Raw genomic sequence first — 115,343 nt, forward strand, 5'->3', positions numbered from 1 at the left:
TGAGCCAGGCTGAAAGCTTAAAAAGCAGACACAACAAGCGTTGGCTGAAAGGAGTGAAAGCAGTGCCTTGGGACATCAGACTCTGCTGATATCATACCATAGGATAACCTTTATTGAATATATAAATGTTAATTGTATAGATGGAAATAGGATGAGGAAGAATCCCTCAAAGATGTCTCCTATCTCTATACTATAAAAAAGATAAGTTTACAACCAAATTTTCTTGGCTATAAACTTATTATACGAGGAGTGATATAAATGAGTAAGATAGAGATTTTTGATCCAGCTATGTGCTGCTCAACAGGTGTTTGTGGACCAAGTATAAATAAAGAACTTTTAAGAGTTGCTGCAGTTATAAATAACATGGTTAAAAAAGGTGCTAATGTAGTAAGGCATAATCTTTCAAGTGAGCCGCAGGCATTTATAGACAACAAGAAAATCAATGAATATTTAAACTCAAAGGGTGCTGATATACTTCCAATAACCCTTGTTGATGGCGAAGTTAAAAAAATTAAGGAATATCCAACAAATGAGGAATTTGCGGAATGGTCAGGACTGTCTAAGAAAGAAATATCTAATGTAACAATAAAAAAACCTACTAAAAGTTGTGGCTGTAACCATAAAGGCTGCTAGAAAGAAGGAAGGGATTAACCCGTGATAAGGGCTTTTGAGTTGAATTATATACATTTAACCAAATATATATTTTTTACAGGGAAAGGCGGCGTGGGAAAGACGTCAGCAGCATGTGCAGTTGCAGTTAACTTAGCAGATCAAGGTAAAAAAATCATGCTTGTAAGCACAGATCCAGCTTCAAATCTGCAAGATGTATTTAACACAGAATTAAATAATAAGGGAACTGTTATTAAGGAAGTACCAAATTTAGTAGTATCAAATTTTAATCCAGAAGATGCTGCTAAAGAATATAGAGAAAGTGTTATTTCACCCTATAGAGGGAAGCTTCCAGATACAGTAATAAAAAATATGGAAGAGCAGCTATCAGGTTCTTGTACTGTAGAAATTGCAGCTTTTAATGAATTTTCTAATTTTATAACTGATGAAAAAATACAAAAACAATTTGATCACATTATATTTGATACTGCACCAACAGGTCATACACTGCGAATGCTGCAGTTGCCGTCAGCCTGGAGCAATTTTATAAGTGAAAACACCCATGGAGCATCTTGTCTTGGACAATTAGCAGGACTTGAAAGCAAAAAGGAAGTATATAAAAATGCTGTAAAAACTTTAGCAGATGGGAAAAAAACTACCCTTATACTTGTATCGAGGCCTCAAAATACACCTTTAAAGGAAGCAGAAAGAGCATCTAAGGAATTACGGGATATAGGAATAAATAATCAGACATTGATTATAAATGGAGTTCTAAAAAACCATGATGACGATCTTTCAAATGCAATTTATGAAAAGCAGCAAAGTTCTTTAAAGTATATATCAGAATATCTAAAAAAACTAGAGACTTATGAGATTCCACTAAGACCTTATAATGTAACAGGACTTAAAAATGTAAGAGCTTTTTTAAAGGAAGATAATATTGAATATAGTAATGAAACTTTAAATGATAAAAAGATATCTAAATTAAAGGATGTTATTGATGATTTATACAATAGGGATAAAAAAGTAATTTTCGCAATGGGAAAAGGCGGTGTTGGTAAAACTACTGTAGCAGCAGCTATTGCTTTAGGAATTGCCAGAAAAGGTAAAAAGGTACATTTAACTACTACAGATCCAGCAGCACATCTAAAATTTGTCTTAGATGATAGCTTTGGTATCACTTTAAGTCATGTTGATGAAAAGAAGGAACTAGAAAAGTATAAAGAAGAAGTTTTGAGTAAAGCTAGAGAAACTATGGGTGAAGAAGATATAGCTTATGTAGAAGAGGATTTAAGGTCTCCATGCACTCAGGAAATAGCTGTATTTAGAGCTTTTGCAGAAATAGTTGAAAAATCTGAAGAAGAAATAGTAGTTATTGACACTGCACCAACAGGTCATACATTACTATTACTGGATTCTACGCAAAACTATAATAGAGAAATAAAAAGATCACAAGGTGACATACCAAAGTCAGTTAAAAAACTTTTACCAAAGCTTAGAAATGCCGATGAAACAGAGGTTATTATTGTAACTTTAGCTGAAGCTACACCTGTATATGAAGCTGTGAGATTAGAGAGGGATTTAAAGAGAGCAGGAATTAGTAGTAAGTGGTGGATTATAAATTCAAGTTTGTTTGCTACTAATACTACGAACAATATCCTTAAGGTAAAAGCAAACAGTGAGATATCCTGGATAAATAAAGTAAGTGAAATTTCTAAAGGAAATTTTGCAGTTATCGAATGGAAACCAGAAGAAGTAAAAGGTGATAAGTTATTAGATCTGATTAAATAAAGACTAAGTTTGATAAAGATATATACATTCTCAATGAGATATTAAAGGGTATTAATAATTGGGGAAATTTAGGAGGAACTATTATGAGTAATCAATCATCAAGATTATCATTGCTTGATCGTTATTTAACATTGTGGATTTTTATAGCAATGGCTCTGGGAATATTTTTAGGTTGGGCTTTGCCTGGTTTATCTAGTACACTGTCAAATTTATCAGTTGGAACAACATCTATTCCCATAGCTATAGGCCTTATAGTTATGATGTATCCACCACTTGCTAAAGTTAACTATAAGGAACTTGGAAAGGTTTTTCGTAATCCAAAAGTGTTAACTCTTTCATTAGTTCAAAACTGGATTATAGGACCTATTTTAATGTTTACTTTAGCAGTTATATTTCTTAGAAATTATCCGCATTTTATGGTAGGGTTAATTCTCATAGGACTTGCAAGATGTATTGCTATGGTAATTGTATGGAACAGTCTTGCAGATGGTGACAGCGAATATGCAGCAGCGCTAGTTGCATTTAACTCTATATTTCAGGTAGTATTTTATTCTATATTTGCTTATATATTTATTACTGTGCTGCCAAAGGCAATAGGCCTACAAGGTATGCAGGTTCATGTATCTATGGGTGAGGTGGCTTCTTCTGTAGCAATTTATTTAGGCATTCCCTTTATTGGAGGTATGCTTACAAGGTTACTTTTGGAGCCTAAGAAAGGGACAGAATGGTACACTAAAACTTTTGTACCTATGATAAGTCCTTTAGCACTAATAGCATTATTATTTACTATAGTTATAATGTTTATGTTTAAAGGAAAATACATTATTGAGCTCCCAATGGATGTTGTAAGAATTGCTGTTCCTTTGATTATATATTTTATAATTATGTTCTCTGCATCTTTCTTTATAAGTTATAAGTCAAAAATAGACTATCATAAAACAGTTAGTTTGTCATTTACAGCTGCAAGTAATAATTTTGAGCTGGCAATTGCAGTAGCAGTAGCAGTTTTTGGCATTCAGTCTCAGGAAGCTTTTACTGCTGTTATAGGGCCACTAATTGAAGTACCTGTTATGATTGGACTTGTTAATGTAGCTTTATTGTGGGGAAGAAAGTATTTTGGTTTAAAACAGGAAAAGTAAATATGTTTAATACATTAGTGTTTAAAAGATTTAAAAAAATTTAAGAGTATAAGTAAGAAAAAATAGAATTTCATAGATAAACATAGTTCAAAAGGGTTAGTTTAATACATATTAAACTAACCCTTTTGAATTGAGTATTTAGCTTAACTAAAAAATTTGTAAATTGAACCTTTTGGGGGCAACATGTGTCTTATATGTTGAAGGATGCTGTACTAAAAAGTATTTAAGAAAAACAAAAGTTCATATTTTAAAATAAAAGGAGAAGAAAGATGAAGATTAAATTTGATAAAACTAGGTTATTAAAGGCTGTAATATGGATTTTATTTATAGCATATATTGCTGCTTTGTTTAAAATTTTAATATTTAGATATCTTTCAATAAGTCAATTATTCAGTGGAAGTTATGGAAAAATGAGGTCAATTAATTTAATTCCGTTTAAAACAGTTATTCAAGATCTTGTTAATAGTAGAAAAATGGGATATATGAGTGCTATATCTAATACTTTTGGCAATATAATAATATTTATACCATTTGGTTATTTTATACCTTCTTTAAATGAAAAATATTCAAAGTTTAGAAATGTATTAATATCTACAGCCTGTTTTAGCTTATTTTTTGAAATTTCTCAGTATATTTTAGGTGCTGGAAGTAGTGATATTGATGATGTTATTTTGAATACTATTGGAGGAATTATAGGATGTATTTTATATAAATACATTAATAAGCTGATACCAAAAAGAAATATTTTTTATGTGAGCATAATAATAATGACTTTTATATTCTTTATTGGTGGAGGTATTGTTGCTGTAGATCAATTTGGGACATACCTAGGAATTAGTAAATTGCATGAACAAGTTATTGGTGGAGAAAATGTTCCAAAAGGTAAGGCTGATATATTTGGAAAATTGGTGAATGGTAGAAGTGATCTAATTACTGTAAACAAAATTATTAGAAATAATAAGAACGAAAGTACTGCAGTAAGTTCTAATGATACTAAAAATGCTAATGAAGATAATGTTCAAGTAATGTTAAGTAAATCTACTAAGGTTTATTTGGAAAAAGGTGTTTTAAAGAAAAAATTTTTAAAAGGATATAGTTTAACTGTTACCTACAGTAAAATCCCTACTGAGAATATAAGTAAGTTATCCTCTGGTACAAAAATATCTGTATGGGGAAAATATGATAAAGGGAAATTTATTGCAAATGTAATTAGTATTCTCGATGAATCTAGGGAACAGCAAAAATTCTGAACCTTTTTTGTATATGATGTCTCTTAAATAATAGAGTTCTAAAAAATAAAAGGGGGATTAAAAAAGAGAACTTTAAAAATGAAAATGGTTTTACTATATTTAACAACTATGAAATGAGCCAGCGTAAGGATTCTTCATCGATTTGCAAAATTATACTTATTATAAATTATCAAATGTAGTAGGTACTTAGTATAAAGAATTTATGTGACAATTAAAAGTATCAGATAATTAGATGATAGTATAATTAGAAGTGATATAATAGTAGGTGTAATTTAACATTATTTATATAAGGTTTATCCGTTTTTAATTGGGGGGAATTTATGTGGTTAAATCAAAAGTGTTTATACCGGTTTTAATTTCAATTATACTTGCAACCGCAGGTTCTGGATATTATATGCAAAAGGTAAAAGCTAGTGATGCAGCGGAAAATATAAAACAATGGACAGAACAAAAGGATGTTAGTACAGAAAAAGTGTGGAAATTAACTTTTAAGCAGGGTTTGTTAGTTGATTGGCCATCTTTGGACAAGGCTATTACTGTAACAGATTCAACGGGTAAGATAATTAATGTGAGAATGGATGAAGCAAACTATGGTAACAGTATTTTAATATATCCTCCTGAGGATGGATATAAGACAGGAGAAACCTATTATTTGAATGTTTCTAAAGACTTGAAATTTTGTACTAAAACAGATTCATCTGCAAGTAACCTGAAGCAGCCAATTACTATGAAATTTACAATTAATGGCATTAAAACAATAGATATAGGTAAAGATAGTTTAGTAAGTGTATCAAATAATAAGTTTGCATTTGATTTAATGAATCAATTGACAAGTAAGGACAAGGATAAAAATATAATAATATCGCCCTTAAGCATAGGAACCATATTAGCTGAGACACAAAATGGAGCGGCAGGAGATACAAAAAATGAAATATTAAAGTCTATAGGATTAAGTAATGCAGATGATAAAACTATAAATGAACAATACTATAGTTTATTGGATTATTACAATAATTTGAAATCAACAAAGCTAAAAACAGCGGATTCCATATGGGTTGATAAAGACACAATTTTAAATAAGCAATTTGCTGATACTTCACGAAAATATTATAATTCAGAAGTAAGCACGTTAGACTTCAAAGATAATAATTCAGTAGATATTATCAATAATTGGGTAGATAAAAGTACAGATGGACAAGTAAAAAAGATAATAGATAATATTAATGCAGACGATGTGGCAATTTTGATCAATTCTGTAAACTTTAAAGGAACCTGGTTAGATGAATTCCCTAAAGATAATACAAAACCAGAAGAATTTAATTTATCTAGCGGCCAAAAAATAAAAGTAGATAATATGGAAGATACACGTGTAAGTAGTTATTTAAAAGAAGATAATTTTGCAGCTGTGAAAATTCCATACTATGATGGGTTAGAAATGGATTTGTTTTTACCGGATAAGGGAGTAGATATAAATAATTTTGTATCAAGCTTTAGTAAAAGCAATATGGACAAATGGATGAATGACTTCTATGATGCAAGAGTTACCATGAAAATACCTAAATTCAAGCTGGAATATGAAGAAGACAACATGGTTGATATACTTAAGAAGTTAGGTATAGTTACAGCTTTTGATGTAAATAAAGCTGATTTTAGTGGAATTTCGCAGCAAAAGCCGCTATTTATAAGTAAAATTACACATAAAACTTCTATCAATGTAGATGAAAAGGGAACAGCAGCAGCAGCAGTAACTGCTTTAGAAATGACTGGATCATCAATGCCGCCAGAATACAAGAATGTTGATTTTACTATTGATAGACCTTTTGTTTTTGCAATAAGAGATTGTAACACCGGGGTAATAGTATTTATGGGAAAAGTTGAAAATCCACAAAAATAGTTAAAATATATAATATATAAAAGAAGTAAGTTCGAAAGAGCTTGCTTTTTTTTCGTAGACAACTTATACATTACAAGTTGTTTTAGAAATTTTTTTAAATTTGTGTAATGAAATTAGGGTTTATACGTATTAACATATGATGAATTACTTAGCTAGGTAAAAAAATCAGAGAAAGGGGTGGTTTTAAAATATATGGAACAAACTACATTAATTAATGCTTTAGATGAAAAAAAATCTAGAGATAAAGATTTTACTTATATTTTTGAAACCTACTATAAGAGAATTTACAACTATATATATTACCGGATTAATTGTAATGAAGAAGCAGAAGACTTGGCAAGTGAGATATTTGAAAAAGCAATGATTAAAATCAACACGTATAGTGAAGATAAATCTCCTTTTGAAGTATGGCTTTTTGCTATAGCAAGAAACGTGATAAATGATTATTTTAGAAAATTAAAAAAGCATAAAGTGTTTTCTATGGATAAATTGCAAAAGGTAATATCCACGGAAAAGAATCCGGAAGATGTATTTGTAAAATCAGAGACTAATGATGAACTTTTAAAAGCACTAAATATTTTAAATACAAAAGAACGAAATATTATAGCATTTAAATTTGGAGCAAATTTAAAAAATAAAGAAATTGCAGAAATTATTGGTATTACAGAAAGTAATGTGGGGGTAATACTTTATAGGACAATGAAAAAGTTAAAAAAAGAATTGGAAAGAGAGGTATAGATATGAACAAAAAAAATATTGAGGATAAATTTTCTGTGAATATGGATGCTTATCTTAATGGTATACAAAATGTTGATGAATCAAACAGCGAAGAATTCAATAAACTTTTAGAGATCGGTAAAACTTTAGCAAATAAAGATTTTAGTGAAAATAGTAATAAAGAAGCTGTTTTTAATAAAACATTAAAAAATATAAATGAGCATAAAGGAGATAATATTATGAAAAAATCAAATAGAATAAAAAAGACAGTTGCTGCAGCAGCAGTATTTTTAGTAGTAGGTGGTGTGTTTACCCAGACTTCTTTTGCTAAAGGTTTAGCAGAAAAAGTAATAAATAGAATATCTCTTGGTCATATAACAGCAGAACAAATACAAGAACCTTCACAAGTGGTAATTCCAACTGATTTAAAAGGCAAAATCTTTGATAAAAATAAAAATCCTGTAACAGTAGTTACAAAAAATACTGGAAAATTATATACAAAATCAGGTGAAGAAATTGCTACAATTTTAAATGGAAAGATAGTAACAGTAAGTGAGGCAAAAGCTGAAGATGAAAAAATTCAGAACAATATGTTAATAGTTAAAAATCCTAGCAGTTTAAATAAATATACTTGTTTTGATGTTAAGCTGCCTTCCTATTTGCCAGAAGGTTATAAATTTGATAGAGCAGAATTTTATAAAGATAATGATGGAAGCGTAAGTAAAGAATATATTGATTTATATTTTACTAATGCAAAAACAGGAAAATATATTTCCATGAATCAAAGATTTGCTAGTAAAAAAACTAAGTATGAAGATGGAACAGATGGAAAAATGGAAAAAGTAAAAGTTAATGGAAAAGACGCAATATTGTTTGATAACAGAAACATGGACTGGGAGAATAATGGGGTACTTTATAGTTTATCAGGTAGAGGAGCATTTGGGAAAACTGAATTAATAAAAATTGCAGATTCTATTAAATAAACAAGATGATTGAGTACTAAAGGCACTAAGAATACCGTTAATAAAGTTCAGATGGAGAAAATCATCCTTAGAAACAAACTCCATCTGAACCTAAGAATCACTTGATAAGAATAAGCATAATACTGAAGTAGTTTAGTATTATGCTTATAATATTTTTTAATAGGATGATAAAAATCAATTTTTAAATTAATTATAGCATTTTTAATTGAACCTTTTTGGTATAAGATGTGTCTTACATAGTAGAGTTAACAAAATAATCAAAAGTTGTGGAGGCATATAAATTGAAAAAGTTAGTTATAGTACCACTATTGTTGATAGTTGCAGTAATAATTTACTCAGTATGCAATTTAAATCAAGCTAAAAGTGATCATGTGTACTCAAATAATCAAAATTCAAATGAATTTTTAATTTTAGCAAATAAAAATCATCCTCTATCATCAAGTTATATACCTGAGAATTTAACAATTCCTAATGTGGAATTTTCACCAAATGCATCTCATGAAGAAAAGATGATGCAAGGTGGAGCATCAAGTGAATTGGAGAATTTATTCAAGTATGCTCATAAAAAAGGTATAAATTTATATGGAGTATCAGCCTATAGATCTTATAAGTCACAAAAACAAGTATATGATGAGAGAGTTCGAAGGGTAGGCAAAAAGCAAGCTGATGAATATGTAGCATATCCTGGTACAAGTGAACATCAAACAGGTCTTGCCATAGATGTTACAAATGAAGCTGGTTTCAAAGGCATGTTAACAGTAGATTTTGGACAAACAAGAGAGGGAAAGTGGTTAAAGGCTAATGCCTATAGATTCGGATTTATTATGAGATACCCAAAAGAAAAAGAGTCTATAACAGGTTATAGTTATGAGTCCTGGCATATTCGTTATGTTGGAGTAAAAGTAGCAAAGGAAATATATGGCAAGAATATAGTGCTGGAGGAGTACTTAGGTGAAAAATAAACAGAGTTCTTGGAATCATATGGAGTTTTAACTCCATATGATGCTTAGAAATCGTTATCCAGAGACGTAGATGCTCTTTACTCCTAGGAGTATTAGAGCAAGTAGTTATCGGATAAATTTGATATAATTGATGAATCTAGCAAATAATTATTTTAATCAGTATGTCATCAATAAAAATTGCATAATTTGTTAAATAAATAGATTTGTAAACCTAAGCATAATGCTGTAAAATTACAGTGTTATGCTTAGGATATTGCTTTTAAATAAAAGGTAGACACAAAAATTGGAATAATGTAAAATAAAGAAGAGAACTTTTCCTGAGATGTGTTGTAGAAATGATGTGTATTAATAATTTTGATACATACTTAAGTGGCGGATTTTAAAGACAATTCGTCACCCCTACCATACAAGCTGCCTGTAAGTATTAAGTGATACTTAATGACTTGCAGGTGGTTGTTGTTTTGGGTACTAAAAGGTGATATATTTTTATTGTGTATTATAATTAAAATGTGTACATGATAATATAACTTTTTATTTGAATTAACTATAATGTTAGAAGGTGCTATATGATTTTGAGCTGAATAAATAGTTAATATCCGTTCTTTTAGTTTATTTATTTTTTCAGTTTTATCAAGTAATAATTGTTTTAATTATCAGTTTTATTACACAAAATATAATGTAGCCTTTATCTATATAAGTTAATTAATATTAAAGACTATAAAGCCTTAATTTTTAAATTTTTATTGTAATTATAGAAGGGATGGGTATTATGGAAAATGATGCAGAAAAGGAAAATGAGAAGGAGGGAAAAAATAAGCGTAATAAAATTATCAAAGGTACTATCATTTCTATTTGCATTTTACTTATTATATATTTTGGGATGGCAGCGTACTTCACAAAGCATTTTTATTTTGGATCTGAAATTAATGGTGTGAATGTTTCAGGCAAAACTGCTGAGCAATTAAATACGGAATTGACATCTCAGATAAAATCATATAAGTTAAATTTAAAAGAGCGAGGTAGTAAAAGCGAACAAATTAGTGGATCTGACATTAAGTTAAAGTATAATTCAGATAATGAATTTAGGAAACTTAAGGATAAGCAAGGTAATTATAAATGGATTATAGCATTCTTAGATACAAATAATACTAAAATGACAGCTGCAGTTTCATATGATAATAAGCTATTGGAAGATAAAATAGATAAACTCTCTTGTCTTGATAGTAAAAATGTAATTGAACCTAAAAATCCTAGCTTCAAATACTCAGATAAAGGTTATAATATTGTAAGTGAAGTATATGGAAGTAAAGTAGATAAAACTGCATTATATAATAATGTAGTAAAGGCAATATCTAAAGGTGAAACTACGTTGGATTTAGAAGCAACGAATTGTTATGTAAATCCAAAGTATACTGTAAAATCACCAAAGACTACCCAAATTAGGGATCTTCTTAATAAATATGTATCTTCTAAAATTATCTATACGTTTGGAGATAAAAAGGAAACGGTAGATGGTTCTAAGATAAATAATTGGCTTACAGTTAATGATAATTTCGAAGTTGAATTTGACAAAGATAAAATAAAAAAGTATATGCTTGAGCTTTCAAAAACTTACGATACAATTGGAAAGACAAGAAGTTTTGTTACAACTTCAGGAAGAACAATAAGTGTTGGCGGCGGTGATTATGGTTGGGACATTGATTCTTCTAAGGAAACAGAAAATTTGATCACCTACATTAAACAAGGTGGAACTGTAAAAAAAGAACCAGCATATAGTCAAACTGCGGCATCTCGTGGAGCTAATGATATAGGAAATACCTATGTAGAAGTAGATTTGAGCGATCAACATTTATGGTTTTATAAAAATGGTTCGCTAGTAGTACAAGGGGATGTTGTTACAGGTAATGTAAGTCAGGGACATCCAACACCAGAAGGCGTTTATTGGGTGAAATATAAAGAAAGACATGCCACATTAAAAGGTGAAGGATACAGTTCACCAGTTGATTATTGGATGCCGTTTAATGGAGGTATTGGAATTCACGATGCAAGTTGGAGAAGTTCATTTGGTGGAAGTATATATATGTCAGATGGTTCACATGGTTGTGTAAACTCACCATATTATTTGGCAAGTACAATATACCAAAATATTGATAAAGGTACTCCAGTTGTTTGTTATTATTAGTATAATACTATACGATTTTAGGAATATGTTTGATTAAATAATAATCTATATGATTAACATAAGATGAATTAATTGAAAAGGTGATAATTAAAAAAGTTATCACCTTTTTTGATTTTTTGATATAATGTAGTTAAATAATTTTTGTTGTATTTTATCAAAATAAGCAGTATATAAGAATGTATCATATTTATCCGATTGCTACCATTGCTAACATCCCCATATTCCATCAAGGTGGGGGATAAGCACTGCTACGCACCTGGATAAGTTCTTCCCCTAAAGGATAACGTATTCTAAGTGCTAAAGACACTAAGAATACTGTTAATAAGGTTCAGCTGGAGAAAAGCCATCCTTATAAGCAAACTCCATCTGAACCTAAGAATCACTTTATATTAAAATATAAAGCTAATAATGTTTTAATGTCAATAAATTGAGCGGAATTGTAGAATTATATTACAGATGGGGGTATAGTATGCTTGTATCAATAAGAAAAAAAATCTACTCAATTTTCAATAAAAACAATAAGCCGTGGAAATACGAAAGTATAAGGATATGTTTAATATTTTTAGGGATTAGTTTACCTTGGGTTTACTTTTCTGATAGAATTGCAATTAAATTTGCCAGCAACGATAATATGTTCTTAGCTATGAGTACATACAAGGGATATCTATATGTTGCTGTAACTTCATTTGTTTTATATTTATTAATAAGTAACTTTTTAAAAAAAGTTGATTTAATGGAAAAGAAACTTAATGAAAGTTATAAAGAATTATTGTTACTTAATGATGAACTTAAAATATATGTGAAACAATTGGTTAATTCGAAGAAAGAACTAAGAATGCAATATGATAAAGTTAGTAAAAGTGAAAAGAAATTAAGTAAAAGTGAAGAAAAAAACAGGGCTATTATTAAGGCATTACCCGATGCATTATTTGTTGTTAATGATAAAGGGTATCTGATAGATTGTATGTCAAGTGATGAAAAATATGTGCTTATGCCAAAAAAAGATTTTATAGGAAAGAATATTTTAGAAATTTTTCCTAAAACGATGTCAGAAAAACTCTATGAAAAAATGCAGGTAGTGCTTAAAGAAGGAATATTGGATAGCTTTGAATATAAGGTGTGGATTCATAATAAGGAACATCACTTTGAAATTAGAATGGTAAAAAATAATGAAAAAGAAATACTTGCTATATCGAGAAATGTTACTGATGAAAGACGAAACGAAATGGAATTGAAATTAAGTGAAGCCACTTTTAGAAACCTCTTTGAAAACTCATCGGATGCTATATTTATAATTTCAGACGGAAAGATAGTTGATTGTAATCTAGCCATGATTAAAGCATTAGGATATGATTCAAAGACATTTATATTGGGCAAGGATCCACTTGAGTTTTATCCTGAAAAACAGCCAGATGGAGAAATAACTAGAGAAAAAGTTATTAGAATGCGTAAAAATACTATAGAAAAAGGAAAATGTAAATTTGAATGGTGGTATAAGAAGGCCGATGGAAATGTATTACCAGTAGAGGTTATGTTAACAACTATTTTTCTTAATGGAAAGAAAGTTTTTCATTCCTTATGGAGGGATATTAGAGATAGAAAGGAAATGGAACTTAAATTGGAATATTTGAGTTACCGTGATCAATTAACAGGGTTATATAATAGAAGGTTTTTTGAAGCAGAATTAAATAGACTAGATGTGGAAAGAAGTTTACCACTTACAATTGTTATGGGAGATGTAAATGGCTTAAAACTTGTGAATGATTCTCTTGGACATGTTATGGGAGATAAACTCCTTAAAAAGGTGACAGAAGTCATAAAAAAGGGATGCCGAAAAGAAGACATTGTTGCTAGATGGGGAGGGGATGAATTTGTAATCTTATTACCTAAAACAGATGCTTTTCAAACAGAACAAATTCTTAAACGTATTAAATCCATAGCAGCAAAAGAAAAGATAGGTGCTATTGACATATCTATTTCCTTTGGCTATGAAACTAAGAAAAGTAGAGAAGTAAAAATTCAAGAAACTTTCAAAAAAGCTGAAGATTACATGTACAAAAAAAAGCTTTTTGAAGGGCCAAATATGATAGGAAAAACCATAAGTGCTATAATTACTGCACTTCATGAAAAAAATAAAAGAGAAGAAGAACATTCTCATAGAGTTTCAATATTATGCGAGGATATGGGTGAGGCTCTCGGTTTACTTGAACACGAAATTAGGGAATTAAAAACTGTTGGATTGCTTCATGACATAGGAAAAGTAGCTATAGAGGAACATCTACTGAATAAGCCTGGAAAACTTACAGATGAAGAATGGCAGGAAATAAAAAGGCATCCAGAAATAGGATATAGAATACTTAATACAGTAGATGATATGTCAGAAATGGCATACTATGTATTGGCTCATCATGAAAGGTGGGATGGAAAGGGATATCCAAAGGGTCTAAAGGAAAAAGAAATACCACTTCAATCGAGGATTATAGCTATAGCAGATTCTTATGATGCTATGACCAGCGAAAGAAGTTATCGAAGTGCTTTGCCAGAAGAAGTTGCTATAGGGGAACTAAAGCTTAATGCAGGCACTCAGTTTGATCCAGAACTTATAGGTGTATTTATTGAAAAGGTATTAGATAAACTGCATTGTTAAAAGGCATAATACTAGTAATAAATTAAAAATGACTTGTAAAAGAAGGTATGGCAATGAAAAAGGTTGTAATTTGGGGTGTAGGACAAGGCGGACAAATGATGAAAAATCTCTTAAGTCCAGATATGAAAGTTGTGGCGTATTGTGACAATAATAAAAAAATGCAAGGGACTAAGATTGGAAATATACCTGTTATTAATGAGCAGCAGCTTTTAGATATAGAGCCAGACTATGTTTATATAGCAATTCTAAACAAAGATGCTTGCAAGGAAGTAAAGTTACAAATTGAAGCATTAGCACTCAAATGCAGTATTATTAGTATTACTGAATATCGACAGCAGTTAGATATTCGTCTTGCAGTTTTAAAGTTAATTGCTAGAGAAGTAGAGCAAAGAAATATTCAAGGGGATGTAGCAGAATTAGGAGTATATAAAGGCAAATTTGCAGCTGAAATAAACGCTCTATTTCCAAAGAGAAATATATATTTATTTGATACTTTTGAGGGATTTGACGAGCGCGATATAGAAATTGAAAAGAAAAATGAATTTTCCCGTAGTGAAATTGGGAAATTTAATGATACCAGTATTGACATGGTATCCAGTAGGCTGCCTTATAAAGAACAGGCTATATTTAAGAATGGATACTTCCCTGATACTGCACATGGAATAGACGTAAATTTTGCAGTGGTTAGCTTAGATGCAGATTTGTATCAGCCAATATATGAGGGATTAAAGTTTTTTTATCCCCGTATGAGTGTAGGAGGATATATGATCATACATGACTATAATAACACTCAATTTTCTGGAGTAAGAGAGGCGGTACAACAGTTTTGCAGAGAAGAAAATGTATTTGTAGTTCCAATATGCGATTTACATGGAACTGCTGTAATAGTTAAACAGTAGATATACACAAACTTTATATAGAGTTCCTAAGCAAAAATAACCGTATACTCCGAATATTTTACAAACACAAGCCCGGTTAAATATTTTGATAAGCCTAAGTGAAAAATTTTAAAAAATCTAAGAACTTTTGAAAACTCGTACCTCAAACAATTCAAAAAATTTAAGATTTTTACGAATTTTTCACTAAGCCTTATATGCAAAACATTTAAATGTGATTGTTTATTGTAAAAATATTTCTGCGTATACGATTATTTTTAAACTATAAAATTCATATCTGATGTTTCAAAATAATGATTGAACTCATACACAAAAATATCATGATAAAGTTTGGCAGCTAAAGTTAAAATCACTTCAAAAAATAACTGTCTAATATGCAAAATTACCATTTATAAATACGGGAATTTCTCTTCCATCTTCTGTAACTCCGGTTATATTTAGATCCTCTGTTCCAACCATAAAGTCAACGTGCTCTAGAGAAGAATTTATACCTGCATTTTTTAAATCTTCTTTATTCATATTTTCACTATTTTCTAAGCAGGTAGGGTAACCTTCACCTATAGCTAAATGACAGGATGCATTCTCATCGAAAAGTGTGTTGTAAAATAATATATTTGAATTGGAAATAGGTGAATTAAAAGGTACTAATGCAACTTCACCAAGGTAATGAGAACCTTCATCTGTTTCAATAAGATTTTTTAATGTTTCATAACCTTTTTCACAGGTAAAGCTTATAATTTTCCCATCCTTAAAGGTTAAAGAGAAATTTTCTATAAGATTTCCATTGTAATTTAAAGGTTTTGAACTTACAACTTTTCCGTTTACACCCCATTTTAATGGGAAAGTATACACTTCTTCTGTAGGTATATTTGCCATGAATTCTACACCTTCAGGTGTAGATGATGAACCACCAAGCCATATATGATCTTTTGAAAGTTCAATTTTTAAATCAGTACCTAGTGAATTTTTGTACATGAGATATTTAAATTTATTTTTATTGAGAAAATCCATACTTTTTTTAAGATTTGCTTTATGGGTATCCCATGCATTTATAGGATTTGGTTTATCTGCCCCTACAGTCTTAAAGATAGTATCCCACAGTTTTTCAACTGCTTTTTCTTCTGAAAGGTCTTCAAAAACTTTTTTTGCCCAGGATTTAGTTGGAGCTGATACAACACACCAGGAATTTTTATCTGTCATAATCCTTTCTCTATATTCAGAAAGTGCAATATTTTGGGTTTTGCTTGCTCGCATTAATCTTTTTGGATTTACATCTTTCATAAGTTCTGGATCTTGGGCATAAATACTTAAGAATGCAGCTCCGGATTTAGAATAGGATGTATATAATTCTTTTCTCCAATTTGGAAACTCATCAAAAATTTCGTCTTTTCCATTTAAATATTTAATCTTTGTTGAAAGTTCATCACTCCAATTTATTATTACATCTCGTGCACCTTCTTTGTAGGCAGCTTCAGAAATTAATCTGGTAAATTCAGCACATTCTATTGGTGAATTTATAACTAATATTTGATTGTCTTGTATATTAAGGCCTGATTTTACAACTATTTTTGAATAATTTTCTAAGTAATTTTTATTCATGTCTATATCTCCTTTATCTTCATAATTGTTCTGAGACAATTAATTCTATAGAACTTTTTTCAATTAATTGGTTATACGCTTCAGGTGGAAATTTATCTGTTATTAAGTAATCTATATCATCTAAATTACAGTAAGTTACTAGAGAACAAATATCAAATTTTGAATAATCTGCAAGTATAAATACCTCACTGCTTTTTTTTACTGCAATTTTTTTAATTTCACTTTCAAGTGGAGAAGAATTTGTAACCCCATTAGTTAAGGATATTCCTGTGGCATTCATAAAAGCTTTATTTATATTATAATTTTTAAGCAGGTTTAAAGAATCTATTCCTGAAAAAGAATTTGTTTCTCGATTTAATGTTCCTCCAGTTGAAATTATGTTCAAGTTAGTATATTTTAAGCAGTTTATGATAAAGTTTAGATTATTTGTTACTATAGTAAGGTTATTTTTATCCTTTAAAAAATCTCCCATATTTAAAGTTGTTGTACCTGAATCTATAAATATTATATCTCCATCTTTAACGAAACGTGAAGCAGCTTTTGCTATTAAACCCTTAGTGTAGGTATTTTTTATTTGATTTTCATTAAATGGCGCTAATAGTTTAGAATTTGATGCAACACCCCCATATACTTTTTTTATGTTCCCTCTTTTAATTAGTTCCTGTATGTCTCTACGTATAGTGTTTTTGGATACATTAAAAACATCAGTTAAGGTATCTAAGGTTACAGTATTTTTATTTAATACATATTCCTCTATCTGGTTTATTCTCTTTGATTTCATAATACCATACCTTTCAAAAATCTAAATTTAATATGTTAATAGTAAAACGTCACGCAGCATTAGTAAGTTTTACAGGGAATATATTCATATTCTAAATATAATTATATATAAAAATTATTAAAAGTAAATAATTGAGCAAATGTTATTTATAAGTTAATCAGAATAAACTTAGTTATGAATAAGTAAAAAGGATATTATGGGGAAATATTGACTAAGTTATAAGAAAAGTGATAACATTTAATCAAAAGATACTCAACATATAATAAATAAATAACCATTACAAAAATGATAGGAGAGATGATTTAAAATGGTACAAGCTTCTAACATACAAAAATCAAGGCTTTTGAAAAAAATATCTATTATATCAACATTCGGAGGACTTTTATTTGGATATGATACAGGGGTTATAAATGGTTCACTTACTTTTATGTCAAGAAAAGATCAATTGAATTTAACAGCTGTTACCCAAGGTGCTGTTACAAGTTCTCTAACTTTAGGGGCAGCTTTAGGAGCAGTGTTTACAGGACATTTATCTGACAAATATGGAAGAAGAAAGCTGCTTAGAACACTTGCGGTAATTTTTTTCTTTGCAACTTTAGGATGTGCACTTTCACCAACTGCATCAGTTATTATTATTTGTAGATTTATACTGGGATTAGCAGTAGGTGGAGCATCAGCTATTGTACCAACATTTTTATCAGAAATGGCTCCTTCAAGTATTAGAGGAAGTATTGTTTCACAAGATCAATTTATGATTGTATTAGGACAGCTGCTAGCTTACATATTTAATGCTATTTTAGGAAGTATTTCTGGGAATCCTGGAATATGGAGATATATGATAGCAATAGCTACTATTCCGGCAGTTATCTTATGGTTTGGAATGTTATTGGTTCCAGAAACACCAAGATGGCTTGCTGCAAAAGGAAGAACTGCTAAAGCACTTGAAGTTTTAAAAATGATTCGTGATGAAGTGGAAGCACAAAAAGAACTTAAAGTAATACAGAGTAACATAAATACAGAGGAAAATTTGAAACGAGTAACTTTTAAGGATTTAGGTATTCCGTGGATTCATCGTCTTGTATTAATTGGCATTGGCATAGGTATAGCACAGCAGATTGCTGGAGTAAATATAGTTATGTATTATGGTACAACAATTTTAGAGAAGGCTGGATTTGGAGTTAAAGCAGCTTTAATTGCCAATATAGGAAATGGAATGGTATCTGTTATTTCGGCATTGGTTTATATGAAATTTTTGGCAAATAGGTTTAATCGCAGAACTATGCTATTATTAGGATATACTGCTACTACTTTATCAATGGCTGCATTGTCTATAGTTACGTTTAAGTTAACAGGATCGGCATTACTTCCTTTCTTAGTTATTGCTTTAACTATGATTTTTTTAGCTTTCTTTCAAGGAACTATTGGCCCTGTAACCTGGTTAGAAATGTCTGAAATTTTTCCACTAAGAGTAAGAGGCTTAGGTATGGGAATTGCAACATTCTTTTTATGGACAGGTACGTTTTGTGTTGGGTTTATGTATCCTATATTATTGAAGACAGTTGGATTAACTTGTTCATTTGCTGTATTTGTAGTATTTGGCGTTATTGATATATTGTTTACTTATAAATTTGTCCCAGAAACGCGTAATAAATCTTTGGAAGAATTAGAAGAATCCTTTAGAAACTATAATATGAAAAATTGTAAGGAGGCATATGTACAAAGTTAATGCATTATACGAGGATAACTTTTATTATTTAAACTATTTTTAAGCTGTATTCCTATAGGTGATAGGGGTGCAGCTTTATTATCTCTTAAATATATAAAAATGTGCCAATATCTTATAAAGTAAATTTACGATTTTTTTAATTTAATTTTAACTTTAATCTGATAATATGAAAATTAAACCATACATATAGAAAGGTGGATTTTAAATGATAACAAATACACATCTACTAATTTCTAAAATTATATATAATTATTGTGGAAAAAAATTAAATATTAAATTGAACAAATGGAGTTTTGCATATGGTAACATAAAGCCAGATTTCGTAAAAGATGACTCCAATTATTGTCATTGTATAAGTGGAAGTATAAATATGGTGAGAGAATATTCCAAGCAGTTGATTCACAATAAAATGTCAATTAAGAAATATTCTATTACTTTAGGTATGGTATGCCATTTTATTTGTGACTATTTTTGTTTATATCATACAGAAAAATATAAAAATAAAAATATTTTTCAACACGTGATATATGAAATAGTACTTCATTTTATTTTTATAAAACTTTTAATATGCGGAAAACTAAAAACTATTATGAATGAAGATATCGTTAAAAAGGATGTAGTATTAATAATAAATGATGTTTACCAAAAATATGATAAAGAAAATAAATCTTTTACAAAAGATATAAATTATGCAATTTCAGCAGCAATAATGGTTACAGAAACAATAGTAAGCTCAGACAGATTGGAGTATAATTATGTCAAAAATAATAGTAAGGTATGTTAATATTATGTTCTAATAAGAAGAATCGCAGATAACTATTTTGATATGGAGGTGGTAGCTTGGAGAATTTTAGAATTCTTTTAGTAGAAGATGAAAAGCAAATGTCAATGTTTATTCAAATGGAACTTATCCATGAAGGATATAAAATTGATGCAGCATATGATGGAAGAGAAGCTTTAGAAAAAATGGAGGATAAAGAGTATGATTTAATTCTTCTTGATATTATGATACCAAATCTAAATGGAATTGAGGTTTGCAGAAGAATAAGGCAATTCTCTCATGTACCTATTATAATGCTGACTGCTAAAAGTGATATACCAGACAAGGTTTTAGGACTTGATGCAGGGGCTAATGATTATTTAGCTAAACCCTTTGCAATAGAGGAATTATTGGCAAGAATACGTGTATATGAAAGAGATAAAGCATTGAAAAATCAAACTGATCAAATTAAAGTAAAAAATATTGTCATGGATAATAAAACACATCAGGTTTTAAGAGATGGCAAAGAAATTGAACTTACCAAAACAGAATATAATCTTCTTAAAATGCTGCTAATTAATAAAAATATTGTACTTACAAGAGATAAGTTAATTGAAGAAGTATGGGGATATGATTATTCAGGAGATACCAATGTGGTAGATGTATTTATAAGGTATTTAAGAAGTAAAATTGACAATGAATGTCAAGATAAGCTTATAACTACCATAAGAGGTGTAGGATATGTTATCAAAGATAATTAATTGTATTTCGAAGATGATAAATTACAGTTTAAAGATTATTAAGGGTACAAAGATCTCTATAAAGATAACAATAGTATATGCTTTTATGTTTTCGTTAGTACTGCTTTTATTAAATGCATCTATTTTATATGGTGTAAAGTATTATTTGTATAACCAGTCAAATAAGCAAATAGATGATATGCAAACCATAATATTAAATAATATTACGGCAAAAAATCAGCAGTTGGATTTGTCAGATAAAGGAATCTTTTTAAATATTCCTCCTAAAGAAAATATATCTGTAAGAATAATACAAGAAAGTGGTAAAGTAATAAATTCATCTGAAAAATTTGATTATAAAATTAAACTTCCTCGTAATAATGATAAAAAGGTCCAGAAGGAAAGGCACATGGAAGATAAAGATAGGCATTTGACATATAAAAATGTTAAATTTCAAAGCAAAAAATATGGTATTGTATATATTCAAATAGTAAAAGATATGAATAGTGAATATAATTTTATGAAAATATTATTCGGAGTTATGGCTGCAGCTGATTTCATAGGCATTATCGCCTCTATTATATTGGGTTATATCATAAGCAAGAGAATGTTAAAGCCCATTGATTATATAACTAAGACTGCTGAAAATATAAGTATTAACAATTTGAAAGAAAGAATAGAAGTAAAAGAACCTGAAGATGAGCTGGAGAGACTTGCCAGCACTTTTAATAAGATGATAGATAGACTTCAAGAAGCCTTTAATAAGCAGGCACAATTTGTATCAGATGCTTCACACGAACTTAGAACTCCTGTTGCTGTTATTCAGGGCTATGCCAATCTATTAGATAGATGGGGAAAAGATGATAGAGATGCTTTAGAAAAATCAATTTATGGAATTAAGTTAGAGGCTGCTAATATGGCTAATTTAATTGAAAAGTTATTGTTCCTTGCAAGAGGTGACAGCGGTACTCAGTTGATAGAAAAAAAGAAATTTTGGCTTAATGAATTAATTGATGAAGTAGTTAAAGAAAGCAGAATAATAGAACAAAATCATGTAATATCCAGTAGTAGAAATGACACTGTAAGAGTTTGTGCAGATTATAAGATGATAAAACAAATGCTAAGGGTATTTATTGATAACAGCATGAAATTTACTCCAGAACATGGAAAAATAGACATAACTTCAGAAGTACAGGGTAAGGTTGTAAAAATAACTGTTAGTGATACAGGCATTGGAATACCAAAAGAAGAAATTAAAAATATATTTAATAGATTTTATATTGTAGATAAATCAAGATCTAAAGAAAAAGGGGGAACAGGGCTTGGACTATCTATTGCTAAATGGATTATAGATATGCACCAGGGGGCTATAGATGTAGAAAGTGAAGAAGGAAAAGGTACAAAAATAACTGTTACGTTAAAATTAGATAAGTAATGTAATAATATTTAGATAAGGTGAAAGAAATTAAAAAATTCACCTTATTAATTTTTGTCATATTTTCTTAGGGTAAAAAGTAAAGATCATCTTTTAACATAAATCTAAGGACTTTTTAACCCAATTTTAATCTACTAAGTTGATAATATATAAGAGGATAAAAGTTATTAAATTTTAATTACCAGGAGGGAAAAATATGAATTTAAATATTTTAAGAAAAATAGATATGTTTGATAACTATATTTTGTTTTCTATTAAGAAGTATGTACAAAATAAATATTTAGATATGTTGATGCCTATAGTGACAGATATGGGGAACCTGGGCATTGTTTGGATTATTATAGCTATTATTTTAATATTAGATAAACCATATAGAATGGTTGGAAATGTAGTAATATTAACATTAATTGTAAGCACAATTACTGGAGAAGGAATAGTGAAACACATAGTAAGACGAACTAGGCCATGTAATCAACAAAATAGTTTGAATCTGTTGATTTCAAAGCCCATATCTTATTCTTTCCCTTCAGGACATACTTTGTCTTCTTTTGCTGCTGCAGAAGTTCTATCCATGTATTTTACTGAGTATAAGTTGATATTTATAGGAATAGCATTTTTAATAGCTTTATCCAGAATGTATTTATATGTTCACTATCCAACAGATGTTATAGCAGGAGTTATACTTGGCATATTATGCTCAAGGCTAATTTTTATAATTTTACAAGAAGGATTTATGGAAAAGGTTGCAATGTTTTACCAAAATATATTATGAAAAACTGTTTTTAATACTTATTAAATATTTTTTATCTAAGGTGTATAAAAATCTTTGTCTTGCAATCCTGAATGCACCTGCTGCATATAATTATGCCAAATTTGTCCCGGGTATGTTCCACCATATAAGTTATCAACGTATTTTGGTATATCATATCCAACCCATACTACCGTAGTATAGTAAGCAGAATATCCGCATAACCAGCCATCCTTCTGATTACTTGTTGTACCAGTCTTGGCAGCGCTGGTAATTCCATCAAGCCTTACATTATATGCAGTACCCCAGGTATTTTCTAAAGTATCTTTTAAAATATCCGACATTAAATAACTTGCATCATAAGTATATACCCTTCTTTTTTCTAGGTTATTTTCATAAATAGTTTCTCCCTGGCTATTTACAATACTACGTATGCATGTAGGAGCAATAAATTCTCCTCCTCTTGCAAGTGTTGAATAAGCAGATGCCATTTCTATGGGAGTTACTCCATAAGTTAAACCGCCTAATGCAGCAGATAGAGTGTAATCTTTTTTTACAATTTTATTGAAATCCATATCCCTTACGAAGGATAATCCATAAGTAGGCGTTATGTCATTAAATACTTGGTATGCAACACTATTTAATGACATTTGCACAGCTGTTCGTATAGATATATCTCCCATATAAACATCACCGTCATTATGAGGACCTCCATCTATATAATGATCATTTATAATACTTGTGTCATCATATCCTTTTTCAAAGGCAGGGGTATAAACTGCCAAAGGTTTAAAAGATGAACCAGGCTGTCTAAAGCACTGAAATGCCCTATTTAAATAATCTTTTTCGGGACTAGTTCTACCACCCACTATTGCTATAACATATCCAGTTTTATTATCTATTGAAACGGATGAACCCTGCAGAGAATATATTCCTTTATTTTGCTCTGTAAAATCTAGGAGCCCATTATCTAAGGAATCTTGCAAAAGTTTTTGCTTATCCATATCTATAGAAGTATAAATTTTATATCCATTAGTGCGGATATCATTTATACATTTGTTATATACATTAGAATAATCTTTATCATAGCTAGCCATATCTTGCTGTGTATCGAATGTATTTTTAAATTGGAATCCATTTAGCTTCATAAGCACCCTTGCAGCACAATTAAGAGCATAGGATTCAATCCATACGTTTCCATCATATTTTTCTGGGTTTAATACAATCTTATAGTTAACTGCTGTAGTGTACTCATAATCTGTAATATAATTATTTTTCTTCATTGATGATAGAATAAAATCTCTACGTTTTAATGTATTGTTTATATTCTTTATAGGGTTATAATAAGTAGGATTATTGGGTATTGCAGCTAAAAAGCATATTTCTGATAAATTAAGTTCATTACAACTTTTGCTAAAATATCTCCTTGAAGCCGCCTCAATTCCATAAGCATTATTGGCAAAATTAATATTATTAATATAAAATTCTAGGATTTGCTGTTTAGTATATTTTTGATCTAATTTTATAGCAATTATTATTTCTTCTAATTTCCTTTTATAAGTTTTGTCAAAATTTAAAAACACAGTCCTTGCTAACTGCTGTGTAATTGTACTTCCACCCTGTGTAATTTTTCCCTTGCTTTTTATAATAGAATATAAAACTCTAAAATTTGCCTTTATACTAAAAGCACCATGATTAAAATAATCTTTGTCCTCTATAGATATAAAGGCATTTTTTACAGCTTGAGGTATGTAAAAGATGTTAAATATATAGAATTTTTTGAACCATATAGTTTATTTAGTACAGTGTTCTTTGAATCGTACAAATAAGTTGTTTGATTTCCATGAAAAGTACTATATGATATAGAATTTATTTTAGTTGACGCATCATTATAGAGTGATACTGCTATAAATAAATACTTACTACAAAAGAGAAATATAACTATTATAAATACAGAAAAAACCGTGAGCAGATTATGCTTTTTTACTTTATGAGTTTTTTTGCTTTTTCGCTTTTTTGGCAATTGAGTCACTTCCATTTTTAATTGTGTACTTATAATATCCCCAGTAAATTTTTTATATATACTTTATCTTCGAGCTGCAATGTACCTAAAACATCTCCGTATTTTAATCAATTTATGCAATTGTAGTAGGATGGACTTTTATAGCTATTTACTTTTTAAGAATATAGCTATAAAATATCTTATTATAGAAAATTTTTATATAAAGTAGTGTAATGAAAAAATAGAATTTCTAACAAAAGGAGATTTTAAATGCCAAAGAAAAAGAGCAGTGGAGGTAGTTTATTAAAACATTTATTTTTAAGTATTTTGGTATTAGTTATTATTTTTAGTGGATTCATTTATCTTAAATATGGACATACAGTTAAGTCTCTATATGACGATGCAGTTATAAAAGTAAATAATTGTTCAGAGTATACTTTTAAAAATAGAGAAAAGTATTTAAATAACGGAAAATCTCTATATTTAGAATCTACACAAATTCCTAATAATGTGAAAAATGCTTTTATTGTTATTGAAGATAAGAATTTTTATAAACATGGAGGAATTAGTACAGAGGCTGTTTTTAGAGCAGTATATTCTTTATTCGTTAACAATGGGAAAATAACGCAAGGAGGAAGTACTATTGCTCAACAATTAGCGAGAAATGTGTTCTTGAATTTTGATAAAAATTATCAAAGAAAATTAGAAGAGATGTTTATTGCTACAAAGCTAGAGCAAAAATTTACAAAAGATCAAGTATTAGAGTTTTATATTAACAATATTTATTTTAGCAACAATGCTTATGGTATTAATTCTGCTGCTAAAAAATTTTTTAATAAAGATTGTAGAGAACTGAATCTTTCAGAAATATGTTTATTAGTTGGTATACCTAATGATCCCCAATATTATGATCCAATAAAGCATTTAGATAATGCTTTGCAGCGAAGAAATTTAATATTAAAAAATATGAAAGAAAATAACTATATAACTGATACGGAATATGAGAATGCGATTAATTATAAAATAGTATTAAATCTGGATGAAAAATAGTAATGCGTTCTGTTAGTATTATAATACATTTCAATATTTCTTTTAGAGCTTTTTTAGGTGACTCATAATAATGGGCATCTTGAATAAGCTCCTTTTTTGAGTTTTTAATCACACTAAAAATTTGAAACCATATACTAAAACGGAAAGAATAAAAAAGGGGACTATTATATGACACTAATTTTATCCGCATTATTGTTTAGTTTATCCTCTAACCTAGACAATGTAGTTGTGGGTATTGCTTACGGAATAAAGAAAATAAGGATAGGAATAATTCCTAACCTTGCAATAGCAATTATAACTTGTACAGGAACATTTCTATCAATGTCAATTGGGGTGTATATATCAAAATTTTTACCTCACTCTATAGCAAATGCATTAGGTTCTATAGCAATTGCTATATTGGGAGTATATTTTATAATTCAAAGCATAATAAAACTTATAAATAATAAAAAATCAAATGGACTTGCTTTAAAAGACATTACTGATATGATTGAATATGCCGAAAAGTCAGATTTGGACAACTCCGGTGATATAAACATAAAAGAAGCTCTTCTTGTAGCATTTGGGTTAACCTTTAATAACTTAGGTACCGGCATAGCAGCTAGTATAACAGGAGTTAATATTAAATTTACAGTCATATTTACATTTATATTAAGTATTCTTACAATTATAATTGGTGAAGTCGTAGGTAATCATGTATTGGGTAAATTATTTGGTAAATATGCACCGTTAATTTCAGGCATATTGTTAATAATACTTGGTATAATTGAATTCTTTAATTGATATTTTTTTAGTTATTTTGTCAATTGTGATGTAAAAGTAAATTAGAAGAAAAAGATGCTGTCTCAAAATATATTTTGAGGCAGCATCTTTTTATATACTAAAAGCCATATAATTAAAAAGTTGGTAGACATTTGTTTGATAAAAAATCATTTTTAAGATAAATCTAAGAGCTTTTTAATCTAATTTTAATCTCATATGTTGATAATGTATAACAGAGAAATGATGAATTATATTTTAATTACGAAGGGAGAAAAATATGGGTGTTATAGGAACCTTGATTAATGTAATATTGCATCTTGATAAATATTTAAATGTAATGATACAAAATTACGGAATATGGACATATGCTGTTATATTTCTAATTATATTTTGTGAGACTGGATTAGTTGTTACTCCATTTTTACCTGGAGATTCTATTTTATTTGCAGCGGGGGCACTGGCATCTACTGGATCACTTGAAATATTAATACTATTTATTGCATTTTACTTGGCTGCAGTGATTGGTGATACAGTTAACTATCACATAGGCAAAAAGATTGGAACTAAAATTTTAGAAAAAGAAGATATTAAGTATATAAATAAAGAATATCTTAACAAGGCACATAGTTTTTATAAAAAGCATGGCTCTATGACTATAGTAGTGGGAAGATTTATACCTATAATAAGAACCTTTGTACCTTTTGTGGCTGGAATAGGTGATATGGGTTATTCAAAGTTTATTACTTATAATATGTTAGGTGGATTTTTGTGGGTTACATTATTTTTAGGGGGAGGGTATTTCTTTGGAAACTTACCTTTTATAAAACAACATTTTTCATATGTTCTAATTGCCATTATAATAATTTCTCTTATCCCAGGAGTAGTTACATTTATAGGAGAAAAGAGAAATGAAAATAATAACAGTGGAGATATGATTAATATAGAGCCTTGATTATTGATAGAAAGGATAGTTAAAAATGAATATGGAACTTTTTAGATTAATAAATAATTTAGCAAATAAAAATAGTATTTTAGATAGTATAATGATTTTCTTTTCAAAGGATGTACCTTATATATTTATGGCAGCTCTTGCAACAGTATTTATTTTAGGAATTGTAAAAACAAATTCTGATTATAGAAAGATTGCGTTTAGCACTTTTGTTATTACAGTAATCAACCTGATTTTAAGTTTTATTATTGGAGGCATTTACTATAAGGACAGGCCATTTGTTCATAATAAGGTAAATCTATTATTTACTCATGTGAAAGACGCATCTTTTCCAAGTGACCATGCAATGGGGACAATGAGTATAGCGTTAGGACTTGGAAAGTATAATAAGGTACTTAGTTTAATGTTAACTATATTGTCGGTAATTGTAGGATTTTCAAGAGTATATGTTGGACAGCACTATCCTATGGATGTTATAGGTGCGTATATGATTGTTTGTGGAACAAGTTACATTTATAATCTGAAATTGAGGAGTAAAATTGAAAATTTGTATGAAATACTTGAAAAGAAATTGATAACATTATGGGCTGCAGAGTGTGCAGGATATAAAGCTTCTAAGTAACATATTTTTAACATTATGATTGCTTAAAAAATATTTACAACTAAGGAATATATGTATATAATAAGAAATAGATTATTAATTGAAAATATAATTTAATAACATTGTTAGGTGAGATTACTGTACAAGACATACGCTACTGCCCAGAAATGTCGAGAGACACCAATGGGTGAGCAGGTACTACCGGATTAAGGTTTTACTTAATGTAGCTGACAACATTCATAGAAATATGAATGCTTATGATCTAAGCTTTACAGAGTCAAAACTCAACGAGTGAAGATGTACTATTTTTTGTCTTGGAATTTATTAAGAATCCAATCTCTTCATTTTGTTGTGAAGAGATTTTTTTATTGGATAAATTACCGAGTTAAGGAGGGTGATGAATTTAATGGACAGTGACCCGTGTCATAAATGTAATTATATAAAACTTAAAGATTTATTGGTAAAAATATTATAGGGATGTACTTGCATTAAAAAATTTGCATTGTGCACCCTGAAAGCAAAGGAGTGTATACAATGCAATTTACAAGTGTTTATTTAAGTAGAATATTGGGCAATAAAATTTATACGACTAGTAAAGAAGTAATAGGAACTTTAAAGGATGCAGCTGTTGATGTGAACTTTCAAAATCCTAAAGTTACCATAGCTGTTGTTAGGACAAAAGAAGGAACAAGATTTATTGGCTTTGATAATATCAATGTTTCTAAAGAAAAAGGACAGTATGTTTTAATATGTAGTGAAGTTCAAGATAAAGATTTAGGTGACTGTATGTTACTGAAAAAGTATGTTTTAGACAAACAGATTGTTGATGTTAATGGAAGAAAGGTAGTTAGAGCTAACGATGTTAGATTAGTTATATTACCATCAGGTATGTTTATTGCAGCAGTAGATATTGGTATGGATGGGCTATTAAGAAGGATTGGAATTGCAAAACCATTAAAGAGATTAGGATTTAAAATATCAAGTAAACTAATGTTATGGGATGATATTCAAACGGCTTTTACCTCAAAAGACATTTTACTTTCAAAAAGCTATAATAAACTATCCACACTTCATCCTTCAGATCTTGCAGATATAATTGAGGATTTTGATGTAAATACGGGGGCAATTATTTTCTCTAGCTTAGATAACGCAAAAGCTGCAGATGTATTAGAAGAGCTAGAAGAAGATGTACAGGTAAGCTTGATCAGAACATTATCTACAGATAAGGCAGCTGATATTTTGGAAGAAATGCCAGCTGATGAGGCTGCAGATGTTTTAGATGGATTAAATGAAAATAAAGCAGAAGAATTGCTTAATAATATGGAGAAAGAAATTTCAGATGAAGTAAGAGAACTTATGGAATATGAGGAATACTTAGTGGGAAGCATTATGAATACTGATTTTATAGCATGTCCAATTTATTACACAGTAGCTGATGTAGTAAATGATATTTGTCAATCAAAAGAGGAAATCGATGAAATTTATTATGTTTATGTTGTAAGTGATGAAAATAAGCTTGTAGGAATAGTATCTTTAAGAGATTTAATTATTTCCAAACAGGATAAAAAATTAGAAGATATTATGATTAAAGAAGTTATATATATGAAGGATACAGATGAAATAAGGGATTTAGTTAAAGCTGTATCAAAATATAACCTATTTTCTATACCCGTAATTGATGAACAAATGCATATCATAGGGATTGTTAATATAAATGATATTTTCTATGAAATTACTAAGTCAAATAAGAGGTATAGATAGTGGGGGTGTTAATGATGAATGTAAAGAGAAAAACATGGATGGCAAATCTATTGATATTTTTAAGTGTTTTAGGTCCTGGAATTATAACAGGTAGTGTAGATAATGATGCAGGTGGTATTACAACATATTCTGTAGCAGGTGCTGCATATGGTTACAAATTACTTTGGTCATTAATACCATGCTTTATTGTGCTTCTTGTAGTGCAGGAAATGAATGCTAGAATGGGTATAGTTACAGGTAAAGGATTGGCAGATTTAATTAGAGAAAATTTTGGTGTTAAGATAACTTTTTTTATATTTATTGGATTAATCATTGCAGATATAGGAAATACAGCTACTGAGTTTGCAGGTGTTGCAGGTAGTATGCAGATTTTTGGAGTAAGCAAATATATATCTGTGCCACTAGCTGCTATTGCAGTATGGATTCTAGTGGTAAAGGGTACTTATAAGACTACTGAAAAGTTGTTTTTGGTTTTTAGCATATTTTTGTTATCCTATGTTGGTTCTGCACTTTTTGCTAGACCAGACTGGTATGAAATAGGACATGCGTTAATTCATCCTTCTATTGAAACTAATTATGACTATATAAGTACAGTTATTGGCATGGTGGGAACTACTATTGCTCCCTGGATGCAGTTTTATATGCAGTCAGCAGTTATAGAAAAAGGACTTAAGATGGAAGAATTTAAATACGAATTTTGGGATGTTGTTGTTGGCAGTATTATTACAGTAGTAGTTGCTTTTTTTATAATCGTAGCTTGTGGGGCAACCCTTCATAAAAGTGGAATTCAAATAAATGAGGCTAAAGATGCTGCATTAGCGTTGAAGCCACTTGCCGGAGCTTTTGCTTCTCAAATTTTTGCTTTTGGATTATTTATAGCTTCTATTTTTTCGGCCACAATACTACCTTTAGCTACAGCATTTTATATTTGTGAAGCTTTTGGCTTTGAAGCTGGTATAAATAAAACATTAAAAGAAGCACCACAATTTTTTACACTGTTTACTATAATAATTATTATTGGGATTGGTATTATATTGATTCCAGGAGCACCTTTAATTCAGATAACATTATGGTCACAAATTATAAATGGTGTGTTACTTCCAGTAGTTTTAATTTGTATGATGCTTATGGTAAATAATAAAGATATTATGGGGGAATATGTAAATGGTAGGACTAAAAATGTAATAGGATGGATAACTATTATAGTGTTAGTTATATTAACAGCTATTTTAACTTTTGAACCTATCGTAACTGCTTTAAAAAAATAGAGTAAAAAAAATAAAAGTCAGTATTGGGGAATGGCTTTTATTTTTTTACTCCATTTTTTAATTTATGTCATTTGTTTCGTTTTGTGCCGGTTAATAAGTGCGATAATGCACCCTATTGCTGCGATCAAAAATATTATCGCCAATACACCTATGCCAACAGAATAGCTGTATGTATCGCTGATCCCGCCAATAACCGGAGGCCCGAAAGTTTGTCCGACATCCATAAGAGTACTCATTATCCCCAGAGATGCCCCTAGTTGCCCCTCGTGAGCAACATCTGCGGCTAGTGCACTGGTACTTGCAGTGATTAAGGCAAAACCAAGTCCGTATATGAATATCAAAGGAATAATCGCAAGTATGGATTTCAAAATGGCCAAAAGAAAGAAGGATATGCTGCATGTTAGCAGACCTGTAACCATCATAGGCAGACGTCCAAATTGATCTGATGCTCTGCCAAACAGTGGTTTGAACAGAATTATCCCAACTAATTGTATACCCAGCAGAATGCCAATTTCACTTGTAGGCATATAAAGTTGTTTTGCATATAATGGAAATACCATTTCAAATGCACCATAGGCAAAATACGAACAAGCTTCAAGTATTCCCACTAGAAGAAGTGGACGATAGTTAAGCAGTCTCCATAATTTTTTAAAGAAAGAAACATTTTCTACCTTATATTTTTTTATTTTAGCAGCTTCTTTATTTTCGGTCTCTTTTGATTTATGAAAAAGCCGAATTGCAAAGGTTAAAGCCAAAATGCCAGCAATACCTGCAATAAGATAGACACTTACATATCCACCTGTTTGATAGGCGGTACCACCAACAGTTGGAGCCAAGGCACGGCCAATTATTGTTGCAGAGGAATAAAGAGATAAATTTTCTCCAGTATTCTTGCTGCTAAAGGCTGCAATAGTAGCCATGGCCACAGGACCGAATGCAGCTGTTGCGAAACCGTGATAGAAACGAACAACACCAAGCTGTAAAGGATCATTAACCAGCAGATAAAGGAAAGGCGCGCTGGAAAATATTAATAAAGAACCTATAAGAATTTTCTTGTATCCAAAACGATCAGCCAAATCTCCTGCGAGGTAGCTTATCAAAATTCCGGGTATAGTCGATGCTGATGTAATCCAGCCAATTTGTATACCAGTTGCTCCTAAACTTTTTGCAAATATGGGCAAAATAGGAGATTTTGATATGGTAGAACTAAATATTGCCAAAGCTCCGCAGCATCCAATCATAAGAATCATGCGAAGTCCATTTGAAATGTTCTTCAAAATTCATTCCTCCTAAAAATTAATATGAAGGTATTTCCTTCTGAGGTGGTTCTAACTTATAATCCTCACGTAAACCCCAAAAAATTTTAAATTTAAGTTTTTCAATATTTCTTTGCTGTCTATAACTGATGGGAAGTACAGCATTTTTGAAAATTACAATATCTTTGTCTATGCCATCCAAAATACATTTTAAGTATACTATTTTTTGTAACCAAATTAAATATAAACCAGCAATTAAAGGAATTTAATATATATTTAACAGTATTTAATAGTTATATATTACATATTGTTAAAAATATACAAATAAATCTTTCAGGCACCTATTTAATTAGAAATGACCGCTATTGGATGAATTCTTGGAGAAACATTATACGATAAGAGTATATCTATTTTCATGTTATCTTTAAAAAGAATAACATAAAAATAGATATACTTTTTATTGTTGTAATTATATTTTTCGCAGCGGTATTATTTATATAAAATCTATGAATATTAAATGCGTAAATTGTATATTGCTAATTATATATGAGATTTAATAATTATATTAGAATATTAATTGTGTAGGAGGATAGCAATGGATAAGCAAAATCCACTAAATGAAAATCTAGAACGAGGTTTGCAAGAACGTCATATCCAATTTTTGGCTCATTCAGTACTTATGCTAGCGAATTTATAGGGCCCCTTACAGGTTATAATACAATTATTTTCAATTAGACAATAGTTAGTGTTATTTATAAATATGAGAACCTGAATGCACATCTGCAATTGAGAGGAGAGATTAAAAATCAAAGCAAGGATGTTAACCATTCTAATGATATTTGTTATTATTACTGCAATCACTTCATGTGGAACTAGAAATTTGGTGGATAAGGAAGAAAAGACTTCACCATATTCAAGTACTAGTACTGAACAAGAAAAAAATGGATCTCTGCGTTTTGTAGTAATGTCTGATTGTAGAGGGTTATGCGGAGGAATTAATGTAAAAGCTGTTGAAAAAACTCTCCAAAGCATAAAAAAGATAATACCTCAGCCTTCATTTGCAGTTATGCCCGGTGACTTAGTACAAGGTGGATTTGGATATTTGGGTATAAAGATTCAACTGCAGTACTTTAAGAATACAGTTACCAAATATTATCCCATTGATTTCTTTTATCCTGGTTTTGGAAATCATGAAGCAACATCTGGAGCTAAAAGTGAGCAGGCATTTGAGGAAACTTTTCATGAGTTTAAAGCAAATTTTTTAAGAGGATATCATAAAACAGTCTATTATTTTGATAAAAATAATATTGGATTTTATATGCTGAATTCTAACCATCCTGGTGAAGATCATAGTATATCGGATACACAGTTAAATTGGATAAAAGCAAATACAAATTTGAAAAAACATAACTTTTATTTTTTTCATGAACCTGCGTACCCAACAGGCTCTCACGTGGGCAGCTCGCTGGATGTAAATAAGCTGCAGCGGGATAAGCTCTGGAAAATCATTAACCATGCTGAAAATACAATGGTTTTTTGTGGACACGAACATAACTATACCCGACGTCATATAAATTCAGACTTCAATGAAAGCATTAATGGTCAGACTTTTAAATTCAACAAACTTGTCTATCAAGTTACCACAGGTACTTTTGGAGCACCATTATACAAAGATTATATCGATAAAAAGAACGTAGACATACCACCTGTTAAGGAATATCACTTTGCAGTAGTGGATGTAAATGAAAGTAAAGTCGAAGTTACAGTCTATAATTTGGATGGAAAAATAATTGACCATTTTGAGCAGTAAAAAGATGCCATTAGCTTTATGCTGCTATGGTTAAGACTGTGAATTTAAATTTAAATTCTGAAGATATAACTAAAATATTTGACGAATTCATAGATAATATTGTGCTATGGTGTATTCAAGTATATTTTTGTCTGCTTGCAACCAATATATCATTTTTATAACACAGACCGAATTATTTTTGAGCCACATCCCTATAGTTAATAGAGATGTGGATCTATTATAATGTTTTAATATATATAACCAACTTTTTTCATAAAAAATTTAATTTAAATATTGATTTTATATATCACTATGATATAATAAATAACATAATATATCATAGTGATATATAAAACAGAGGTGAAATTGAATTGTCAAAAGTAAATAAAACAAAATATGCTATTTTGGGAGTACTTAACCATATATCAGGATCTGGATATGATATTAAAAAATTTTGTGATTCTTCTATAAACTATTTTTGGAATGAGAATTATGGACATATATATCCTGTACTAAAGAAAATGGAAGAAGAAAAACTTATAACAAAACAGGTTGAGCAGACAGAAGGAAGACCAAGTAAAAATGTTTATTCTATTACAGAAAAGGGCAGAAAAGAACTAAAAGAGTGGATTATGCTTCCTGTGGAAAGTATTCCTAACAGGTCAGAGCTTTTACTAAAGATTTCTCTTTCAGGAAATGTACCTACACAAAATGTCATTGAAAAAATTGAGAGCGTAAAAGAAGAGTGCGAAAAAGAATTTGAGGAATATTCGAAAATTGAAGAAGCATTTAACACAGGAAAGATAAAATTAGATGAAAAAAATTTAGCTTTGTGGAAGTCCACTGTTAGGTTTGGAAAATATATTGAAGAGGCAAAATTAAAGTGGTGTGATGAAACACTGAAAAGTTTAGAAAATATAAAAGATTTATAGATTAAGGAGATGTATAAAATGAAAGTGTTAGCTTTAAATGGAAGTCCAAGGGGAGAAAAGGGAAATACAGAGGTTATTTTAGAAAATTTCCTTAAAGGATGCTCGAAAGCAGGAGCAGACGTAGAAACTATATATCTTAAGGATAAAAAGATAAATCACTGTAGAGGCTGCTTTACATGTTGGACAAAGACTCCTGGAAAATGTGTTTATAAGGATGATATGAGTGAATTGCTAGACAAAATAAAAGGAGCAGATGTAATGGTATATGCAACTCCTCTATATTATTTTACTGTAACTGGAATAATGAAAGATTTTATGGATCGTATGCTGCCTATGAATAAGGGTGAAATAGTTAAAAAGGATGAAAAATATTCTCATATCCGTCGATTTAAAAAGGGACCAGTAAAGACTGTTTTAATCTCAAATTGTGGTTTCCCCGGCAGATATAATTTTTCCGGTTTACTTGAAACTTTTAAAGTTATGACTAAGGGAAATCTTGCAGCGGCAATTTTAAGTGATAAAGGTGGGGTACTTGCTGCTTCTAAAGATAACGATATGCTGAAAAAATTGTATGAACCTTTCTTTAAGGCAGTAGAAAAAGCTGGAGAAGAAGTTATAAAGTGTGGATATGTAAAAGATGATACACAAGTTATACTTGACAGGGATGTTATTGATACGGAAACGTATTTAAAGAATGCAAATAAAAATTGGAATGAATAAATTGGAGGTTAGCTATGTAAAAGTCATATGCCAATGGTGTGAAAAATAAAAGTTCAATATTGAGAAATATATTAAATAAGGATTTTGTTGTAAGTGCTATAATACCTGTTGTGATATTTTATGTTTTTGATAAATTTAAAATGACTTTTAGTGGAATCATATTTTCTGGTTTGTGGAGCATAGGTGTTGTTATAGCAAATTTTATTAAAACAAGAGAACTTAATGCTTTGGCAGTAATGGCTGTAGCTTTCTCAGGAATTGGTTTGGTGGGAAGTGTTATTTCTAAAAATGCTACCTTTTATTTTGTATCTCCTCTGGTTGGAAACGCCTTAGTTTCTTTACTCTTCTTTTTGTCTTTATTGTCTAGGAAATCTTTGATTGAAGTAATAGTGGAACAAAGCTATTTAAAAAATGCTCCACAAAAGATGAAAAATGATAAAGATCATAAATTTGTTTGGAGGTTTCTCAGCGCAATATGGGGATTTGGAAATTTAAGTCAAGTGATTTTAGGCGTTGTACTTCTTAAAGTTGCATCCATGAGTTTATACTATGCTGTAATTAATATATATGGAAATATTTTAAGTATTTTGCTCCTGGCATTTTCCATTACATTCCCAAAAATATATTTCAAAAAGAAAAGCCAAAAGATTAAAAATTAGTATTGACAACGGGGAAAAAAAGCTTTAATATATAAAACAAGTTAGTAATATAAAACCTGTGAAAAGAAATAGTAAATATGGAAATTTAGTTTAAGCGAATTTGGGGTAGTGTAAGCCAAGTACTGTAGTCTGTATTGAATGGGTCTTGGAGGTGTAATGCAAAATTATAGTAGCAAAAACCGGTAGTCTACCGTTAAAAGGACAGGGTATCGAGTAAATCTGTACCTGGAAAAGATAGTTTGTATTTAGGTGGCATAACGAAATTTAACATTTCGTCCTTTAAGGATGAGATGTTTTTTATTTTAAAAAAATTCACCATAAATAGAGGCTAATTTGGGTGGCAACGCGGTCATTTCGTCCCAGTTTAAGGATGAAATGGCCTTTTTTGTATAAATTTAAATCAAAGAGGTGGTATTTTGTGATCAATCTTAAAAAAGAAGAATTTTATTATTATAAAAATTTGAAAAAGACCTTCCCTTTATTTATAAAAATAAATGGAGATGAAATTACCCCTATAGGTATTTACTACAGCTTGGAAGAAAAAAATAAATTCTTATTTGAAAGTATATATTCTGAAAATGAAATAGGAAGATATTCTTTTGTAGGAATGAATCCCTATAGGAAGATAAAAAGCTGCGGAAATGAAATATGTGTAGAAGATGAAAGTGGAGTAAGAAATGTTCAGGGAAAAGTGCTGGATTATATAAAGAAATATTTAAATGTACCTTATGATAGCCTTGGACTTTCCATACCATTTACAGGAGGAGCTATAGGTTATGCAGGATATGATGTAATAAGACAGTATGAAAAGCTGCCAGTGGAAAATGAAGATGTTTTAAAAACACCAGAAGCATATCTCATGTTTTATAGATCTTTTGTATGCTATGACCATTTTAAACATGAAGTTTATTTTATTTACAATGTGGCAGAAGAGGATGAAAGTTCTTACGAAAGTATTGTAGACTCTCTGGAAAGTTTGAAAGATATGATATGTACAAGTAATGTTATTCATAAACTTTCAGAAGTTAAAGAATGCAAAAAATTTACATCGAACGTTTCAAAAGAAAAATACTGCAGCATGGTAGAAGAAGCAAAAGAATACATAAAAGCTGGGGATATATTTCAGGTAGTTTTGTCACAAAGGCTGAAATTTGAAAGTACTTCGGATCCCTTTGAAGTATACAGAAGATTAAGAGCTAAAAATCCTTCACCTTATCTTTTTTATATAGATTTTGAAGAATTTAAAGTAGCAGGTTCCTCTCCAGAAAGCTTAGTAAGTGTAAAGAATGGACGGGTTATGACTAACCCTATAGCGGGTGCAAGACCTAGGGGAAAAACTTTGGAAGAGGATTTAAAATTAAAAAAAGAATTGTTAGAAGATGAAAAGGAAAGAGCGGAACACGTGATGTTAGTTGATCTTGGGAGAAATGACATAGGGAAAATAAGTGAGTTTGGAAGTGTAAAACTAGATAGATTTATGGATGTAGATTTTTACTCTCATGTTATGCATATAGTTTCCAAGGTTTCAGGAGATTTGAGAAAAGATTTGGGATATTTAGATGGATTAATATCTTGTTTGCCTGTAGGAACTGTATCTGGAGCACCTAAAATAAGGGCTATGGAGATAATTGATGAGCTTGAAGATACTAAAAGAGGTATATATGCTGGTGCAGTTGGATACTTTTCACTTAATGGAAACATGGATACCTGCATTGCAATAAGAACCATACTCTTTAAAGATGGTCATGCGTACGTTCAAGCTGGTGCAGGAATTGTGTATGACTCTGTTCCAGAAAGAGAATATCAGGAAACATTAAATAAAGCTATGGCTATGATAGAGGTGATATAAGATGATACTTTTAATAGATAATTATGATTCATTTACTTATAATCTTTACCAGTATATTGGTGAAATATATAAGAATATAAAAGTTTTTAGAAATGACAAAATATCACTGGATGAGATAGAGAGGTTAAATCCTGAAGGAATAATACTTTCCCCGGGACCAGGTATTCCTGAAAATGCAGGTATATGTATAAAGGTTGTAAAAAAATTCGGGGGTAAAATCCCTATTCTGGGGATATGCCTTGGGCATCAGGCTATTGGATGTGCTTATGGTGGAAAAGTAGTGAGAGCAAACAATATAATGCATGGAAAGACATCAGAAATAAGCATAGTTCCAAATAAATTATTTAAAAATTTGGAAAATTCTATAAATGTTATGAGATATCACTCTCTTATAATAGAGAAAGGTACTTTACCAGAAGAACTTGAGGTGACAGCAGAAAGTTTGGATGACAAAGAGATAATGGCTGTGAAGCACAGGAAATATGAAGTTTATGGACTCCAATTTCATCCGGAATCAATTCTTACAGAGAAGGGAAAGCAAATAATAAAAAATTTTTTGGGGGGGATTTGTAATGTTACAGCAGACAATAGAGAGAATCATATGTAAAAGTAATTTGGAGGAAAGTGAAGCCTATGAAGCTATGAATGAAATAATGCAGGGAAATGCAGAAGATTCTCAAATAGGAGCTTTTCTAGCAGCCTTGAGAATGAAAGGTGAAACTGCAGAAGAAATAACAGGATTTGCAAGGGCGATGAGGGATAATGCGGAGAATTTAAAACTAGAGTCAGAGTATGTTATTGATACTTGTGGAACAGGAGGGGATGGAGGAAGAACATTCAATATATCCACAGCAGTATCCTTTGTAGCTGCAGCTGCAGGAGTGAAAGTGGCAAAACACGGCAACAGAGCAGTATCAAGTAAAAGTGGAAGTGCAGATGTACTTGAAAAGTTAGGCTTTAATATAAATTTAGAACCAAAATATGCTTCCAATTGTATTGATAAAAGTGGTATGGCATTCTTGTTTGCTCAAAAGTACCACCGTGCAATGAAAAATGTAGCCGGTCCAAGAAAGCAATTGGGTATAAGAACAGTATTTAATTTACTAGGCCCACTTACGAATCCAGCTTTTGTAAAAGGCCAGGTACTTGGAGTATATGATAAGAATTTAACTCACACAGCGGCAAAAGTACTTTCAAATTTAGGCTGTGAAAGGGCTATGGTAGTTTGTGGAGAAGATGGACTTGATGAAATAACTACTACTTGTAATACCTATGTGAGTGAATTAAAAGATGGAAAAATATCAGATTATAAAATAAATCCAGAAGATTTTGAAATTAATGTATGCAGTATGGATGCCATAAAAGGATATACTGCTGAAGAAAATGCAGCACTTATACGGGAAATTTTTCAAGGAGAAAAAGGTGCTAGAAGAGATATTGTAGTTTTAAACAGTGCAGCAGCTTTATATGTTGGAAAAGCATGTGAAAGCATGGAAGAAGGAGTGAAGATGGCAGAAGATATTATAGATTCTAAAAAAGCTTATGAAAAGATGAATGAACTCATAAAGTGCAGTAATAATTTTTAGGAGGCATGGAAAAATGATACTTGATGAAATAGTGAAAGCTAAAAGACCTCAATTGGAACTTGAAAAACAAAATATGCCTCTTACTAAGATAATAGAAGAATGCAGTGGAAAGGTTACAAGAGATTTTAAAAAAGTACTTGGCAAAGAAGAAATATCTATCATTGCAGAGATAAAGAAAGCATCACCTTCAAAAGGTATTATTGTAGAAGATTTTGATCCTGTCGGCATAGCCAAAATATATGAAAGCATAGATATAGATGCAGTGTCTGTACTTACAGAAAAAAATTTTTTTAAGGGAAGTGATAAATACATAAGCAAAGTAAAAGGGGTAAATTCAAAGCCCATTTTAAGAAAGGATTTTATAATTGATACCTATCAAATATATCAATCCAAATTTATAGGTGCAGATGCTATTTTGCTTATAACAGCCATCTTAAAAGATAAATTAAAAGATTATTACAGTTTAGCAGAAAGTATTGGGCTTCAATGTCTGGTGGAAGTACATGATGAAGAAGAACTTGAAATTGCACTTGAAGCTGGATGTTCCATTGTAGGAATTAACAATAGAAACTTAAAAGATTTTACAGAAGACTTAAAAAATACAGAAAGAATTATAAAGAAAATACCAGAGAAAGTTTTAGTAGTGTCTGAAAGTTCCATAAAGTCTCCAGAAAATATAAGATATTTAAACGGGTTAGGTGTAAGTGCGGTGCTTATAGGAGAAACTTTTATGAGAAATATTAAAGACGAGTACAAATTAAGAGATTTTATAAAACAGTCCAAGTTTTGAAAAGGGTGAATTTATGACTTTAGTAAAGATATGTGGTATAAGGCGAGTTGAAGATGTGGAAATTTTAAACAAGCTCCTCCCAGATTATGCTGGATTTGTGTTTTGTGAAAGCAAAAGGCAGGTTACTTTAAAATTAGCAGAAGAGCTTATTAAAAATTTAGATAAAAAAATAAGGCCAGTGGGAGTTTTTCAAAACAATACTTTGGAAGAAGTGAAAAATACAGCAGAAATGTTGAAGTTAGATGTAATCCAGCTTCATGGAAGGGAAGATGAAAGTTATATAAAAAACTTGTATCCATTTAAAATATGGAAAAGTGTAAGCATTGATGGAAAAGATATATTAGATAATGTAAAACACAAGATAGATAAAATATCAAATTATAATGTGGAAGCAGTGCTTGTAGATAGCAGTGTAGGAGGAAAGATTGGAGGAACGGGCATAAACTTTAATTGGAATGTATTGAAAAACTTAAATATAAATAAGAAATTGGTACTGGCAGGAGGTCTTAATCTGGATAACATAAATACTGCTTTAGAATGTGTAAAGCCCTATGCAGTAGATGTATCCAGTGGAGTTGAAGAAAATGGTGTAAAGAGTTTTGAAAAAATAGATCAATTTATAAAGAAAGTGAGGAATTTTTAATGGATGGAAGATTTGGGAAATTTGGAGGACAGTATGTACCAGAAACAATAATGAATGCAGTTATGCAGCTTGAAAAGGAGTTTAATAAAGCAATAAAAGATGAAAAATTTATAGAGGAATATAAGTACTACCTTAAAGATTATGTGGGAAGAGAAAATCCACTGTATTTTGCAAAGAATTTTACTGAAAAATTAGGTGGAGCAAAAATATATCTTAAAAGAGAAGATTTAAACCATACGGGAGCACATAAAATAAACAACGCACTAGGACAGGTGCTCCTTGCAAGGAGAATGGGCAAAAAAAGGGTTATAGCTGAAACAGGAGCCGGACAGCATGGAGTAGCTACAGCTACGGCAGCTGCTATCTTTGGCATGGAATGTGAAGTATTTATGGGTGAAGAAGATATAAGAAGACAAGCTCTTAATGTATTTAAAATGAAAATATTAGGATCAAAAGTAACTTCTGTAACTTCTGGAACGGGAACCTTGAAGGATGCTGTAAATGAAGCTATGAGAAATTGGGTGTCAAATATAGAAGATACCTTTTATGTAATAGGTTCTGTAATGGGACCGCATCCTTATCCAACTATGGTTAGAGATTTTCAAAGGGTAATTGGAGATGAAGCTAGAAAGCAGATTTTGGAAAAGGAAGGAAGACTTCCTGATTATATCATAGCTTGTGTAGGCGGCGGGAGTAATTCTATGGGAATTTTTTATCCCTTTGTAGAAGATACTTCTGTAAACTTGGTAGGAGTAGAGGCTGCAGGAAAAGGACTTGATACGGATGAACATGCAGCTACTATATCAAAGGGGTCTGTAGGGGTAATTCACGGTATGATGACTTATGTACTTCAAGATGAGGATGGTCAAATACTTCCTGCTTATTCTATATCAGCAGGACTTGATTATCCGGGAATAGGACCTGAACATGCATATTATCATGATATAAAAAGGGCAACTTATGAATCGGCTACAGATAAAGAAGCAGTGAATGCATTTACTTACTTATCACAGGTTGAGGGAATAATTCCAGCACTTGAAAGCTCTCATGCCTTAGCTTATGCCATGAAGCTTGCTCCAAAACTTAGTAAGGATAAAATAATCATTGTAAATTTATCTGGAAGAGGAGACAAAGATATAAATACTATAGCTAATATAATGGGGGTAGAATTATAATGAATAGAATAGATTTAAAGTTTTCAAAGCTAAAGGAAAGAGGAGAAAAAGCTCTAATACCGTTTATAACTTCCGGAGATCCAGATTTAGGTACTACTTTTGAATTAGTAATTGCAATGGAGGAGGCAGGAGCAGATATAATAGAACTTGGAATACCTTATTCAGATCCTCTGGCAGATGGACCTACTATACAGGCATCTTCAAATAGATCCCTTAAAGGCGGAACGAAAATAGCAGGTATAATGGATACGGTGAAAAAGATAAGGGAAAAAACAGAAGTACCTCTTGTGTATCTTGTCTACTATAACTCCATATTCAAATATGGCATGGAAAAGTTTATAAGAGAGTGCAGCGAGTGTGGAGTAGACGGAATTATAATACCAGATCTTCCTATAGAAGAGAGAAAGGACATCGCATCCATTGGAAAAGAATATAATGTACATCTTATTCCACTAGTAGCACCTACTTCAAAGGAAAGAATAGAAAAGATAGTAAAAGATGCAGGTGGGTTTGTATACTGTGTTTCTGTAAATGGTGTTACAGGTACGAGAAGCAGCATAAATACTGATATTGAGGAATATATGAATATAATTTCAAGTTATACGAACGTTCCAAAGGCACTTGGATTTGGAATATCCTCAGCAGAGATGGCTGCAAAATTCAAGCCTTATTGTGAAGGCATAATTGTGGGAAGTGCAGTAATTAAAAAGATAGAAGTTGGAAAAAGTAAAGAAGATATAATTGAAAATGTAAAAAAATTCATTAAAGAATTAAAATTAGCTTAGAATGAAAAAGATGCTATTTTCACATTGTTAATAAATTTGACACTCAAATAACATATTTGTAATGTAAATTTAATTAGAATTAGATTATTCATATTTGCTTGAAAGAAGGTTGGTATAGTGAATAAAAAAATTAAATTTACAAGAAAAAGCATTTTGTTATCATTAATTTTAATATTATCTTCAGTGTTGAATTTTGCTAATTTGGGTATAGAAGGAAATGCAAATATTTTTTATGCTGCAGGTGTGAAAAGTATGATGATGAATTTTAAAAATTTCTTTTTTGCATCTTTTGATCCAGCAGGTTTTGTGACCATTGACAAACCACCTTTAGGCTTTTGGATTCAAACTATATCTGCAAAAATATTTGGATTTAGTGGATGGAGTATAATTCTTCCACAGGCTCTTGCAGGAGTAATTTCCGTTGCAATTATATATCATCTTGTTAAAAGATCTTTTGGAACTTCGGCAGGGCTTATTGCAGCATTGTGCCTTGCAGTAACACCAATATCTGTAGCAGCAGGCAGAAACAATACAATTGATAACTTACTTGTACTGCCTTTATTACTTGCATGCTGGGCTGTTCTTATAGCAGCTGAAAAAGGTAAGATTAGATATCTTATACTGAGTTTAGTTCTTGTAGGTATAGGATTTAATATAAAAATGGTGGAAGCATATATGGTAGCACCTGCTATATATATAACATATCTTCTTGCTTCTACTATGAGGTTTAAGAAGAAAATAAAGGATCTTATTTTAGGTACAGTTGTGCTTTTAGTAGTATCACTATCCTGGGCTATAATTGTAGATTTGGTACCAGCAGGTAATAGGCCTTATATAGGCAGTAGTACTAATAATACAGTTATGCAGCTTATAATAGGTCACAACGGATTAGAGAGAGTTGGAATAAGCGGAAGAAATGCTGGTAAAGATCAAAAGCAGCAAGGAACATTAAAAAATGAATTTAATAAAAACAATACTAAAAGAACAGCAGGTTGGGGTGACTTTGGAAATAGGTCTAATGAATCAAATAAAAACAAGTCATATGCTAATAATGTACAAGGTGGTATGAGATCTAACTCAAAGTCCGGTATTTTTAGATTATTTGGTAATGGCAATATGTCAGATCAAATATCCTGGTTTTTATTATTTGCTATGATTGGATTTATTGTTGCAGCAATAAACGAAAAGTTAAAGGCTCCCTTTGATAATAAAAGAAAGTTATCATTAATATTATGGGTTATGTGGTTATTGCCTGAATTCATATATTTTAGTTTTTCAAAAAATATAACACACACATACTATTTAACAACAATGGCACCATCTATTGCAGCTTTGACTGGAATTGGATTGTCAGCTATGTGGACATTTTATAAAGAAGGTGGCTTAAAATCCTGGATTTTACCAATAGGGCTTATTGCAAATGGTTGTGCTGAGATACTTATTTTATCTTATAATTATAATAGATCAAATGGGTACAAGATTATAATTATAATAACAGGGATTTTATGCATTATATCTTCACTAATATTATGTATAATTAATTTAACTAGAAGTAAAGAGAAAAGTTCAGGTTTTAGTAATAATACAGCATTAAGTAAAACACTGGTTAGTATTGCTTTTATAGGAATTTTAGTTGCTCCTATAGTGTGGTCATTTACCCCAATGGTTTACAAAATGAATGGAAGCAGTCCATCAGCTGGATTGGAGCTTGCAAGGAGTAATCAGCAAAGAGATATGGGTAATACTAGTAACTCAAAACTCATAAAATTCTTAGAAAATAATAAAACAAATGAAAAGTATCTTGTTGTAGTACCTTCAGCTAATTCTTATGGTTCGGATTTAATACTTAAAACTGGTCAACCTGTAATGGCACTTGGAGGATTTAGTGGATCAGATCCTATACTTACAGTAGACAAGTTCAAAAAATTGGTTAGTGATGGAGCTGTAAGGTATGCTTTGGTAAATACAGGCAATGGAAGAGGCTTTATGGGTTTCGGGGGTTCTGGAAGCAACTCGAATAATGATATTGCTAATTGGATTAAGAAAAACGGAAAGGTTGTTCCAGATAGTAAATGGAATAATTCTAATACGTCTAAGAGCAAGGCTGAAAATCAGAGAACTAATGGATTTAGTGGATTTGGCGGAGAAAACAATTCTATGAAATTATATGATTTAGGTATATGACGCAAAATGGGGGCATTGGAGTAAAATAAATTACGTTGTTAGATAGAGTCTCTATAGTATAAAATAACGTGAGTTCGAAGAGTAAAATGGAAATATTTAAGGTATAAAAAACCCATCAAAATGTTTTATTATTATAAGTGATGAAACAAACAAAATAAAACATTTTGATGGGATTTTATACAAGATTTATTAATAGAAATATTTTATGGCATAGATAATTATTGTATCCATTTTGAAGAATATTGCAAAAATTATTACTTAAGTAATGATGAAAGTAAGCCTCATTTAAATTATAATATGAGTATTCTAAAACTTTCTTGTACCTTTCTTCGAATGTAAGCTTCATTTTTTCAGCCATTTAAATTATTTTTAATACAGCTTTAATAACTTTACCATTGTGAGAGTCTTCAAAAGCTTTGTTAATATCTTCAAAATCATAGAATTTAATTAATTTATCAAATGGAAATTTACCTTCTTTATAGTATTGAATTAACTGAGGAATAAACAACTTTGGAATAGAATCACCTTCTACAATCCCAATTAGAGATTTTGCTTCACCCATTAATTCTTCTTGTACATTAATGGTCAAATCTCCAGTTGCTCCTAACACTACTGCAGTACCTAAGAAACGAACACAAGCAAGAGCTTTCTTTACAAAATCACCAACTCCAGTGGTATCAATTGCATAGTGGCATCCTCCATTTGTGATTTTCTTAATTTCACAAACTATATCATCAGTTTCTTTTCTGTTTATAGTATGAGTTGCTCCAAGCTCTTTTGCAAGTTCTAAACTGCTTGGATTTCCTCCTACTGCAATAATTTTTGAACATCCTGTAATTTTAGCTGCCATAATAGCACTCATTCCTACAGTTCCACATCCAAATACCGCAATAGTAGAACCAAATTTTGGATTTAATCTATTTAATACAGCACCTGCACCTGTTTGAATGCCACAACCTAGGGGACCTACCAATGCAAGATCTATATCATCATCAACTTTTATTGCACTGTTTTGATTTACCACTGCATAAGTTGCAAATGAGGATTGTCCAAAGAATGAAGATATTTCTTTCCCATTTTGTGAAAGTCTTTTTGTACCATCACTCATAACCCCACCAAAATTAATTGCATTAAAATTTTCACATGCATGTTGATGTGCACTTAGACAGTTTTCACAATGTCCACAAAACCCAAAGGAAAATCCAACATGGTCACCCTTTTTAAAGTCAGTAATACTACTACCAACCTCTTCTACAATACCACAACCTTCATGCCCAAATACTGCTGGTAAAGGTACCGGAATCACTTGTAGTTTTGCAACTTCATCAGTATGACAAACACCACTTGATACTATTTTTACAAGTATCTCATCTGCCTTTGGTGATGCTAATTCTACCTCTTCAATTTTAAAATCTTGCCCTTTTTCATGAACTACTGCCGCTTTTATTTTCATAATAATCCCCTTTCTTTAAATATCTAGTGCACGATAGTATCCGTTTGTAACTGCATCAACAACACGACCCGGCTTAATACAGTCGCCTGTTTCAAATACACGTGGCGCTGCGTTATAGAAGCTGTCTGCAACTGCACGGTCAGCTTTCATACCTGCTGCTAACAAAATGCTGTCAGCCTCAAAAGTAACTTCACCATCTGTTGTTTCACAGACAAGTCCTTCAGCTGTAACAGCCTTTGCCTTTGTATTTACATTAATCTTTATATTGCTGCCGCGCATTGCCATTATCATTGCACTCTTGTGCATAAAATAAGAATCTGTTGCCCAATCGCTTTTCATCTCAACGATTGTAACATCCTTTCCAAGGCTATCCAGATAAATTGCACATTCGCATCCAACAAGACCTCCGCCAAGGATAACAACTTTTTGCCCAAGTGCAGGAGCTTTCTGATGAAGAGCTTCAAGACCAACAACTTTCTCATTATCAATTCCAGGGATTGGTGGAACAATTGGTTTAGCTCCAATAGCTGTAATAATGACATCAACATTCTCTGCTGCAGCCTGCTCAGCAGTGAGCTCTGTATTCAAACAAACCTCAACGCCTGATTTCTCCAAACGTCCTTTTAATACGTTTACAAAGTTGAACATATCCTGCTTAAAAGGAATATACTGTTCAGAAAGAAGCTGTCCGCCAAGTTCACTGCTCTTTTCATAAAGAGTAACAGAATGGCCACGATCAGCTGCTGTAATAGCTGCTTCCATACCGCCTGGACCACCACCAACTACGATAACCTTCTTTGGCGTTGTGACTGGAAATGCATGCTTGTTTTCCAGCTCATTACCGATAACTGGGTTAAACGAACAACAGAATGTTCTATTTGTTAAATAATTGAAGAAACAGGTGTAGCAGCGGCAGCAACGATTAATATCATCTGAATTTCCTGAAAATGCTTTTTCTGGGAAATATGGATCAGCCAGTGATTGACGTGCAATCTGTATGATATCTGCTTTTCCTGAAGCAATAATTTCTTCCATCATGTCCGGATCATTTAGTCCTCCTAATGTAGCAACTGGTGTCTTAACATGCTTTTTAATCTCAGACGCAAGATATACATTATAACCATGTTTAATAAACATAGATGGGTGAGTAAGTGTAAATACCTCCGGGTCTTCATGAATACCAGCAGAAACGTGGATAATATCGACCTTACCATCCAGCATTTTGGCCATCTTGATGCCTTCTTCGATTGTGTATCCATCTTTCGTATACTCTGCTCCACTCATACGAAATTCAATTGGATAATTAGGTCCAACAGCTTCACGTACTTTTTCTATTACCAGTAGTGGAAAACGCATACGATTCTCCAGACTGCCCCCCCATTTATCTGTTCTGTGATTCATGGTTGGAGAGCTGAACTGACCAAGCAGCCATCCATGACCACCATGGATAAGTACCATGTCAAAGCCAGCTTCTTTCACCAGTTTTGCACCTTTAGCAAAACAATCCGCAACTCTGTAGATATCCTCATCTGTCATGCTGCGAACCTGAAGTCCTTCTGGATTTATTTCATCATTGGGCCCAATTAATGTGCCATCAGCAGTGCCATGGCCACGGGCATTTCCATATTTTCCCCCGTGGGCTAGTTCCATTACTGCATTACAATTGTGACGATGTATAGCGTTTGAAGCTTCCTTAAGTGAAGGGAGAGACATTATGTCATAGAGCTTTATTTCCTTTGTGTGTGTACGACCAATAGCGTCTACAATACCAAGACCAATGGCTACACTGGCAAGACCACCGCGTGCACGATTTTCATGGAATGCGATTTCTTCTTTCCTCATATTACAGTCTGCGTCTAATTCCGGGTTGGACATAGGCGCACCAAAAATTCTGTTTTTAAAAGTAACTCCGTTAATCTTAATAGGGCTGGCAAGATGTGGATAATATTTGTTTTTCATATCCTTCTCCTCCTTTTTTATCTAAGTTTGATAATTTCTTGACACCTTAAGTATATATGATAAAATTAAGACAAAAAAGAAGAAAAATCATTGTATACCTACAACCAAAATGTTGTATGCAAAAAGTTGTTTCGTAAACATTTGCGATTTTTAATTATAGTTGTGCTATTTTCTATAAGAAATTTATTATACAATGTGTGATAATTTACTATATTTAAAAAAGTTATGAAGGAGGATGAGGTATGACATTCAGACAAATGGAAGTCTTTATAGAAGTATGCGAGTGCAAAAGTATCAATAAGGCATCTTCGGTATATCATGTGTCCCAGCAAGGAATATCCAAAATAGTTCGAGAACTGGAAAAAGAGCTGGGATGTCAACTGCTTTACAGAAATAGCAATGGAATATCTCCCACAAAATATGGTGCGTATTTTTTGGATGAATGTCGTATTATTCTGGAGCGAAAAAGATATATGTATTCCCATATTTCTCAGATAAAAGATGTGCCTCAGGAAACCATTTTTCTTGGTATGGCCTTTGGCGTAATTTCCGTAATGCCTTATAAACTGATTACAGATTTCGAGAATATACATCCACACGTGAATATTGAATATTCAGATCATGCAGACTTTTATCTGGAAGAACTTTTGAAAAAAGACGAATATGATTTCTGTATTACAACTGGTGTCATAGATGCAGACCGCTTTTCTGCTGAATGTTTAATTCAAGAACATATATATCTGTGTATTCCGTGGACACACGAATTATACCGCAAAAAACACATCCATCTAGATGATTTGAACTGTCAACGATATGCCATGTTTAACACACAATTTCACATCCGCCACAATTTTGTTGCCGCTTGTCAAAATGCAGGATTTAACCCAATTATTGATATATCCTCTGGTGATTTCAACTCCTTAAGAGAGATTGCACAACATAACAACCTTCTGTTTGTTGTTCCGGAACATACCATACGTCCGGATGATTCCAAACTCAGATATTATAAATTCCCGGATGATAACTTTAGCTGGGACGTATATTTCGTAAAGAAAAGAAATAAAGTGTTGACTGAAAATATGTTGGCATTTTATCGATATATAAAACAACAACTTCCTAAACTCAACAATCATCAGAGTACAATAGCTTTCCATGATCTCAATGAATAGCAAGCTCAACCTTTCAGGTTTCGCAATTACCCGGGGGACGTTAGCAAATTGTTAACAATTTGCTTTGATATATTTATAAAACCTGCCTAATCAAACCAGTTACTTGATGAAAATTTCATCCATATATTTGTGCATAATTGGAGATATACTTTATAATTCAATTACAGGCATTTTGTTTCAATACTATCCACAGTTTTTATTACTAATTAGTTCAAATATTCTTATTATAGTCCTACTAAATGTCATTGGACTTTTGATAATATATTTTGGCATGAAAAAACTTTTCTCAAATATTGAAAATCAATATAAAATCAATATTGATTTAAATAAGAAATAAGAAATAAGAAATAAGGATTGTAAAAATTTTACAAACAAAAAGATACAGGCTTTTATTAGCTGTATCTTTTTGTTTAGGTATTTCAATATTACAAAAATGTAACCTTAGATGGTAAAATGTAAGCTAACTCCATGGCAGAATATATAAAAATGAACTAATATAAGTATATGAATACAGTTATAGAAACAAAAAACTTAAAAATGTTCAAATTCTTTGACATATAGGGGGTATTTATGAAATTAAAGAAAAGAAAATTAGTGGTTATACTAGTAATAGCAGCTATTATAATTGCTGCAGCAGGAATATTTGCTTACAATTTGTTTAATAGAAAAGTAAGTTCGCCTGTACTCAATAATGCAAGTAGAAATGAAAAGTGGACAGCAGATTTAAAGTTTGTAAAAAGTGAACTGCCTAAAAAGCATAAAAATCTGTTCTTTTCAAAAAGTAAGGTCGAATTTGACAGGGATATGGATTCACTTATAAGTAAAGTTGACAAATATAATGATATGCAAATTAAATGGGAGCTTACGAAAATAATAAGTTCTATAAACGACAGCCATACATCTGTTGTTATGCAATCCAAATCAGCGTACCCCGTAAATTTTTTTCAATTTGAAGACGGAATTTACCTGGTAAATTCATCTTTAGCATATAAAGATTTCTTGGGCAAGAAATTAGTGGCAGTAAATGGATATTCCATAGAACAATTACACTTAAAACTGGATCCCATTATATCTAAGGATAATAAAGCTATTTTGAAGAATCAATTTTGCAGTTTACTTAGGTTTCCCGGTGTGCTTAAATTTGCAGGAATAGCAAAAAATGATGATACAGTTTTTACTTTTGAGGGGTCACCAAATACTAGTGTTACTGTAAAGTCTTTAAATAAAGAAGAATTTGATAAAACCAAATTTTTATCTGACGATTCCAAATATATAAATAATATTCCACTTTCAAAGAAAAACTCAGATAAAAACTATTGGTTTAAGTACATTGAAAAAAGCAGTACCATCTATGTGAAATACAATAGTTGTTCGAATATGAAGAATTATTCATTTTCAAGTTTTACAAAGGATGTATTTAAAACTCTTGACAGTAAAAAAGCTAAAACGTTGGTTATAGATTTACGTGACAATGGCGGTGGAAATTCTAAAATGTTTGATTCTTTTCTAGATGAAATAAAAAAGAGGAGCAATATAAATAAAAAAGGAAATTTATATGTAATTATAGGAAGAAAGACATTTTCCTCTGCAATATTGAATACTATGGATTTAAAAAACAGTACGAATGCTCTGCTTATTGGGGAACCAACCGGAGGCAAGCCAAATCATTTTGGTGAGGTTAAGGTAATACATTTATCAAACACCAATGTAGATATACAGTATTCTAGTAAATATTTTAAAACAACAAGTAAAGATACGGATTCCATTTATCCTGACGTAAATATCACTTTAAAAGCATCGTCTTATTTTAATGGTAAGGATGACTTTTTAAACTATATTTTAGATAGACAGGGTATTAAGTAAAAAAGTGTACCTGCATTTGGGAAAAATACGGGTACACTCTTTTTAGCTATTTGAGTCAAGTAAATTCACATTGAGATTATTAAACAAGTTATTATTGTAACTTTTAGCAGCTTGCTTTTGTAAATTTGCTTTTTTAATATCTTCTTCAGCTACTTGTGAGAGCATTCTATTTTCTGCTTTTCTCTGCTGTTTCAGTCTCTTTAACCTTTTTTCTAATAAGTCATCAAACTGAGTCATAAGTGATGGGCTGCTTTAATGATTTTATGTAATCCCTTGTGCTTTTTTCATCATCACAAATTGCTATATTTAACATTGTTTTCATGCACTCCTCTAGTGAACTATCGAAGTAAAAAATATATACTTTAACAAATGAGCGTTTTTTTGTAATGAAATTGTTGATGAAGTGAAAATTATTACCCACCAATGTTATCCCAATGCTCGTAGGCTTCATTGAGTTCCATAAATGCATTTGCTTTGTTTCTTGTGGCAATTGCACCCCGCAGTCGTGCTACATTCATGGTAAGTGAATCGATTTCATCCTTTTCTGCACTAAATTGAACTCTAGCGACTACTTTTTTCCACGCATTTGACAACTGATCAGTTTTTTTATAGGCATCATCCCATTTGCTATTTTTTACATCTTCCATAACCAGTTGAATACACTTGGGTATGTTATCATTTTTTGTCAAAGGCTTTTTTAAAAAATTATCGCTAATCATCACTAATACAAATAAAGTTAATGTTACTATAGGAATGGTTTTAACTAAAAAATTTCTCATAAATAACAGCTCCTCCTTAATAGGGTCCTTTATAGTCCCCGATGTCAGTTATCTTGACCATATGATCATCATATTTATCTACATAAAGAGATCCAGCAGGATTTAAAGTGGCTAGAAAAACATCGGAAATATTATTGATTTTTTGTAATTTCAATTGATGGATGAGCCATTGCTTAGTCTTATTTAGTTGTTTAAGATTTTGTTCAATAAGTATTCCATCATAAATGAGTTCTGTACTTATACCTGATGCTTTTTTAGGAATGTTCATGTCTTTAGCTGTTACAGGTTCACATTCAGGCTTTTTAAGTACAGAAAGTTGTCCGTTAGGTTCAATAATGGCAAAGTCTACATCTGATAAATCAAATACATCTTTATTTCTTAAAAGTTCCATAAGATCAGATACTGTATATTTCATCTGCCTCAAAGTATCTTCCATTATCTTGCCATTCATTATAACTATAGTTGGTTCACCACCTATATATTTTGCCGCATATCGCCATTTTATTGTTATATACTCCATTAAATAACTTAAAGCTGCCCAGCAAAATAAACCTACCCAATGGGGCCAAGCTCTACTTGATAAGTCTGTAGTGAGGCTTGCAGCAATAGATCCTATTGTAATACCTACTACATAATCAAAAAATGTTAACTGACTTATTTGCTGTTTACCTAATATCTTTGCAAAGATAAGTAAAGTAAAAAAACCAATAATAGAACGTACTAAAACAACTAATCCTTCATTCAATGTTATTTTCCTCCTGTGTTACTATTCTTTATACAGTAGTTATTATCCGATATAAGTTGAATTTTATTCTGTTTCTGTGGAAAAAGGTTTATTGTATTTTAATTATAGTTGTACCTGTAATTATTAGATTAATTGTTTATTAGTTGACTTTTTTCAATATTTATCATATTATATACTTAATAGCTAACAATTAATAATTAAACTTAATTTTCAGTTAATGAGATGATTTTATGTATATGGAAGATACGGTATATATAGTTGGAAATGCCAAAACTAATGAGGATAATGCCATTACCATTAAATTTAATTCTTTTTACATAGGTTTTGTAGTGGATTTAAGTACAGATAAAATAGTTGATTTAAATTCATCTTCTACACTAAGAACTACGGATGAATTTATAAGATCTCTTTTAATAGGTAGAAACCTTAGAATATTTGATGATAAATTAAAAGAAGAAGTTATAAAAAGATATCATGGTTCATCTCAAAAAGCCATTATTGTAGCTTACAGAGATGGAGTTAAGAAATATAATGAAGTGAAAAAAAAATATTTTTAAATTACTGTTTTGTTTATGGTAAATAAGTTACCCTTATTTTAAAGTGAATGAAAGCCAGTAAAAGCAATGTTAATATGCTTTTGCGGGCTTTTTTTGTATTAATTTCAAGGAGGTTCTCTAAATGAAAATAAAAGATATAAAAATAAAAAGAATATCCGTTCCGCTGAAGACACCATTTAAAACAGCGCTCCGTACTGTGGAAAGGGTTGAAGATATTATAGTTGAAATATACACAGATACAGGAAATATTGGCTTTGGAGAAGCCCCACCTACTGGAGTCATAACAGGAGATACTATTGGATCTATAATAGGGGCCATAGAAGATCACATAAAGAAATCCATTATAGGCATGGATATAGAAAATTTTGAAACTGTAATACAGAAATTAAATAAGTGCATTGTAAAGAACACTAGTGCAAAGGCTGCAGTGGACATAGCACTTTATGATTTATACGGTCAGTTATATAAAGCACCACTGTACAAGCTTCTAGGTGGGTTTAGAAAAGAAATAACAACAGATATAACTATAAGTGTAAATGAACCTGAAGAAATGGTAAAAGACAGTATAGATGCTATAAAAAGAGGATATAAAACTTTAAAAATAAAGGTAGGTAAAGATTCTAAAAAAGATTTGGAAAGAATGAAAGCTATAAGACAGGCTATAGGATATGATGTTCAGCTTAGAATAGATGCAAATCAAGGATGGAAGCCTAAAGAAGCAGTAAAAGTACTAAGAGAAATGGAAGATGCAGGACTTAACATTGAGTTTGTGGAGCAGCCTGTTATAGCACATGATATAGATGGATTAAAGTTTGTTACAGACAACGTATCCATACCAGTTTTAGCAGATGAGAGTATATTTTCCCCAATGGATGCCTTAAATGTTTTAGAGAGAAGAGCAGCAGATTTAATAAATATAAAACTCATGAAAACAGGCGGAATATACAATGCATTAAAAATATGTTCTTTAGCAGAAATACATGGAATTGAGTGTATGATAGGGTGCATGTTAGAAGCAAAAGTAAGTGTAACAGCTGCAGTGCACCTAGCTTGTGCAAAGAGTATCATAACTAAAATCGATTTGGATGGCCCTGTGTTATGTAAGGAAGATCCAATAAACGGTGGGGCAATATTCAATGAAAGCAAAATAACACTTACAGATAAACCTGGACTTGGAATAGAATCTATCAATTATTAATAAGTTAAAATGAAGTCCTTAGGCTAAATCCCTAAGAACTTCTATATAAATATTATATTTTAATAAATTTAGGAGGGGAAAAATGGGTACAAACAATTTAAAAAAACTGTCACTTGTAGCACTAATTTTAATGATTTTTACCGAAGTGTTTGGCTTTGCTAACATGCCAAGAGCATTTCTCCTTATGGGATATTCATCTATTCCATGGTATATAATATCAGGAATAGCATTCTTTATTCCATATGCATTTATGATGGCTGAATTTGGTTCTGCATTTAAAGATGAAAAAGGCGGAATTTATTCATGGATGAATAGATCTGTAGGACCTAAATATGCTTTTGAAGCAACATTTATGTGGTATGCTTCATATGTTGTCTTAATAGTTGATATGTGTTCCCTTATATGGATTCCACTTTCAAATCTAATATTTGGAAAAGATGTAACAGCTAGTTGGGGATTTTGGGGACTTAAATCCACCCAAGTTATAGGAATTTTTAGTATTATTTTTATAGTAGCCATAACATTTATAGCTACTAAGGGATTAAAAGACATTTCAAAAGTTACCTCAATTGGCGGTACCGCAGTTATGTTATTAAATGTTTTTTTGATTATAGGTGCTGTAATTGTGCTTATAGCAAGCCATGGACATCTTGCACAGCCTCTTAGTTTTACAGTATCTCCAAATCCAAAATACAGTAGTTCTCTTTCAATTTTATCATTTATAGTATTTGCTATATTTGCTTATGGTGGAATTGAAGTTGTAGCAGGACTTGTAGATCAGACTGAAAAACCTGAAAAAAATTTCGCAAAAGGAATGGCTATATCTGCAATAGTCATAACACTAGGATATTCTATAGGTATATTTATGTGTGGTATATTCACAAATTGGAAACAGGTACTTTCAAACCCAGATGTTCATTTAGCTAATGTTGCATATGTTATAATGCAAAACCTGGGGTACCAGTTAGGAGTTAGCTTTAATTTAAGTCAATCTGCAGCACTTACATTAGGTGCTTGGATAGCAAGATTTGTTGGACTATCAATGTTCCTTGCACTAACAGGAAGTATTATAACTGTATTATATGGTCCACTTAAACAGATAATAGAAGGTACTCCAAAAGGGTTATTTCCTGAAAAAATAACAGAGATAAAAGATGGTATGCCTAAAAATGCAATGTGGGTACAGTGTATCATAATTGTTTTATTTTTAGTACTACTTACAGTTGGTGGAGAAGGAGCATCCAAGTTCTTTAACATAGTTGTAAGCATGACAAATGTAGCATTGACAATTCCGTATATGTTTATAGCAGGAGCTTTTGTTCCTTTTAAGAAGAAAGAGGAAATTAACAAGCCATTTATAATTTTTAAGAGCTATAAATCTTCATTGATCTGGGAAATAGTTGTTGTATTTACTATAGGATTTGCAAATTTATTTACAATAATTGCTCCAGCATTTCAAGGTGACATGCAAAGCACCATATGGATGGTTGTAGGTCCTATATTCTTCTCAATTGTAGCATTTATACTGTACTCCAATTATGAAAAAAAGAATAAAGCTTTAAAACAAAAAGTAGAAAATTAGGAGGCACGAGACATGCTGTATGAAAAAATATTAGCTGCAATAGATTTAAAAAAATTGAATTGTGCATTTGTCATAGAAAATCTTAAAACAGGAGAAAAAATTGCCTATAATGAAAATGTAGTGGTGCCTTCTGCAAGTCTTATAAAGATACCTATAATGATGGAGATATTGAATCAAGTTAAAGAAGGAAAACTTTCACTTAAACAGAGGATAACAGTAGAGGACAATGTAAAAGTACCTTTTAGCATACTTAATCTTTTGGAAAGTGGAAACAGCTATACTCTAAAAGACGTAATAACCTTGATGATAATTCAAAGTGATAATACGGCTGCAAACATACTGATGGATCTTGCAGGGATGGACAATGTGAACAATTATGTTAAAAATTTAGGAATAAAAAATACAGTACTTCAGAGAAAGATGATGGATTCAGAGGCAAGAAAAGAAGGCAGGGAAAATAAAACTACTGCTGCAGAAATGGCAAAATTCTTTGAAATTATCTATAAAGGTGAAAAGGCTAAGGGATCCTACAGCGTCATTATGAAGAACATATTGACTAGCCAGCTGGATAATAGTGTTATGAGACTTAATATTCCCGATGATACACTTATTGCTCATAAGACAGGGGATTTAGATGGAATAAGCCATGATGCAGGTATAGTATATCTTCCTAATGTTGATTATATTTTTTGTGGACTTACCTGGGATGCTGTTACAAATAACTTTGCCAGAGAAACAATTGGAAAGATTTCTAAAATAGCTTATGATTATTTCATATCTTTATAATAAACAGAGTTCTTGGCATCAGATGGAGTTTTAACTCCACCTGATGCTTAGAAATCGTTATCCAGGGACGTAGCTGCTCTTTACTCCAACTTGGAGAAGTGGGAGTATTAGAGCAGGTAGTCATCGGATAAAGGCTAAAGGATGATGGACTGTCTATGAAGGCAGTCCATTTTAATTGTAAGATTTTAGTTTCTAACTACCTAATTTTCTAATCCAGGCTATGATTAAGGATATAGAAGGAAATAAGATTATATATGTAATAACATATATAGGATATATAGAAGACGCTACATATGCATGATCTGCTGGTGAACTGAACATGATAATTGAAAATATAATGCTTATAATTCCAACAGGAGTAACTAAAGGTTTATAAGATTGTAATTTGAAAAACTGGGCTATGGATAGAACTGTTGCGTAATAGAATATACATATTTTTACAAATTCGTTAAATAATAGTATTAGTGCAATTAATATTTCCATTCTCGTAATAATTTCTCCCACATTTATGGATCTTGCTACTTGATAAGATGGAAGAAAATGAATAGAATTTATATTCCCAAGCATTGCTATATTTCGCAAGATAACACTTAAAAAAAATATACTTCCTGCAATTAAACCTATAAAAGCAGATTTTTTTACTTTTTTTATATCATTAACGTATGGAAAAATCATTAGTAATACAACTATTTCACCAAAGGGAATAGATATCATAAGATTGGTTCCTTGAACAAATTCTTTTAAGTTTATTTGAAAAAGAGGTAAAAAATTTGATAAATGCATATCTTTAATAGTAAGTATTGTAATAAATACAGCCATAATAATTGATACTATACCTAAAATGAAACTGGCCCTAGCTATAACTTCTAATCCTTTTTTTAGAGCATATATGCAGACTATTGTAAGTATTACTATAAATACACTAATATCTACTTCTGTAAAAAGATATGTAGAAAAAAAGTCTGCAGTAAATCTGAAGTTAGCAGAGATTATGTACCAAAAGTAGGAAATATATAATATAGATATAATTTTTCCTAAACAGCGCCCATACAATATATCATTTATCTCTATCAAATTTTTATCAGGAAATCTTTTATTTAGAGATGTATAAATTAATAACAAGGGCAGCATTATAGTAAAGCCTGCTAATAAGACTATCCAGGTATTTATTTTTGTTATTCCAACTATAAAAGCTGCGGTAAGTGTGGAAGCTTGAAGTAAACCAATAATTAAAAATGATAATTGGGAGCCTGATATTGTACCTTTTTCAATTTTCATGAAAAGTCACTACCTCTATAATAAAAATTAGATTCATTGATAATTTAAATGTAATAAATCTTTCACTACAAATTCCATGCCTTTTACAGGATTAGGTATAGGTATTCCTAAGATATAGGATAGGCTTAGTATAAAAGCTATAATTAAGAATATAGAAAATATTTTTAGTTCATGCCAATATTTATTTTTAATCATCTCCGGTACTTCGTAAAATGTTATACTTATAAAAATGATTATGGATAAAAATATCATTTTTTATACCTCATTATAATTAGTAGTGTTAATCTTTAGACATAATGGGTTTAGTAATTCTGCCTGTTCGTCTCAACTTTGCATCTACATTTATGCTTACAGGAATGTTTTGAAAAGTTTCTTCCCAGTTTTTTTGAATCTTATTCCACTGACCAGGATAATGCTGATATATAGTATCTCCAAAACCAAATATATCTGCATTTAATCTTCGAGATTTTTTTAATGCAAGCATTATTTCTTTTTTTATAGTATCTTCCTCACGCTTTTCAAGAATTGAAAAAGCTTTTGGATTTGATAAATCTTCAGAAGAAAGTTGCTCTTGCAAATCTCCTTCTTGTTTAATTTTTATTTGTATGCTTAGTCCACCGTCTTTTACTTGTGGAATTATTTTACCTGTTGCGTGAGTTGTTACTATGTTTACTTTGTCATTGATGTCCTTATTTGATGTACTTATACTGACAATTCCATTCTTCATTTTATTAGTACACCATAAGAGTCCCCGGGTTTCTTTTTCATTAAGGCTTCCAACCATCGTACCTTTTTTAAATACTGCTGTTTCTGAAAGGTATGCTATTTTTCTATTATTGTCATTTGAAATTTCAACTATAGGTGCAGTGGGCGCTGTAGTTTTACTCATCAATTTAGATGAAAAATCTTTTAAATCTACAGCTGGTATCTGAGATACTTGCTGTTGGTTTTTAATCAATTCTCCTATATTTCTTCCAGGAGTGGCTTCAAGTTCTGGTTTTACATTTAATATTTCACTAGCAGGCTGTTTAGATACTAAAATCCATGTCAAGAGGCGAGTTTCACGATATCGCAAGAAGAAATCCATATACTTTTCAATACCCTCTTCTGCGGAATCTTTTCCGAATATAACCACTTGATTATGTGAAAAAAATAAACTACGATTTAGTTTACGATTAAAAGCTTTTGCTGCATCGGAAATACTTTTCCCCTTTTCTTTTAAATTTAAGTAACCGGTATTACTTGAGCCTCCATCATTTCCTTTTGAAGAACTTTTAATACCTGATACATTAGCTAGCTGAACAGTCATTTCTACAGGATAACCATCTTCTTTTCCTTTGTCAATTCCCATTCCTATTACTATGGCTAATTTATTTAACTCATGCGCACTCCAACAGGAAGTTAAATTTAAAGCTACCAAAATACATATAACTATTTTTATTACTGCATTTATGTATTTTTTCATTAGATTCACCTCATAAACAGAGTTCTTGGCATCAGATGGAGTTTTGACTCCACCTGATGCTTATTAACAGGATTCTTAGTGCTTCAGCACTTAGAAGGCGTTATCCTTTAGGAAAAATCGTTATCCAGGGATGTAGCTGCTCTTTACTCACACTTGTAAAAGTGGGAGTATTAGAGCAGGTAGTCATCGGATAAAAATGTGCTGGTATTTCTAATTGTTATTTTCTTTTAATGGTGGTTCTGGCTTTGACCCTGGTTTTTGTCTTTTCAAATTGTGCCATCCTATAGTTTTAGGTCTAGTAGACATATTCCACAAGTGAGTTCTTATGAAACTATCCTTTAAGTCTTCTTTATTTAATGGGGCAAGAGGAGCTAAATATGGGGTGCCAAAAGATCTTAAAGATGCGATGTGTACAAGTAAAATCAATATGCCAATACCAACTCCAAATATACCTAGCATTCCAGCTAATATAAGAAATATCATTCGCAAAATGGCAGCTACATCTGTATACACAGGAACTACGAAACTGGATACAGCTGTTAATGCTACTACAATAACCATAAGACCTGATACTAGTCCTGCTGTTACGGCAGCTTCACCTATTACTAAAGCCCCTACAATGCTTACTGCCTGACCTACTGGACGAGGCAAACGTACTCCTGCTTCTCTTAAAATCTCAAAAGTTATTACCATAAGACCAGCTTCCATAACTGCAGGAAAAGGAACTCCTTCCCTACCTGCTGCCATAGTAAATAATAAGGTAGTGGGTATTAGTTCTTGATGAAAAGTAGATAACATTACATAAGTAGCTGGAGCTAATATACTTATAAAAAAGGATGTATATCTTAAAATTCTTAAAAAACTTGCAAAATATGTTCTTGAATAGTAGTCTTCTGCACTTTGAAAACCTTCAACAAAAAGCATTGGCATAGTAAGTACAAAAGGAGTTCCATCAACTAAAATAGCAGCCCTGCCTTCTAATATTTTGGCAGCTGACGTATCCGGCTTTTCCGAATTACCCACAGTAGGAAAAATGGAATAAGGGGCATCTTCTATAAATTGTTCAATGTAGCCTGATTCTAAAATAGCATCTGTATTAATCCTATTTAGTCTTTGTTTTATTTCCTTTATAAGCTTAGGATTAACAACTCCCTTTAAATAAACAATACATACACTAGTCATTGTTTGTGTACCAATTTCCATTGTTTCAAAGGTTAAGTTAGGATTTTTGATTTTACGTCGTAAAAGTGTCATATTTGTGGCCATAGTTTCACAAAAACCTTCCCTAGGTCCTCTTACTACAGCTTCAGTTTTAGGTTCTTCTACACCGCGGGTTTCCCATCCCTTTGAATGAATAATTAAAGCTTCTTTGCAGCCGTCCACAAGAAATATGGTATCGCCAGATAAACATCTATCTATTATTTGATTTACTAATGCAACTTGTTTAACATTCCCAACAGAAAGCATACAATTTTTTATAACGCTAATACTATCTAGCTCTAATTCACTTTCTAAATTACACAGTTTGCTGTCGTACATAAAAGGTTTAATTATAAGTTCATTTATAGTTGCTTTTTCTGTCATACCTTCTAAAAATATAATTGCAGCATTTATTTGCAGTTTAGAACCAAAGGAAAATTTACGGTAAATTATATCACTGCTTGAACCTAAAATATTTTTTAAAACATTTAGATTATCTTCAAGGCTAGTAGAAAGTTTTGGTTGTGGAATTTTCCCCTTTGAATTTTCACCACTTACATTAGTATTTTTAAGCTGCATGAATTTAAACTTTTTATATATATAATTAAACACTTTATTTACCTCTATTTTTATTTTATAGCATTAGTATTTGTTTACTGACAGGACATTATTCACTGTTCTTTTTTCTTCTCAGATGTCTCTTTGCCGAAGGCATCATTATTGTATTTTATTCCCAAAGTATAGAGAAAAAGCTGGTAAAGCAATATACATACTACAACAGCAGCATATGTCCAGGAAACAATAACCATTAAGGTAGGATAAAAGCCTCTTCCTTCTAATGACTTTTTAAAAAATTCTATAAACCACATAGTTTTACCACCTCAAAATAATATTTACAATTCAGACCTTCTCCTTTTTATACAGTAAATCATTAATAAAAGTAGGGGAAATATATTGGAATAAATTATTGTAAAATAGTGAACGTCGAAGGGAAACATCCATATGTGATAGGCATAACTTGGTTCAAATACAATGGAAAACCAGAGCAAAAAAATACTAAATAAAATAAGAGTTAATTTATAAGTTTTTAGTTTAAATATAGTAGTTAACATTATAGTAATTGCATATAGGTATATGGACATTTTGAAAAATCCACCAAAGAATATAATAAGTATACCTATAGCATCTATATTGGTTATTATATTTTCTATATTAATTAGTCGTAAAGTTTCCACAAATGGGATAGTTGTAATTGAAGTAAATTTAGGACCCAATACTGTAATATCCATTATTAAAGAAAAGCAAAGAAGTATTCCAGAATATAAAACTGCTTTTGCTGTAGTTTTTCGTACAGAACTTTTATCATTAGAATAATGCCAATACATTAAAAAGATGAAAATTTCTCCAAAGGGAAACATTATTACACTGGGTAGGGTTTGTAAAATAGGTTTAATGCCATTTCCTAAAACAGGTGTTAACTTTTTAAAGTCTACATCTCCTGATATATAAACCAATATGTATATACTTAACAGAAATAATATAAGAATAGGAAATATTATCTCACTTGCACGAGCTAAAGTTTCAACCCCTTTTAATAGAGTATATACACTAACAGATAGGAATAGAGAAATTATAATCCATAATGGAGTTTCAGGAAGAGTTGTCAAATTTATTAGTTCACCAAATTCTCTAAGATTACGAGCTGTATGCCAAAGGCAATCTAATATGTAAAATAAAATAAGTGGTATGCCAAAAGATTTCCCTAATATGGCGATAATTATTTCAGCATAATTTTTATCAGGAAATGCATTTTGAAGTTCTGTGTAAATCCATACAAATACTAAGCCAATCAATAAGGCAATTAAAATGACAATCCATGCATCTTGTTTTGCATTGATACCTAGAGCAAAGAGTGTAGTACTTCCCACTTCAAATATAAACATTAATGTGAATAGTTGATGGTTACTTAAGTTTGTCATGTGAACTCCTCTAAAAAGATTTCTTCATATTAGATGCTTTTATATATATCTTAACCAATGAAATTTTTAGTATGTATAATAAAGTACTTTTTAAGTATTTTTGGTATACTATTTTTAAATTAAATGAACTGAATCTATATTATAAGTTCAGTTCACTTAATTTAAATCTATATAATAACTAAATTACAGAGGTTCCTCCCACCAACCTAAGGCAACATCAGTTTTAATATGCTGGCTGCCAGGAGAATGCAGATATACGATGAGTGATCCCCCTGGAGGTATGACAATTTTACCATAATAATTTCCCACTACTGTGGAATTTGCTTCTGCAATTCTGTTAAACAAGCTTATGCCACTGGAAGGTGAGTGTTTTACATGTTGTGCGAAACCCAATAGAATATCAGAAGTTGGTAAAGGGTATATGGTAGTATTTGCAGGGGATACATAGGGAGATATAGAAGTTCTACCAAGGGGTTCAGAATTTAGCCATAGTTCTGATCTAAAAGGTGTATTAGACGTATTTGACACTGTAAAGGTATTTATATATAATTTAACCTCTGAATCCTCTGGGTTCATCAAGCCTCCCCAGGCATTTAAATTACGTTCTAGAATTAGAAATGGGGTATGACCCATAAAATATTTTCCTTTAAAAGATTCATATACACGGTAGGGTAGGTTTACTACCTCCGTTAGTTTATTATGATGACTTACGGTATTGGAATTTAAAATATTTTTATTTTCCATAAATATGACCTCCTAGCATTTAGTATTATTTTATGTGAATATAGCTGTAGGAGTGTAACATTTGTGCAAGATTTCAATAAACAGAGTTCTTGGCATCAGATGGAGTTTTGACTCCACCTGATGCTTATTAACAGGCTTCTTAGTGCTTTAGCACTTAGAAGGTGTTATCCTTTAGGGGAAATCGTTATCCAGGGACGTAGATGCTCTTTACTCCTACTTGAAAAAGTGGGAGTATTAGAGCAGGTAGCCATCGGATAAACGGTGTAATGTATTTATTTCTTTTAGGATAAAAAGTGCAAAGAATATGAACAAAAATAGAGTTTCTGTGTATTAAATTGTAAAATATCCACTAAAAGATAAAATTATAATAAAAAAATACAAAACAATAATTGACAAGATATAAATAATTATGCATAATTATATCATGATAACAATTAGTTAAGCATAATTACATATATATGAACATAAAATGACATCTTAGAAGCATATCTTTCGTTAGTAATAATATAATTTCCTTTAGAAGAAAATGATTTATTTAAAATAAATAGTGTAATGTTTTTTATAATTTTCGGAAAATTCCCAAATTTAGCATACTAGGCATGGTAAAAATAGCTTGAATAAGTGCCTACTATTATTTATTGATACATAGAGAATTCCACTCTTTGCATTTTATCTAACATCAAGGGGTTTATTTGTCACAAATTATGTAAAAATAAAACAAAGATGTAAGGAAATTCTATGATATAAATTTTATAAACATAATAAATTGACTTTGATAAGATTGGAAGAATGATAGTTAATACTTAGAACTGCTAAAAATTAGGAAAGAGGTGTCGTTAATTAATGAAAGTTACAAATGTGGAAGAATTAATGAAAAGACTAGAAGAGATAAAGGATGCTCAAAAGAAATTCGCTACATATACTCAAGAACAAGTGGACGAAATTTTTAGACAAGCAGCTATAGCAGCCAATAGTGCTAGAATAGAACTAGCTAAAATGGCAGTGGAAGAAAGCGGAATGGGAATTGTAGAAGACAAGGTTATTAAAAATCACTTTGCTTCAGAATATATATATAACAAATATAAGGATGAAAAGACCTGTGGAGTTTTAGAGAGAGATGCAGGCTTTGGTATAGTTAAAATTGCGGAACCTGTAGGAGTTATTGCAGCAGTAGTTCCAACAACTAATCCGACATCCACAGCAATATTTAAATCTTTAATAGCTTTAAAAACTAGAAATGGTATAATTTTTTCACCCCATCCAAGGGCAAAAAAATCGACTATTGCAGCAGCTAAAGTAGTACTTGATGCAGCAGTTAAAGCTGGTGCTCCTGAAGGAATTGTAGGATGGATAGATGAACCTTCCATTGAACTTTCCCAGGTGGTAATGGGAGAAGCAAATTTAATTCTTGCAACTGGTGGCCCTGGTATGGTTAAGGCTGCCTATTCTTCAGGAAAACCTGCTGTAGGAGTTGGCCCAGGTAATACACCTGCTATAATTGATGAAAGTGCTGATATTAAAATGGCAGTAAACTCAATACTACTCTCAAAAACTTTTGATAATGGTATGATTTGTGCCTCAGAGCAGTCAGTAATAGTTTTAGACTCAATATATGAGGAAGTTAAAAAAGAATTTGCTTATAGGGGAGCTTATATATTGAGTGGGGATGAAACAGATAAGGTTGGAAAAATAATTTTAAAAAATGGTGCCTTAAATGCTGGTATTGTAGGACAAAGTGCTTTTAAAATAGCACAACTGGCAGGAGTGAACGTACCAGAAAAAGCTAAAGTACTTATAGGAGAGGTAGAATCAGTAGAACTTGAAGAACCATTTTCTCATGAAAAGTTATCTCCAGTTTTAGCTATGTACAGGGCAAGAAATTTTGAGGATGCCATTGCAAAAACTGATAAACTGGTTAGGGCAGGTGGATTTGGACATACATCTTCATTATATGTAAATCCAATGACAGAAAAGGCAAAAGTAGAAAAATTTAGTACTATGATGAAAACATCAAGAACTATAATTAACACACCTTCATCACAAGGTGGTATAGGTGATATATATAATTTTAAACTAGCTCCTTCTTTGACACTAGGCTGTGGTTCCTGGGGAGGAAACTCTGTATCCGAAAATGTTGGGCCTAAACATTTATTAAACATAAAAAGTGTTGCTGAGAGGAGAGAAAATATGCTTTGGTTTAGAGTACCTGAAAAGGTTTATTTCAAATATGGTAGTCTTGGAGTTGCATTAAAAGAATTAAAAGTTATGAATAAGAAGAAAGTATTTATAGTAACGGATAAAGTTCTTTATCAATTAGGATATGTGGACAAAGTTACAAAAGTTCTTGAAGAACTAAAAATTTCCTATAAGGTATTTACAGATGTAGAACCAGATCCAACCCTTGCTACAGCTAAAAAAGGTGCAGCAGAATTGATGTCCTATGAACCGGATACAATTATATCAGTTGGTGGTGGTTCAGCAATGGATGCAGCTAAGATTATGTGGGTAATGTATGAGCATCCAGAAGTAAGATTTGAAGATTTAGCTATGAGATTTATGGATATAAGAAAGAGAGTATATGTTTTCCCTAAGATGGGAGAAAAGGCAATGATGATTTCAGTAGCAACATCAGCAGGAACAGGATCAGAAGTTACTCCATTTGCAGTAATTACAGATGAAAAAACAGGAGCTAAATATCCATTAGCTGACTATGAGTTAACTCCAGATATGGCTATAGTTGATGCAGAGCTTATGATGGGAATGCCAAGGGGGCTTACGGCAGCTTCAGGTATAGATGCATTAACCCATGCACTAGAAGCTTATGTATCAGTAATGGCTACAGAATTTACTAATGGATTAGCCCTTGAAGCAGTAAAGTTGATATTTGAATATTTACCAAAAGCTTATACAGAAGGTACAACTAATGTAAAGGCAAGAGAAAAAATGGGACATGCTTCATGTATGGCTGGTATGGCCTTTGCTAATGCATTCTTAGGGGTATGCCACTCTATGGCACACAAATTGGGAGCACAGCACCATATACCACATGGAATTGCCAATGCACTTATGATAGATGAAGTTATAAAATTCAATGCTGTAGATGATCCAATAAAACAGGCTGCATTTCCACAATACGAGTATCCAAATGCCAAGTATAGATATGCCCAAATAGCTGATTGTCTGAACTTGGGAGGAAGCACAGATGATGAAAAGGTACAACTATTAATAAATGCTATAGATGATTTAAAAGCTAAGTTAAATATTCCAGAAACTATTAAAGAAGCAGGGGTTTCAGAAGATAAATTCTATGCTACTTTAGATAAAATGTCAGAATTAGCTTTTGATGATCAGTGTACAGGAGCTAACCCAAGGTATCCACTAATAAGTGAAATAAAACAAATGTATATAAATGTTTTTGATAAAACTGAGCCAATTGTAGAAGATGAAGAAAAGTAATTATTAAATAAGGTAGAAATGGTGTTCAAATAAAATTTGAACACCATTTTTATTTTTAAAAAGCAATTATGAATAATAATAAAATAGAAACAAACAATAAAAGTGAGAATCTTGTTTACATTTAACAGCATGAAAAATAAGAAAGAGGTGTCATTAATGAAGGTAACTAAGGTAACTAACGTTGAAGAATTAATGAAAAAGTTAGACGAAGTAACGGCTGCCCAAAAGAAATTCTCTAGTTATAGTCAAGAACAAGTGGATGAGATTTTTAGGCAGGCAGCTATGGCAGCCAATAGTGCTAGAATAGAACTAGCTAAAATGGCAGTGGAAGAAAGCGGAATGGGAATTGTAGAAGACAAGGTCATTAAAAATCATTTTGTTTCAGAATATATATATAACAAATATAAGGATGAAAAGACCTGTGGAGTTTTAGAAGAAGACCAAGGTTTTGGCATGGTTAGAATTGCGGAACCTGTAGGGGTTATAGCAGCAGTAGTTCCAACAACTAATCCGACATCCACAGCAATATTTAAATCTTTAATAGCTTTAAAAACTAGAAATGGTATAGTTTTTTCACCACATCCAAGGGCAAAAAAGTCAACTATTGCAGCAGCTAAGATAGTACTTGATGCTGCAGTTAAAGCCGGTGCTCCTGAAGGAATTATAGGATGGATAGATGAACCTTCCATTGAACTTTCACAGGTGGTAATGAAAGAAGCAGATTTAATTCTTGCAACTGGTGGTCCGGGTATGGTTAAGGCTGCCTATTCTTCAGGAAAGCCTGCTATAGGAGTTGGTCCCGGTAACACACCTGCTATAATTGATGAAAGTGCTGATATTAAAATGGCAGTAAATTCAATACTACTTTCAAAAACTTTTGATAATGGTATGATTTGTGCTTCAGAGCAGTCAGTAGTAGTTGTAAGCTCAATATACGATGAAGTCAAGAAAGAATTTGCAGATAGAGGAGCGTATATATTAAGTAAGGATGAAACAGATAAAGTTGGAAAAACAATTATGATTAATGGTGCTCTAAATGCTGGCATTGTAGGGCAAAGTGCTTTTAAAATAGCACAGATGGCAGGAGTGAGTGTACCAGAGGATGCTAAAGTACTTATAGGAGAAGTTAAATCAGTAGAACCTGAAGAAGAGCCCTTTGCTCATGAAAAGCTGTCTCCAGTTTTAGCTATGTACAAAGCAAAAGATTTTGACGAAGCACTTCTAAAGGCTGGAAGATTAGTTGAACGAGGTGGAATTGGGCATACATCTGTATTATATGTAAATGCAATGACAGAAAAAGTAAAAGTAGAAAAGTTCAGAGAAACTATGAAGACAGGTAGAACATTGATAAATATGCCTTCAGCACAAGGTGCTATAGGAGATATATATAACTTTAAACTAGCTCCTTCTTTGACACTAGGCTGCGGATCTTGGGGAGGAAACTCTGTATCAGAAAATGTTGGGCCTAAACATTTATTGAACATAAAGAGTGTTGCTGAGAGGAGAGAAAATATGCTTTGGTTTAGAGTACCTGAAAAGGTTTATTTCAAATATGGTAGTCTTGGAGTTGCATTAAAAGAACTGAGGATTTTAGATAAGAAAAAGGTATTTATAGTAACGGATAAGGTTCTTTATCAATTGGGTTATGTGGATAAAATTACAAAAAATCTTGATGAATTAAGAATTTCCTATAAGATATTTACAGATGTAGAACCAGATCCAACCCTTGCTACAGCTAAAAAAGGTGCAGCAGAATTGTTAGCTTATGAGCCGGATACAATTATATCAGTTGGTGGTGGTTCAGCAATGGATGCTGCAAAAATTATGTGGGTAATGTATGAGCATCCAGAAGTAAGATTTGAAGATTTAGCTATGAGATTTATGGATATAAGAAAGAGAGTATATGTTTTCCCTAAGATGGGAGAAAAAGCAATGATGATTTCAGTGGCAACATCAGCAGGAACAGGATCAGAAGTTACTCCATTTGCAGTAATTACTGATGAAAGAACAGGAGCTAAATATCCACTAGCTGACTATGAGTTAACTCCAGATATGGCTATAGTTGATGCTGAACTCATGATGGGTATGCCAAAAGGGTTAACAGCAGCTTCAGGTATAGATGCATTAACTCATGCATTGGAGGCTTATGTGTCAATAATGGCTTCAGAATATACCAACGGATTGGCTCTTGAAGCAGCAAGATTAGTATTTAAATATTTGCCAATAGCTTATACAGAAGGTACAACTAATGTAAAGGCAAGAGAAAAAATGGTTCATGCTTCAACTATAGCAGGTATGGCCTTTGCCAATGCATTCTTAGGGGTATGCCATTCTATGGCACATAAATTGGGAGCACAGCACCACATACCACATGGAATTGCCAATGCACTTATGATAGATGAAGTTATAAAATTCAATGCTGTAGAGGCTCCAAGAAAACAAGCAGCATTTCCACAGTATAAATATCCAAATGTTAAAAGAAGGTATGCTAGAATAGCTGAATATCTCAATTTAGGAGGCAATACAGATGATGAAAAAGTACAGTTATTAATAAATGCTATAGATGACTTAAAAGCTAAAGTAAATATTCCAAAGACTATTAAAGAGGCAGGAGTTTCAGAAGATAAATTCTATGCTACTTTAGATACAATGTCAGAACTGGCTTTTGATGATCAATGTACAGGGGCTAATCCGAGATATCCACTAATAGGAGAAATAAAGCAAATGTATATAAATGCATTTGATACACCAAAGGCAACTGTGGAGAAGAAAACAAGAAAGAAAAAATAGATATATAGTAAGTTGAATATAGTAAAACAAAAAGGACATATTTATAGTTAAATAAGTCCTTTTTATTTTACTATTGTTTAGGTGGTTAAATTATGAATCTGGAAGTGTTAAAAACAGAGTTTAAGTATTTGAGAGATAAAGTAATTGAAAAACAATATAAGCATCTTGATCCTATGCAGAGAAAAGCAGTTTTAAATGGTGAAAATAACTGTATCGTTATTGCTTGTCCTGGAGCAGGAAAGACTCAGACTATTATTAATAGAGTGGACTACCTATGTAGATTCGGACCTATATATAATACAGAGTATATTCCTAATTGTCTAAAGACTGATGATTTACAGATAATGAAGAAATATTTAAATGATGATTCCTTTAAAGATGTGATCGCAGTAAATAAAATTGAGCGTTTGTTAAATGGCAATAAAATAAATCCACAGAACATAATTGTCATAACTTTTACTAGGGCAGCTGCCCTCAATATGAAAAACAGATACATATCCATAGGCAATAAAGAGAAATCACCTTTTTTTGGAACGTTTCATTCTCTATTTTATAATATATTGAAAAAACATAATAAAGAAATAAATATTATAGATCCTTATAAGGCACATGAGATAGTTAAAAATGCACTTATGTATTATTTGGACTTTATAGGAGAAGAGAAAATAAAGGAAGTTTTAAATGACATATCTCTTTTGAAAAACAGTGAAACTAACATAGATTTATTTAAAAGTAAAATTGACAAAAGTGTATTTTTAAAATGTTTTAATGAATATGAAAATTATAAAACTAGAAATAAGCTTATGGATTTTGATGATTTACAATTAAAAGTTAAAGATATGTTTCTAAATCAGAAATCTATTCTAGACAGTTATCAGAATTTGTTCAAGTATATTTTAGTTGATGAGTTTCAGGATTCAGATAATCTCCAAATAGAACTTTTACAACTAATAGGAAGTAAGGGCTTTATATTTGCAGTAGGAGATGAAGATCAGTGCATATATTCTTTTAGGGGATCTAAGCCAGAGTGCATGGTGAATTTTGATAATTATTTTAAAGATGGAAAGAAAATTTATTTAAAAATAAATTACAGAAGTGTTAAAAATATAGTTGAGTTGTCCAAAAAGATTATATGTAATAATAAAAATAGGAATGTAAAACTTATTGAAAATAACAGAAAAAATGAGGGAAATATATACTTCAAAGTATTTGAAAGGGAAAAGGAACAGGCATTTTTTGTATCAAATTCAATCAAAGAAATTATAAACAAAGGAAAATATCAATATAGTCATATAGCTGTATTTTATAGAACTAACCTGGAATCAAGAAGTATAATAGATGCTTTTTTAAAATACAATATAAAATTTAAACTTTTGGACGGTCAGTATAACTTCTACGAACATTTTATATGTAAGGATTTAATAGCATATCTTAGATTGGCTGTAAATATGTGCGATAAGAATAGTTTTATGAGAGTAATAAATAAGCCTTTTAGATATATTGGAAAAGTAAATATAAAAAAAGTTATAGATAATAGAATAAAGGAAAATTGCTTTGATATTTTAAGGCGAGTAGGTGATTTACCTATTTTTCAGCTTAAAAATATAACTGTGATTGAAAGAAATATTAAAAAATTAAATAGAATGAAAAAACAGGATAGAATAGATTATATATTGGACAAATTAGATTACATGGATTATTTAAAAAATTACTGTATGAAATTAAATAGGGATATGGATGAACTTCAAGATATTATAGGAGAGTTTAAGGAAGCTTGTGGAGAATTTGATAGTATAGAATCATTTTTAGATAATATTGAAAAGGTGGGACAGACTTTAGAGAAAGATGAGAAGGAAGGTAATGCAGTTACTTTGAGCACTATTCATGGCGTGAAAGGTATGGAATTTGAGAATGTGTTCATAATAAACTGCAGCGAAGGATTAATTCCCCATGCAAATAGCATACAAAATAACCTGGAAGAAGAAAGGCGACTTTTTTATGTAGGGGTTACAAGAGCCATAGATAATTTGACTTTATGTTATTCAAGTACTATTAGGAAAAAGGCAGTAGATGTATCAAGGTTTATAGAAGAATGTGGCTTGTTAAATTCGGGAGAGCTTATGAAAAATTGCGGTTTAGAAGTAGGAGACTATGTAGCTCACAAAGTATTTGGAAGTGGAAAAATAATAGATGAGGGAGATAATTGCTTAAAAGTATTATTTTCAGATAATAGAGAAATAGGATTTGATTTATCTGTTCTTTATAATGGACAGTTGATGAAGGATGTTGCTAGAAAATGTTTGTAATGAAAGGTAAATGTATCCTAATTCATAAGTGATTTTCTATTAATTTGATATATAACCAGTAATAAATACTAGATTAAATAATTTAAATATTATATATTTGTTATGTAAGAAATATACATTAGATATATGCTGTTTTAATAACAGCAGCCCATTTAATCATTTGAGGTCAGTATAAAAATACTGACCTCATTTGACTTTTAAAATAAAAAATAGAAGTCAAGAGATTATATACAGATTGAACTTTATTTATTATTATATACTACATAATAATAGCCGTGCACAGTCAAAATAACTATATATATTATGATGCAACAGGTGAGTTGCTTCATTAAATTACTTTTGATCAATTGGTTTGAAAAATATGATATAATTAACCAAATAAAGTAAGGATATTTATAATAATAAAGGTGTGTTTTATTATGTTATTTACTAGTTATTTAATTGGATTAGTTGTATTGGCTGTTGGAGTTGGACTTAAAATTTGCCCACCAGAGAATATAGGTAATGTTTATGGATATAGAACGCCATTTGCTATGCTGAATAAAGATGTATGGGATGAAGCAAATTATTTTTGTAGTAATATGTTAATATATATTGGTATTATATGCTTAATAATATCAGCACTGTGTGATATAATTTACAAAAACAATATTGATATTGCAAGCAAGATTTCAACAATAATATCTGTAACAATAATTGTATGCTCCGTTCCTAGCACAGAAATTCATTTAAGAAAAACATTTGATAAATATGGAAATAAAAGAATGTAATTTTAGTTATGATTATATTTAAGATAGTTAAAAAAGCCAATAATTCATTAGAGCAACCGCAGAATTCAAAATAATTGAATTCTGCGGTGTTTCTAAAAGCACTCTTATATTTCAAAAGGATAAGTTAATAAATCAATTATCTTTTTAAATATCCACAAAATCTCCAGAATAGGGAATACTTGAAAATAAGTGTACAGACGCATACCAGTAGATTTTAAATTGATTACTTAATAGTGATTTATATGCTTAATATAATCACAGACCTACCCAGTTATCCTTAATTTTAAGATGTTATTAGTTGTGGTATAATTAGTCAACAAACAATAGTTACGCTCTAGAGGAGGATGTGATTTTGAATATAAAATCATGGAAATTATGGTTATTTTCAAGTATTTGTTTTTTATTTGTAGGAATAATGAATTTGATTGATAAAAAATATTCCATAGGAATTATCTTTGGACTTTTAGGAGTGTCTTATATTTTTTTAAGCATGAGTCATTATAAAAAAGATAAATAATAGTAAATTTTGGTGAAGGAGTGAAAGATTATGGGTGGCACGATTATACTATTATCTATACTTATGCTGTTTATTATTTTGGGAGTGGTTTTTTCTTTAGGTAAAGGTGCTTTTTTAATATCAGGTTACAATATGTTCAGTAAAGAAGAGAAAGCAGAATATGATGAAAAGGCATTATGTAAATTTATGGGCAAATCAATGTTTGCAATTGCTTTTAGCGTTTTCTTATGGGGACTTAGTAGTTTAATTAAACAACATATTTTATTTGTTATTGGATTAATCTTATTTTTGGGAACAGTTATATTTATCCTAGTTTACTCAAATACGAAAAATAGATTTAAGAAATACTGACACACAAATAGTAAAATATATGTTTTAAATATTGGGTTGGAGGTCCATTTTATGGTTAAAGTAAAAAAGTTAACCATACTAAATTTTTTAGGATTTGCAATCACATCCATATTAGTGATGTGCAATTATACAAAAAAATTTGATAATGCATCCTCAAATTTTATAAAAATATATAAAAATCATTTATTGAAAAAATCAGCAAATATACTAGCGGTTATTGCATCTCCTAAAAAAATTTTACTTATTTCACTTATATTAATAAGTTTCATATCTATTATATTATTAATTTTTAATAAATGGAATAAAATAAATAATATTTCAGATAATTTAAAATTGCTGCTATTTACAATCTTAATTGGCTTAAGTCGTGTATATTTGGGAAAACATTTCATGACTGATATAATTGGAGGATATTTTTTAAGTGGATTTATTCTGTGCTTTCTTATATGGATTATTTGTAGCATTTCAAAATATTCAATAAATGAACAAAAAATATAATGTTCTATGATATTTTGATCTTATCATAGAACGCCGTGTTTTATATGCTTTTTTATAGAATCACATCAAACTGATTATTTACACAAGAGTATCTAAAGTATTATTTGAAGATTGTGATAAAGAATTAATAGTATTATAAACATTGCCTGGGTTTGAGGAAAAGATACTTGAACAAGCATCCTGATAAGTTCCATTTTCTATTGCATTGTATTGGTATAGAACATCCTCATCCATATTGTCTGTTGTAGTATTGTTACTTTGAAGAAGAGATACAATATTTGATTCAGAAGGAGATAAACCATCACTAGGGGGAGTAATATTTGTAGGTATAGATAAATCACCTGATGAACTATAAGTTAATGGTGTACCATAAGTTGGTTCGACTTGTTTATAAATATCTTGAAGTTCATTGCTAGTAGTATTTCCAAAATAGTTGGATGCAGTATAATTTCCTTGTACAGTTGAGTCAATGTTATTTACTAATGGAACAGAAGAACTTGTTGAGGTAAAATCTAGGGTATTATATAGGGAATTCATATAATAAGTATTCATAACACTATTTACATCCATTAGAATTCATCTCCATAAACAAAGTTCTTGGCATCAGATGGAGTTTTGACTCCACCTGATGCTTATTAACAGGCTTCTTAGTGTCTTTAGCACTTAGAAGGCGTTATCCTTTAGGGGAAATCGTTATCCAGGGACGTAACTGATCTTTACTCCCACTTGGAGAAGTGGAAGTATTAGAGCAAGTAGTCATCGGATAAAATTATTTAAACAATTATCGTGTTAATATATAAAATCTTTAGTATAAATTATAAAAAATTTAAAAAGTCATATGTACTTATCTAGTAGAGTTATTTATTATAAATTCGATTACATTTAACTAAAGTGAAAAAATGTTAAATTAAAATATTGTAATCATATTTTAAATTACTATAATTAAAAGTAGGGGTGAATTGAAAAATGAACTTTTTGCTTGTATTTTAAGAATTTAATTTTAAATATCCCGTTTTTTAATTCAAAAGTATTTTTGATGTAAAGATGAAAAAATAAGCGTTAAGAATAATACTCATAAAAGGATTAAATGGACAAGACCCAATGTTTAATAAGGAGATGTGTATTATGGAAGTTAATCGAAAAACATTAATAAAGGATATTGTTAATATGGGTCCTAGGGCAATAGAAATATTAAAGAATTTTGGTATGGGCTGCATTGAATGTCCATCATCTCAAAATGAGAGTATAGAAGATGCTGCAGCAGTTCATGGAGTCGATGTAGAGACTTTAATTCAAAGTTTGAACAAAATTCCATTAAGAGAGAAAATAAAATGGAAAATAGAAAAGAAGATTGAGGATGTTATGAAGGCACGATACAATATTAAATAAGGTAATTTTGAAGATTAGTTATTTTAGATTTTTGATATCTTCTATAAGCTAAAACTAACACTTTAGACCAATATCATAAACTTAAGGAAACGTGATTAACATTTTTGTTTATCACGTTTCCTTAAGTTTATGTATGGATTAAAATAAGAGAAAGGATGTATGATACGATTACATCCATTGATTTATACTATAGTAATTTTTTATAGGTTAGTAAAATATATACTTTTTATGTAAAGATTGTTGAATTTTTCACGATAATAATATTATTATGCTTTTGATTGTGGGGAGGATTTTGATAGCTTTGATAGTAAAGGCTCTGATATGAGTAGTTATTATTGTATGATTCTTGATATGATGAAAAGACAAGGAATTGATACATCTTCTTTTTCTTTAGGAAGTTCTTCTTTTGTTGATGCAGTAAAAGAATTTGAGAAGAAAGTGGATATAGAAAAACCTGGTGTATTTCCATCGAATTTTTCAGATTTTTGTAATGCATATAAACAGAAACTTATACAGTGCGGATTATAATTTAATATTAAATAACATAGGGAGGTTCTTTATATTGTTAAATATAAATAATTTAAATAATAATTATGATTATATCAATAAAGCGATTACTGACAAAGATACTAATTATATGAATGAAGTACAAGCAATAAAAGTGATGGATTATCTATAGATTATGATGAAGATGAAAGACTTGAAAAAATAATAGAAAGCTTAAAATAATTTAGAATACTAATAGTGATTGTTAGAGAAATAAAGTCACTGCTAAAAAATTTATATGAATAGCGACTTTTTTCTGCTTTTGCTGAATAAATTGGAATGGTAAGAATTGATGAAATTGAGATAGATAGGATTGCCGAACTAACCCAGCTAATGTCTAGCACATAAGATTAAGTTATTTTATGGTACAATTGTAATATACTTTTACATTTATTATATAAAAGTATTAATAATGGAGGGAGTAAAATGTTTAAAAACAAATTAATATTTGTATTGTGTGCTATAGGTATATCTTTTTTTATGTCATCTAAAGTAATGGCTGCAGATTATGCTCCATATGTTCAGCGTATCTGTGGAGATGATAGATATGCTACTGCTATCGAAGTTTCTAAAAATGGTTGGGCTAATGGTTCAGAATATGCTGTATTAGCTAACGGGCAAAACTTTCCAGATGCTCTCAGTGCAGCTCCCCTTGCTAAAAAATATAATGCACCTATTCTACTAAATCCAGACTCAGATTTAGATAGTAGAGTTGAAAATGAGTTACAAAGATTAGGGGTAAAACAAGTATTTATTATTGGAGGTCCATCAGTAATATCTGATACCATTAAAAATAAACTTGAAAGACTTAATATTAAAACTACACGACTTTGGGGGCAAAATAGATATGAAACGTCTATTAAAATTGCAGAACAATTAAATTTTAATGGACAAGTTGTAGTAGTAAATGGTGAAAATTTTGCTGATGCTTTATCTATAGCACCTATTGCGGCTGAAAAATCTATGCCAGTTATACTTACGCTGCCAAATACTTTGCCTGAGTCTGTAGCTAATTATATAAAGAATAACAAAATAACAAAAACATATGTTATAGGAGAAAAGGATGTAGTAAGCGACAGTATTGCAAATAGTTTTCCTAACAGCGAGAGAATATGGAATAGCAATAAATTTTATAATGGCAGTAGCAGATATGATACTAATATTGCAGTATTAAATAAGTTTAGAAATGATCTAAACCTTAGTAATATTTACTTAGCAAGTGGTGAAAATTTTCCTGATGCTTTGGCAGGTTCAGCTTTGGCTGCTAAAAATTCTTCTGCTATTGCATTGGTAAATGGTTCTTTGGAAGCACTTACTATTTATAATGGTGATATTTTAGATATTGAGAATTACGATAATATTGTACCTATTCTTGACTTTTTATGCTTAAGTAAGTCTTTTAGTGTATTAGGTGGTACTGGTTCTATAAATGATACTATTATAGGCAGCCTTGAAATTAGTCGATTTGAAAAGGATAATAACACTACTGGTTACGCAGATAATGTAACTAGTGTTGTTGTAGATGGAGATTGGTTATATTACTATAAAGAATATAGCATGAGAGTTGGAGATGAGTGGGACACAAAGGAATCATTTTTATGCAAAATTAAAAAGGACTTAACCGGGTATACTGTCTTAGTAGATACAACAAAATATAATAATCAAGGATCTCTTCCTACTGGCATTTATATAACTAAAATAGAAAATGGTTGGATATATTATGGCAATACACATGCATCATTTAAGGTAAGAATTGATGGTACTGAAAACACTTGTTTAGGTAGTAGACCTGATTATAGTTAATAATTTTTATATGTTTTTTAACTAATAAATGGTATAATAATGGTAAAGTATTTTTATTGGAGAAAATATTGTCATGTAATTGTATTCCTAAAACTAGAATAAATTGGTACATTATGCTAAATAAAGTAAAACTTTTAGTTAATGGTAAAGCATAATAATTGGACTTGCTTATATGGAGAGTCCCTAAAGAATAAATTTAATCAATTAAATTGGAGGGGTATAAAATGGAATTAAAGGGAAGCAAAACAGAAAAAAATTTGTTGTCTGCATTTGCAGGTGAATCTCAAGCAAGAAACAAGTATACATATTTTTCTTCAGCTGCTAAAAAAGAGGGATATGAACAGATTGGTGAAATATTTCAACTTACAGCTGATAATGAAAAAGAGCATGCAAAAATTTGGTTTAAACTTTTAAATGGTATAGGTAATACTTCAGAAAATCTGAAATCTGCAGCTGGTGGAGAGAATTATGAATGGACTGAAATGTATAAAAAATTTGCAGAAGAAGCTAAGCAAGAGGGCTTTGATGATATCTCTAGATTATTTAGTATGGTAGCAGAAATTGAGAAACATCATGAAGAAAGATATAATGAATTTTTAAAGAATATAGAAGAAAACAAGGTTTTTAGTAAAAATGCAAAAAAGGTTTGGATATGTCGTAACTGTGGATATGTTTACATTGGCGAAAATGCACCTGAAAAATGTCCTGTATGCTCACATCCTAAATCGTATTTTGAAGTAGAAAGCAAAAATTGGTAGTAGTATAGTATTAAAAAACATCGTATTATTCAACTGAATTTTACGGTGTTTTTATATTTGTAAAACGATTTAAATATTAAAATATTTTCTCATACTTATATTTAAAACTAGGGCTAATGAGATAAAATTAGCTAAACTAGAACTTCCTCCATAACTTACAAAGGGAAGAGTTATTCCTGCAATAGGCATAATTCCAATAGTCATACTGATATTTTGAAATACAGAGAAAATGAGGGAAGCTGCTATACCTATACATATAAATCTTCCTAGAGAATCTTTTGATTCTTTTGCTGACTTTATGATTCTATATATTAATATGCCGTATGCTGCTAAAAGTATTGTAGATCCAATGAGTCCCCATTCCTCTCCAATGACAGAGAATATAAAATCTGTATGTACTTCGGGAATGTATCCACCAGATACTTGAGCACCTTTTAAAAATCCTGCTCCATGTAATCCTCCAGAACCTACTGCTATTAGGGATTGTGTAAGCTGGAAACTAACATCCTGTTGGTATGCTCCAGGGTTGATAAAAGAGGTTATTCTCTGCTTTTGATATTCTTTTAGAATTCCGCTAAACCAAATAATAAGGCATAAGGGTATTGAAGAAGCAATTCCTATTATTATAGACTTTAAATTTAGACCAGCAATGAAAAAGATACAAAAAACTATAAATAAGTATATTAGTGCCATACCTAAGTTAGGTTGTATTATTATTAAGAAAATTGGTATAAAAGCGTAAAAACACAGTATTAAAAAATTTTTTAAGTTATTTATATTGCAATCCATTTCTTCTAATTTTTTTGCAATAATTAATATTAATCCTATTTTTACAAATTCAGCCGGTTCTAGCGCTCTATTTCCGATCCTTATCCATGAAGAAGCACCTTTTATTGCTTTACTGGTTACATCATTAAATAATAGGACACCCACACCACTCCAGTATATTAAATTAGCATATTGAGCTATAGTTCTATAATCAATAAGTAAGATTAGAAAAATTATTATTGTACTTAATATAACCCATAATAACTGTAGTTTGGCATAATAATAATTAGACTGATTATGTGTGGCACTATAAATGTTCATTATGCCAAAACAAGATATTGCGATTGCAACTAACAGCGTAGGTACATCTAAATTTTTATATGTTTTCTTATTTATTAAAAGCTTGTACATTTTATCACCTACAAAATATTACATAAATTTTCAATAAAAACAATCTTATTCTAACATATAATTATTAAAATAAGATGTAATAATGATTACATTTTAATGAAGGAAAAGTTTTGAATATTTAATAAAATAGGGAGATTATTATGAGTACAAATATTGAGGCAATTTTATTTGATTCTGGCCGTGTGCTAAATTATCCTCGATCTGGCAATTGGTTTATCACACCTAATTTTTTCAAATATGTTGATAAAAACGTATTTAACAGCATTTCAAAGGATAGAAAGAAACTCTTGTTTAAAAAAGCGCATGATTATATAAATTCTTGCAAGTTAATTAAAACGCAAGAAGAAGAATATAGGCATTTTGTTGAATATTATAATATATTTTTTAAGGGATTTCCTGAATTAAATTTAAGCACGAATAATGTGGAAGGTGTTGCTAAAGATTTAGTGTACAACCCCAAAAAGTATGTGTTTTTTGATGAAGTAGCAGGTGTAATTAGTATGCTGAGTAAAAAATATAAATTAGGAGTAGTATCTGATGCATGGCCATCTTTAAATAGTGTATTTGAAGCAGTAAAATTGCGAAAGTACTTTTCTACATTTATTATTTCGTCAATGCTAGGAGTTACTAAACCTGATAGTATTATGTATCAAACTGCGTTGGATGAATTGGGTGTGCTGTCTCAAAATGCAATATTTGTTGATGATAATTTAAAAAACTGTATTGGTGCAAATAAACTTGGTATTCATTCAGTTTTGTTATGTAGGAATAAGCATAAGTATATTTTAAATAAATTATTAAGTATAGGAAAAAAATACGATGTCGTAAATAACCTTCAGCAACTAGACACACTAAAAGATATGAGAAATTAAAAAAATGGTTATTTATAGGCTGTAAAGGGTAAATTTTATGCATGAATTTTTAATAAATCAATTTGGTAAGAATTTAGGTAATAAGATTTATAGTATGCAACAGAAAAAAATACAAACAATAATTGGTTTAGCTATAGAAAAAAGTAACAATCAGTTAAAAACTCTTGAAAAGACAACTATTTTAATAAATTGATTTTAAAAATATGATATAATTACTATTGGATAATTTAGAATTGCAAAATTTTATGAATTAACGGAGATTAATATGGTGGATGTAACTAGGGTTTAATTTTTATCTATAAATAAAGTCCCATCACTTTGAATTTCAGCATAGAAAACATCCTCTATAGAGGCAATATTTTGTTGTTTAAGTTGTTTCTTTAACCAGTTTTTATTTAAATTCAGTTCTTCTAAGTTATGGTTTATTATTTTACCATCAACAATTATCTCAGAAGGAATATATTTACTAGTAGAATAAGGAATTTTCATATCTGATTTTGTTACTTGTTGTTGTGATTGTTTTTTCATTACGCTTAAGTTTCCATCTGGCTCTAATATTGCGTATTCAACTTCTGTAATAGAGAATATATTTTGTTTTCTAAGCAGCATTGATAAATCATCCATATTAAGACGACTTGAGGATAGAGATTGTTTCATGATTTTTCCTCTTTTTATTAGAATAGTTGGCTGGCCGTCAATGATACTTCTTATATTTCCTGACTTTAGGTTTATATATCCAGTTAAGGCAGTTAGTATACACCACCAAGTTAGACCAATAAGATCGTTTATGAATGGTTTATTACCTATACTAATGATATTTGCGGCAATAGAACCTATTGTGATACCAGTAATATAGTTAAAAAACGTTAAATGACTCATTTGTTTATTTCCTAGTATTCTTGCTAGGGTTAATAGCACTATGAACGTTACTGTTGTTTTAAGTAGTAGTTGAAATACATCTATAATTCCAAGAGCCATCGGCGGTACCTCCTTAACACTAACTCTATATAAACAGAGTTCTTGGTTTCAGGTGGAGTTTTTTTCTCCATCTGAAACTTAGAAATCGTTATCCAGGGGTGTAGCAGCCGTTATCCCCCACTTTATAAGAAAAGCAGATGTCTCAAATTTTTGATTTGGTGACAGTCGCTTTCGCTGTGTGCGATGGGGGTATTACGGCTGGTAGCCATCGGATAAAAGTAGAGAGTTTATATAATTAATGAAAAATATAATATCAATTTTATATTTTCCCAATATATCTGGCTTATTCATATTATAGAAAGGAAAATAGTGTATAAAAGGATAAGTTATATATTAAAAATAGATATTGATTACATTTCTAAGAAATAAGACGATAATTAATTATGGTGATAGTTTTTTTGATACTAATCGAATTATAAAATGTGAAGGAGTTTAATATGAATGATGATTATATATTGAGAATAATAGAATCTATAGGGGAGTTTGCTGGAAAGGTATTGTTCAATAAACAGAGTAAGGAATTTAAAAATATAGACGTACAATCAATGACTATACAAGATGTGTTACCAATATTACTAAAAAAACTTATTTTTCAAGGTAAATATAATGAAGCAGAAAATTTGCTATTTGAAGAACTGAAAAAGAATCCTTCAGATGATTTAATTAAAATAGGAAAAGATTTTTATAATATGTTACTTTTAAAAAGTGATGAAGATCTTACCAAAGCAAATTTTTCGAGAGAGGAAATATTTCAAGGATTAAATGATATGAAAAAGTTTACTTGTGAGCTTATCCAGGTGACTAACAATTCGCATCTTGAATAAGCTCTTTTTTGATATACTATAGATACGTTAAATAAATGTGTTAAACATTGATTTACAATTTACATTTAGAAGTACTTATAGACTATGATGATATGAAAACCTGCTGCCGCGCAGTTCTTTCCAGACTTCATCACATTGCGAAAGGATTTCATTAGAGAGCGGCCCCTTTTCTAAATATGCTAAATTTTGTTTCAAGTGCTCCAGGCGGCTTACTCCAATAATTACACTGTTCACATAGTTGTAAGAAATACACCAGCGTAATGCAAGTTCGAGAAGTTTCATGCCATGGCTTTGTGCAATCTGTGTTAGCTTTTCCATTGCTTGAAAACTGTCATCATTCCAATATCTTTTATAATATCCACCTAAATTGGAAAAACGCGAATTTTCAACAGGATGATCTTTGCTGTGCTTTCCGGAAAGTAATCCACCTGCTATTGGATTATATATAACCAGGCCTACCTTGTTTTGCTTAATACAAGGTACTAGCTCGGACTCTATACCCCTTGTAATTGAGTTATAAACGTTTTCTGTTACACTTGGCGTTATCAAGTTACGCTTGTCGCAAGTCCATAAGGCATCCATTAGTTGCCATGCAGCAAAGTTGCTGATTCCAATATAACGAACCTTCCCTGATTTAACAAGAGAAGTCATTGCTTCCATTGTTTCTTCAAATGGTGTTAGAGGATCAGGTGCATGCATATAATACATATCTAGGTAGTCTGTATTTAATCGTTTTAAGCTATTTTCCACAGACGAAATAATATGTTTTCTGCTGAGACCTTTGTCATTTGGCCCTGAACCCGATGGTCCTCCGACCTTACTTGCTAGAATTACATTTTCCCTGCAGCCTTTAATACCTTTACCTGTAATTATTTCACTTTGCCCACCGTTATAAATATCTGCAGTGTCTATAAAGTTGATTCCATTATCCAATGCATACTTAATAACTTTAATGCTATCCTGCTCGTTTAACTGTCCACTAAATGTCATTGTTCCAAGACAAACTCTTGATACATTTAAACCTGTCCCTGCTAAATTTGTATATTCCATATACAAAACCTCCTAGTATATGTTTAATTTCATATTTTAATCTTCTTCATGAGGAAGATATTAGCAATATAATGATTAGAAATCTAACAATTAGGTTTCTGACATTAATAGTATACTTTGCTAAATTTAATGTCAACTCAAATTATTATTTAACGTCTTATTAAAATGATAGCCATCGGATAAAAATAGTTTCCATGGGTTTCATATTTATCCAATGACAAGCACTAGACGGAATGATTTATATGGTATACATTTATATTATAGAAGTATATATTAAAGTACCATATTATTTTTTAATGGCGATAAACCCATTTAATTATTTGAAGTTAGTATTCCCCAATATTGACTTCTTTTTTTATCAAAAAACAAAAGGTCAATTTTCACTATATAGTGAATTAATTGGCCTTTTATTTCTTATCAAGTGGTAGTCGCTTTCATTGTGTGGTGGGAGTGTTATGGATGGTAGACAGCTAATAAAATTATTGTCTATATTGTCTTGGATGAAGGCGGCTGCTATTATGTCTCAAAATAGACCTTGGGAAATTATCCAATCTTTGTCTAGAAGTTGAGCTTGTATTTGTTATTGTTGTAAATGATTCCCCATCTGTTCCAATTGTAGAAGGATAAATTACAACATTTTCATTACTTGATTCCATTGCAACAGGATTAACCTTGTTGCTTGAAGCATTCAATAAAGTACCGTTAACCATAGCTGACTGGTATTTTATCGTACCCATATCTGCCAAAGGATATAGTTGCTTGCTATCGTTAGAAGGATCCTCACTGATCCATTCTGCTGATGTTCCAATTCCTTGTTCATAGGAAGAATCTAACGTTGTGGATATAGTTTTAGTTTGAGTCTGGCCGTTAGGTTCAGTTACAGTAAATGTTAAATTCCATGTTGAATTGGATAATTTAGATATACTAACATTAATAGTTGAATTAATTGGAACACTAATTATGTTCTGAGCAACATCAGGCAGCTTTTCCCAAAAAACTTCTGCCACAGCTTGTCCGTTTTCTACTTCTTCTAAGGTTCCCATTTGAAGAAGATCTGAAGAACTTGCTCCACCTAAACCAATCCATTGTGCAGCTACTGCATTTTGCTTGTTTGTTGAAATATTAGGGATTGTCCAACTACCAGAAATACTAGTATAGCTGCTACTTTTAGAAGTAGGTGTATCTATGTATCCTGCCCAATTACTAGACTTTTCAGTATTAGCAGGAAGATTTATTGTAGATACACTATTTTTCAGCTGCTGAATTGGTAGTTGCTGCTGAGTTGGCAGAGAATGGACTAAATCCCGTCTGGGAAAATAATTAGATAGAACATATTTATTATTGGTGGCATTTTGAGGGCCATTTCCAATTATAGTGGAGCCGGTTCCGAATCCAACTAATAGTGTTAATAATATAAATGGAATTTTTTTGAATATGGTTTTCATTTTTCTTTCCTCCTTCCATAACATCTTAAAGATACATTTATGTTTTTTGTATTATAGAAATTTATTCTATAATATACTAATTTCTCATTTGTATGTGATGGGTATGTGATGAAATAATTACAATAGTATTAATAAAATATAAATTTACTGTAAACTAAAAAATATAACTAGCATACTGACTGGTTATTTCTTTGAAAATGCCTTATATAGAACTAATTAGGACAAACAAATCGTATAAGTTGGCATTTTTCCTAATATCCTTAAAATATAAAAGCTAATTAGTGATTAACTTTAAAAGTGATGTCAATAATATAGACAAGTATAAACTTTTATAAAAGTTCACGAAATAAGAAGTAGAGAGTCTGAATTGGAGGTAGTGATGGTATGGGATACAATATTATAGATATAATTAATAAGTCAATAAATATTGCAGTTAGAAGAAAAGCTGAATATGAGGACATAGGAAAAAGGTGCAATAAACAATCTATAAAAATAATGTCAGTTGTTTTAGTGAAACAATTAGATAAAAGTATTCAATATTACGAGAAGCTAAAAAAAGTAATAAGTGGTATGGAATTTGAAGAAATTGATTTTGTAATATATGATAAAATGTCTTTTTTAATAGATGAGTTTAACAGGAAAGTATATAAACCTGAGATCAATAATGTTAGAGACTATTTGAAATCTTTTCTTGACTTAGAGAAAGATGTGTATTCTTTACTTGTTGATGTACAAGGTAGATTTGTGAAAAATACAAGTGATGTAAGTACAAAAACATATACAATATTGTCCCATATTATTAATAATGAGGCTAGCCATATTTCAACTCTTGAAAAAATGCTAAAATAAAATTTATATTAAAATATATTTCCTTATCTTATGGATCCCTATCTTATGGATCCCTACGGTAATACTCACTTCCACTAAGCAGGTAGTTATCGGATAAACATAATGCATCAGGTGTTGTTTAGAAAACTTCACCTAATGCATTTTAAAATATATTTATTTAATAGGAGGATCATCATTGATGATTCTATTTGCATCTTCCTCCGAAAGATCATAATTTAAAAACGTTTTATAAAAATTTCTAGTTTCTTTAAGTATATCTATGTTAGAAAATTTATCCGGGTGTATGATTTTTGCTGCCCATTGTATTTGTAATGCTTCTTCTGCACTGTACCTATCCCAGTAAAAAGCTCCATCTGGATTAAAGTATACTTTTGAATTCTTAACAGCACTTACTTTTTGCCAGGAAGGATCATTTAATAAATTGTTTATATTTTTTTTGCCATTGCTTACTTTCATTAATGTATTGCTGCTTAATATTACAATATCCGGATTCCATTTTAATATTTGTTCCATGGATACTTGTTTATTATTTCCGTTTACTTCTGAAGCTGCATTTACTCCACCAGCTGCTTCTATCCAGGAATTAATTATTGTATTGTTTCCATCTACGGTTATTGGTGAAAGTGAAGTTACATGGAGAACTTTAGGCCTTTGTTCCTTAGGTATTTTAGACGTTATACTAGTTATAGTGTTGAGTTTGCCATCTAAATAGGATATATATTCATCTGCCTTTTTCTTTGAGTCTTGTCCTAAAATATCACCTGTAAGTTTAACACATTTTTTTAAACTATTAAAATCAGTAAAATTTAATTCCACAGTTGGAATTCCTGAATCTGATATTTTATTTACGCTTTTATCATTTAATGGTGTAAATACAATGTCAGGTTTTGCTTTTATAAGTTCTTCTGTATTCACACCGTCTGAAGTAAATGCTGTCACTGCATTTTTCATTTGAGGATTTACTTTGTAGAGCCAGGGCCTTCCTTTTTCTGTGAGAATAGTGGCAACAATTTTATTTCCCTGGCCTAAAATACACAGAACTTCATTATGAGCTTGCCAGGAATCTCCTATCTTCTTAATATTTAAAGGCACGTCCACTTTTCGTCCAGCAGTATCGGTAATCGTTTTCGTCTGCGTGCTTTTTTCACTTGTTTTTTTTGATGTATCACCATTATTACATCCGGTTATTAAAAAAATAATTGCAAAAACAGTGATGAGTATAAATTTTAGCTTTTTCATGATTTAACACATCCTTTTAGGTTTATTTAACTATAGCTAAATGCTATAAAAATCCATTATAATATGTATTAAATTACAGAGTATAGTCAATTTTGGAGCAAAGTATGGATTTAACGGTATAATAATTTACTACATTCATTATAATATAATAATTTCTATTACACAATTGATTTTAAATCTAAACAGTATAAAAAGTGATATAATATGCTTAAAACAAAATATAAAATATACTTTATATTATATTTTGTTATGCTTTATTGAAAACATAATAAGAATAGAATATAATATAAATATCTTAAAATTGTAATAAATGTTATTACGTAATTGGTAAAATAGAAATTCACCACAGGGAGTGCAGCATTAAGTTAAGACAGAGCCGAGTGCTTGGGCTATAGAATGCCTGGATGCTTTTGCTTTATCCGATGACTACCTGCTCTAATACCCCCACTTCTTCAAGTCGGAGTAAAGAGCAGCTACGTCCCTGGATAACGATTTTCCCTAAAGGATAACGCCTTCTAAGTGCTGAAGCACTAAGAATCCTGTTAATAAGTATCAGGTGGAGTTAAAACTCCATCTGATGCCAAGAACTCTGTTTATCAAATACTTACATAAATTGTGATAGTAATGGAGGATGGTAAGTAATGAAAAGAGAGAATGAGGAACATATATCGCTACCTGGAAATGAGGCTCTAAAGAGAATAATGGAAAAGTGTGATTTAAAACCACGAATAGAAACAGTATCTCTAATTGATGGGTTAGGAAGAGTGTGCGCTTACGACACTGCATCTATGAATACGCTTCCTAATAGTCTTACTAGTAGACTAGACGGTATAGCTGTATATTACCATGATTTTGAGAATGGAATACCTGATACTTCTGGTTGGGAAAGAGGAATACAATATGACTTTGTAAATACTGGAATAGGTATTAAAAAGGATTATGATACCGTTATCAAAATAGAAGAGGTTGAAATAGACGAATCAGATAACATAAAAATATTAAAGGCACCTTCAACAAAAGGAGAGCTCACTCAACCTGCAGGACAAAAAATGAGAAAAGGTGATGTGCTCGTAAAATCTCATACATTACTTACACCATCTCATCTTGAAATACTTGCTATGGGGGGAATTGATAAGATTGATGTGCTGCAAAAACCTGTAGTAGCTATTATACCTACAGGTAATGAATTGGTTCCTGTAGGAAAACCATTACCTTTGGGCAAAAATGTTGAGTCTAATAGTATAATGATGAGAACAAAAGTTGTTCTTTGGGGAGGACAGCCGCTAGTTTATGATATCGTTCCCGATGATCCTAAAAAAATTATAAATACACTTCTTGATGCTCTAAAGAAGGCAGATATTGTAATAATCAATGGAGGGTCATCAAAAGGTACTGATGACTATAATATAAAAATGTTAGGAGAAGTAGGAGAAGTACTAGCTCATGAAGTAGAACATGGACCAGGTAAACATACGTCATTTACCGTGGCTTATGGAAAGCCTGTAATTGGAATCGTAGGCCCACCAATTGGAGCTGAATATACGGTAGATTGGTATATTATGCCTCTTATCAATAAATATCTTTTTCAACCAACCATAAAGCCGCAAAGGTTACAAGTAGTTCTTACAAAGCCAATTGTATCAAAGCGCCCATTCGATTTTTATGTACGTATTATTGTAAAATATGAGGATGGTCAGTATAAAGGTACGCCAGTAATTGGTCGTGACAGGCCTGTTATTGAAGGCTTGATTTATGCAAATGCTCATTTATGCATACCAGGAAGTGTTGATGGATATGAAGCAGGAGCTAAGGTTGAAGTTGAACTGCGCTGTCCTATCGAGCTTATAACAAGAAATGGAGGGGAAACAGAGTGAAATGTAAAGCGCTTAGTAAAAAAAGTATAACAGCTATTATTGCTATGGTATTTGTTGCTTCTACATTTATTGGATGTGATGGTAAAAGCAGTAGTGAATCCACTAAAACAAATACAATTAAAATAGTTGACATGACTCATAGAAATGTTAAGGTACCTGCCGATATTAAGAGTGTTTTATCAATCAGTCCTCCAGCTACAATGCTAACATATATGCTTGCGCCAGACAAACTTATGGGATGGAATTTGAAAATGACAGGTAAGTACATACCTGATAAATACAAGAAATTACCTGTTGTGGGAGGATGGTATGGTACAACCAAAGGTAATTATGAAAAATATATGTCGCTGAAACCTGATTTGATAATTGATGAAGGACATAATGCTGTCCAAGCTGATGCAGTAAAAAAGGACACAGAAGAAGACCAGAAGAACCTGGGAAATATCCCGGTTGTAGGTGTAACAGATACTGTTACTCTGGCAAACTTTCCGAATTATATAAGATTTGTGGGTAAGATGCTCAATGAGAGCCAGCAGGCCGAAAAACTAGTGGCCTTCTATAATAAAGTAATAAATCAAGCTAAAAGCGTAGCAGCTACTATTCCAGATAATCAAAAAGTAAAGGTATATTATGCAGAAGGCTCAAATGGTCTTCAGACTGCCCCGGCTAAATCTATACACACACAGCCTATAGATATTTGTGGTGGAATCAATGTAGCACAGGTAGCATTAGATAAAATGGGTATGGTTGATGTATCTCCAGAACAGGTACTAAACTGGAACCCAGATGTGATTATAGCTACTGATGCTAATTTTTATAAAGGAATTTATTCCAATCCTGTATGGAAAGGGATTAAAGCTGTTAAAAATCATAAGGTATATCTTGTGCCAAGCGATCCTTTTAATTGGTACGACAGGTCTCCTAGTGTAAACATAATCCTTGGGGTGCCATGGACTGCTAAAATACTGTATCCAGATAAATTTCAGAATATGGATTTAAATAGCCTTATCAAGGAATTTTATACTGATTTTTATCATTATAATCTTACAGACAGTGATGTTAATAAATTATTAAACACCAAACAATAAAAGACAACTTTTGTAAGATGATTAATTAGAGTTTAAAAGGAGGACAAGTATATGCTAGAAGAAATGAAACTGGCTAATTCGTCTGAAAAATCTATGTCAAAATCAAAAACAACTTATATTATGATACTTATTGCCTTGTTACCAATACTTTCTTTTTTCATTTCCTTAGCTTTAGGTAGATATCCTATATCAGTATCACAATTTTTTAATGTTATATTATCAAATGTTTCAGGGATGGATAATTCAAAATATGCAACTATTAGCACAGTTTTATTTAATGTCAGGATTCCTAGAATTTTGTCTGCATTACTAGTTGGGGCAGGTTTAGCTATAGCTGGTTCTGCATATCAGGGCTTATTTAAAAATCCAATGGTATCTCCAGATATACTTGGAGCTTCTTCTGGTGCGGGATTTGGTGCAGCATTTGGAATACTTTTATCATTTAACAGCTTTGGTGTGCAGATTTCAGCATTTCTATTTGGACTTGCAGCAGTTAGTATAACCTATTTAATAAGTTTAATCATAGGAAGAGGTAATAATGCTACATTAGTACTTGTGCTTACAGGTATGGTTGTTTCGGCTTTATTCTCTTCTTTTATTTCTATAACAAAATATGTGGCTGATCCCTATGACAAACTCCCGGCTATAACCTTCTATTTGATGGGAGGATTATCTTCTGTCACTATGAAAGATATCAAAATATTATCGTTACCATTTATAATAGGAATTGTACCGCTAATTTTATTGAGGTGGAAACTTAATGTGCTTTCCTTTGGTGATGAAGAGTCAAAGTCTTTAGGCGTAGATACTTCAAAACTAAGAATAGTTATAATACTTTGTTCAACTCTGATTACTGCTGGAGCCGTATCAATCAGTGGTATTATTGGCTGGATAGGGCTTGTAATACCTCATATAGCAAGAATGTTTGTGGGACCTAATTTTAAAGTTTTATTGCCTGCTTCCTTATTGATTGGAGGTACATTCCTTTTGTTAGTTGATGACATAGCTAGATGTGCTTTTTCTGTGGAGATTCCATTAGGAATTCTCACGTCATTAATTGGAGCACCATTTTTTATTTATCTTTTGATTAAAGGAAGAAGAGGATGGATATGAAAAAAACTTTTTTAACTGGTGAGCAAGGAATAGGTAAATCTACATTATTAGAAAAAGTTATTAAAAATATAGATTTCTCTATAGGCGGATTTGTTCAAGAAAAAGAACTTATAGAAGGAATGAAAATTTTTAAAGTTATTTCACTTTATAACTCGGATGATAATTATATTATTGGAAGATATGATATAAAAAAAGAAAAAATGTATATAGATATGGATATATTCAATGTTATATCTAAGGATGTACTTTTAAAAAGCTTATATAACAGAGATTTAATAGTACTTGATGAATTGGGATTTATGGAGGAAAATGCACCATTATTCAAAGATACGATTTTTAAAATACTTAATAGTGATAAGCCTGTTATAGGAGTATTAAAAGAATGTAATGGAGATTTTGTACAGAAAATAGCAAAGAGAGCAGATGTACAAGTAATTAGAATTGATGAAAATAATAGAAATTTTATGGAAGGTAAAATTCTTCGGATTTTACAACAAAATGATGTAAGGTTGAAGAAAAATATAAGTTAAAAAATCATGGGGGGAACAAAAATGAAAAAAATATCTAAAATTTTAATTCTATTATTAATAGTGTGCATCTTTGGAGCTTGTGGGAAAAACACGACTTCTACAAGTACAACTACTGCAGATAGCAATAAAAAAATTACTGTTACTGATGGATTAGGAAGAAAAGTAGAACTATCCAAGCCGGCTGAAAAAGTGCTAACTAATTATGCTGTAGCAACACAGATATTGTGTGCATTAGGGGAACAAAATAATATTTTAGGTATAGATGGAAAGGTTATGAAAAATCCATTAGGTTCTTCACCAAAAGCAGGTGCAAGTAAATCATCTGCTACTAAAGATGCTAATGAGTTAAATGTGGAACAAGTAGCAGCTGCTAAACCAGATCTTGTTATTATACAAAAAAAGAACAAACAGGTTGTACCAAATCTTGAAAAAGCTAATATTAAGGTTTTTGTTGTAAATGCAGAGGGTCTTGATGAATTAAAATCTACTGTGAAAAATTTAGGAATAGTTACTGGTAAAGAAAAAAAAGCAAATGAATTTATAGATTATTATACACAAAAGTTAGATTTTGTTAATAATAAACTTAAAGGCGTAGATCAAAAAAATAAGCCTAAAGTATATATGGCAGGAGGAAGTATGTATTTAACCCCAGGAAAGAATATGTTTCAAAACTCATTTATTGAATTAGGCGGCGGAATAAATGTGGCAGGCTCTTTAAGTAAAAGTGCTAAATGGAGTGAAATATCTGCAGAGCAGATAATTAGCTGGAATCCTGATATAATAATTCTTACACAATATTCTGGAGTAAAACCTCAAGATGTACTTAATAATGATGGTTTAAAAGATATAAATGCTGTGAAAAATAAAAAAGTTTATATGATACCTTCAAAAATGAGTTCATGGGATATGCCTTGTCCACAGACGATTTTAGGAATAATGTGGTTAAGTACAAAAACAAATCCTGAAGTATTTAAAGATACAAATATAACAAAAGAAGTAGATGATTTTTATCAAAAATTTTATGGGACTACTTATACAAAGCTTGGTGGTACTTTAGACTAAAATAGAAACGTTCTAAATGTCATAATTTGATAAAAGGAGGAGAGGACGGATATGAAGTTAGAAATAAAAAATGTTAGTTGTGGTTATAGTACAAAAGTTGTTGTAAAAGATATATCCATGAGTGTGAGTTCGGGAGAAATATTATGTCTATTGGGACCAAATGGTGTAGGTAAAACCACTTTTTTTAAGACTATATTGGGCTTTTTAAAGCTTAAAGGTGGGGAAATACTCTTAGATGGAGAAAATATACATAACTGGTCTAGAAAACAGTTAGCTAAAAATATTGGGTATGTACCGCAGGCTCATACCCCTCCTTTTCCCTATAAGGTTTTCGATGTAGTATTGATGGGCAGAACTGCCCATCTTTCAATGTTTTCTTCTCCTACAAAAGAGGACAAAGATATTGCTGAGGAGGCTATAGATATCTTAAATATATCCTATTTAAAAGACAAGATATATACGGAAATAAGCGGTGGGGAAAGACAAATGGTTTTAATTGCTAGGGCGCTTGCACAATGTCCTAAAATGCTCATAATGGATGAACCAACTTCTAATTTGGACTTCGGAAATCAAATTAGAGTATTGGATCAAATAAAAAAGCTTTCTAAAAGAGGACTAGCAGTTGTTATGACTTCACATTATCCTAACCATGCATTTATATGCTCTACGAAAGTGGCGTTTATGCAAAGAAACAATGTATTTACAGTAGGTAATGTAGATGAAGTTGTTACAGAGGATATGCTTAAAGAAGCATATGGTATTGATGTAAAGATTATTAGCATACCCAATTCAAATGGAGAACAGATGAAAGCCTGTGTACCTGTGATCAATTAAGATGTATGATAGAATAATTAAATAAAAGTTAACAAGATATAAGTAAATATAAAATAACTAAAACAATATATTTTATATTTTTTTAATATGTTATGTTATGTTTTGTTGCAAATTTAACAAAAATATAATATAATATAAACATGTTATATATGTAATAGTATTTATTACACAACTGGCGATAATAGAATTGACCAGAAATAATGTGATATTAATTTAAACCAAACAAAAGCGCCTGGACCATATAACGTCTAGGTGCTTTTGTTATATGAAAATACTTATATAAATTATGATAAAAATAGATTGAGACATAACTACAAGAATGTTTAAGTTCCCAGAATATTGAAGATTAAATTTTTGCATGCAGAAAGGAAGAAGTACACATGTTGGAAGAAGATGTATCCATAAGAAAAACTAATTTTTTAGCTCATATTGTATGTCCTATGCAGCAAATTTTCAGAAGAAACTTTCAAATAGAACTTAACCAATATAAAAAGTTAACAGGTAAAACATTTAAGTGTCATATATCTGTTGGATGTGGTGGAAGTGATAAGTATGATGATGTCTGGAAGGTAAAAAATATAGAAGATTTTCCCGACATTGTGGCTTCTGTTACATTTGGAAGTTTTTTTAGAAAGGATTTCATAGAGAAATTTGTTGACAAGGGATATTTTAAATCAGTAATGGGAAAAAAAGTGAATAAAGATTTTGTAAGAGCAGGACTAGAAGATCCTGATGGTAATTATTCAGTTTACTCTGTATTTCCACTTGTAATGCTTGTAGATAAGAACAAATTGGGTAATCTTCCAATGCCGAAAAAATGGAGTGATCTTTTAAAGCCTATATATAAAAATAATATAATTGTTTCAGGATCACAAAAAGGTATAGGAGAGCTCCTTCCTATGTACATATATAAAGATTATGGTGAAAAAGGACTTCAAATGCTGGCAGCTAATATAAAGGATGGGTGGCATGCTTCAAAAATGTCTAAAGCAGCAGGAACTTTAAATAATGAAGGGGCTGCAATATATGTGCTTTCATGGTTTTTTGCTAAAGTGTGTCCAAGAAAGGAGTGCGTTTCTGTAGTTTGGCCTGAAGATGGGGCCATTGCAGAACCTATATATATGCTTGTAAAAAAGTCAAAAATTAATGAACTGGAGGAAATAATAAATTTTATTACAGGGAGTGAATATGGGCAAAAATGCGCTTCATATTATTTTCCTTCGGCAAATGCTGCAATAGATAATAATTTACCCCAGAATGCGTCTTTTAAGTGGTTAGGGTGGGAATATATTAAGCGCAGTGACATTTATGAGGTAAAAGAATATGTAAGAGATAAAATTATGCAGTACTACAAATTAAAAAATAGGGTTAGGGGGGGATTTAAAAATGAAACGTAGGATAAGTAAAAGATCTATAGTAGTTGTTATGGCTATAGTGTTTGTTCTAACTATGTTTTCTGGATGTGGAAATAAAAAAAGTTCTGCAGTCAGTGGAACAGAAAAAGTAAGTATTACAGATATGGCAGAAAGAAATGTTAAAATTCCAGCTAATATAAACAAGGTACTGTCAGTATCTCCTGCCACTACAACAGCAGTGTACATGCTTGCTCCTGAAAAGTTGGTAGGCTGGAATATGAAATTTTCATCAGATAATGCAAAGTACATACTCAAAAAGTATCAAAAGCTTCCTATGGTAGGTTCTTGGTCTGGAAAAAATGATATCAATTATGAGACATATATATCCATGAAGCCTGATATAGTTATGGACAACTCTGAAAATAATTCTATAACTAAGGTGAGGCAGCAAAAACTTGGAAGCATACCTGTGGTAGTTGTGCATGATTTGGATACCCAAAATTTTGTCCCCTACATTACATTTATGGGAAAGGTTTTAGGAGCAAAGCAAAAGGCAGACAAATTGATATCTTTTTATAACAATGTAAAGAAAGAAGTAGAGAGTAAAGTTTCAAATATACCAGATGAACAGAAAGTAAAGGTTTATTATGCTGAAGGACCTAAAGGTTTACAAACTGATTATGATTCAGGACCATCAGCTTTTAAAGCCAATTATACTAGTTTAAAGAACAATCAACACACTCAACTTATATATCTTTGTGGAGGACTAAATGCTGCAAGGGGCACTGGAATTAATAACACCTCAGAAGTTTCAATAGAAAAGGTACTCCAGTGGAATCCAGACGTTATTATAACAAATAATCCTCAATTTTATAAAAGTGTTTACTCTGACAGTTCCTGGCAAAATATAAAGGCTGTAAAGGAACATAGAATATATTTAACACCTACAAAACCTTTTAATTGGGTTGATAGACCACCAGGAATTAATACAATAATTGGAATACCATGGACAGCTAAAATGTTATACCCTGATAAATTCAAGGATATGGATTTAAATAAACTTACCAAAGAATTTTATTCAGAATTTTATCATGTGGACCTTACTGATAGTGATATTAATGTTTTGCTTAATAATCAACAATAAATTTATGGAGGTAGGTGTTTTAGAAATTGTCCGAATCAGAAAAGCCAAAGGTTTATTATGTGAGAGGGCCTGATGCACTTACAAGTCATGGACGTAATTCTTATACAGAATGGTATGTGGAAATGGCAGGAGGAACACTTGTAACAAAAGATTCAAAAGAAGAGATGATGACAAAACCAACTATGGAAGATATATTGAAATGGAATCCAGATGTTATTTTTATGGGGCGTGTTAACAATACAAAATTAATTTTGAATGATCCTAAATGGAGCAATGTTAAGGCAGTAAAAGATAATAGAGTTTATGTCAATCCTGACGGTGTGGCTGTCTGGGATTATGGAAGCGAGGGAGTCTTACTTCTAGAATTCATTGCTAAAACTCTTCACCCTGATCTTTTCAAGGATCTTGATATGAATAAAGAAGTTAAAGAATATTATTCAAAATTTTATCATTATAATTTGACTGACGATGAAGCTAATAGAATTTTAAAGCATCTACCTCCGGTATCATGATGCAAATATTAATAGAGGTAACAAGCTATGGAGAAAATTAGTCCAAGAATATCCATTAAAGATTTAATTGAGAAATATCCAATGGTAATAGATATTTTTAGAATGTGTGGGTTTAATTTAAAGAATCAGGATGATTTGCTAAATAAGTTTGGAGAAAGGACTATGCTCCAGACAGTCTTAAAGGTTAGAAAATTAAACATAAAGTCATTCATAGATATAGTTGAAAGTAAAATAAATGAAAAAGAAGTGATGAGCGATTTCTCCATTAAAACAATGGCTGAGGGGGATAACTTAAATTTATTAGGATATGTGCCAGTTCCTATAAAGCGTGCACTTAAAGAAAATTTGGATAAGCTAATTTATAGATATAAAGAGAAAAAGGGAAAAATTTTAAAATGTTATGTACCCTGCGGTCATAGTCAAGATCAGAGGTATTTGTCCATGTGGGAGGTAAAAGATATCAATGAGTTTCCAGATGTACTTATTACTTTTGGATTTGAAAGTTACTTTAACAGAGAGTTTTTTTATAATTTAGTTGAAAAAGGATATTTTAAATGTGCCTGGCATGGTGCTCATATAAATAAGGACTTTTCAGGAATAGAATGTGGGTATAATGAGGGTGGATATACAATGTATTCTGTTTCTCCATATATTTTACTTGTAGATAAAAAGAAGATTGGAAGTCTTGATGTGCCTAAAATATGGAGTGACTTATTCAAAGTGGAATACAAAAATAATATTATTGTTGAGGGAAGAAAAGATTTTATTTCTTCAACAATACTTCACTACATATATAAGGATTATGGAGAGGAAGGCATAAGAAAACTTGCTTCTAATGTGAAAGATGTTTGGGCTCCTGCTAAAATGGCAAGATCCGCGGGAACGCCAAATAGTGATGGTGCTGCAATTTATATAATGCCCTGGTTTTTTGCAAAATGCTGCAGCGGCAAGGATGATACTTTTATTGTATGGCCAGAGGATGGCGCTTTTATATATCCCTTATATATGTTGATAAAAAAATCAAAATGGGATGAACTTCATGAGATTGTGAAATTGATCACAGGAAAAGAATTTGGAGGTGAATGTGCAGAAGGCTGCTGTCCATCGCTAAATCCTTGTGTAGATAACGAACTCCCTAAAAATGCAAAATTCAAGTGGATTGGTTGGAATTATATTAAATCCAATGATATGTGCAAACTGAAGAACTATCTAAATTCTATTTTTGTTAACAGTATAAATTCAAATACCTTTTAAGAAATGAAAAGTAAGTGTTTAACTATTAGGAGAGAAGGGTATAAATATGTTTAAAAAATTAAAAACAAACAATTTAATTATATTATTAGTTATTGCATGCACGATTTTAGTTACAGGTCTTACAGGTTGTGAAAATAAGAGCTCATCTTCAAGTGTAAGTTCAAATAAACAATCACAAAGCACTAAAACTATTGTGGACATGGATGGAAATTCAGTTAAGGTTCCTGCGAAGGTTACTAAAGTTGCAACTTCTTGGCCTGGATTTTGCAATGCACTTTTTACAGTTAGTGGCAGAAATAATAAAATAGTTGCAACTTCTCCTTCTATTAAGAAAAGCTACCCTTGGGCTATTAAATTGTATCCACAACTTAAGAATATATCTTACCCATTTAATGGAGAAACAACTAATATTGAACAATTAGTAAAGTCTAAACCAGATGTAGCATTTTTACGTAAAGGCGACAGCATACAAAAAGTTAAAGAAGCAGGTATACCTGTAGTTATGATTGATTATAAGCATAATAGTATAGAAGATATAATAAATAGTGTTGTTATAACAGGTAAAGTGCTAGGAGAAAATGAATATAAAAAAGCAGAACAGTATAAAGATTATTTCAACAAAAATATAAGTAAAGTATCTTCTATAACATCTAAAATACCTGAAAATGAAAGACCTAAGGTAGTTTATCTATCTGTGCAAAATGAAAGTATTTCAGTATGGGGTAAAAATATGCCTCAAAATGAAACTATAAATATGGTAGGAGCAATAAATGAAGCAGCTAATGAAGTAGATGGATATAAAGAAGTTTCCATGGAGCAAATGCTTAAGTGGAACCCAGATGAGATAATAGTAGATGGAAATCTTAAAAAAAGTAAAGTAGTAAAAAATCCTTCATGGAATCAATTAAAGGCAGTAAAAGACAATAAAGTATTTGTAAGTCCTAGTGGTGTTTTTTCATGGGCAAGACTTGGAACAGAATCAGCACTGCAATTGTTATGGATGGCTAAGAACATATATCCACAAAAATTTGAAGATATTGATATTGCAAAGGAAACAAAATATTTTTATAAAAATTTCTTTGAATACGAATTAAAGGATAATGAGGTTAAAGAAATACTAAATTGTGAAAATCCAATTTAAACGAGTATTAAAAAGTATATTTGTGGAGTAGGTGAAAAAAGTGAGATTAATTACTGTTTCAGGTCCGCCTTCATCTGGGAAGACATCTGTAATTTTAAAAACTATACAGTATTTGAAGCTAAAAAAGTTAAATGTAGGTGTAATAAAATTTGATTGTCTTTCTACATTTGATGATATTCTATATAAAAAAGCAGATATTCCAGTGAAAGTAGGACTCTCTGGAAATTTATGTCCTGATCACTTCTATATAAGTAATATTAATGATTGTGTAAGTTGGGGATGTAAAAACAATTTGGATTTATTAATTAGTGAAAGCGCAGGATTATGTAACAGATGTTCGCCTCATATAAAAGGTGTCCTTGCCATATGTGTAATAGATAATCTCTCTGGAATAAATACACCTAAAAAAGTGGGCCCTATGCTAAAATTAGCTGACATTATAGTTATAACTAAAGGAGATATTGTATCTCAAGCAGAAAGAGAGGTATTTTATTTTAAGGTAAAGCAATCTAATCCAAAAGCTTCAATTTTTTGTGTGAATGGTATAACAGGGCAGGGAGCTTATGATTTAAGTGAGAGTTTAAAAAATGCTTCAGAGGTAGATAGCTTAGAAGGAAAAATGTTAAGGTTCACTATGCCTTCCGCACTTTGTCCTTATTGTGTAGGTGAAAGGAAGATAGGCAAAGATTATGAAAAGGGAAATGTAAAAAAAATGAATTTGGGGGATGCCATATAATGAAGGATAAAGTTATATCAATTCCTATAAAAGACTTAATAAAAGAAGACTCATATATAGAAGATTTTTTTACGTCAATTGGACTTAAAAATTATAATCATGAGTGCACATTAGAGCAAATAGTAGAAACACTTACAGATGAATTTATTGATGACTGCGGACTTGGTAGAGAAGAGATATTAAACCATTTTCAATTGTTTGTTGAGAAAATGGACGAGTTAAAGTTAAAATCAGAAAGTCATATTGAATATATAACTATTATAGGAGGACATGACAAGTCAGGCAAAAATGAAAATATGAGTATCACAGTAAAACCTGGAGAAATCATATCTTTAGTTGGACCCACAGGAGCTGGTAAAAGCAGATTATTAGCGGATATAGAATGTATTGCACAGAAGGATACTCAAACGGGTAGGCAGGTACTCATAAATGGGAAAGTACCTGAAACAGATAAAAGGTTTTCTATGGACAATAAGATAGTGGCACAGCTTTCTCAAAATATGAATTTTGTAATGGATTTAACGGTTAAGGAATTTATTACAATGCATGCAGAAAGCAGGATGATAGATAAAATAGAAGATACGGTTAAAGCAATAATTGAATGTGCCAATGAACTTGCCGGTGAAAAGTTTTCTTATGATGCACCGGTTACACAATTGAGTGGAGGTCAATCAAGGTCACTGATGGTTGCGGATACGGCACTATTAAGTATATCTCCTATAGTTTTAATTGATGAAATAGAAAACGCAGGTATTGATAGAGGAAAAGCAATAGAATTATTAGTGAAAAAAGAAAAAATAGTTTTTATGTCTACCCATGATCCTATATTGGCACTTATGGGCAATAAGAGAATTGTCATAAAAAATGGAGGAATAAATAAAATAATAGAAACTAATTATGCTGAACGAAAAAATCTTCAGCTGCTTAAAAAATTTGATATAAAAATGACAAAACTTAGAAATACAATACGCAGTGGAGAGGTTATTGATTTTGATGTAAGTGAATATTTATGTGGTTTATCAATGAATCTTACTTAGTGGGAAAAGCAGATATCTCAAATCTTAGATTTGATGATAGTCGCTTTCTCTTTAGAGTTTTGTTTATCCCACTAAGTTTAGATGAATTATCTAGGGGCGTAGCTACTGTTATCTCCCACTTTGATAGAAGTGGGAGTGTTACAGTAGGTAGCTATCAGATAAATTAAAAATGGAGGATAAGTTATGTGGGAGATATATGATGAGTTAATAGAATTAATACCTAAGGACTTGGTTATAAAGGATTTTGTAGCAGGATTAAACTGGTTTTTAGTAGAATCTGTTGGAACAGGGATGGCAATGACGCCTAAAGAGGGGAATTCTTATTTGCAGATGGCGGGTAATGTGGTTGGAATGAAAGTCTGTGAGATAGCAAAACTTATAAAATCTTGGAGCAATTATGAAGCAGCTTTAGGATTAGCAGCAATTAATTCTGTAATTAATACTCCTTACAATGTAGAAACATTTGGTGGCATTAAGATAAGTGAACAGCCTAATATTAATGACTTTGAGTACATGAAAGATAAAATAAAAGGAAAAAAGGTAGCCGTTATAGGACATTTCCCGGATCTTGAACCTTTGGCTGAGATATGTGAGCTTTCTATACTTGAAAGAATTCCACAAAAAGGAGATTTTCCAGATCCATCCTGTGAATATTTATTACCCCAGCAGGAATTTGTGTTTATAACAGGAACTACTTTAATAAATAAAACTTTACCGAGACTTCTGCAGCTTAGTAAAAATGCTTACGTTACAGTTGTAGGACCTAGTACACCTATGACTAAGTGCTTATATAAGTATGGTATTAATATGCTTGCAGGGACTGTAGTTACAGAACGTAATAAAGTATGGAAGTTAATTAGGGAAGGTGGTAGACATGAGTTTTTTAATAATGGGGCGCTCATGGTTAAAATACCTAAAGACAAAGTAAAATAAGGAAGTTGACAGTAAAAATGGGGGAGTAATTATGTGGGAGATATATAATGACCTTATTTCAAGAATACCAGAAAATATAAGGATAAAGAGATGTTTAATGGGAGTAAATTGGTTTTTAGTGGAGTCCGAGGGAATTGGCATGGCAATGAGACCATTAGAAGTGTATGGTAAGGTAAGTATTCCTGAGCATATAGCAGGAATGAAGGTTTGTGAAATAGCCAGGTATATAAAATCCTGGAACAATTACGAGGCTGCACTTGGATTAGCAGCAATAAATTCTGTAATAAATACTGAAAATAATGTTTCTAAAATTTATCCCGGTGATTTAAATGGACAACCTAATGAATCTTCATTTATATTGTTAAAGGAACAAATAATAGGAAAAAATGTCACAGTAATTGGGCATTTCCCGAGAGTAGAAGCGCTTAGAAGAATATGTAAACTGTCAATACTAGAAAGAAAACCTGATGAGGGAGATTATCCTGATCCAGCCTGTGAGTATATTTTACCTTATCAGGATTATGTGTTTATAACAGGAACGACTATTATAAATAAAACTATTCCAAGACTTCTTGAATTGAGCAAAAATGCAAATGTAATATTAGTTGGACCAAGTGTTCCTATAACTGAAATGTTGTTTAGTTATGGGGTTGACTTATTAGCTGGTACAGTTATTGTTGAAAAGGAAAGAGCCTGGGATGTTATACAAGAAGGCAATCCAACAAAATTTTTTAAACGCGGTGCCAGAAGGGTTAATATAAGTTTTGAAGATTATAAAAATGTACAATGGAAAGATGAAGTTCAGTTAAGTAAGAAAGATATTTAAAGGAGAATCAAATTAAGATAGGATGTGAAAGTATAATGAAAAAAATAAGAAGAGCTAGAAATTTAATTGCAATTATTTTTGCAGCTGTGTTTTTGCTAGCAGGATGTGGACAAAGTAGCACAGATTCTACAAAGAGTAGTGAAAAATCACAGCAAAAAGTTATAACTGATGCTGCAGGGCAGAAAGTGAAAGTCCCTGCCAAAATTGATAAAATAGCCGATGCATGGCCGGCACACAATGAAATGGTAACTATGCTTGGAGCTGGAAATAAGATAGTTTCAACAATTTCTACTCCGCAATCTGTTCCTTGGCTTTATAAAGTAAATCCACAGATGAAAAGTGCAGTTACTGATTTTACAAATGAAAGTGTAAATACAGAAGAAGTTTTAAAGACAAAACCTGATATATTGTTTATGCCGATAAATTCTAAGACAGCAGGAAAGGTAAAGGAACTTGGAATTCCTACAGTACAACTAAATTTTACTGACTTTGACAGCATGAAAAAGACTGTTAAATTAACAGGAGAAATTTTTGGAGGGGATTCAGTAAAGAGAGCAGACAAATATATTTCTTATTTAGATAGCAAATTGAAAATGGTAACAGATGTAACATCCAAGATACCTGATTCACAAAAACCAAAGGTACTACATATAATATCTTTTTCACCACTTACGGTAGACGGAAAGAATACTATAATTGATTCATGGATAAAAGCAGCAGGTGGAATAAATGCAGCATCTGAAATAACTGGTAATATGAAAGTAACTTCTACAGAGCAAGTACTCAAATGGAATCCAGATGTTATAATACTTGGAAGTAATACTTTAACTGATGTGAAAAGTGCTATAAAGAATATAGACCAGTTAACTCAAAATTCAACTTGGAGCCAGATAAATGCTGTTAAGAATAGGAAGGTTTATATAAATCCAACAGGAGCATTTTTGTGGGACAGGTATGGCGCAGAAGAAGCATTACAGATACAATGGGCAGCAAAGACACTTCACCCTGATAAATTTAAAAATTTGGATATAGTTAAAGAAACTAGAAACTTTTATAAGACATTTCTGAATTATGATCTTACAGAGGAAGAGGCAAACAAAATTATAAATGATAAAAATCCTGATTAATTAATATATTATTTTATTAGACGCTGGGGGAATGGATAAAATCATTTAAATCATTAATTTGGCAAGGAGCAGAAGATAATCTACTCCTCACAAAATCTAAATAATTTAAACCATTTTTGTTTCTTTTGTTTCTTTCTCTCCTTTCGGCTAATATATTCAGATTGATTATTTTGAATTTGTTCAACTAATTCTTTAGTATTTGTAATAGAATCAAATAAAGAATTTTTATCGTTTAATATCTTAGATAAATTATCATTAATTAAAGAACTGCTTTTTTCAATATCGCTTTTAATGATGTTTGTATTGTTCTGCATAATATCTGAAACAGATTGTCTGATAATAGTTTCTATTTCAGGTTTTATCAAATTGGATATTGCTTGTGCTGCAAATTCTAAATCTTTTTGATTACTAAATAGGGAAGAATCATTATCTAAGAAATATTGTTTAATTTGTTGTGTTGTATAATGTTTTTCTTTGGATAAGTATTGAATCATTTTTAACTTGTTAATATCATCTTCAGTAAAATTTCTATATTTACAGTGATGATTGGAGTTTAAATAATCTTTGAAGGTCAGGCAGTAATTTCTAATTGCTTGAGTGCTGGTGTTTAATAATTTTGCAACATCTTTTGTCTTGTAAGTATTTATTTTGAAATCGCTTATGTTTATTGATTTGTTTTCCATAGTTACCACTCCTTTTACAATATTATACAATTAATTGGGAATATTATCAAGACAAATTTTAATTAATTAATTTATAATATAATATTTTAAGGATATTTTTTACTAAATTACAATATTTTATATTAGAGAGCAAGCATATCTCTATTTTTTCAGAAGGCGGCAATGCCTAAATTTAAAGAAAGGAATATAAGAATATGAAGAGTATACTGACTACTTGCCCTTATTGTGGAACAGGATGCACATTTTTTTTAAATGTAAGACAAGGAAAAATTGTTAGTGTAACCCCAAATAATGATGTAAATTCAGTAAACCAAGAGAAGCTTTGTTCAAAAGGGCGTTTTGGGTTTGATTTTGTACATCATAAAGATCGCCTAACTAATCCTTTGATCAGAAAAGAAGAAAAGCTAGCTGAAGTTACATGGGGAGAAGCAATTGGTTTTATTGCTTCTAAAATTAAAAAAACTGTAAAGAAATATGGATCTGACAGCATAGCAGCTTTTAGTTCCGCACGATGTACTAATGAAGAAAACTATCTTATGCAAAAATTAATGCGTGCAGTAATTGGTACTAATAACGTCGATCATTGTGCCCGCTTGTGACATGCTCCTACCGTGTCTGGTCTAGGCACAGCATTTGGCAGTGGAGCAATGACAAACTCAATACATGAACTTGATGAAATGGGGCCTAAAGATGCTATTTTTGCAATTGGTACAAATACCACAGAATGTCATCCTATAATTGGTATTAAAATGCTAAAAGCTAAAGAACGCGGTACTAAACTCGTAGTAGCTGATCCACGTAAAACTGATATGGCACTACATGCTGATATTTGGCTGCGGCATAAACCAGGTACAGACGTAGCACTTTTGAATGGAATGTCATATGTAATACTTACAGAAGGGCTGGCTGATGAAGTGTTTATTGCTGAAAGAACTGAGAACTTTGAGGCTTTCAAAGAGGTTGCACTGAGATTTAACCCAGAATATACGGCCAGCATAACTAAAGTTCCAGCGAAAAAGATAATAGAAGCGGCAAGAATTATTGCTAAGGCTGATGCTGCTGCTTTGTATTATACTATGGGTATTACGCAGCATACTACAGGTGTTGATAATGTACTATCTACAGCAAATATTATGATGCTTACTGGTAATATTGGTAAGCCTAAAGGAGGAGTTAACCCTCTGCGTGGTCAGAATAATGTACAAGGAGCATGTGATATGGGAGCTTTGCCTAATGTCTACACTGGTTATCAATCAGTAACTAATCCTGATGTGAAAGCGAAATTTGAAAAAGCATGGAATGCTCAGTTAAGCGATGAGGTTGGACTTAATATTCCATCTATCTTGAATGCAATTGAAAAAGATAAGGTCAAAATGCTGTATGTATTTGGCGAAAATCCAATGCGCAGTGACCCGGATATAAATCATGTGGAACATTGTTTAAAGCATTTGGATTTTTTAGTTGTTCAAGATATTTTCTTAACTGAAACAGCTGAAGTTGCTGATGTTGTTCTTCCGGGCGTATCCTATGCTGAAAAAGATGGAACTTTTAGTAGTACTGATCGTACAGTGCAGCGGATTCGTAAGGTTGTAGAACCAATAGGTAATAGTCTTCCAGATTGGCAAATACTCCGGGATATCATGAAGGCAATGGATTATACAGCAGATTATAGTTCTCCTGAAGATATATTTGATGAAATGAGATCTTTAACACCAAGTTATGCTGGTATTAGTTATAAACGGCTGGAGGATGGTGGCATTCCATGGCCATGTCCAAATGAGAATCATCCTGGGACACCTATTTTGCACGTTGGTAAGTTTTCCCGTGGTTTGGGTAAGTTTTCCCCAATTGAGTATAGAGAACCTGCTGAGCTTCCTGATAAAGAATACCCATTAATGCTGACTACTGGACGTATCGTTACTCACTATCATACAGGAACTATGACGAGACGCTGTTGGGGACTAAATGGTGTGGATCCAGAAGGATTTTTGGAAATTAACCCTGAGGATGCAAAAAGTCTTAATATTGAAGATGGTGATGAAATTAGTGTAACAACACGGCGTGGCTCATTAATTACAAAAGCACAAGTAACAACTAGGGTACCAGAGGGATTAACATTTATTACTTTCCATTTTACTGAGAGTCCAGCTAATATTTTGACTAATAGTGCCCCTGATCCTGTTACTGGAACACCTGAGTTTAAAGTTTGTTCGGTAAAAGTAAAAAAATTAGATTTTTCAGATTTCGGATGTCAAAAGCGTAAAATTTTCCGTAAGAAGAGTGGATACAAAGAAGCTTAAGAATCAAGGATTTTTTAATGTTGGTACATAGATATTTTCTCATTTTCTATTTTTATCCGATGGCTACCAGCCGTAATACCCCCATCGCACACAGCGAAAGCGACTATTACCAAATCAAAGATTTGGGATATCTGCTTTTCTTATAAAGTGGGGGATATTAGAACTCTTGAGCTTCAGCGATTTAGAGTTCTTATGCTGTGCATAACGGCTGCTACGCCCCTGGATAACGATTTTCCCTAAAGGATAACGCCTTCTAAGTGCTAAAGCACTAAGAATCCTGTTAATAAGTTTCAGATGGAGAAAAAAACTCCACCTGAAACCAAGAACTCTGTTTATTTCAGATAAAAAGTGAGGAAGTCCTATGATATAAATTTTAGTCCTTATGGGGCTAGAAAAATAAAAGCCTTAGAATTATCTTAAAGGCTAAAATAACTTATAAGGGGGTAATTGAATATGAAACTTAACTCTTTTGTAGTAGCTGATGCCCATAAATGTATTGGGTGTAAAGCTTGCGAACTTGCTTGTGCTGCTTCTCATTCTGATAATGATGGGAAGACAGTGGGAACAGTAGAGACTCCAATTATGCCGCGGCTTTTTCTTGTTAAAACCGCTGAAGTAACTGTTCCTATTCAATGTCGACAGTGCGAAGATGCTCCTTGTGCCAATGTTTGTCCGGTAAGGGCTATTAGCCAGGTTGACAATAAGATTGTGGTTGATACCGAAGCTTGTGTAGGATGTAAAACTTGCGTAATAGCTTGCCCATTTGGTGCAATGGATCTTGTACCTAAGTATAAAGATGGTCAACTAGTTACTCAAAATGTGCTTATGTCTGAAACGGATAATGGTTTAGTAAAAAAGGAAGTAATTGTGGCACATAAATGTGATTTGTGTATTGAACAGCCTGATGGCCCAGCTTGTGTTAGGGCATGTCCAGAGAAAGCGTTGCAACTTATTGTACCAAAACAAGTAAAAAAGAAACGAAATATAGAGGCAGTTGATAATCTTTGGGATGCAGTAAAAGGTGTTTTTGATTAGAAACTTAATCTAAAATAAGCTAGGAGGCGATTGTTTTGACAGTTAAAACTGAAGGTATTGTCAAAATTGATAAAGAGTTGTGTACAGGATGCAAACGATGTGCAGATGTTTGTCCTGTAGATGCTATAGAAGGTGAAAAAGGACAACCTCAAATAATTAATACTGAACGTTGTGTTTTGTGTGGTCAGTGTGTACAAATTTGCAGTGCTTATGCATCTGCATTTGATGAAGATATTACTCCCCGTGAGCAAAAGATAAAAGAACGTAATATGCTCCCCTCTGTTAAAGAGCCCTTATTTGCATCCTACTATACAGGACATGCCATAGAAGTAAAAGAGGCCTTAGCAAATTCTAAACTTTTTACTATGGTTCAATGTGCACCAGCAGTACGTGTAGCTATTGCTGAAGAATTTGGTATGCCACTTGGAAGTTTAACACCGGGTAAAATGGCAGCTGCACTAAGAGAGCTAGGTTTTGATCGAATTTATGATACTAATTTTGCTGCTGATCTTACTATTATGGAGGAAGGTAATGAGCTTATTAAAAGGGTTACTGAAGGTGGAGTACTGCCCATGTTCACTTCATGTTGTCCTGCTTGGGTAAAATTTATTGAACAGGATTACCCGGAACTTATTCCGCATCTGTCGTCTTGTAAATCTCCACAGCAAATGGAAGGTGCTCTGCTTAAGACATATGGTGCACAGATTGATGGTGTAAATGCTGGCAAGATTTATAGTGTTTCAGTTATGCCTTGCATTTGCAAAAAATTTGAATGTGAACGTCCTGAAATGAAAGATAGCGGATATCGGGATGTAGATGTTGCAATTACTACACGGGAACTTGCACAATTAATTAAGGATGCTGGCATTGATTTTAATGATTTGCCTGAAAAAGAATTTGACAAGCCACTTGGAACTTATTCTGGAGCAGGTACTATTTTTTGTGCTACTGGCGGTGTTATGGAAGCTGCCCTGCGTACGGCATATAAATTGATTACTAAGGAAGAGATTCCAGATGTCGATCTCAAATTCATAAGAGGCGGCGAAGGAGTAAGAAGTTCAGAGGTTAAAGTAGGAGATTTGACACTAAAAGTAGCAGTAGTTGCTGGTCTGAAAAATGTTATACCAGTTTTAGAAGCAATTAAAGCTGGAAAAGCAGATTTTCATTTCATTGAAGTGATGACTTGTCCAGTTGGATGTGTTAGTGGAGGCGGACAACCTAAGGTATTGATACCTGATGAAAAAGCTGATGCTTATACTAATCGTACATGCAGTACGTATGTACATGATGAAAATATGGAATATAGAAAATCACATGACAATCCTGAAATACAGAAAATTTATAAAGAATTCTTGGTAGAAGATAATATTCATCATTTGCTCCATACTACGTATACACCAAGGAGGTAAGTATATTGAATACTTTTGTCGTTGCAAATCCTAATAAATGCATTGGTTGTAAGTCTTGTGAAATTGCTTGTGCGGTTGCACATTTAGATATTAGTGTGGTTGCTGCAGGATCAATAGATGCACCTTTTTCACCTCGCATCAATCTAGTACGGGCAGAAAGGGCTACTATGCCAGTGCAATGTAGGCAATGTGATGATGCACCTTGTGCAAATGCATGTCCAGTAGGCGCAATTGTTCATAAGAAGAATAAAATTGTTGTAAAAACAGAATTGTGTATTGGATGTAAGGCATGTATGTTTGCTTGTCCGTTTGGTGCTATGGATATGGTTCCAAATTGTAAAAATGGCCGGAAGCAAAAACAGGGTTTAAGTGTGATTACTAAAGAAGGAAAGCAAAATAAGGAGAATATGGCAGCACATAAATGTGATTTGTGTGCAGGTAGGCCTGGAGGCCCAGCTTGTGTAGAAGTTTGTCCAGCTGATGCTTTCACCATAGTTAAGCCCGAAGTTATAAATCATACTATTAAAAATAGGCGTCGATCCAGTGCTTTAAAAATTATGAAAAAACAAAAATAAGATCGGTTTTGGAGAAATGTACCTAGATTTGTGTAAATCAAATCTAGGTACGTTGTTGTATGAGGAATATTTAAATTTGTTACAAATCATAATTAAGATTATACTATTAATAATAAGTACATGAGAAGAGGAGGAGTAAAATGGAATCTAAAAAATATAGTGTCCCCAATATGATTTTAATTGGTTCAACTGCTAGAAACAGTGGAAAAACTACTCTTGCTGTTTCAATAATAAATAAATATAAATTAAGTAGACCAGTGGTAGCACTAAAAATAACAACTATCCAGGAGAAGAATGGAAAATGTATACGTGGAGGAGAAGGTTGTGGAGTGTGTTCAAGCTTAAAAGGAAATTTTGAGATAACGGAAGAGTTAAATTCAGACAATAATAAGGATACATCTTTACTATTAGCTGCTGGAGCAGAGAATGTTTACTGGTTAAAAGCATTGAAGAATAACATATATGAAGGATTTCAGGCATTTAGTACTAAAATACCTGAAAATGTTCTTATAGTATGTGAATCGAATAGCTTACGAAAAGTTGTTAATCCAGGGGTCTTTATTATGATAAAAAATTCCAAAGACAGTCAAATGAAAAAGTCAGCAAGTGAAGTTATAGATCAAGCTGATATAACTATAGAAAATAACTTTAATAATGATTTTGAAAAAGTAATAAAAGAAATAGAGAATATAATTAATTGATCAAATTTAATTACATAAAAAATTCTATGTAACTGATTTCTAATGAAATTCTAATCTTTAACTAATTGTCTTCTAATTATTCCCCAGTAGTATATAGGCATAGAGAAGATTCATTATTAAAAAATAGTTATAGGGAGGAATTAAGATGACAATTTCAATTGAACAAATTGATTCATTAAGAAAAAGAGCAAATGTAAGCTATAAGGAGGCCAAAGAGGCACTTGAAAAATGTAATGGTGATTTGGTAGAAGCACTTTTGTATTTAGAGGAACAGAATAAAATCAAGCCAGAGCATGAAAGCATAAAGGGATCACCTTTTATTAAAAAAATTAAAAATATTATTTTAAAGGCTAACAAGATAAAATTTGTAATATCTAAAGATGATAAAACAATTTTAAATTTGCCTTCTACTCTAGCAGTTTTACTTTGTATATTTGCATTTCCTGTTGCAATAGCTGTTGTAGTCATTGCTTTAATTACAAGTTGTAAGATAAGATTTCATAAAGAAAGTGGAGAAGAATGCAGTATTAATAGTAAAATAGATAAAGTTACTGAAGCTATGAACAATGCCAAAGATAAAATAACAGAAGAGATTAAGAATGCATAAAATAAAACCTGCTTATGATTTTTCATAAAGCAGGTTTTATTTTTGTCTAGAATTTAGCTTATTATAAGGATTGTGAGTAATAAAAAAGGTATAATAAAATTAAAAAAGTACAGGAGGATAATATGGCCGGTGAAAAAATTCTTATTGTAGAAGATGAAGTGAAAATTGCAAGGTTTGTTGAGCTGGAACTTCAACATGAAGGATATATTGTAGATAAAGCTGTAGATGGAAGAGAGGGACTGGAAAAAGCTTTAAATGAACATTTTGATCTTATAATACTTGATGTAATGCTTCCTTCCCTAAATGGAATGGAAGTACTAAGGAGGTTAAGGCAGAACTCTGAGGTTCCTGTCATTATGCTTACTGCAAAAGATGAGATAATGGACAAAGTAATGGGACTTGATATTGGTGCAGATGATTACATTACAAAACCCTTTGCCATAGAAGAACTTCTTGCACGTATTCGTGTTACATTTAAGCATAAAAGGGTTACACCAGATAAATCTGGTATTATAGAAATAGGCAAGTTGAAACTTAATATAAGTAAATATCTTACTACATATAATGATGAAGTAGTAGAACTGACAAAAACAGAATTTGATCTATTAAAATATTTAATGGTAAACAAAAATATAGTACTTTCTAGGGAAAACATTCTTGAAAAAGTATGGGGATATGATTATACAGGGGATACTAATGTAGTAGACGTCTATATTCGTTATTTGAGAAGTAAAATAGATGATAGATTTAATCATAAATTTATTTATACCGTTCGAGGAGTGGGGTATCAATTAAAGGATGAATAAGATTAAACTTGTATTTAGAATAACAGTTAAAATCATAAAGATTTTGTTTTTACTATTAGAGCGTGCTTTGAAGATTTTACCTAAATATTTGAATAAGGCAGTTGAAAGTATAGAAAACAAACTTAGATTTTCCATTAGCTTTAAAATAACAGTAACCTATGTATTCACCTTTGTGATAATTTTTTTCTTCATTACTTTAGGTATAATTGGAAGCTTTAACTACTATATGCAAAATAGTAGAAAGGATAATTATATAGTAGTTCTTTTAGGAATTTTAGCAGTATGGAATATTATAGGATTAATTATAATCATAATAATTGGTTCAAAGGCCAGTAAAAAATTTTTATCTCCTGTGTATACTATGGCAGATACAGTGAAAAAGATATCCATTAACGCCCTGGATAAAAGACTGGATATTAAGGGATCAAAAAATGAACTTAAGGATTTAGCAAAAACTTTTAATGATATGATGGACAGAATTCAAAGTTCTATAGAGAAACAAAATCAATTTGTTTCTGACGCATCACATGAACTGAGAACACCTATTTCAGTAATCCAAGGATATGCTAATATGTTAGACCGCTGGGGAAAAGATGATAAAGACGTGCTTGAAGAATCCATTGATGCTATAAAAAGCGAATCTAAAAGCATGAAAGACTTGATTGAGAAACTTTTATTTCTTGCAAGGGGAGATAAAAATACTCAAAAAGTTGACAAAGAAAATTTCATGATGAATGAGATGATAGATGAAATAGTAAAAGAGACAAAATTAATTGATGATGTCCATAAAATAGAAAATGAGCATAATGATGAATTTAGCATTAATGCTGACAAAAAGCTCATAAAGGAAGCTATAAGAATTTTCATAGACAACAGTATCAAATATACCGAGAAAGGTGAATGTATAAAGATTGATTCCTATAAAAAAGAAAATGAAGCTATAATAACTATTGCAGATAATGGTACAGGAATTTCAAGGGAAGACTTGCCTCATATATTTGATAGATTTTATAGGGCTGATAAATCCAGAACTAAAAGTAGTGGAGGTACAGGCTTAGGTCTTTCAATTTCAAAGTGGATAATAGATAAACATAATGGCAAAATTCATGTTTGGAGTGAAATAAACATAGGTACTATAGTAAAAATCACTTTGCCAATATAAATTGAATGTTTTGTCGTATTGTTATATAATTTTATTAGGCTCATATTTTGGGAATATGGGCCTTTAGATTACAGAAAAAGAGGTAAATATTATGGAGATTACTAACTTTAATCCGCAGGATGTAATATTTGCACTAGATATAGGTACAAGAACCGTAATAGGTACTGCTGGAATAGTGAAGGATAAAAAATTTAATATAGTATCAGAACATTGCGTGGAACATGAGGAAAGGGCAATGATTGATGGGCAGATACATGATGTAGGTCTTGTGGCAAATGCAGTAAATGCTATAAAGAAAAAAATAGAAGAAGACCTAAACATGAAATTGGAAAATGCAGCAATAGCAGCAGCAGGAAGATTTTTAAGAACTGTATCTGTAAAAGAGGATATGAACATTGATTATGATAAGGAAATAGATAGGGATACCATAAGGAGTCTTGAGTTAACTGCGGTGAAGTCTGCGGAAAAGCAGGTAACTAAAAATACAAAGGGAAGATTGTATTGTGTAGGGTATAGTGTGAAAAGCTATTATCTAAATGGTTATCTTATAAGTAATCTATTGGCACATAAAGGAGAAAATATATCGGTAGAAGCTATAGCAACCTTTCTTCCAAGGTCTGTAGTAGACAGTTTGTATTCTGTTATGGAAAAAGTAGGTCTTCAGGTAGTAAGCTTGACTTTAGAGCCTATTGCAGCTATGGAAGCTGCAGTCCCACAAAATCTAAGACTCTTAAATTTAGCGCTAGTGGATGTAGGAGCAGGAACGTCGGATATAGCAATAAGTAGTAAGGATACTATAAGTGCTTATGGTATGGTATCCCAGGCAGGGGATGAAGTTACCGAAGTTATAGCACAAAATTATTTAGTCGATTTTAACACTGCGGAAAAGATAAAAAAACAGTGTAATGAAAATGAAACTATAAAGTATACAGATGTTTTAGGCATAGAAAATAAAATATCTTCTGAAGAAGTTATAAAGCTCATAAATCCTGTTGTTAATAAAATAGCAGATGAAATCGGAAATAAAATAGTTGAGCTAAATGGAGATAAACCGCCTAATGCAATTTTTCTTGTGGGTGGAGGAGCTCATACTCCGGAACTGAAGGAATTCTTAGCTAAAAAGTTGAACATGCCTCTCCAAAGAATTGCCATAAAGGGAAGAGAAGCGGTTACGGATTGTGTATGTCTTGACAATTCCCTTGGAAGTACAGGGGTTACTGTTTTAGGTATTGCACTTATTTCCATAAGAAGACTAGGACATGGATTTATTGATGTAATGTTAAATGGAAATGTAATAAGTCTTTTTAATTCTCATGGACATACTGTAATGGATGTAATGCTGCAAGCAGGAATAAATCCTAAATCATTAATAGGCAAAAACGGTAAAAATATAAGATTTACAGTAAATGGTATAAAAAGAGTAGCTTTTGGTACTTTAGCTTCCAATACCAAAATAACTGTAAATGGAATTGAAAAAAGTATGGATGAGGAAATTAAAGAGG

103 protein-coding genes, 1 riboswitch and 1 other annotated feature (1 of these 105 running past the window's edge) are annotated in these 115,343 nt (G+C 31.2%); of the genes, 80 read left to right on the forward strand and 23 right to left on the reverse strand.

The annotated features are described in order from the left end of the window. Positions 1–258: 258 nt before the first annotated feature. The 11 genes from arsD to CLCOS_RS06065 all read left to right on the forward strand — a co-directional run bounded on the left by arsD (position 259) and on the right by CLCOS_RS06065 (position 15,073). Positions 259–633: an arsenite efflux transporter metallochaperone ArsD gene (gene arsD, locus CLCOS_RS06015; protein WP_063601261.1), complete on the forward strand. Its 375-nt coding sequence runs from the start codon at positions 259–261 to the stop codon at positions 631–633. Positions 634–654: 21 nt separating this feature from the next. Further along, on the forward strand, positions 655–2,400 hold the full coding sequence (gene arsA, locus CLCOS_RS06020; RefSeq protein ID WP_063601262.1) for an arsenical pump-driving ATPase: 1,746 nt from the start codon (positions 655–657) through the stop codon (positions 2,398–2,400). An 83-nt stretch (positions 2,401–2,483) separates the two neighbouring features. Beyond that, a complete protein-coding gene (gene arsB / locus CLCOS_RS06025) occupies positions 2,484–3,539 on the forward strand; it encodes an ACR3 family arsenite efflux transporter (protein ID WP_063601263.1) in 1,056 nt (351 codons plus the stop codon). 269 nt (positions 3,540–3,808) lie between these two features. Continuing rightward, the gene (locus tag CLCOS_RS06030; protein WP_063601264.1) at positions 3,809–4,789 is read left to right on the forward strand and encodes a VanZ family protein; all 981 of its coding nucleotides are present in this window, start codon (positions 3,809–3,811) and stop codon (positions 4,787–4,789) included. A gap of 322 nt (positions 4,790–5,111) precedes the next feature. Further along, positions 5,112–6,683, forward strand: coding sequence for a serpin family protein (locus CLCOS_RS06035; protein WP_063601265.1), 1,572 nt, complete (start codon positions 5,112–5,114; stop codon positions 6,681–6,683). Positions 6,684–6,875: 192 nt separating this feature from the next. Next, a complete protein-coding gene (locus tag CLCOS_RS06040) occupies positions 6,876–7,421 on the forward strand; it encodes an ECF subfamily RNA polymerase sigma factor, BldN family (protein ID WP_063601266.1) in 546 nt (181 codons plus the stop codon). Between the two features lie 2 nt (positions 7,422–7,423). Further along, positions 7,424–8,383 (forward strand): DUF4367 domain-containing protein, encoded by a 960-nt coding sequence (locus CLCOS_RS06045; RefSeq protein WP_063601267.1) that lies wholly within the window; start codon positions 7,424–7,426, stop codon positions 8,381–8,383. A gap of 281 nt (positions 8,384–8,664) precedes the next feature. Beyond that, on the forward strand, positions 8,665–9,345 hold the full coding sequence (locus tag CLCOS_RS06050; protein WP_063601268.1) for a M15 family metallopeptidase: 681 nt from the start codon (positions 8,665–8,667) through the stop codon (positions 9,343–9,345). A 769-nt stretch (positions 9,346–10,114) separates the two neighbouring features. Then, positions 10,115–11,527 (forward strand): L,D-transpeptidase family protein, encoded by a 1,413-nt coding sequence (locus tag CLCOS_RS06055; RefSeq protein ID WP_153042911.1) that lies wholly within the window; start codon positions 10,115–10,117, stop codon positions 11,525–11,527. Positions 11,528–11,996: 469 nt separating this feature from the next. Next, positions 11,997–14,174, forward strand: a complete 2,178-nt coding sequence (locus tag CLCOS_RS06060; RefSeq protein WP_063601270.1) for an HD domain-containing phosphohydrolase — start codon at positions 11,997–11,999, stop codon at positions 14,172–14,174. A 53-nt stretch (positions 14,175–14,227) separates the two neighbouring features. Further along, entirely contained in the window at positions 14,228–15,073 is an 846-nt protein-coding gene (locus CLCOS_RS06065; RefSeq protein ID WP_063601271.1) for a TylF/MycF/NovP-related O-methyltransferase, read from the forward strand. A 366-nt stretch (positions 15,074–15,439) separates the two neighbouring features. Here the strand turns inward: CLCOS_RS06065 and CLCOS_RS06070 are convergent, their stop codons facing one another. Together CLCOS_RS06070 and CLCOS_RS06075 are read right to left on the reverse strand one after the other, a co-directional pair. Continuing rightward, positions 15,440–16,669: an aminopeptidase gene (locus CLCOS_RS06070; RefSeq protein ID WP_063601272.1), complete on the reverse strand. Its 1,230-nt coding sequence runs from the start codon at positions 16,667–16,669 to the stop codon at positions 15,440–15,442. Between the two features lie 19 nt (positions 16,670–16,688). Next, a complete protein-coding gene (locus tag CLCOS_RS06075; protein WP_063601273.1) occupies positions 16,689–17,450 on the reverse strand; it encodes a DeoR/GlpR family DNA-binding transcription regulator in 762 nt (253 codons plus the stop codon). A 307-nt stretch (positions 17,451–17,757) separates the two neighbouring features. On the opposite strand from CLCOS_RS06075, the gene CLCOS_RS06080 reads away from it, so the two are divergent. From CLCOS_RS06080 to CLCOS_RS06100, 5 genes are all read left to right on the forward strand, one after another. Next, positions 17,758–19,176 (forward strand): sugar porter family MFS transporter, encoded by a 1,419-nt coding sequence (locus CLCOS_RS06080; protein WP_063601274.1) that lies wholly within the window; start codon positions 17,758–17,760, stop codon positions 19,174–19,176. A 205-nt stretch (positions 19,177–19,381) separates the two neighbouring features. Continuing rightward, a complete protein-coding gene (locus CLCOS_RS06085; RefSeq protein ID WP_013238240.1) occupies positions 19,382–19,960 on the forward strand; it encodes a zinc dependent phospholipase C family protein in 579 nt (192 codons plus the stop codon). A 56-nt stretch (positions 19,961–20,016) separates the two neighbouring features. After that, the gene (locus CLCOS_RS06090) at positions 20,017–20,697 is read left to right on the forward strand and encodes a response regulator transcription factor (protein WP_063601275.1); all 681 of its coding nucleotides are present in this window, start codon (positions 20,017–20,019) and stop codon (positions 20,695–20,697) included. Next, on the forward strand, positions 20,678–22,111 hold the full coding sequence (locus CLCOS_RS06095) for a sensor histidine kinase (protein ID WP_242866927.1): 1,434 nt from the start codon (positions 20,678–20,680) through the stop codon (positions 22,109–22,111). Before CLCOS_RS06090 ends, CLCOS_RS06095 begins: the two co-directional genes overlap by 20 nt. Before the next feature lie 196 nt (positions 22,112–22,307). Next, entirely contained in the window at positions 22,308–22,883 is a 576-nt protein-coding gene (locus CLCOS_RS06100) for a phosphatase PAP2 family protein (RefSeq protein ID WP_063601276.1), read from the forward strand. A 35-nt stretch (positions 22,884–22,918) separates the two neighbouring features. Here the strand turns inward: CLCOS_RS06100 and CLCOS_RS06105 are convergent, their stop codons facing one another. After that, positions 22,919–24,649, reverse strand: coding sequence for a transglycosylase domain-containing protein (locus CLCOS_RS06105; RefSeq protein WP_343217893.1), 1,731 nt, complete (start codon positions 24,647–24,649; stop codon positions 22,919–22,921). Positions 24,650–25,131: 482 nt separating this feature from the next. Between CLCOS_RS06105 and CLCOS_RS06110 the strand changes: the two genes are divergently transcribed. From CLCOS_RS06110 to CLCOS_RS06135, 6 genes are all read left to right on the forward strand, one after another. Next, entirely contained in the window at positions 25,132–25,911 is a 780-nt protein-coding gene (locus tag CLCOS_RS06110) for a transglycosylase domain-containing protein (protein ID WP_063601278.1), read from the forward strand. Positions 25,912–26,079: 168 nt separating this feature from the next. Then, entirely contained in the window at positions 26,080–26,694 is a 615-nt protein-coding gene (locus CLCOS_RS06115; protein WP_063601279.1) for a manganese efflux pump, read from the forward strand. 256 nt (positions 26,695–26,950) lie between these two features. Continuing rightward, the gene (locus CLCOS_RS06120; RefSeq protein ID WP_063601280.1) at positions 26,951–27,625 is read left to right on the forward strand and encodes a DedA family protein; all 675 of its coding nucleotides are present in this window, start codon (positions 26,951–26,953) and stop codon (positions 27,623–27,625) included. 25 nt (positions 27,626–27,650) lie between these two features. Continuing rightward, a complete protein-coding gene (locus CLCOS_RS06125) occupies positions 27,651–28,244 on the forward strand; it encodes a phosphatase PAP2 family protein (RefSeq protein WP_063601281.1) in 594 nt (197 codons plus the stop codon). Between the two features lie 93 nt (positions 28,245–28,337). Beyond that, positions 28,338–28,526, forward strand: a riboswitch (M-box (ykoK) riboswitch). Positions 28,527–28,757: 231 nt separating this feature from the next. Continuing rightward, the gene (locus CLCOS_RS06130) at positions 28,758–29,984 is read left to right on the forward strand and encodes a magnesium transporter (RefSeq protein ID WP_013238260.1); all 1,227 of its coding nucleotides are present in this window, start codon (positions 28,758–28,760) and stop codon (positions 29,982–29,984) included. A gap of 14 nt (positions 29,985–29,998) precedes the next feature. Next, entirely contained in the window at positions 29,999–31,252 is a 1,254-nt protein-coding gene (locus tag CLCOS_RS06135) for an Nramp family divalent metal transporter (RefSeq protein WP_153042912.1), read from the forward strand. A gap of 62 nt (positions 31,253–31,314) precedes the next feature. Here the strand turns inward: CLCOS_RS06135 and CLCOS_RS06140 are convergent, their stop codons facing one another. Further along, positions 31,315–32,529: an MFS transporter gene (locus CLCOS_RS06140; protein WP_082853551.1), complete on the reverse strand. Its 1,215-nt coding sequence runs from the start codon at positions 32,527–32,529 to the stop codon at positions 31,315–31,317. Positions 32,530–33,340: 811 nt separating this feature from the next. Here CLCOS_RS06140 and CLCOS_RS06145 point away from each other — a divergent pair. From CLCOS_RS06145 to CLCOS_RS06200, 13 genes are all read left to right on the forward strand, one after another. After that, on the forward strand, positions 33,341–34,318 hold the full coding sequence (locus tag CLCOS_RS06145; RefSeq protein WP_063601283.1) for a metallophosphoesterase family protein: 978 nt from the start codon (positions 33,341–33,343) through the stop codon (positions 34,316–34,318). A gap of 26 nt (positions 34,319–34,344) precedes the next feature. Then, entirely contained in the window at positions 34,345–34,479 is a 135-nt protein-coding gene (locus CLCOS_RS22955; protein ID WP_275507162.1) for a hypothetical protein, read from the forward strand. A gap of 189 nt (positions 34,480–34,668) precedes the next feature. Continuing rightward, entirely contained in the window at positions 34,669–35,229 is a 561-nt protein-coding gene (locus CLCOS_RS06150; RefSeq protein WP_063601284.1) for a PadR family transcriptional regulator, read from the forward strand. A gap of 18 nt (positions 35,230–35,247) precedes the next feature. Continuing rightward, positions 35,248–35,949 (forward strand): flavodoxin family protein, encoded by a 702-nt coding sequence (locus CLCOS_RS06155; protein WP_063601285.1) that lies wholly within the window; start codon positions 35,248–35,250, stop codon positions 35,947–35,949. 38 nt (positions 35,950–35,987) lie between these two features. Then, the gene (locus CLCOS_RS06160) at positions 35,988–36,608 is read left to right on the forward strand and encodes a VC0807 family protein (protein ID WP_063601286.1); all 621 of its coding nucleotides are present in this window, start codon (positions 35,988–35,990) and stop codon (positions 36,606–36,608) included. Positions 36,609–36,657: 49 nt separating this feature from the next. Beyond that, positions 36,658–36,891: a binding site (T-box leader), on the forward strand. A gap of 135 nt (positions 36,892–37,026) precedes the next feature. Continuing rightward, on the forward strand, positions 37,027–38,457 hold the full coding sequence (trpE, locus tag CLCOS_RS06165; protein WP_063601287.1) for an anthranilate synthase component I: 1,431 nt from the start codon (positions 37,027–37,029) through the stop codon (positions 38,455–38,457). 1 nt (position 38,458) lies between these two features. Further along, positions 38,459–39,064, forward strand: a complete 606-nt coding sequence (locus CLCOS_RS06170; RefSeq protein ID WP_063601288.1) for an anthranilate synthase component II — start codon at positions 38,459–38,461, stop codon at positions 39,062–39,064. Beyond that, positions 39,030–40,043 (forward strand): anthranilate phosphoribosyltransferase, encoded by a 1,014-nt coding sequence (gene trpD, locus CLCOS_RS06175; protein WP_013238270.1) that lies wholly within the window; start codon positions 39,030–39,032, stop codon positions 40,041–40,043. The genes CLCOS_RS06170 and trpD overlap by 35 nt, the downstream gene beginning before the upstream one ends. A 13-nt stretch (positions 40,044–40,056) precedes the next feature. Further along, complete coding sequence (gene trpC, locus CLCOS_RS06180) at positions 40,057–40,833, forward strand: indole-3-glycerol phosphate synthase TrpC (protein WP_063601289.1); 777 nt, start codon at positions 40,057–40,059, stop codon at positions 40,831–40,833. A 13-nt stretch (positions 40,834–40,846) separates the two neighbouring features. Beyond that, positions 40,847–41,476 (forward strand): phosphoribosylanthranilate isomerase, encoded by a 630-nt coding sequence (locus CLCOS_RS06185; protein ID WP_063601290.1) that lies wholly within the window; start codon positions 40,847–40,849, stop codon positions 41,474–41,476. Further along, positions 41,476–42,651: a tryptophan synthase subunit beta gene (gene trpB / locus CLCOS_RS06190; protein WP_063601291.1), complete on the forward strand. Its 1,176-nt coding sequence runs from the start codon at positions 41,476–41,478 to the stop codon at positions 42,649–42,651. Before CLCOS_RS06185 ends, trpB begins: the two co-directional genes overlap by 1 nt. Continuing rightward, positions 42,651–43,436 carry a tryptophan synthase subunit alpha gene (gene trpA / locus CLCOS_RS06195; protein ID WP_063601292.1) on the forward strand — a complete coding sequence of 262 codons (786 nt, stop codon included), beginning with the start codon at positions 42,651–42,653 and terminating at the stop codon, positions 43,434–43,436. Before trpB ends, trpA begins: the two co-directional genes overlap by 1 nt. 117 nt (positions 43,437–43,553) lie before the next feature. Next, positions 43,554–45,620 (forward strand): glycosyltransferase family 39 protein, encoded by a 2,067-nt coding sequence (locus CLCOS_RS06200; RefSeq protein ID WP_063601293.1) that lies wholly within the window; start codon positions 43,554–43,556, stop codon positions 45,618–45,620. Positions 45,621–45,978: 358 nt separating this feature from the next. Here CLCOS_RS06200 and CLCOS_RS06205 read toward each other — a convergent pair whose 3' ends face one another. Beyond that, positions 45,979–47,073: an NAD(P)-dependent alcohol dehydrogenase gene (locus CLCOS_RS06205; protein ID WP_063601294.1), complete on the reverse strand. Its 1,095-nt coding sequence runs from the start codon at positions 47,071–47,073 to the stop codon at positions 45,979–45,981. 15 nt (positions 47,074–47,088) lie between these two features. Next, positions 47,089–49,032 carry an FAD-dependent oxidoreductase gene (locus tag CLCOS_RS06210; RefSeq protein WP_063601295.1) on the reverse strand — a complete coding sequence of 648 codons (1,944 nt, stop codon included), beginning with the start codon at positions 49,030–49,032 and terminating at the stop codon, positions 47,089–47,091. A 242-nt stretch (positions 49,033–49,274) separates the two neighbouring features. Between CLCOS_RS06210 and CLCOS_RS06215 the strand changes: the two genes are divergently transcribed. After that, the gene (locus CLCOS_RS06215) at positions 49,275–50,201 is read left to right on the forward strand and encodes a LysR family transcriptional regulator (RefSeq protein WP_063601296.1); all 927 of its coding nucleotides are present in this window, start codon (positions 49,275–49,277) and stop codon (positions 50,199–50,201) included. 570 nt (positions 50,202–50,771) lie between these two features. Beyond that, on the forward strand, positions 50,772–52,064 hold the full coding sequence (locus tag CLCOS_RS06220) for a S41 family peptidase (protein WP_063601297.1): 1,293 nt from the start codon (positions 50,772–50,774) through the stop codon (positions 52,062–52,064). 42 nt (positions 52,065–52,106) lie between these two features. Here the strand turns inward: CLCOS_RS06220 and CLCOS_RS06225 are convergent, their stop codons facing one another. The 3 genes from CLCOS_RS06225 to CLCOS_RS06235 form a co-directional block, all read right to left on the reverse strand. Then, complete coding sequence (locus CLCOS_RS06225) at positions 52,107–52,301, reverse strand: hypothetical protein (protein ID WP_063601298.1); 195 nt, start codon at positions 52,299–52,301, stop codon at positions 52,107–52,109. 176 nt (positions 52,302–52,477) lie between these two features. Then, on the reverse strand, positions 52,478–52,843 hold the full coding sequence (locus CLCOS_RS06230) for a DUF4363 family protein (RefSeq protein WP_063601299.1): 366 nt from the start codon (positions 52,841–52,843) through the stop codon (positions 52,478–52,480). 16 nt (positions 52,844–52,859) lie between these two features. Further along, the gene (locus CLCOS_RS06235) at positions 52,860–53,588 is read right to left on the reverse strand and encodes a DUF421 domain-containing protein (protein WP_063601300.1); all 729 of its coding nucleotides are present in this window, start codon (positions 53,586–53,588) and stop codon (positions 52,860–52,862) included. Positions 53,589–53,818: 230 nt separating this feature from the next. Here CLCOS_RS06235 and CLCOS_RS06240 point away from each other — a divergent pair, with 230 nt between their 5' ends. The 4 genes from CLCOS_RS06240 (at position 53,819) to CLCOS_RS06255 (ending at position 57,711) form a co-directional block, all read left to right on the forward strand. Continuing rightward, positions 53,819–54,145, forward strand: a complete 327-nt coding sequence (locus CLCOS_RS06240) for a DUF3870 domain-containing protein (protein ID WP_063601301.1) — start codon at positions 53,819–53,821, stop codon at positions 54,143–54,145. A 121-nt stretch (positions 54,146–54,266) separates the two neighbouring features. Continuing rightward, complete coding sequence (locus tag CLCOS_RS06245; protein WP_063601302.1) at positions 54,267–55,343, forward strand: dipeptide epimerase; 1,077 nt, start codon at positions 54,267–54,269, stop codon at positions 55,341–55,343. Between the two features lie 82 nt (positions 55,344–55,425). Continuing rightward, positions 55,426–56,925 (forward strand): glutamate/gamma-aminobutyrate family transporter YjeM, encoded by a 1,500-nt coding sequence (gene yjeM / locus CLCOS_RS06250; protein WP_063601303.1) that lies wholly within the window; start codon positions 55,426–55,428, stop codon positions 56,923–56,925. A 12-nt stretch (positions 56,926–56,937) separates the two neighbouring features. Next, positions 56,938–57,711: a serine hydrolase gene (locus CLCOS_RS06255; protein WP_063601304.1), complete on the forward strand. Its 774-nt coding sequence runs from the start codon at positions 56,938–56,940 to the stop codon at positions 57,709–57,711. Positions 57,712–57,903: 192 nt separating this feature from the next. Here the strand turns inward: CLCOS_RS06255 and CLCOS_RS06260 are convergent, their stop codons facing one another. From CLCOS_RS06260 to CLCOS_RS06290, 7 genes are all read right to left on the reverse strand, one after another. Beyond that, entirely contained in the window at positions 57,904–58,989 is a 1,086-nt protein-coding gene (locus CLCOS_RS06260) for a GerAB/ArcD/ProY family transporter (RefSeq protein ID WP_063601305.1), read from the reverse strand. A gap of 33 nt (positions 58,990–59,022) precedes the next feature. Continuing rightward, the gene (locus tag CLCOS_RS06265) at positions 59,023–59,241 is read right to left on the reverse strand and encodes a hypothetical protein (protein WP_063601306.1); all 219 of its coding nucleotides are present in this window, start codon (positions 59,239–59,241) and stop codon (positions 59,023–59,025) included. A gap of 28 nt (positions 59,242–59,269) precedes the next feature. Then, positions 59,270–60,454, reverse strand: a complete 1,185-nt coding sequence (locus CLCOS_RS06270; RefSeq protein WP_063601307.1) for a Ger(x)C family spore germination protein — start codon at positions 60,452–60,454, stop codon at positions 59,270–59,272. 210 nt (positions 60,455–60,664) lie between these two features. Beyond that, a complete protein-coding gene (locus CLCOS_RS06275) occupies positions 60,665–62,266 on the reverse strand; it encodes a spore germination protein (protein ID WP_063601308.1) in 1,602 nt (533 codons plus the stop codon). Between the two features lie 59 nt (positions 62,267–62,325). Continuing rightward, the gene (locus CLCOS_RS06280; RefSeq protein ID WP_063601309.1) at positions 62,326–62,523 is read right to left on the reverse strand and encodes a hypothetical protein; all 198 of its coding nucleotides are present in this window, start codon (positions 62,521–62,523) and stop codon (positions 62,326–62,328) included. Between the two features lie 24 nt (positions 62,524–62,547). After that, the gene (locus CLCOS_RS06285; protein WP_063601310.1) at positions 62,548–63,633 is read right to left on the reverse strand and encodes a GerAB/ArcD/ProY family transporter; all 1,086 of its coding nucleotides are present in this window, start codon (positions 63,631–63,633) and stop codon (positions 62,548–62,550) included. Between the two features lie 183 nt (positions 63,634–63,816). Continuing rightward, positions 63,817–64,377: a DUF6143 family protein gene (locus tag CLCOS_RS06290; RefSeq protein WP_063601311.1), complete on the reverse strand. Its 561-nt coding sequence runs from the start codon at positions 64,375–64,377 to the stop codon at positions 63,817–63,819. Between the two features lie 843 nt (positions 64,378–65,220). Between CLCOS_RS06290 and adhE (CLCOS_RS06295) the strand changes: the two genes are divergently transcribed. From adhE (CLCOS_RS06295) to CLCOS_RS06320, 7 genes are all read left to right on the forward strand, one after another. After that, the gene (gene adhE / locus CLCOS_RS06295) at positions 65,221–67,833 is read left to right on the forward strand and encodes a bifunctional acetaldehyde-CoA/alcohol dehydrogenase (protein ID WP_063601312.1); all 2,613 of its coding nucleotides are present in this window, start codon (positions 65,221–65,223) and stop codon (positions 67,831–67,833) included. Between the two features lie 156 nt (positions 67,834–67,989). Further along, positions 67,990–70,623 (forward strand): bifunctional acetaldehyde-CoA/alcohol dehydrogenase, encoded by a 2,634-nt coding sequence (adhE, locus tag CLCOS_RS06300; protein ID WP_063601313.1) that lies wholly within the window; start codon positions 67,990–67,992, stop codon positions 70,621–70,623. Between the two features lie 92 nt (positions 70,624–70,715). Next, the gene (locus tag CLCOS_RS06305; protein WP_063601314.1) at positions 70,716–72,929 is read left to right on the forward strand and encodes an ATP-dependent helicase; all 2,214 of its coding nucleotides are present in this window, start codon (positions 70,716–70,718) and stop codon (positions 72,927–72,929) included. A 419-nt stretch (positions 72,930–73,348) separates the two neighbouring features. Continuing rightward, positions 73,349–73,699 (forward strand): SdpI family protein, encoded by a 351-nt coding sequence (locus CLCOS_RS06310; RefSeq protein ID WP_063601315.1) that lies wholly within the window; start codon positions 73,349–73,351, stop codon positions 73,697–73,699. A 352-nt stretch (positions 73,700–74,051) separates the two neighbouring features. Then, a complete protein-coding gene (locus CLCOS_RS22340; RefSeq protein WP_192847906.1) occupies positions 74,052–74,216 on the forward strand; it encodes a hypothetical protein in 165 nt (54 codons plus the stop codon). Between the two features lie 30 nt (positions 74,217–74,246). After that, the gene (locus tag CLCOS_RS06315; RefSeq protein ID WP_063601316.1) at positions 74,247–74,567 is read left to right on the forward strand and encodes a DUF3784 domain-containing protein; all 321 of its coding nucleotides are present in this window, start codon (positions 74,247–74,249) and stop codon (positions 74,565–74,567) included. Positions 74,568–74,618: 51 nt separating this feature from the next. Continuing rightward, on the forward strand, positions 74,619–75,065 hold the full coding sequence (locus tag CLCOS_RS06320) for a phosphatase PAP2 family protein (RefSeq protein ID WP_063601317.1): 447 nt from the start codon (positions 74,619–74,621) through the stop codon (positions 75,063–75,065). A 78-nt stretch (positions 75,066–75,143) separates the two neighbouring features. Here CLCOS_RS06320 and CLCOS_RS06325 read toward each other — a convergent pair whose 3' ends face one another. Then, the gene (locus tag CLCOS_RS06325; RefSeq protein ID WP_063601318.1) at positions 75,144–75,635 is read right to left on the reverse strand and encodes a hypothetical protein; all 492 of its coding nucleotides are present in this window, start codon (positions 75,633–75,635) and stop codon (positions 75,144–75,146) included. Positions 75,636–76,190: 555 nt separating this feature from the next. Between CLCOS_RS06325 and CLCOS_RS06330 the strand changes: the two genes are divergently transcribed. From CLCOS_RS06330 to rbr, 4 genes are all read left to right on the forward strand, one after another. Next, complete coding sequence (locus CLCOS_RS06330) at positions 76,191–76,454, forward strand: DUF1858 domain-containing protein (RefSeq protein ID WP_063601319.1); 264 nt, start codon at positions 76,191–76,193, stop codon at positions 76,452–76,454. A gap of 321 nt (positions 76,455–76,775) precedes the next feature. Next, on the forward strand, positions 76,776–76,982 hold the full coding sequence (locus CLCOS_RS06335) for a hypothetical protein (protein ID WP_063601320.1): 207 nt from the start codon (positions 76,776–76,778) through the stop codon (positions 76,980–76,982). Between the two features lie 444 nt (positions 76,983–77,426). Continuing rightward, positions 77,427–78,803, forward strand: a complete 1,377-nt coding sequence (locus tag CLCOS_RS06340) for a cell wall-binding repeat-containing protein (protein WP_063601321.1) — start codon at positions 77,427–77,429, stop codon at positions 78,801–78,803. A gap of 224 nt (positions 78,804–79,027) precedes the next feature. After that, positions 79,028–79,561, forward strand: a complete 534-nt coding sequence (rbr, locus tag CLCOS_RS06345) for a rubrerythrin (protein WP_063601322.1) — start codon at positions 79,028–79,030, stop codon at positions 79,559–79,561. Positions 79,562–79,630: 69 nt separating this feature from the next. On the opposite strand, the gene rodA is transcribed toward rbr, so the two are convergent. Further along, positions 79,631–80,740: a rod shape-determining protein RodA gene (rodA, locus tag CLCOS_RS06350; protein ID WP_063601323.1), complete on the reverse strand. Its 1,110-nt coding sequence runs from the start codon at positions 80,738–80,740 to the stop codon at positions 79,631–79,633. Between the two features lie 140 nt (positions 80,741–80,880). Here rodA and CLCOS_RS06355 point away from each other — a divergent pair, with 140 nt between their 5' ends. Then, positions 80,881–81,612, forward strand: a complete 732-nt coding sequence (locus CLCOS_RS06355) for an HAD-IA family hydrolase (RefSeq protein ID WP_063601324.1) — start codon at positions 80,881–80,883, stop codon at positions 81,610–81,612. Between the two features lie 285 nt (positions 81,613–81,897). On the opposite strand, the gene CLCOS_RS06360 is transcribed toward CLCOS_RS06355, so the two are convergent. Next, on the reverse strand, positions 81,898–82,590 hold the full coding sequence (locus CLCOS_RS06360; protein ID WP_063601325.1) for a YetF domain-containing protein: 693 nt from the start codon (positions 82,588–82,590) through the stop codon (positions 81,898–81,900). 437 nt (positions 82,591–83,027) lie between these two features. Here CLCOS_RS06360 and CLCOS_RS06365 point away from each other — a divergent pair, with 437 nt between their 5' ends. Further along, complete coding sequence (locus tag CLCOS_RS06365) at positions 83,028–83,414, forward strand: DUF6483 family protein (RefSeq protein ID WP_063601326.1); 387 nt, start codon at positions 83,028–83,030, stop codon at positions 83,412–83,414. Positions 83,415–83,489: 75 nt separating this feature from the next. On the opposite strand, the gene CLCOS_RS06370 is transcribed toward CLCOS_RS06365, so the two are convergent. Both CLCOS_RS06370 and CLCOS_RS06375 read right to left on the reverse strand, forming a co-directional pair. Then, positions 83,490–84,464: an aldo/keto reductase gene (locus CLCOS_RS06370; protein ID WP_063601327.1), complete on the reverse strand. Its 975-nt coding sequence runs from the start codon at positions 84,462–84,464 to the stop codon at positions 83,490–83,492. Between the two features lie 479 nt (positions 84,465–84,943). Continuing rightward, positions 84,944–85,909 (reverse strand): G1 family glutamic endopeptidase, encoded by a 966-nt coding sequence (locus CLCOS_RS06375; protein WP_063601328.1) that lies wholly within the window; start codon positions 85,907–85,909, stop codon positions 84,944–84,946. 384 nt (positions 85,910–86,293) lie between these two features. Here CLCOS_RS06375 and CLCOS_RS06380 point away from each other — a divergent pair, with 384 nt between their 5' ends. Continuing rightward, complete coding sequence (locus tag CLCOS_RS06380; protein ID WP_013238369.1) at positions 86,294–86,758, forward strand: hypothetical protein; 465 nt, start codon at positions 86,294–86,296, stop codon at positions 86,756–86,758. A 153-nt stretch (positions 86,759–86,911) separates the two neighbouring features. On the opposite strand, the gene CLCOS_RS06385 is transcribed toward CLCOS_RS06380, so the two are convergent. Next, positions 86,912–87,997: an ABC transporter substrate-binding protein gene (locus CLCOS_RS06385; protein ID WP_082853553.1), complete on the reverse strand. Its 1,086-nt coding sequence runs from the start codon at positions 87,995–87,997 to the stop codon at positions 86,912–86,914. A gap of 641 nt (positions 87,998–88,638) precedes the next feature. Between CLCOS_RS06385 and CLCOS_RS06390 the strand changes: the two genes are divergently transcribed. The 16 genes from CLCOS_RS06390 to CLCOS_RS06465 all read left to right on the forward strand — a co-directional run bounded on the left by CLCOS_RS06390 (position 88,639) and on the right by CLCOS_RS06465 (position 104,563). Continuing rightward, positions 88,639–89,871 carry a molybdopterin molybdotransferase MoeA gene (locus tag CLCOS_RS06390; RefSeq protein WP_063601330.1) on the forward strand — a complete coding sequence of 411 codons (1,233 nt, stop codon included), beginning with the start codon at positions 88,639–88,641 and terminating at the stop codon, positions 89,869–89,871. Continuing rightward, a complete protein-coding gene (locus tag CLCOS_RS06395) occupies positions 89,868–90,959 on the forward strand; it encodes an iron ABC transporter substrate-binding protein (protein WP_082853554.1) in 1,092 nt (363 codons plus the stop codon). The genes CLCOS_RS06390 and CLCOS_RS06395 overlap by 4 nt, the downstream gene beginning before the upstream one ends. 51 nt (positions 90,960–91,010) lie before the next feature. Beyond that, positions 91,011–92,072, forward strand: coding sequence for a FecCD family ABC transporter permease (locus CLCOS_RS06400; RefSeq protein WP_013238373.1), 1,062 nt, complete (start codon positions 91,011–91,013; stop codon positions 92,070–92,072). Then, positions 92,069–92,602, forward strand: coding sequence for a nucleoside-triphosphatase (locus tag CLCOS_RS06405; protein ID WP_063601360.1), 534 nt, complete (start codon positions 92,069–92,071; stop codon positions 92,600–92,602). The genes CLCOS_RS06400 and CLCOS_RS06405 overlap by 4 nt, the downstream gene beginning before the upstream one ends. Positions 92,603–92,623: 21 nt before the next feature. Beyond that, entirely contained in the window at positions 92,624–93,664 is a 1,041-nt protein-coding gene (locus tag CLCOS_RS06410) for an ABC transporter substrate-binding protein (protein WP_063601331.1), read from the forward strand. A 51-nt stretch (positions 93,665–93,715) separates the two neighbouring features. Continuing rightward, positions 93,716–94,498: an ABC transporter ATP-binding protein gene (locus tag CLCOS_RS06415; RefSeq protein WP_063601332.1), complete on the forward strand. Its 783-nt coding sequence runs from the start codon at positions 93,716–93,718 to the stop codon at positions 94,496–94,498. A 380-nt stretch (positions 94,499–94,878) separates the two neighbouring features. Then, entirely contained in the window at positions 94,879–95,895 is a 1,017-nt protein-coding gene (locus CLCOS_RS06420; RefSeq protein WP_063601333.1) for an ABC transporter substrate-binding protein, read from the forward strand. Continuing rightward, positions 95,885–96,997: an ABC transporter substrate-binding protein gene (locus CLCOS_RS06425; protein ID WP_063601334.1), complete on the forward strand. Its 1,113-nt coding sequence runs from the start codon at positions 95,885–95,887 to the stop codon at positions 96,995–96,997. The genes CLCOS_RS06420 and CLCOS_RS06425 overlap by 11 nt, the downstream gene beginning before the upstream one ends. A gap of 26 nt (positions 96,998–97,023) precedes the next feature. Next, positions 97,024–97,509 (forward strand): ABC transporter substrate-binding protein, encoded by a 486-nt coding sequence (locus CLCOS_RS06430; RefSeq protein ID WP_063601335.1) that lies wholly within the window; start codon positions 97,024–97,026, stop codon positions 97,507–97,509. Between the two features lie 27 nt (positions 97,510–97,536). Next, positions 97,537–98,763: an ABC transporter substrate-binding protein gene (locus CLCOS_RS06435; protein WP_082853555.1), complete on the forward strand. Its 1,227-nt coding sequence runs from the start codon at positions 97,537–97,539 to the stop codon at positions 98,761–98,763. Between the two features lie 46 nt (positions 98,764–98,809). Continuing rightward, complete coding sequence (locus CLCOS_RS06440; protein WP_063601336.1) at positions 98,810–99,904, forward strand: ABC transporter substrate-binding protein; 1,095 nt, start codon at positions 98,810–98,812, stop codon at positions 99,902–99,904. Between the two features lie 40 nt (positions 99,905–99,944). Next, positions 99,945–100,640 (forward strand): GTP-binding protein, encoded by a 696-nt coding sequence (locus CLCOS_RS06445; protein WP_063601337.1) that lies wholly within the window; start codon positions 99,945–99,947, stop codon positions 100,638–100,640. Further along, positions 100,640–101,677, forward strand: a complete 1,038-nt coding sequence (locus tag CLCOS_RS06450) for an ATP-binding cassette domain-containing protein (protein WP_063601338.1) — start codon at positions 100,640–100,642, stop codon at positions 101,675–101,677. Before CLCOS_RS06445 ends, CLCOS_RS06450 begins: the two co-directional genes overlap by 1 nt. A gap of 183 nt (positions 101,678–101,860) precedes the next feature. Further along, positions 101,861–102,610 (forward strand): DUF364 domain-containing protein, encoded by a 750-nt coding sequence (locus CLCOS_RS06455; protein WP_063601339.1) that lies wholly within the window; start codon positions 101,861–101,863, stop codon positions 102,608–102,610. 31 nt (positions 102,611–102,641) lie between these two features. After that, positions 102,642–103,436 carry a DUF364 domain-containing protein gene (locus tag CLCOS_RS06460; protein WP_063601340.1) on the forward strand — a complete coding sequence of 265 codons (795 nt, stop codon included), beginning with the start codon at positions 102,642–102,644 and terminating at the stop codon, positions 103,434–103,436. A gap of 35 nt (positions 103,437–103,471) precedes the next feature. Further along, on the forward strand, positions 103,472–104,563 hold the full coding sequence (locus CLCOS_RS06465; protein ID WP_063601341.1) for an ABC transporter substrate-binding protein: 1,092 nt from the start codon (positions 103,472–103,474) through the stop codon (positions 104,561–104,563). 80 nt (positions 104,564–104,643) lie between these two features. On the opposite strand, the gene CLCOS_RS06470 is transcribed toward CLCOS_RS06465, so the two are convergent. Then, positions 104,644–105,246, reverse strand: coding sequence for a MerR family transcriptional regulator (locus tag CLCOS_RS06470; RefSeq protein ID WP_063554836.1), 603 nt, complete (start codon positions 105,244–105,246; stop codon positions 104,644–104,646). A 194-nt stretch (positions 105,247–105,440) separates the two neighbouring features. Here CLCOS_RS06470 and fdhF point away from each other — a divergent pair, with 194 nt between their 5' ends. The 9 genes from fdhF to CLCOS_RS06515 form a co-directional block, all read left to right on the forward strand. Then, positions 105,441–107,546: a formate dehydrogenase subunit alpha gene (gene fdhF / locus CLCOS_RS06475; RefSeq protein ID WP_082853556.1), complete on the forward strand. Its 2,106-nt coding sequence runs from the start codon at positions 105,441–105,443 to the stop codon at positions 107,544–107,546. A gap of 453 nt (positions 107,547–107,999) precedes the next feature. After that, positions 108,000–108,581: a 4Fe-4S dicluster domain-containing protein gene (locus CLCOS_RS06480; protein WP_063601342.1), complete on the forward strand. Its 582-nt coding sequence runs from the start codon at positions 108,000–108,002 to the stop codon at positions 108,579–108,581. A 35-nt stretch (positions 108,582–108,616) separates the two neighbouring features. Further along, entirely contained in the window at positions 108,617–109,990 is a 1,374-nt protein-coding gene (locus tag CLCOS_RS06485; protein WP_153042913.1) for a [FeFe] hydrogenase, group A, read from the forward strand. A 5-nt stretch (positions 109,991–109,995) separates the two neighbouring features. Next, positions 109,996–110,565 (forward strand): 4Fe-4S dicluster domain-containing protein, encoded by a 570-nt coding sequence (locus tag CLCOS_RS06490; protein WP_063601344.1) that lies wholly within the window; start codon positions 109,996–109,998, stop codon positions 110,563–110,565. Between the two features lie 140 nt (positions 110,566–110,705). Continuing rightward, the gene (locus tag CLCOS_RS06495) at positions 110,706–111,266 is read left to right on the forward strand and encodes a hypothetical protein (RefSeq protein WP_063601345.1); all 561 of its coding nucleotides are present in this window, start codon (positions 110,706–110,708) and stop codon (positions 111,264–111,266) included. Positions 111,267–111,411: 145 nt separating this feature from the next. Next, entirely contained in the window at positions 111,412–111,873 is a 462-nt protein-coding gene (locus tag CLCOS_RS06500; protein ID WP_063601346.1) for a DUF4342 domain-containing protein, read from the forward strand. A gap of 122 nt (positions 111,874–111,995) precedes the next feature. After that, on the forward strand, positions 111,996–112,679 hold the full coding sequence (locus CLCOS_RS06505; RefSeq protein WP_063601347.1) for a response regulator transcription factor: 684 nt from the start codon (positions 111,996–111,998) through the stop codon (positions 112,677–112,679). Continuing rightward, complete coding sequence (locus CLCOS_RS06510) at positions 112,672–113,841, forward strand: sensor histidine kinase (protein WP_063601348.1); 1,170 nt, start codon at positions 112,672–112,674, stop codon at positions 113,839–113,841. The genes CLCOS_RS06505 and CLCOS_RS06510 overlap by 8 nt, the downstream gene beginning before the upstream one ends. Positions 113,842–113,932: 91 nt before the next feature. Beyond that, on the forward strand, positions 113,933–115,343 hold the 5' portion of the coding sequence (locus tag CLCOS_RS06515; RefSeq protein WP_063601349.1) for a cell division protein FtsA. Its footprint extends 695 nt past the window's final position; only the first 1,411 of its 2,106 coding nucleotides appear in the window; the start codon lies at positions 113,933–113,935; its stop codon lies off the right edge, out of view.

It is taken from the genome of Clostridium coskatii, assembly GCF_001675205.1.
In the GTDB taxonomy this organism is placed as follows: domain Bacteria; phylum Bacillota; class Clostridia; order Clostridiales; family Clostridiaceae; genus Clostridium_B; species Clostridium_B ljungdahlii.

Bases quoted from the DNA above. Each gene is read 5' to 3' on its own strand.
- arsD (WP_063601261.1), top strand. From the start codon at position 259: ATGAGTAAGATAGAGATTTTTGATCCAGCTATGTGCTGCTCAACAGGT.
- arsB (WP_063601263.1), top strand. From the start codon at position 2,484: ATGAGTAATCAATCATCAAGATTATCATTGCTTGATCGTTATTTAACA.
- CLCOS_RS06030 (WP_063601264.1), top strand. From the start codon at position 3,809: ATGAAGATTAAATTTGATAAAACTAGGTTATTAAAGGCTGTAATATGG.
- CLCOS_RS06040 (WP_063601266.1), top strand. From the start codon at position 6,876: ATGGAACAAACTACATTAATTAATGCTTTAGATGAAAAAAAATCTAGA.
- CLCOS_RS06045 (WP_063601267.1), top strand. From the start codon at position 7,424: ATGAACAAAAAAAATATTGAGGATAAATTTTCTGTGAATATGGATGCT.
- CLCOS_RS06055 (WP_153042911.1), top strand. From the start codon at position 10,115: ATGGAAAATGATGCAGAAAAGGAAAATGAGAAGGAGGGAAAAAATAAG.
- CLCOS_RS06060 (WP_063601270.1), top strand. From the start codon at position 11,997: ATGCTTGTATCAATAAGAAAAAAAATCTACTCAATTTTCAATAAAAAC.
- CLCOS_RS06065 (WP_063601271.1), top strand. From the start codon at position 14,228: ATGAAAAAGGTTGTAATTTGGGGTGTAGGACAAGGCGGACAAATGATG.
- CLCOS_RS06070 (WP_063601272.1), bottom strand. From the start codon at position 16,669: ATGAATAAAAATTACTTAGAAAATTATTCAAAAATAGTTGTAAAATCA.
- CLCOS_RS06075 (WP_063601273.1), bottom strand. From the start codon at position 17,450: ATGAAATCAAAGAGAATAAACCAGATAGAGGAATATGTATTAAATAAA.
- CLCOS_RS06080 (WP_063601274.1), top strand. From the start codon at position 17,758: ATGGTACAAGCTTCTAACATACAAAAATCAAGGCTTTTGAAAAAAATA.
- CLCOS_RS06085 (WP_013238240.1), top strand. From the start codon at position 19,382: ATGATAACAAATACACATCTACTAATTTCTAAAATTATATATAATTAT.
- CLCOS_RS06095 (WP_242866927.1), top strand. From the start codon at position 20,678: ATGTTATCAAAGATAATTAATTGTATTTCGAAGATGATAAATTACAGT.
- CLCOS_RS06100 (WP_063601276.1), top strand. From the start codon at position 22,308: ATGAATTTAAATATTTTAAGAAAAATAGATATGTTTGATAACTATATT.
- CLCOS_RS06110 (WP_063601278.1), top strand. From the start codon at position 25,132: ATGCCAAAGAAAAAGAGCAGTGGAGGTAGTTTATTAAAACATTTATTT.
- CLCOS_RS06115 (WP_063601279.1), top strand. From the start codon at position 26,080: ATGACACTAATTTTATCCGCATTATTGTTTAGTTTATCCTCTAACCTA.
- CLCOS_RS06120 (WP_063601280.1), top strand. From the start codon at position 26,951: ATGGGTGTTATAGGAACCTTGATTAATGTAATATTGCATCTTGATAAA.
- CLCOS_RS06125 (WP_063601281.1), top strand. From the start codon at position 27,651: ATGAATATGGAACTTTTTAGATTAATAAATAATTTAGCAAATAAAAAT.
- CLCOS_RS06130 (WP_013238260.1), top strand. From the start codon at position 28,758: ATGCAATTTACAAGTGTTTATTTAAGTAGAATATTGGGCAATAAAATT.
- CLCOS_RS06135 (WP_153042912.1), top strand. From the start codon at position 29,999: ATGAATGTAAAGAGAAAAACATGGATGGCAAATCTATTGATATTTTTA.
- CLCOS_RS06145 (WP_063601283.1), top strand. From the start codon at position 33,341: ATGATATTTGTTATTATTACTGCAATCACTTCATGTGGAACTAGAAAT.
- CLCOS_RS22955 (WP_275507162.1), top strand. From the start codon at position 34,345: ATGGTTAAGACTGTGAATTTAAATTTAAATTCTGAAGATATAACTAAA.
- CLCOS_RS06155 (WP_063601285.1), top strand. From the start codon at position 35,248: ATGAAAGTGTTAGCTTTAAATGGAAGTCCAAGGGGAGAAAAGGGAAAT.
- CLCOS_RS06170 (WP_063601288.1), top strand. From the start codon at position 38,459: ATGATACTTTTAATAGATAATTATGATTCATTTACTTATAATCTTTAC.
- trpD (WP_013238270.1), top strand. From the start codon at position 39,030: ATGTTACAGCAGACAATAGAGAGAATCATATGTAAAAGTAATTTGGAG.
- trpC (WP_063601289.1), top strand. From the start codon at position 40,057: ATGATACTTGATGAAATAGTGAAAGCTAAAAGACCTCAATTGGAACTT.
- CLCOS_RS06185 (WP_063601290.1), top strand. From the start codon at position 40,847: ATGACTTTAGTAAAGATATGTGGTATAAGGCGAGTTGAAGATGTGGAA.
- trpB (WP_063601291.1), top strand. From the start codon at position 41,476: ATGGATGGAAGATTTGGGAAATTTGGAGGACAGTATGTACCAGAAACA.
- trpA (WP_063601292.1), top strand. From the start codon at position 42,651: ATGAATAGAATAGATTTAAAGTTTTCAAAGCTAAAGGAAAGAGGAGAA.
- CLCOS_RS06205 (WP_063601294.1), bottom strand. From the start codon at position 47,073: ATGAAAATAAAAGCGGCAGTAGTTCATGAAAAAGGGCAAGATTTTAAA.
- CLCOS_RS06210 (WP_063601295.1), bottom strand. From the start codon at position 49,032: ATGAAAAACAAATATTATCCACATCTTGCCAGCCCTATTAAGATTAAC.
- CLCOS_RS06215 (WP_063601296.1), top strand. From the start codon at position 49,275: ATGACATTCAGACAAATGGAAGTCTTTATAGAAGTATGCGAGTGCAAA.
- CLCOS_RS06220 (WP_063601297.1), top strand. From the start codon at position 50,772: ATGAAATTAAAGAAAAGAAAATTAGTGGTTATACTAGTAATAGCAGCT.
- CLCOS_RS06225 (WP_063601298.1), bottom strand. From the start codon at position 52,301: ATGACTCAGTTTGATGACTTATTAGAAAAAAGGTTAAAGAGACTGAAA.
- CLCOS_RS06230 (WP_063601299.1), bottom strand. From the start codon at position 52,843: ATGAGAAATTTTTTAGTTAAAACCATTCCTATAGTAACATTAACTTTA.
- CLCOS_RS06240 (WP_063601301.1), top strand. From the start codon at position 53,819: ATGTATATGGAAGATACGGTATATATAGTTGGAAATGCCAAAACTAAT.
- CLCOS_RS06245 (WP_063601302.1), top strand. From the start codon at position 54,267: ATGAAAATAAAAGATATAAAAATAAAAAGAATATCCGTTCCGCTGAAG.
- yjeM (WP_063601303.1), top strand. From the start codon at position 55,426: ATGGGTACAAACAATTTAAAAAAACTGTCACTTGTAGCACTAATTTTA.
- CLCOS_RS06255 (WP_063601304.1), top strand. From the start codon at position 56,938: ATGCTGTATGAAAAAATATTAGCTGCAATAGATTTAAAAAAATTGAAT.
- CLCOS_RS06260 (WP_063601305.1), bottom strand. From the start codon at position 58,989: ATGAAAATTGAAAAAGGTACAATATCAGGCTCCCAATTATCATTTTTA.
- CLCOS_RS06265 (WP_063601306.1), bottom strand. From the start codon at position 59,241: ATGATATTTTTATCCATAATCATTTTTATAAGTATAACATTTTACGAA.
- CLCOS_RS06270 (WP_063601307.1), bottom strand. From the start codon at position 60,454: ATGAAAAAATACATAAATGCAGTAATAAAAATAGTTATATGTATTTTG.
- CLCOS_RS06280 (WP_063601309.1), bottom strand. From the start codon at position 62,523: ATGTGGTTTATAGAATTTTTTAAAAAGTCATTAGAAGGAAGAGGCTTT.
- CLCOS_RS06285 (WP_063601310.1), bottom strand. From the start codon at position 63,633: ATGACAAACTTAAGTAACCATCAACTATTCACATTAATGTTTATATTT.
- CLCOS_RS06290 (WP_063601311.1), bottom strand. From the start codon at position 64,377: ATGGAAAATAAAAATATTTTAAATTCCAATACCGTAAGTCATCATAAT.
- adhE (WP_063601312.1), top strand. From the start codon at position 65,221: ATGAAAGTTACAAATGTGGAAGAATTAATGAAAAGACTAGAAGAGATA.
- adhE (WP_063601313.1), top strand. From the start codon at position 67,990: ATGAAGGTAACTAAGGTAACTAACGTTGAAGAATTAATGAAAAAGTTA.
- CLCOS_RS06305 (WP_063601314.1), top strand. From the start codon at position 70,716: ATGAATCTGGAAGTGTTAAAAACAGAGTTTAAGTATTTGAGAGATAAA.
- CLCOS_RS06310 (WP_063601315.1), top strand. From the start codon at position 73,349: ATGTTATTTACTAGTTATTTAATTGGATTAGTTGTATTGGCTGTTGGA.
- CLCOS_RS06315 (WP_063601316.1), top strand. From the start codon at position 74,247: ATGGGTGGCACGATTATACTATTATCTATACTTATGCTGTTTATTATT.
- CLCOS_RS06320 (WP_063601317.1), top strand. From the start codon at position 74,619: ATGGTTAAAGTAAAAAAGTTAACCATACTAAATTTTTTAGGATTTGCA.
- CLCOS_RS06325 (WP_063601318.1), bottom strand. From the start codon at position 75,635: ATGGATGTAAATAGTGTTATGAATACTTATTATATGAATTCCCTATAT.
- CLCOS_RS06330 (WP_063601319.1), top strand. From the start codon at position 76,191: ATGGAAGTTAATCGAAAAACATTAATAAAGGATATTGTTAATATGGGT.
- CLCOS_RS06335 (WP_063601320.1), top strand. From the start codon at position 76,776: ATGAGTAGTTATTATTGTATGATTCTTGATATGATGAAAAGACAAGGA.
- CLCOS_RS06340 (WP_063601321.1), top strand. From the start codon at position 77,427: ATGTTTAAAAACAAATTAATATTTGTATTGTGTGCTATAGGTATATCT.
- rbr (WP_063601322.1), top strand. From the start codon at position 79,028: ATGGAATTAAAGGGAAGCAAAACAGAAAAAAATTTGTTGTCTGCATTT.
- rodA (WP_063601323.1), bottom strand. From the start codon at position 80,740: ATGTACAAGCTTTTAATAAATAAGAAAACATATAAAAATTTAGATGTA.
- CLCOS_RS06355 (WP_063601324.1), top strand. From the start codon at position 80,881: ATGAGTACAAATATTGAGGCAATTTTATTTGATTCTGGCCGTGTGCTA.
- CLCOS_RS06360 (WP_063601325.1), bottom strand. From the start codon at position 82,590: ATGGCTCTTGGAATTATAGATGTATTTCAACTACTACTTAAAACAACA.
- CLCOS_RS06365 (WP_063601326.1), top strand. From the start codon at position 83,028: ATGAATGATGATTATATATTGAGAATAATAGAATCTATAGGGGAGTTT.
- CLCOS_RS06370 (WP_063601327.1), bottom strand. From the start codon at position 84,464: ATGGAATATACAAATTTAGCAGGGACAGGTTTAAATGTATCAAGAGTT.
- CLCOS_RS06375 (WP_063601328.1), bottom strand. From the start codon at position 85,909: ATGAAAACCATATTCAAAAAAATTCCATTTATATTATTAACACTATTA.
- CLCOS_RS06380 (WP_013238369.1), top strand. From the start codon at position 86,294: ATGGGATACAATATTATAGATATAATTAATAAGTCAATAAATATTGCA.
- CLCOS_RS06385 (WP_082853553.1), bottom strand. From the start codon at position 87,997: ATGAAAAAGCTAAAATTTATACTCATCACTGTTTTTGCAATTATTTTT.
- CLCOS_RS06390 (WP_063601330.1), top strand. From the start codon at position 88,639: ATGAAAAGAGAGAATGAGGAACATATATCGCTACCTGGAAATGAGGCT.
- CLCOS_RS06400 (WP_013238373.1), top strand. From the start codon at position 91,011: ATGCTAGAAGAAATGAAACTGGCTAATTCGTCTGAAAAATCTATGTCA.
- CLCOS_RS06405 (WP_063601360.1), top strand. From the start codon at position 92,069: ATGAAAAAAACTTTTTTAACTGGTGAGCAAGGAATAGGTAAATCTACA.
- CLCOS_RS06410 (WP_063601331.1), top strand. From the start codon at position 92,624: ATGAAAAAAATATCTAAAATTTTAATTCTATTATTAATAGTGTGCATC.
- CLCOS_RS06415 (WP_063601332.1), top strand. From the start codon at position 93,716: ATGAAGTTAGAAATAAAAAATGTTAGTTGTGGTTATAGTACAAAAGTT.
- CLCOS_RS06420 (WP_063601333.1), top strand. From the start codon at position 94,879: ATGTTGGAAGAAGATGTATCCATAAGAAAAACTAATTTTTTAGCTCAT.
- CLCOS_RS06425 (WP_063601334.1), top strand. From the start codon at position 95,885: ATGAAACGTAGGATAAGTAAAAGATCTATAGTAGTTGTTATGGCTATA.
- CLCOS_RS06435 (WP_082853555.1), top strand. From the start codon at position 97,537: ATGGAGAAAATTAGTCCAAGAATATCCATTAAAGATTTAATTGAGAAA.
- CLCOS_RS06440 (WP_063601336.1), top strand. From the start codon at position 98,810: ATGTTTAAAAAATTAAAAACAAACAATTTAATTATATTATTAGTTATT.
- CLCOS_RS06450 (WP_063601338.1), top strand. From the start codon at position 100,640: ATGAAGGATAAAGTTATATCAATTCCTATAAAAGACTTAATAAAAGAA.
- CLCOS_RS06455 (WP_063601339.1), top strand. From the start codon at position 101,861: ATGTGGGAGATATATGATGAGTTAATAGAATTAATACCTAAGGACTTG.
- CLCOS_RS06460 (WP_063601340.1), top strand. From the start codon at position 102,642: ATGTGGGAGATATATAATGACCTTATTTCAAGAATACCAGAAAATATA.
- CLCOS_RS06465 (WP_063601341.1), top strand. From the start codon at position 103,472: ATGAAAAAAATAAGAAGAGCTAGAAATTTAATTGCAATTATTTTTGCA.
- CLCOS_RS06470 (WP_063554836.1), bottom strand. From the start codon at position 105,246: ATGGAAAACAAATCAATAAACATAAGCGATTTCAAAATAAATACTTAC.
- CLCOS_RS06480 (WP_063601342.1), top strand. From the start codon at position 108,000: ATGAAACTTAACTCTTTTGTAGTAGCTGATGCCCATAAATGTATTGGG.
- CLCOS_RS06495 (WP_063601345.1), top strand. From the start codon at position 110,706: ATGGAATCTAAAAAATATAGTGTCCCCAATATGATTTTAATTGGTTCA.
- CLCOS_RS06500 (WP_063601346.1), top strand. From the start codon at position 111,412: ATGACAATTTCAATTGAACAAATTGATTCATTAAGAAAAAGAGCAAAT.
- CLCOS_RS06505 (WP_063601347.1), top strand. From the start codon at position 111,996: ATGGCCGGTGAAAAAATTCTTATTGTAGAAGATGAAGTGAAAATTGCA.
- CLCOS_RS06510 (WP_063601348.1), top strand. From the start codon at position 112,672: ATGAATAAGATTAAACTTGTATTTAGAATAACAGTTAAAATCATAAAG.